This is a genomic window from Rhodococcus sp. P4_C10 (assembly GCF_056402135.1).
Genome location: NZ_JBFUHZ010000001.1, coordinates 113099 through 224584, shown reverse-complemented (window position 1 = coordinate 224584; position 111486 = coordinate 113099). Strand labels below are relative to the sequence as shown.

Below are 111486 nucleotides of genomic sequence, written 5' to 3'. Positions count from 1 at the left end.
CGCCCGCACCTCCCGCTGACACCGCGCCACTGACACCGGGCCGCTGACACGCGCGGCGTTCGCGCCGGGCGTCCGGCGCTCCGGTGTGGGACGCTTTTCGGATGAGCGAAGTGTCTTCGCTACCCCGGGACCCCAAGTCCGACCGCGGATTCTTCGGTCAGCCGTTTGCGCTGGCCAACCTCTTCGGCGTCGAGATGTGGGAACGGTTCTCGTTCTACGGCATGCAGGGCATCCTGCTGTACTACCTCTACTACTCGGCCGCCGAGGGCGGGCTGGGCATCTCCGAGGCGGCGGCGGTCAGCATCGTCGGCGCGTACGGCGGCACCGTCTACCTCTCCACGATCCTCGGCGCCTGGGCGGCGGACCGGCTGCTCGGCTCCGAACGCACCCTGTTCTACAGCGCCGTGCTGGTGATGCTCGGCCACGTGGCCTTGGCGGCGATCCCGGGGCTGGTGGGGGTCGGCGTCGGACTCGTCGCGATCGCGGTGGGCAGCGGCGGCCTCAAGGCGAACGCGACGTCACTGGTCGGGGACCTCTACTCCGAGGGCGACGAGCGCCGCGACGCCGGGTTCTCGCTGTTCTACATGGGCATCAACCTGGGCGCCTTCGTGGGGCCGCTGCTCACCGGGTGGGCGCAGAAGAACTGGGGCTTCCACGCCGGCTTCCTGCTCGCCGCGATCGGCATGGCCGTCGGCCTGATCCAGTACACGATCGGGCGCAAGCGGCTGGCGGGCATCGGCGCGACGCCGTCGAACCCGCTGCCCACGGCCGAGCGGTTGCGGTACCTCGCGATCGCGGCGGCGGCGCTGGCGGTCCTCGCGGCCGCTGCGGGCGTCGGGCTGATCACCACCGAGAACCTCTCCGACGTGGTGGTCGGCGTGACTGTCGTCGCCTCGATCGGGTACTTCGTGGTCATCCTGTCGAGCCGGAAGATCACCAGCACCGAGCGCAGCCGGGTGCTCGCGTTCATCCCGATGTTCCTGGCCAGCGCCGCGTTCTGGTCACTGTTCCAGCAGCAGTTCACGGTGGTCGCGATCTACGCCGACAAGTACCTCGACCGCAACCTGTTCGGCTGGGAGTTCCCCGCGTCGTGGGTGCAGTCGATCAACCCCGTGTTCATCATCATCTTCGCGGGCGTGTTCGCCGCGATGTGGACCAAACTCGGGCCACGCCAGCCCTCGACGCCGCTGAAGTTCGCCGCGGGCACCACCATCATGGGCCTGGCGTTCCTGTCGTTCCTGCCGTTCTCCGGCGGCGGCGAGAACAGCGCGCCGCTGCTCGGACTGGTGTTCACGCTGCTGCTGTTCACGTTCGCGGAACTGTTCCTGTCCCCGGTCGGGCTGTCGCTGTCGACCAAGCTGGCCCCGCGGGCGTTCCACACCCAGATGGTCGCGCTGTTCTTCCTGTCGGTGGCGCTGGGTTCGTCGATGGCCGGCACCCTGGCGAAGTACTACGACGAATCCGACCAGGCGCCGTACTTCGCCTGGATCGGGGCGGCGTCGATCGGCGTCGGCCTCGTGATGGTGCTGCTCTCGCCGTGGATCAGCAAGATGATGCGCGGGGTGCACTGAGCGGCGCCCTTGTGTGGCACCTGGCCACGGGCGGACGATGGAAGGGAGCCACGACAGAACCGGCTCCTTCCGCTCGTTCGTCCTCTCCAAGGTGTGAGCATCATGTCCGCCAAGATCACGAAAACCCTCGCCGCCACCGCCATCGCCCTGACCGTCGGCGTCTTCGCCGCCCCCGTCGCCACCGCCAGCGAACTCCCGGTCGTCTCGCCCGCCGTCGGCTCGGTGTCCCTGTGCTTCAGCGTCCCGCTCGGGTCCGCCGCGCTCGTCTGGTGCATCTGAGCCGAGCCGGGCTCGTCAGCCGGAGCGGCGCGACCACCCTCAGCTACTGAAAACGGGCCTCGGGAACGGACCTGATCCGTACCCGAGGCCCGTCAACGTGTCAGTTCGGCATGACCTGGGCCTGGGCGAGGTCGTAGACGGCCTTCTCCTGGTCCACGAAATGGCTGGCAGACATGTGCGGTCGGGCGGAGTCTCCCCCGGTGAGGACGGTCTCCAAGACCGGGAGGCCGCCGTCGGCGTTGACGAAGTGGGAGGTGACGCCGACCTGGATGCCGGTGCCGGTCGCCGGGTCGTACTGCTCGAACCAGGGTCCGCCGCTGGCGCCGGGGCTGATGGCCGCGGGCAGCACGTCGAGGTACTTGCTGGTGATGCCCGTCGTCTTGCCGGAGCTGATCTTGAGGGTACGGCCGTCGTAGGAGCGCTGGAGTGCGGACGGCACCCCGTGCTCGTTGGCCGCGCCCGTGCGGGTCGGGACACCGTTGACGAACGGGGGCGCGTACCAGCTCTTGATGTTGTCGGCGGGGTAGCCGAAGCCGGTCAGCACCTGGCCCTGGGGCAGGTTGAAGCCGACCTCCTGGCCGCCGGTGACCTGCTGGATCGGCCGGCTGTCGGTGGGGCTGTCGACCAGGAACGCGGCCATGTCGTGCATGGGTCCATCACCGAACTGGCTGGGGTCGACCCGCCATTCGCTGGTGATCCACTGACGGGTCACTCCCCACACGCCGTGGGGCGCGATGTCGGTGCCGGGCAGCGCCCCGCTCCCCTCCGGAGTGCCGAGGACGTAGCGGGCCAGAGCGGCACCGTTGAAGCCCGGGATGAAGACCGCCCTGTCGGTCGCCACGTTCTCCAACCCGGTGCCGAAGTCCCAGTTGGCGGAGTTCGACTCGAAGCAGTGGGCAGCGGTGAGCACGACGCTCTGGTTCGCGCTGTTGACCACGTTCGCCGAGCAGCTGGACCAGAAGTAGTCGGTGGTTCCCACCTTGCTGCGCTTGAGGAACAACTTCCCGGCGGTCTTGGTGATCAGGCCGGTTTCCGTGGAGGTGGCGCTGAGGGCGTCGCCTCCGGCGGTCGGCTCGACGATGGCGTCGCTGCCCTGGCCGTTGATCCCGCCTCCTGCCTCACTGATGTCGTCATCACTGAGACCGGCTATGGCGAGCCGATCGACGGTCCAGTAGTTGACCGCATCCTGCAATTCCGCGGCGTAGCCGCTACCGGCGGCGACCATGGCCGGCCGCTCGTAGGGTGCCGTGGACTTCGTGCTGGCGGACCCGGTGCTTGCGGACCCGGAGGTGCCGAGCACGGGCGCCTCCGTGGACCCTGCGCTTGCGGGCGCGGAAGTGGCGAGCAGGGCCGCCGCGGTGGTCACCGCAACAGCCCAGCTGACGCCCGTCAATGTGCGCATTTTCCCCAAACCCCCAAAAGAACATGAATGATCTGGTGAAGATACGGCACTCGTGGTCATGCGGTCTCGGGTATCGGGAGATAGGTCGGGCCCGGTTCGCCGGTGCTGTCGTCGACGGCGGAGCGGATACCCAGATGGTGCGCATGGACAGCAAGGTCAGGCCGAACCGGAGGACACGGGCGCATACGGCGCAGCCGGGGAGGGCGTGCGGAACTTCCTCTCCGGCCAACTTGCGAAGCCGCAGCTGGGCTGGACCGGCACCAGTTCCGTGCGGCATTCGTCAGCTGAGGTAGCTCGCTTCGACGACAACCACGCTGAGCCGAAACCCGGCCAACACCAACATGATCCGCTGGGGGTCGGCGGAATCATCTTCACCGGCTACCGAAAACGGACCTCGGGTACGGACCTGATCCGTACCCGAGGCCCGTCAACGTGTCAGTTCGGCGCGACCTGAGCCTGGGCGAGGTCGAAGACGGACTTCTCCTGAGCCATGAAGTGGGTGACTGAACCGTGCGGGCGGGCGGGATTCATGTTGGCGAAGAGGGTCTCCAAGACCGCCGTGCCGCCGTCGGCGTTGACGAAGTGGGAGAGGACGCCGACCTGGATGCCGGTGCCCGTGGCCGGGTCGTACTGCTCGAACCAGGGTCCGCCGCTGGCGCCGGGGCTGATGGCCATGGGCAGCACGTCGAGGTACTTGCCGGTGACGGCGGTCGACTGACCCGAGCTGACCTTGAGCGTACGGCCGTCGAAGGAGCGCTGGAGTGCGGCCGGCGTCCCGAACACGTTGGCCGCACCCGTGCGGGTCGGGACGCCGTTGACGTACGGGGTCTTGTACCAGCTGATGGCGTTGTCGGTCGGGTAGCCGAAGCCGGTCAGCGCCTTGCCCTGGGGCAGGTTGAAGCCGACCTGCTGGCCCCCGGTGACCTGCTGGATCGGCCGGCTGTCGGTGGGGCTGTCGACCAGGAACGCGGCCATGTCGTGCGCGGGGCCTTCACCGAAGAAGCTGGCGTCCTGCGCCCACAGGTTGGTGGTCCACTGACGGGTCACCCCCCACACGCCGTAGGGCGCGATGTCGGTTCCGGGCAGCGCCCCGCTCCCCTCCGGCGTGCCGAGGACGTAGCGGGCCAGACCGGCACCGTTGAAGCCCGGGATGAAGACCGCCCTGACAGCCGTGTTGTTCTCGATCCCGATGCCGAAGTCCCAGTTGGAGGAGTTCTGCCGGAAGCAGTGGGCGGCGCTGAGCACGACGCTCTGGTTCGCGCTGCTGACGACATTCGCCGAGCAGGTGGACAACCAAGTCTTTCCCGGCGCGTCGATCTTGAGGAACAGCTTCCCGGCGGTCTTGCGGATCAGGCCGGAACCCGTGGCGGTGGCACTGAGGGCGTCGCCTCCACCGGTCGGCTCGACGATGACGTCACTGCCCTGGCCGTCGATCGGCCAGCCGTTGTCGTCGTTGAGACCGGCAACGGCGAGCCGGTCGACGGTCCAGAAGTTGACCGCCGCCTGCAGATCCGCGGCGTACCCACTACCGGCGGCGACCATGGTCGGCCGCTCGTAGGGCGTCGTGTTCTCCGCGCTGGCCGGCGCGGCGGTGGCGAGTAGCGCCGCCGCGGTGGTCACCGCAACAGCCCAACTGACGCCTGTCAATGTGCGCATTCCCCAAACCCCCAAAGTACGTGAATGATCTGGTGAAGATACGGCACTCGGTGTCATACGGTCTCGGATATCGGGAGATGGTTCAGGCCCAGTTCGCCGGTGACGCAACGGTTGTCGACGACGGAGCGGATGCCCGGATGGTGCGCATGGATAGCCGGGTCAGGGCGAACCGAGGGGCGCGGCCGCGTACGGCTCGATCGGGGACGGTGCGGAACTGCCTCTCCCCGTCCAACTTCCGGATCCGCAGCGCGAACAGGAGACGACCGACGCGACTCCGGCGACAAACCCGACCGGCCCCGAAGGCGAGCGGCACCCGGTGCTGCCCGAGGGTCACCGCGGGAGCTGGGCCTGGATCGGCCGCAGGAACCGACCGGCCGCATCGACCGCGGGGGCCGAACTGTCCGCGCCGGCGACGAACACCGCGAACGCGACGTCCCCGTCGATGCCGACGAACCAGCCGTGCGCCGGCCCGTTGTCGACCTCGGCGGTGCCGGTCTTGCCGCGCAGGTCGGGCAGGTCCACGAGCTGGGTCGCGGTGCCGGCGGTGACGGTCTCGCGCATCATCGTCCGCAGTTCGTCGGTCACCTGGACCGGCGCCGCGGCGGGCGTGAGGTTCGCGGTACCGGGCTGGCCGACGACCAGCATCGGGGCGGGCGCGCTGCCCTTGGCGATGGACGCCGCGACCATCGCCATCCCGAACGGGGAGGCCGTGACCTGCCCCTGCCCGATCGCCGCCTCGACGCGCTGGGCCGGGGTGTCGGCGGCCGGGACACTGCCGGTGACGGTGGTCAGTCCGGGCGTCACGTAGTCCACCCCGAGACCGAACTGCAGGGCCGCGTCGTGCAGCGCGTTCGGCCCCATCGCGACCGCGAGCTGGCCCATGGTGGTGTTGCAGGAGCGGGCGAAGGCGGTGTGCAGCGGCACCGCGCCGAGGTCGAAGTTGTCGTCGTTGGGGATGGTGCGGCCCTCGATGTTCGCACTGCCGGGGCAGGGCAGCACCGTGGCGGGAGTGACCGAACCCTGTTGCAGCGCTGCGGAGGTGGTGACCGTCTTGAAGGTGGAGCCCGGCGGGTAGAGGCCGGTCAGCGCGATCGGCCCCTGCGCGGTGGCCGGCGCGTTCTGCGCGACCGCGAGTACCGCCCCGGTGGACGGCCGGATCGCGACGATCGCGGCCTGCTGCGGCAGGGCGGCGAGCGCGTCCTGCGCGGCGGACTGGACCGCCGGGTCCAGGGTGCTGGCAATGTCGGGCGCACGGGTGCCCTCGACACCGGCGACCATGTCGGCGGAACCGTTGGCGCGCACCAGTTGTACCGCCCAACCGGTGGTGGCGTCCTGGCCCTCCTGCCAGAGCTGGCGCAGCCCGTCGAGGGCCGGTGAGGTGTCCGCCTTGTCGACGGTGAGCAGCCGGGTCTGCTCGACCAGTGTGACCCCGGGGACCGCGGCGAGGGCGCCGGCGATGGGTTCGAGGTCGGCGTCGCGCAGGGTGATTACGGTGGCCGTCTTGCCCTGCGCCGCAGCGAGATCCGCCTGCACGGAGGCGGCGGTGAGGGTCGGGGCCACCGGGGCGAGCAGGGGCGCCAGGGCGGCGGCGGTCACGGCGGGGTCCGGGGTCTGCGCGGTGTCGACGTTGACCAGGGTGACGGTCTGCTCGGCCATCAGCGGCCGGCCGGCGGCGTCGAGCACCGTCGGCGAGCCGCCGGAGAGGGTGGTGTAGCGCAGCGTCGAGTCGGCGGTCAGGCCCGGGGCGAGCAGCTGCGGGTCCCACGGGATGGCGCCGCCGTCAGCGACGCCGGCACCGCCGCCCGTGGTGGTGTACGTCCACTTCTCCGGCGCGGCGGGCGTGGCCGACGCGGCCGGCGTCGCCGACGCGGCGGCGGCGGGGGCGGGCGCGGGTGCGGTCTCCGGCTCGCCGAGGGTCCAGTCGGCGGCGAGGGTGAAGGTGCCCGCGTCGCTGTCGGTGGTGGCCACGGTGAACCGCACGTCCTGCGGGTCCACGCCGTCGAACATCTGGGTGATCGCCGCCGCCGCCGCGGCCGGGTCGGAGGTGAGGTCGGCGGCGGCCTGCGCGTTGCGCTGGGTGAGCGCTTCGGCGAACTGCTGCGCCGCCTGCTCGGTGTCGGTCGGCCCGCTGCTACAGCCCCCCAGCACCAGTGCGAACACACCCACCACGGCAATCCCCATCGATTTGCGCATGGCGTCGAGGGTAGGCGGCTGCGCCACCCGTGCACGGTTGCCGGGTCCCTGGACCCCTGAACCGCGCACGACATCCTGGCGGCACTCGATCACACGGCGTAGCGTTGTAATCAAGTAATCATTGCAACTGACGAGGTGAGAGCAATGAGGAATGCACCAGGACCCGGCGGGCGACGCTTCGGCTGGCAGCAGGGCGAGGCCCCCGACGCGAGCGACGCCGCCGAGTGGTTTGCCGGCCGGCTACCCGACGACTGGTTCACCGGACCGGCCACCGTGCAGGTCGACCGCGAGGAGATCGTGGTGACCGGCGAGCTGCCGGCCCCCGACGACGCCTCCCCCGCCGCAGCCGACGGTCGGATCTCCCGGTTCCGGGAGGCCACCCGCGCGGAGCGGATGCGGATCGCCGACGAGGCCGAGGCCCGGTACGGACGCAAGGTGGCGTGGGGCGCGACGCTCGGCGAGCGGCACGCCCTGTTCACCCACCTCGCGGTGCCGGTGATGACGCGGCTGCGCCAACCCGAACGGATCGTCCTCGACACGCTGGTCGACGCCGGGGTCGCCCGCTCGCGGGCCGACGCACTCAAGTGGACGGTCCGGCTCGCCGGCCAGCACAGCGAGCAGTGGCTCGCCGAACTGCGGGAGGCGATGGGCAAGGTGGAGGATCTGCGCGCCGAGGGCCCGCAGATCTGACGCAGGCCGCTCACTCGCCCCTCGCCAGTTCCCCAATGTCACATCGGGTATCCCTACGGGCCCCAATGTGACATTGGGGAGGGCGCGGGCGTGGCGAGCCGCACAATTCGGTTGCCGACGCACGGAGCCGTCGGTACCGTGGCTGCCAGACCTGTTGTCGACGAATTGGAGAAGGGCCCTTGCTCCTTCAGCGGTAGTGACGCGCCATCGGCGTCGCGTGCTCGTGCACGCCCGACGTCGCCGCACCCACCCTGAGGAGCATTCATGCCACATCTCTCCCTGTCCGATCTCACCTTCACCTGGCCCGACGGCGACCCAGCCTTCGAGGGCCTCGACGCCGTATTCGGCCCCGGCCGAACGGGGCTCGTCGGCCGCAACGGCGCGGGCAAGTCGACGCTGCTGCGGCTGATCGCCGGCGACCTCACCCCCGACCGCGGCTCGGTGACCGTGCACGGCCGGCTCGCCTATCTCCGCCAGGACCTCACCCTCGACCCGAATCGCACGGTCGACGGCGTCCTCGGCATCGACAACCAGCGAAAAGCGTTACACCGCATCGAATCCGGTGAGGGCACCGAGCAGGACTTCGCCGACGCCACGGGCCACTGGGACGTCGAGGAGCGGGCGGTCGCCACCCTGGACCGGCTCGGCCTCGCGCACGTCGCACCGACTCCGGATGCGTTGGGCCGCACCGTCGGCACCCTCTCCGGCGGCGAGACGATGCTGCTGGGCCTGACCGCCGGCCTGCTCGGCGACCCGGAGGTGCTGCTGCTCGACGAGCCCACCAACAACCTGGACCTGTCCGCCAAGGCCCGCCTGTACGCGGCCGTCGACCAGTTCCCCGGCATCGTCGTGGTGGTCAGTCACGACCGCGCCCTGCTCGACCGGATGGACACCATCGCCGAGCTGCGACGCGGCGAGCTGCGCATGTTCGGCGGCAACTTCGCCCACTACCGCGAAACCGTCGAGGCCGAGCAGGAGGCCAGCCGCGCCGCCGTCCGCGACGCCCGCGCCGACGTCCGCAGGCAGGGTCGCGAGCTGGTCGAGGCGCAGACCAAGATCGACCGGCGCCTGCGCTACGGCAAGCGGATGGTGGCAGAGAATCGGTACCCGAAGATCGTCGGGAACGAACGCAAGAACCAGGCCCAGGCCTCCGCCGGCAAGCTACGCGGCAACCACGCCGACAAGCTCGACGAGGCTCGCCGCACCCTCACCGAGGCGGAGGAACTGGTCCGCGACGACCGCGAGATCCGGATCGACCTGCCGGACAGCGTCGTTCACCCGGGCCAACAGGTGGTCGAGGTCGCCGACCTCACCCTCGCCTGCGGCCCCACGGTGTCGCTGGCGGTCACCGGCCCGGAACGGATCGCGCTGGTCGGCCGCAACGGCATCGGTAAGACCACCCTGCTCCGGGCCCTGGCGGACACGCCGCCGCGGGTGCCGTGGCGGGCGCTGCCGCAGCGGCTCGACGTCTTCGACGAGACCCGCACCCTCGCGCAGAACCTGGCCGATGCCGCGCCGCACGCCACCGCCGAGCAGATCCGGGGTCGGCTGGCCCGGTTCCTGTTCCGCGGCAACGACTCCGACGTGCTCACCTCGGCACTGTCCGGCGGGGAACGGCTGCGGGCGGCGCTGGCGATGATCCTGCTCGCGGAGCCGGCGCCGCGGCTGCTGATGCTCGACGAGCCCACCAACAACCTGGACCTGCCGAGCCTGCAGCACCTCACCGAGGCGTTGGCCCAGTTCCGCGGCGCGTTGATCGTCGCCAGCCACGACCTGCCGTTCCTGCGGGAGATCGGCGCGACCCGCTGGCTCGAGCTCACCGACGACGGGGTGCGGGAGGTGGATCCGCGGTGACCGCACGCCGAATCCGCGCCCGCGCCCTCCCCGGGCTGGCCTAGGGTCGGGGCATGACGGACGACACCCGCATCCACGCCTTCCGCGACGACGCCCTCGGCGACCTCGACGCCACCGGCGTCGCCGAGGCCATCGCCGCCGGCAGGGTCTCCCCCCGCGAGGTGGTGCAGGCGGCGATCGAGCGGGCCGAGGCGGTGCAGGGCTCGCTCAACGGCATCGAGTTCCCCGACTTCGAGCGCGCACTGAGCCTGGCGGAGCGACCCCGCGGCGGCGTCTTCTCCGGGGTGCCGACAATCGTCAAGGACAACGTCGACGTGGCGGGACTGCCGACCGGGCACGGCAGCGCGGCGTTCACCCCGAAGCCCGCCGCCCGGGACAGCGACTGCGTCACCCAGTTCCTGTCCACCGGCCTGGTGCCGCTCGGCAAGAGCCGACTGCCGGAGTTCGGGTTCAGCTGCTCCAACGAGTACGCCGACGCCGAGCCCGTGCACAACCCGTGGAACCCGGCGTACTCGTCGGGCGCGTCGTCGGGCGGGTCCGCCGCGCTGGTCGCGGCGGGGGTGCTGCCGATCGCGCACGCGAACGACGGCGGCGGCTCCATCCGCATCCCCGCGGCCGTCTGCGGCCTGGTCGGGCTCAAGCCGACCCGCGGCCGCACCCTGCCCGACGCCCAGGACAGGACGATGCCGATCCGTATCATCGCGCAGGGCGCGCTGACCCGGACGGTCCGCGACACCGCACGGTTCTACGCGGCCGCCGAGTCCTTCTACCGCAACCCCAGGCTGGCGCCGGTCCGCCTGGTCGAGGGCCCGTCCCGGACGCGGCTGCGGGTCGGGGTGATCGTGGACTCGATCACCGGCGTCCCCACCGACGACGAGACCCGCGCCGCCGTGCACGCGACCGCGGAACTCCTCGACGGGCTCGGGCACCGGGTCGAGGAGATGCCGCTGCCGTTCGGGCAGGCCTTCGTCGACGACTTCAGCCTCTACTGGGGCTTCCTGTCCTTCGCGGTCTGCAACGGCGGCAAGAAGATGCTCGGCGCCGACTTCGACAAGGCCCGCACCGACAACCTCACCCGAGGCCTGGCCGCCATGTACCGCAAGAACATCGGGAAGACGCCCAGGATGCTCTACCGCCTGCGGCGCACCCATCAGCAGTACGCGCAGATGTTCCACCACTACGACGTGGTGCTCTCGCCGACGGTCTCGCACACCACGCCGCGACTCGGGTACCTCTCGCCCACACAGGACTTCGACGAACTGTTCACCAAGATCATCAACTTCACGGCGTTCACCCCGTTGAACAACGCGTCGGGAGGTCCGGCGATCTCGCTGCCCCTGCACCAGAGCGCCGCGGGTCTGCCGATCGCGTCGCACTTCTCCGCCGCGCACGGCGACGAGCGGACGCTGCTCGAGCTGGCGTTCGAACTCGAGCAGGCGAAGCCGTGGGCGCGGATCCAGGACCCGCGCTGAGCCACCCCAGGCCCGACCGTTGAACGGGGGTTCGGCGTGGCCGGACCGTGCGGCGGCGACGCGGGTTGGCACCATGGTCGGGTGAACTCGTACTGGACCCAGTGGTCGGCCTACCTCCCGGTGCTCGTGGCGGCGGCGCTCGTGCTGATCGGGCCGCTGTGGCAGCTGACCCGGCACGCGGTGACGCTCGCCCACGAGGCCGGCCACGCGATCGCCGCGGTCGGCACCGGCCGCCGGCTGACCGGAATCCGGCTGCACTCGGACACCTCGGGCCTGACCCTCTCGCGCGGCAAGCCCCGCGGACCGGGGATGGTGCTCACCGCGGCCGCCGGCTACCTCGCGCCCTCACTGCTCGGTCTCGCGGGTGCGGCGCTGATCGCGGGCGGCCAGCTCACCCTGCTCCTGTGGGGCTCGGTGGGACTGATCGTGGCGATGGTGCCGTTCATCCGCAACTTCTTCGGGCTGCTGGTGCTGATCGCCGCGGGCGGCGCGTTCGGCACGGTCGCCTACTACGGATCACCCACGCTCCAGCTGAGTTTCGGCTACGTCGTGATCTGGCTGCTGCTGATCGGCAACCTGCGCACCATCGTCGAGGCGGCGCAGAACCGGTCCGGGCGGTCGGACCTGGACCAGCTGCGCACCCTCACCCACCTGCCCCGCCTGGCGTGGACCGTGCTGCTCGTCGCCGTGTCCGTCGGCACCGGGGTGCTGGCATGGCGGGCGCAGTACGTCGGCTGACGTCGTTGCCCTCCGACGCCTACCTCACCGCGAGGACGTGGAACATGGTGTGCTGCCCACCATCCGGATTGAAGTTGTCGTCAGCGCACAGCACCAAGGTCCGGGTGCCGTCGTCGAGCGTCGGGCCCCAGGTGATGCCCTCGACATTGTCGGGGTTGGCGCCTGTGTCCGCGAAGTCGAACAGCAGCCTCTTCGGCATCGGAGTCTCGGTGCCGTCGAGCTTCTCCCTGCCGGTGACGGGGGTCGCGCCGGCGGTGGTCGTCCAGAAGATCTGCACCTCGTTGCCCTTGCCGGGCACCGCGCCGCGCTCGATCACCAGGTATTCGTCGTCGTCGACCGCCAGGATCTCGGTCGCCCCACGATCTGCCTTCAACGTCCACCCGGTTGAGTCGACGACGTCCGGGTAGTCGCCGCTGATCGCGTCGACCCGGTAGACAAATTCGTCGACGACGTCACCACTCGCGTTGTCGAACATGAGAACCCTTGAATCGGTGCCGGTCGCGGCAGTCGCGATCGAGCCGTCCTGCAGGAGCGAGTTCTCCGTGAGTGCAACGATCCTCGAGCCGTCGGCGGAGAACGTCACACCCTCGAAGGCCAGGTTGTTGCGCACGCCGGACACCGGGGCACCGTCCGGACCCGCCACCGGGGTGTAGTGCGCTGGCACCGGGTAGTCACGGACGAGGGTGCCGTCGACGGTGGCGCGGCGCACGAACGGCGCGAGCAGCTTCGACGCGTCGCCCTCGCTGGTGTACACGATGTCGGTGCTTCCGGGAACACGGCGAATGGACTCCGGATCGACCCCCTTCTTCGGGTAGGGCTGGCCGTCGGCCGCCAGGAGGGTCGTCATCTCGGTGAAGGTCGGTGCATCCGCGGCGAAGGCGCCGTCCGGACCGAGATCGAGAGTCATGGCGTAGAAGCGCGCGGGCCCCTTCTCCGACCGGTCGTCGCTGACGGCAACGTAGCTTCTGGTGTCCTCGTCGTAGTCGATCCCCGAGATCCCGCCGAGCGCCGGCCCGAACGGGCTGAGTCCGTCCGCGACCTGCATCGTGCCGATGTGGGTCACAGCGAGGTCATCCGTGCGGGTGGCCGATTCGGCGGTCGAGCAGGCGCCGGCTGCCAGAACAAACGGGGCAGTCACGAGCAGGCAGAGAGTTCTTCGTCGCATGCCGTGGACCGTATGGGTAAGACATGAACAGCTCTTGACCACTGAGTTACGCACTGACCGGGTCCACCGAACCGTGGATCCCCCGGTGGCGCTGCGCCCGTGCAGGAACCCCGCGAACGGCTCGGTCGCCCACTGACGTCAGTACCCCTTGCCCTGCATCCACGCCAGCACGCCCAGGATCCGCACCGCGGGCACCGAACCGTCCAGCCCGGCGCGGTCCCGCAGGTCGATCAGCCGCCGGTGCAGCGCCCCGTCCCCGGCGCGCAGCGCGAGCCGCACCGGCTCCAGGTGCGCGGCCTTCGTCCCGAGCTGCCGGCCCACGACGTCGTCGTAGATCGGGTAGAGCCGCGGGCGTTTGCGCGCGATGAGCTTCGACGCGACGATGCGACCGATCCCGTGGACCTCGCGCAGCGCCGTCTCCAGTTGCCACACAGGAGATTCCGGCGTCATGGTGTCGGATTCGTCGACGAGGTCACGGTCCGGGCCCACCGCCGCGAGCAGTCGGTTCAGCTCCGCACTCTCCTCCCCGAGCATGATCCACGCACCCTGCGCAGGCACCTGCACCGACAGCAGGGTGATCGCGACCAGGTCGTCCGCGGTGAAGGTGTCGACGTCGGCCTCACGCCTGCCGCTGGGGTCCCACGAGTCCCACCGCGCGCCGGTCCTGATGTGGCCGGTCTTGACGAACGGGCGAGTGAAGTACTCCTGCAGCACGTCGATTGCGCCGGCGTCGTCCCCGTCCCGCAGCACCCGCGGCAGCCGGATCGGCAGGTCGTCACTCATCGGTCGTCTCCTGCGCGAGCACGTGGGCCGCGAACGAGCGGTTGTGGTACTGCGCGTACGGCCCGCGGCCCTTGGTCACGAGATGCTCGGCGAGGGGCCGGGTGGCCTTGTCCAGCGGCAGCTCGAAGAACTGCTCGTCGGCGCCCTCGTCGGAGAGGAACCAGTCGAGCAGGACGCCGTCCCCGGCCGCGGACTCCATCGAGATCGGCTGCATCCGCACCAGCGGGGCCCTTAGCGCGAGTTCGTCCAGGCTGCAGCCTGTTTCGGCGGTCAGCGCGGAGGCCGACACATACAGCGCGGTGCGGTAGTCCACGACCTCGCCGCCCTCGGTGAACCGTTCGACGAAGAGCACCTCCATCGGCCCGACGTTGAGGGTGAACAGCCGCTGCCGCTCCGCGGAGCTGTCGGTCGACGGCAGCGCGCTCAGCGTCCACCGGTCCACCTCCCCGCCGGCCGGGTCGTCGAACGCGTCGGCGAGGTACCCGGAGATGAGGTCGGTGACCACGTCGAAGAACGGGTCCTGTTGCAGCGTCGCGAAGTTCTCGTCGCTCGCCGAGGGTTGAATGGTCGCCATGGTGTTCATTGTCCCCGAGTCCCTTCGGTGACGGCAGTCAGCGTCGCCCGGAACCCGACGGCGTGTTTGCAGGGGTGACCTGATTGTGCGGCTGTGGAAGACTGGTCGGCGGGAACACGAGCTGACCCAAGATCTTCCCCTGGCACGGAGAAGTGCGATGTCCCGTTCGGTCCACACCAGCACTCGGGTACGCGATGCGAGAGCGGCGTACGGGCGCGTGCGCGGCGCACACCTCGATGCGGTGCAGGCAGCGTTCGAGGACCACATCCTGCGCCTGGACTGGTCGCGGGTACAGATCGAGCGCTACCGCGAACAGCGGCTGCGGGCGCTGCTCGGATACGCCCGCGAGCGGTCGCCCTTTCACGCGCGGCGAATGCGTGGCCTCGATCCGTCGTCCGCCACGGTCGCCGACCTGGCGAGGCTGCCGGTGATGACCAAACAGGACGCGCAGGACGAGTGGGACGCCATCGTGACGGTCCCCGACCTCGACCGCCACGAAGCAGAGCGGGTCCTGGCCGAGCAACCGTGGTTTTCGTACACACCCGGAGGCCGGCAGATCTTCAGCTCCGGCGGGTCGAGCGGCGTGCGGGGCGTCTACGCGTGGGATTGGGAACTGTTCGTGTCCTTCGCCTGCCTTGCCTGGCGATTCCAGGCGCGGGAGGAGCGGCGGGGTCCGCCGCTGCCACGTGCAACCCGCCTCGCCGTGCTCACGGCCGGTGAGCCGCCGCATGCCAGCACGCCGTTGTTCGACGTGGCGACCGCAGCGGGGATGGACACGGTCGTGATCCCCGCACGCGCACCCTTCGACGAGGTCCTCGCCGCGGTCGCGGCCGCCCGGCCCACCCATCTCGTCGGGTACGCGACCGTGGTGGGCCGGCTTGCCCGCGCGGCCCTGGCGGGAGACCTGGAGCTCCGGCCTGCCCGGGTCAGCACGAACTCCGAGCCCCTGCTCGACGAGGACCGACAAGCCGTGCGTGATGCCTGGCACGTGCCGATCCACAACCTCTGGGGGTCCACCGAGATCGGCGTGCAGGCGGTCGGGTGCGGGCACGCCGGCGGGCTGCACGTGTGCGAGGACGAGGTGGTCCTCGAACGGGTCGACGAGGCCGGGATGCCGGTCGGTGACGACGAGCCCGCCGCCCGGACGCTCGCCACGGGGCTCGCCAACCGGACGTTCCCGTTCATTCGCTACGACCTCGGCGACCAGGTCACGATTCTGCCCGGAAAGTGTCCCTGCGGAAGCGCATTCGCGAGGGTGGCCGACATCGCCGGCCGCCGTGACGACGACTTCCGCTATGGCGGGTGCACGGTGCCCGCGAGCGCGTTCCGCCACGTCCTCGGCACCGATCGTCGCGTCTCCGAGTACCAGGTTCGGCAGACCGGCGCCGGGGCGGAGATCCTCGCGGTGGGCCGACCCGACACGGCCACACTGACTTCGTCGATGGTGGCCGCGCTGCGCCGGCATGGGCTGCCGGATCCGGAGGTGCGTGTCCGAGTCGTCGGCCGGCTCGAGCGAAACGAATCGACCGGAAAGCTCCGGCGATTCATCGCGCTCGACAGTCACCCCGGAAGCGCCGGGTAACGACCTGCTCTCGCGGACCAGATCCGGCATTTCGTCGAGCGCCTCCGCGGCCACCGGTCCTGACGGTGGCCGAGGGGAGCCGGTTCAATCCCCGGAAGCGTTGGAATGCAGGAGATCTGGCGCTCGCCCACGGGACCGGGTCGCCCCGGAGCCCCGACGGTCCACCCCGCGGAGGACACCGGCCGGGCGACCGGCGACCTCCGCGGGACGCGGACTGCTACGTCAGGACAACGAACCGAACAGATCGCTCAGGCTGCCGCCGGCGCTGCCGTCGCCATCGCCACCGCCGGGCGTCGGTTCGCCGACCGCGATGGTGGCCAACGCTCCGCCACCCGCGTTCAGATCCGCCGTGGCACTGTCCCGCGGCACGCAGTTGGTGGCCGCGAAGACCGTGGTCGTGCCGAGCGCCGCGTTGGCCAGGAACGAGTAGTAGTTGGCCGGGTTGTCGAATGTCCCGGCATCGCCCGAGACCCGCAGCTTCGGGGTGATGTCGGTGCCGGCGGCGCCGGCGGTCACGGTGACGTCGATGGCGGGCAACTGGAAGTAGGTGTCGCCCGCGGCGTTCGGGGAACCGTCGAGATTGGCCTTGGTCTTGGGCGCCACGATCCCGCCCTCCGCGTCGACGGCCGCGCCGGGACCGTTCACCGCGACCTCATTGTTGCCGGAGAGTCGCAGGATGCCACCCGCCGCGTCCGGCGCGCCGGTCTCGTTGACGCGCTGCACGTCTGGCGTCACACCGGCCAGGTTCGTGCCCGTGTTCGCGACAACCTCAGCCTTGACGAACGTGGCGTTCGCGGGAATCTCGTAGTCGACCTTGAGCCGCGACAGGTTGACGGTCGCTGCCCCGGTGTCCACGTCGGGATACGACGCCGGCGTCGGTTGAATTCGGTACGTGAAGTCCTTGCCCGCATCGACCGAGTCCGGCGCGTCGACCACGACGCCGCCCTGGACGGTCTTCGGGATTGCGAATCCGAAAGCATGTGCTGCACAAGAGGTCTGGAAGTCCGTCTGCTGAACTGCTGCCGCCGCGGGGCTCGCCCCGAGGAACAAGCCGGCGATTGCGGCGGCGCTGACGGCCGGAACCGTGTAGCGAGGTAGCGAAGATGAAGACATTCGTGCTCCTGTTCTGCGGAAGTGAATCCTGACGCACTCGACAATGTGCTGCGCATCACACATGGCCGAAGCCGAAAACTAGCACGCGTTCCACCGTCATTAGTGATGTTTAGGAAAAGAGTAGGTAAAACGATCTTGAGATTGATTCACCTCAGCCACCCACCGCATGCAGGTTCCGCCGGACCCCGGGGGCCGGTCAGGCCAGCGAGACCGCGACGATCGGGCCGGTCGTCGGGGACGGAGAACCGGTGCCGGGTTCGACGGTGATCGCGACGGTCTGCGCGTCCCCGAGACCGGCGATGACCTCGCCGGACGGCGGCGGCATGGTGTCGGCGCTCATGGTCCCGACCGACCGGGCCGACTCGGCCGTCCCATCGTCAGGCATCAGCCACATCTGGTAGACCTGCCCGGCGGGCGGCGGCGGCACCGACTCGAGCGAGACGACGGCGGCGTCGAGCTGCCGCGACGCGGTGACGGTGACGGTGCCCCCGGCGACCTCGGCGCTGGCGGTCGAGGTGTCCGGCTCCGCCATCACCTGTGCGACGCTCGGCGGCGCGGGTTGGTTGTCGGAGAGCTGGTTCACGGCCACCGCCCCGCCGACGCCGATCACCACGACGGCCGCCGCTGCCGAGATCACTCGCGTCCAACGCCGCCGGCGCGCCGCCCGGTGAGCGCCCAGGTCGGCGACGGCCTCGCCCTCGTCCACGGCACCCTCGCCCTCGTCCACAGCACCCGCGCCCTCGTCCACTGCCGCCAGGATCCGCGCCCGCAGGTCGGACGGCGGCGGGGTGGCGTCGAGGACCGACGTCCGCGCCGTCGTCTCCCGCACCTCGCGCACGATCCGCCTGAACTGCGCCGAGGTGGCCGGGTCGGCGGCGGCGAGCCGCTCGGCGATCTCGCGTCGCTCGGCGTCGGAGACCGCGCCGAGCGCGTACACGTAGGCCAGCTCGAGTAGTCCGTCGTCGCCGGGCGGAGTCGTGGTCTCAGGCATCGGTGCTCACCCCCAGGCAGTTCTTCAGTCGTATGAGTCCGTCGCGGATGCGTGACTTGACCGTCGGCAGCGCCACGTCGAGCTGGTCGGCGACCTCCCGGTAGGTCTGGCCGCCGTAGTAGGCCAACCCGATCGCCTCGCGCTGCGTCGCGGTCAGAGAGTCCAGGCAGCCGGCCACCGCCTCCTCGTCGAGGCGCTGGCCGACCTCTTCGACCACCACATCGTGGTCGCGGCCCAGTTGCGCGTACCCGTACACGGTGTTGCGGTCCGAGGCGGACTGCTCGGCCCGGACCCGGTCGACGGTCCGGCGGTGGGTCAGCGTCATCAGCCACCCGACCGGGCTGGAGCGGTCCGGGTCGTAACGTCCCGCGCCCGACCAGATCTGCAGGTACACCTCCTGCGTCACCTCCTCGGCGAGCGCGGGGTTGCGCAGGATTCGCGTCGACAGGCCGAAGACCCGGGCGCAGGTCAGGTCGTAGAAGTCGGCGAACGCGCGGCGGTCGCCGTCGGCCACCGCCGCGAGCAGTTCCGTCAAACGGCGGGCCTGCGCCGCGTCACCGGTGACGCCGGCCGGGGTCACCGGGCAGGCGCCGTCACCGTCGGCCTCCGCGTGCGAGTCGTCGGACCCGTCGGGGTGCATCGCACCATTGTCGCTCACATACCCGTCGACGCACCCGGCGCCGCCGTGTCGGCCGTCCGCAATCCTCATCGGCACCTCCCGCTCACGTAGGTGATTCGGAGCGGCTCGCACGACGGATGGGCCGGCCCCTGACCGGCCGGTCCCATCGCGCGTCGCCTACTGGGCGGGCGGCATGAGCACCGAGTCGATCAGGTAGACCGTCGCGTTGGCCGTGTGCACGCCGCCGCAGATCACCGCCGCGTCGTTGACCTTCAGGTTGTCGCCGGACCCGGTGACCGTGACCGAGCCGCCCTCCACCGTCGGCTGCTGGCCGTCGATGTTCGCGGGGCTGATCTGCCCCGGGACCACGTGATAGGTGAGCACCTTCGTCAGCATCGCCGAGTCGGTCTTCAGCGAGTCGATGGTGGCCGTGTCGACCTTCGCAAACGCCGCGTCGACCGGTGCGAACACCGTGAACTCCCCGCCGTTGAGCGTGTCGACCAGGTTCACGTCCGGGTTGAGCTGCCCGGAGACCGCGGAGACCAGCGTCGTCAGCAGCGGGTTGTTCGACGCCGCCACCGCGACCGGGTCCTGTGCCATCCCGGTCACCGAGCCGGCGCCGGTCGGCACCTGCGCGGCGTAGTCCTGGCAGCCCGGTCCCACCAGGTCCGCCGCCGGGTTCGTCTGGGCCCCAGAGGACATCGCCTCCGGGGTCATCGCCGACCCGCTCGTCCCGTTCTGTGCCATCGTGCTCGGGCTCGAGTCGGACGAACCCGAGTCGTTGCTCGAGCAGGCGGACAGGCCGAGAACGCCGACCGCCGCGAGACTTACCGCGAGACATGCCTTGTGCTGGATGTTCTTCATGGACCTTCACTCCTTCGATCGCAACCGGGACAACCGCCCGACATCTGTTCTGTCGAGGGGTATTCGGTGTGGTCGTCGGGGCGGATGGGTCGGATTCGAGAACTGTTCGAAGAGAGCCTGTCCGGGACACGGAACCCAGCCGGGACGCGGTCGGCTCCGAATACCGGGCATGCAAACACTCGCGCTGATCGGATTTCTCGGCGGGCTGATCACCGGCATCTCCCCGTGCATCCTCCCCGTCCTCCCGGTGATCTTCTTCTCCGGCGTGCAGAACGCCCGGCCCTCCCGCGCCGCGCCCGATGCCCCCCGCACCGCGCCCGACGCCCCACCCGGCTCGGTCGCGACCGAGGTCCGGGCCGAGCCCACCCTCGGCGACCGGCTGCGCCCGTACCGCGTGATCGCCGGTCTGGTCCTGAGTTTCAGCGTGTTCACGCTCGCGGGTTCGCTGTTGCTCTCGCTCCTGCACCTGCCGCAGGACGCGGTGCGCTGGGTCGGCCTGGTCGTCCTGACCCTGATCGGCCTGGGCCTGATCTTCCCGTCGGTCGAGCGGCTTCTCGAGCGGCCGTTCTCCCGGATCCCGCAGCGCCAGGTCGGCGCCGGGCGGAGCGGGTTCGGTCTCGGACTGGCCCTCGGCGTGCTGTACGTGCCGTGCGCCGGCCCGGTCCTCGCGGCCATCGTGGTCGCGGGCGCCACCGGCGACATCGGACTGCCCACGATCGTGCTCACCCTGTCCTTCGCGGTCGGCACGGCCCTGCCGCTGCTGGTCTTCTCGCTCGCCGGACGCCGGATTGCCGAGCGGGTCACCGCGTTCCGGCGGCACGAGCGCGGCATCCGCATCACCGGCGGTCTCCTGATGATCGGCCTCGCCGTCGCGCTGGTCTTCAACCTGCCCGCGGTGCTGCAGCGTGCGGTGCCCGACTACACCAGCTCCCTGCAGGACAGTTTCGCCGCCAGCAACCAGGTCCGCGGCAAGCTCGACCTGGGCGGCATCGTCAACGACCAGAACCGCGACCTGGCGAACTGCACGGACGGCGCCACCGAGCTCGAGAGCTGCGGCACGGCGCCGGACATCACCGGGATCGACGGGTGGCTGAACACCCCGGGCGGCGCGCCGGTGGACCTGAAGTCGTTGCGCGGCAAGGTCGTCCTGATCGACTTCTGGGCGTACTCGTGCATCAACTGCCAGCGGTCAGTCCCGCACGCCGCCGACTGGTACGACGCCTACCGCGCCGCCGGGCTCGAGGTGATCGGCGTCCACACGCCCGAGTACGCCTTCGAACGCGTCGAGTCCAACGTCGTCGACGGTGCCGCCGGGCTCGGCATCACCTACCCCGTGGCACTGGACAACAGCTACTCCACCTGGACCAACTACCGCAACCGGTACTGGCCCGCGGAGTACCTGATCGACGCGTCGGGCACCGTGCGGCACATCAAGTTCGGCGAGGGCGACTACGACGTCACCGAGAAGCTGATCCGTCAGCTGCTCGAGGATCCAACCCGGACGCGACGCTGCCCGGCGCCACCGCCGGCGCGGACATGACCCCCCAGTCCAGCACCACGCCCGAAACCTATTTGGGGGTAGGCAAAATGGTGAACTACGGCGGCACGGGAGACTACTCCGAGGGCAGCGCCACGTTCGACTACCCGGCCGTCCTGCCCGACGACAGCTTCGCGTACCGCGGCCGATGGACCCTGGACTTCCAGGGCGCCACCGCCGAGAGCGACGACGCGAGCATCGCGCTCGACTACCACGGCCGCGACGTCTACCTGGTCGTCGGCGGTACCGGCACAGTGACCGTCACCCGGGACGGCAGGCCGAAGGCGATCCCGGTCAGCGGACCACCGACGCTGTACCCGCTCGTCGACGACGACGCCATCAGCCGCGGCCGGCTCGACGTGGCCCTCACCCCGGGACTCCAGGCGTACTCCTTCACCTACGGCTGACCCCCCGGCAGCTCCGCTGCTCGTGCGCGGTTTKCGGGTCCAGGGATCCGCAAACCGCGCACGGGCGCCGCAGGCACCTTTGGCCCAATTTAGTTAGTGCGCGATCTATTCGTGTACGATTCACGACATGACCCTCGCCGAAGCCACGCCCCCGGAGGGCGACATGCTCGCCCTGGACCGTCAGGTCTGCTTCGCGCTCGCCGTCGCGAACCGTGCGGTGCTCTCGGTGTACCGCCCCCTGCTCGAACCGATGGGCCTGACGCACCCCCAGTACCTCGTGATGCTGGCCCTCTGGGGCGAGGCTCCGATGTCGGTGAAGGCCATCGGCACGGCCCTGCAGCTCGACTCCCCGACGCTGTCCCCGCTGCTCAAGCGACTGGAGGCGTCGGGCCTGATCACCCGCACCCGCAGCGCTGACGACGAACGTCAGCTGGTCGTCGACCTCACCGACGCCGGCCGCGCACTGCGCACCCAGGCCGAGCGCATCCCCGGAGCTGTCGTCGCCCGCCTCGGCGTCGGGCTGCCCGAACTCGAGGAACTGCACCGCGTCCTCACCAACATCAACCGCGCAGCACTCCAGGCAGGAGCACTGAACTCATGAGCAAGACCCGCCCCAACCCCGTGCAGTGGATCGCGTACGCGTGCGGCGCGAAGCTGCCCGAGTCGATGAACGACTGGGTGCTCAACGACATCACCGGCGACCACTACGTGGTCCGGCACCTGATCCGGGCGATGGTGCCGTTCCTGCCGCTGTTCGTGATCTTCATGCTGTTCCCGGGGCCGCTGTGGCTGCGCGGCTCGATGGTGCTGCTCGGCGTGCTGCTCGCGTTGTTCTACTCGGTGGTCTACATCCACCAGAACCGGGCGCGACGACTGCAGAAGAACGGCCTGCCCATGGAACTCGACAACCCGAGGCGCAAGGCCGCCCAGGCCGCCAAGGAGAACTCCTACAGCGACACCTGGCGCTGACGCCCGCGGTCCGCCCTGCGAAGGGCCGGTCGCGCGAAAGCGGGGTGTCCGCGCCCAAAACTTCATAGACTGCTGCATCTGGTGATTTCGAAAGTCTCACACTGTCGAAAGGATCCACATGCGTCTACTGAAGGCCGCAGCCGCTGCCGCCGCCCTGGTCGCCGTGCCCGCCATCCTCGCGGCACCCCCCGCTCAGGCGTTGACGCCCCAGACCGTATTCGGGACGCTGACCTGCAAGAAGGGCCCGCAGAACTCGGCCCCGACGGCCGCGTGGGTGCAGAGCGAGAACGGAGAATCCGGTTGGGCGAAGATCAGCGACGCATCCGGGTCCACCTGGCTGAAGACCTACCGGTACACGGCCAATGACGCCGGCCGGTTCAGGCTCGTCGTCGCCTGCGGCGGAAACGACCCGCAGAAGAAGAAAGGCGTCGTGACCGCCTGGATGAACCCGGGCAGGCACAACGTGACCGCGACCTTCTCCTGACACCCACCGGCCGGGCCCGGCAGTCGACGGGCCGACGGGCGTCCGTGGGCGGGGGGCTCAGGCGCCCGTCTCGACCGGTCGACCCGAGGAGATCCAGGCGTCGGTGCCGCCCGCGACGTTGACGGCGTTGATGCCCGCGGCACCGAGGAACGACGCCGCCTGCGCACTGCGGCCGCCCATCGCGCAGATCACGAAAACGGATGGCGCCGAAGGGATCTCGCTGTAACGAGCGGCGAACTCGCTGAGCGGGATCAGGGTCACGCCCGGCACGTGGGCCTGCGCGTACTCGTCCGCCTCGCGGACGTCGATCACCGGGGCACCGTCGGCCAGCGCCTGCTCGAGCGCGGCCAGATCCACCTGCTGCATGGGTTCCTCTTCTCGTCGGTTGCTCCGATCATACCCAAGGGGGTATAGAGAGCGTCCCGCTCGGTGGCACAGAGCCGGTGCCCGGTTCGCTGTTGCCCAGCCACGGTCCTAGCATCAAGACCATGAGCATCGCCTTCGTTCAGTCCACCTGGCACCGGTCCATCGTCGACCGCGCACGGGACGCCTTCGTGGCCCACTGGCGCGAGCTCGGGCACGATCCCGCCGAGATCGAGTTCTTCGAGACCCCCGGCGCCTTCGAGATCCCGCTGCACGCGCTGCGGCTCGCCCGCACCGGCCGCTTCGACGCGATCGTCGCCGCCGGCCTGGTCGTCGACGGCGGAATCTACCGGCACGAGTTCGTCGCGTCCGCCGTCATCGACGGCCTGATGCGGGTGCAGCTCGACACCGACGTGCCGGTGTTCTCGGCCGTCCTCACCCCGCACCACTTCCACGAGCACGCCGACCACGCCGACTTCTTCACCGCACACTTCGACAAGAAGGGTGCCGAGGTGGCCGACGCCTGCTCCGGCACCCTGGCCTCGCTCGCCACGATCAAGTAGCCGCCCCCGAACGTTCCCCAATGTCACATCGGGTACCCCCGGGTTCCCCAATGTGACATTGGGGAACAAGGGCACGGGTGTCGGTGGCCGGTGCAATACTCCGGATCGAGCGGTCGAGGAAGTTCCCGCTCGATCCCGGAATTCCCGGAACTCCCCACCGACGCGATGAAGGAGCACTGTGCCCGAAACCGAGAAGAAGATCCTGTACGTCGACCTGGACAACACGCTGGTCGACTTCCCGTCCGGCATCAACCGCGCCCACCCCGAAATGCGGGCCAGGCACGACGGCGACTTCGACGAGATTCCCGGCATCTTCGCCACCATGGACCCGCTGCCCGGCGCGATCGAGGCGTACACCGAGCTGGCCGGGCACTTCGACACCTACATCCTGTCCACCGCGCCCTGGGCAAATGCCTCCGCCTGGCACGACAAGGTGCTGTGGGTGCAGCGGCACTTCGGTTTCGGCCCAGACTCCGTCGCCTACAAGCGGCTGATCCTCTCGCACCACAAGAACCTCAACCGCGGCGACTTCCTGGTCGACGACCGGACGGCCAACGGGGCCGGCGAGTTCGAGGGCGAACTGGTCGCGTTCGGTTCGCCCGCCTTCCCAGACTGGGCCGCCGTCACGAAGTACCTCCTCGACCGGAAGTGACTGCGCCGCCGACATTCGGTCAGTCCAGCAGCATCGGTCAGGCGGGCAGGCCGCCCAGGAACTCGATCATCGCCGCGTTCACCTGGGCCGGCTTCTCCATCTGCACGAAGTGCCCGGCGCCCGGGATCACGTGGGTGGACACCAGCCCGGGCACCAGCTTCCGCATGGCGGCGAACGGGTCCCGGCCCATCATCTCGAGCACCGGATCCTTCTCCCCCGCGATGAAGGTGACCGGCACCTCCACCGGACGCTCGTGCAGCGCCTCGTTCTGCGCCCACACCGCATCCTCGGCGCGGTACCAGTTGAGTCCACCGGTGAACCCGGTGCGCTCGAATTCCGCCACGTAGTAGCCGAACTCGTCCTCGTCCAGCCAGTTCCACGGCAGCGCGGGCGGCTCCGGCAGCACGTCCAGGTAGCCGTTGCCCTCCGACGGGAACTCCCAGCAGTCGAGGTACCGGTTCGCGCCGCTGAGTGCGTGGAAGAGCTTGGCCAGGAACTCCCGGGTGTTCTCGCCCAGCTCCCGGTCCGCGACGCCACGCTCCTGGAAGTAGTGCACGTGCGCAAAGTGCTGGGACGCCAGGTACCGGAATCCGACGCTCGGCTGCACGGGCAGTCGCGGGGTGCGCGGGACGCTGAGCTGCATCAGCGCTGACACCCGGCCGGGCGCCCACGCGGGCAGGTCCCACACCAGGTGGGCCCCGAAGTCGTGCCCCGCGAACACCGCCTGCTCGAGGCCCAGCACGTCTAGCAGGCCGACCATGTCCGCGACGGTGTTCGCCCGGTCGTAGGCCGCGACGTCCGACGGTGCCGAGGTGCGCCCGTAGCCGCGCATGTCCGGGGCGATCACCCGGTACCCCGCCGCCGCCAACGCGTCGAGCTGGTGACGCCAGCTGAACCACAGCCCCGGGAATCCGTGGCAGAGCACCACCGGCCTGCCCTCGCCGCGCTCGGCGACGTGCATCTCGATCCCGTTCACCGGCAGGATCCGGTGCGTCACTTCGGCCTTCACGTGCCGCTCCGGACCGGGACGGCGTGCTCGACCGAGCGGGCGAGCTCGGCTCGAAGGGACAGGGGCAGCAGCACCCCGGCACCGAGGGTGCCGAAGCGTCGGTGGATCGTGTCGCCGGTCAAGGGAAACCTGTTCGGAAGAGGGCGGTTGGGGTCTCGCGACGGTACCCAATCTCCCTGAGGATGCGCGGCCGAACGACGCACTTCGCCCACCCTGCGGCTAGCTCAGCAACCGGGACCTGATCTCGTTCTTGAGCACCTTGCCGACCTTGGAACGGGGCAGGTCCGACCAGACCTCCACCTGCTTGGGCGTTTTCACGCCGCCGATGCGTACCCTGACGAAGGCGATCAGCTCCGCCGACGACACCGCGCGCCCGGCCTGCGGCTGCACCACCGCCACCACCCGCTCGCCCCACTTGTCGTCGGGAAGTCCCACCACCCCGCAGTCCTGGACGTCGGGGTGCTCCATCAGCGCCTGCTCGACTTCCACCGAGTAGACGTTGAACCCGCCGGTGATGATCATGTCCTTGGCGCGGTCGACGATGTACAGGTAGTTGTCCTCGTCCAGGTATCCGATGTCGCCGGTGTGGTGCCAGCCGTGCATCGAGGCCTCCGCGGTGGCCGCCGGGTTCTTGTAGTAGCCAGCCATCACCAGCGAACTGCGGACCACCACCTCACCCCGCTCGCCGACCGGCAGCAGTCGGCCCGCCGCATCCATGATCGCGACGGTCACCAACGGCGAGGGACGCCCGGCGGACGACAGTCGATTCCGGGCGATCGACCCGTCCGCGAGGAAGTGGTCCTCGGGCGGCATCGTCGAGATCATCATCGGCGCCTCGCTCTGCCCGAAGAGTTGCGCCATCACCGGCCCCAACTTGCCGATGGCCTCCTCGAGCCGAGCGGGTGAGATCGGCGCTGCGCCGTACCAGAAGCATTGCAGCGACGAAAGATCCGTCGACGACAGGCCCGGCTGTTCGAGCAGCATGTAGATCAATGTGGGCGGCAGGAAGGTGTGCGTGACCCGGTGCCGCGCGACGAGGACGAGGAACTCGCCGAGGTCCGGCCTCGGCATGATCACCACCTCGCCACCGAGCGCCAGGATGGGCAGGCTGAGGACCCCGGCCGCGTGGGTCAGCGGCGCCAGGGCCAGGTACACGGGCCGGCCTTCGAACGGATAACCCATCAGCATCAGCGCGGTCATCGTCTCGATGTTCCGGGTGGTGAGCATGACGCCCTTGGGCTTCCCGGTGGTTCCGCCGGTGCCGACGAGCATCACGACGTCGTCCGCGGGAACCGAGACGGGGGTGTCGAGCCCCACCGGTGGCGGGTCCGCGGGCCCCAGCCACCGTCCGAGCGACGGCACGTCCGCTCCGTCCCGGTCCAGGCACACCAGCGTGGTCAGCTTCGGCAGGTCGTCGCGGATCCGCTCGACGAGCGGTTCGAACGCGGACTGGTAGATCAGGCACTCGCAGTCGAAAAGCTCCAGCAGGTCCCGGTTCTCGGGCGCCTCGTTGCGGGGGTTGACCGGACACCACACCCCGCCGGCCCGCGCGATTCCGAACCCGCAGGTGAACGCGATCGGGTCGTTCGCCGACAGGATCGCCACCTTCGCTCCGGGCCCGACGGACCGGGTCAGGGCCGCGGCGATCCGGCCACTGAGCTCCCGCACCTCCCGATACGACATCGACTCCGATCCCATCGTGAGACAGGGGGCAGAGTCGCCGAGGCTCGCCCCCTTGTCGAGGTAGTCGCTCAACCGCATGACCATCGGTTCGTCAACCCTGCACGGTGACAACGGGTTCCATGATGAGGCCGAAACTCCTCAACACCCCGAGGAGCTCTCGGTGACCGAAGGCCTGGCACGCCGACGCCAGCCCGACGCGCCGCGGAGGCTGCTGCAGCAGGCGATACGCGGAGTAGGCCTGCAGCAGGCCCGTCTGCTTGTAGTTGCAGTTCCCGTGGATCACGCAGTGCGCCCGGCCCAACGGTCCGGACGCGTACACCGAGTCCAGCGAGGAGTTCACCCGCGGGTTCTCCCGCGGCGGCATGCCGGCCTGCACGGACCCGGCGATCTTGGCGAGTGCGGCCTCCTGCTGGTCCAGCGGCAGCGTCTTGATCTGTTCCTCGACCACCTTCTGGGTCTGCACGACGCCCTCCATCACGGTCCGGTCGAAGACCCCGCCGACGGCCCGGCAGTTCGCCACCCGCGGGTCGTCCTTGAACCACACCGGGTGCGAGGTTCCGCCCCAAGGCAGGGCGAGACCGGTCTGGTGCTGGCCTGGGACCACCACCTCGAAGGCACTGCCGGTCGCCCACTGCACGTACTGGTTCTGCTCGAGGTAGTACCAGTCGGCCTTGAGGATCGTGAAGATGGTCTGCATCGACGCGTAGGTGGGAAATCCCTTCCACAGCACCAGGATGTCGAGTGTGTCCAGGCCCGGGTTCTCCAGGCAGATGTTCGCCGCGATCTCCCCGGTGGTGTACATCTGCGCGACCCCAGGCGAGAGCAGCAGACCCTTGCCCGCGTAGCCGGCGCCGAACTCCGCCTGGGCGGCCAGCACCCAGTCCTGCTCGCCGGTGGTGTCCGTGTAGTGACATCCCGCGGCCAGGGCGGCCTCCACCACCGTCGACCCGAGTTTAATGAAGGGACCGACCATGTTGCTGACAACCCTTGCGCCGGTGAACAACTCGGTCAATGCCTCCACCGTGTGCTCGACCTCCACCACCTCGTGGTCGACTGTCTCGATGCCCGGCACCGCGTCGACCACGGCCTGCACGCGGTCGCGGTCGCGTCCGGCGGCGACGAACGGGACGTTGAACTCGCGTAGGTACTCGCACACCAGCCTGCCGGTGTAGCCGGAGACACCGTAGACCACAACAGGTTTGGTACTCATGTCGGTGCTGCCTTCCTGCCCTCGGGGCGAGGGCCGACGCGCTACATGCCCATGCCACCGTCCACCGGGAGCCCGACGCCCGTCACGAATCGGGCCGCGTCCGACGCCAGGAACACCACCGCGTCGGCCATGTCCGCCACCTCACCGAGCCGTCCGAGCGGGGTCAGTCCGATCACGTCACCGACCGCGGCTTCCGCGGACGGCCACAGCCCGAGCCTCGCCATGTCCGCGGCGAGCCCCAGCCCCATCTCGGTGGCGACCAGCCCGGGAAAGACGCAGTTCACCCGCACGCCGTAGCCGAGCTTGCCGGACTCCTGCGCCGCGACCCGGGTCAACCGGTCAACCGCCGACTTGGTCGCCGAGTACGCGGCGATACCGGGGAACGGGATGGTCGCCGCCACCGACGACACGTTGACGATGACGCCGCCGGCCCCGGCCGCGCCGCCGGGACGCATGGCGCGCAGGCCGTGCTTCATGCCCAGCGCGACGCCGACGATGTTCACCTCGCACATGCGCCGGATGTCGTCGGGGTCCAGGTCGACCACCAGCGAGGAGATCTCGACGCCGGCGTTGTTGACCAGGACGTCCAGGCCGCCCAGCTCTGCCACGGTCGCGGCCACCGCCGCCTGCCAGGAGTCCTCGCGGGTCACGTCGAGCGCGACGAAACCGGACCGCGCCCCGGAGCGGCCGATGGCGTCCGCGGTCTCCCGGCCGGCCTCGGCGAGGACGTCGCCGATCATCACCGCAGCACCTGCCCGCGCGAGCGCCTCCGCCATACCGGCGCCCAACCCCCTGGCACCGCCGGTGACCAGGGCCGTACGGCCGTTCAGATCAAAGACACTCATGCGACTGCCTCCACCGATGTGGTGTGGATCATACCGCGGGAGGCAGGGCGCTCGCCCGGCTCAGCCGAGCCGCGGCTCCAGCCAGGCGGCCACGTCGTCGAGCACCTTCTGCTGCTCGGGCTCGTTGAACACCTCGTGGAACAGCCCCGCGTACTCGTGGTAGGTCAGGTCCTGCGACCCCGCCGTCGCGGCGATCATCCGGCTCCCGTTCACGTTCACCAGCCCGTCCTCGCCGCCGTGCAGCAGCAGCAACGGAATCCGGAGACCCGGCAGCCGTGCGGGCAGCGACTCGGCGTTGACCACCAGGCCGCGCGCGATGCCGGCCGGAACCTTGCCGTGGTGCACCAGCGGGTCGGCGTTGTAGCGGGCCACCACGTCGGCGTCCCGGGAGACCAGGTTCGGGTCGAGCGCCTGCACCGGCAACGACGGGGCGATCCGCCCGACGATCTTGCCCAGCGCGACCACCACCGCGGGCGTCCCGCTGGTCACGTCCACCGCCGGGCCGGACAGGATGAGGCCGGTCAGCTGGTCCTGGTGCTCGAGCGCGTAGGACAGCGCGATCGCGCCGCCCATGCTGTGGCCGAGCAGGTAGCGGTCCAGGCCCGGACGTTCCTCGGCGACGATTCCGAACAGCCGCTCCAGGTCGTCGGTGAAGTCCGACCAGGCCTTGAGCTCCACCCGCTTGCCGCCGGAGCGCCCGTGCCCGCGATGGTCGAGTGCGTACACGACCAGGCCCAGGTCGTCGACGAGCCGCGCGATGACGTGGTCGTAGCGGCGGGCATGCTCACCGAAGCCGTGTGCAAGCACCAGCGCCGCACGCGGCGGACCCTCCGGGGTCCACACGTCGTAGACGATCCGGGTGCCGTAGTTGCCAGTGAAGGAGGACTCTGTGTGCGCCACGGCCCGAGCATAGGCCGAAGAACCGGCCGCACAGGTCGACAACGCCGGGCCGCGTCGCGTCGCTGTCGTGGCAGACTCGTGAAGACGTCGCGATTCCCGCCTGAGGAGGCGCCATGTCCGAACCGACTGCCCCCGCCTGGCCTGCACTGCGGGTCGCGGACTGGACCGAGACCCGCGAGACGCTGCACATGTGGATGCAGATCGTCGGCAAGATCCGGCTGTCGCTGGCGCCCCTGGTCAATCACTGGTGGCAGGTCACGCTGTACGTGACCCCGCGCGGCCTGACCACCTCGACCATCCCCTACGGGACCCGGGTCTTCGACATCGAGTTCGACTTCCGAGCGCACCGGCTGCGCATCGTCACCAGCGACGGCGGCGCGGAGGAAGTCGCGCTCGAGCCGCAGTCGGTGGCCGAGTTCCACGCCAAGGTCGGGCGGGCCCTCGACCGCCTTGGGATCGAGGTGACCACCCAGGCCACCCCGAACGAGGTCGACCCCGCGATCCCCTTCGCCGAGGACCGCACCCACTGCGCCTACGACGCGACGGCCGCAAATCTGTTCTGGCGGCAACTCGTGCAGGCCGACCGCGTCCTGCACGAGTTCAGGTCCCACTTCGTCGGCAAGGTCTCTCCCGTCCACTTCTTCTGGGGCGCCATGGATCTCGCGTGCACCCGGTTCTCAGGCCGGACCGCGCCCACCCACCCCGGCGGCGCGCCCAACTGCGGCGACTGGGTCATGGTCGAGGGCTACTCACACGAGTTGAGCAGCTGCGGGTTCTGGCCGGGTGGCGGCGAGGAGGGCGCGTTCTACGCGTACGCCTATCCCGAGCCGAAGGGGTTCGACGCCTTCCCGATCGGAGCGCCGGACGCTTTCTACAGCAACGAGTTCCGGCAGTTCCTGCTCCCCTACGAGGCGGTCCGCACCGCGAACGATCCCGACGCCGTGCTGCTCGACTTTCTGCAGGGCACCTACCGTGCGGCCGCCGAGCTCGGCGGCTGGGACCGCTCCGCACTCGAGTGCGACCCCGACCGGTGGGCCGCGCGCCGCCAGGGCGTGTCCTAGTCGTCGATGTCGTAGACCACCGAGACCGACACCGTCAGCTCCTGGCTGCCCGGCTCGACCGGTGTCGACGGCACCCGGTCGGTCAGCGCCCCGGCCTGCGGGTACGGGCCCGGAGTGCCCGCGGGCACCTCGGTGATCGACCGGACGTCGCCGAGGCGCACCCCGGCCGCCTCGGCGATCTGCCCGGCCTGGTCCTCGGCCTGCTGCACAGCCCGGGCGCGGGCCTGCGCCCGCAGCTCGCTGTCGTCGGCGATGGAGAAGGAGGTCTGCTGCACCCGGATCGCGTCGCCCGAGGCGCCTGCCGCCGCGTCGATCAACCCGCCCGCCTTGCTCACGTCACGCACGGTCGCCGTCACCTGGTTGGTCACCTGGTACCCGGTGATCGCCGAGCCGCCGGGCGCGAAGACCGGCTGCACGGACAGGTTGGAGGTCTGGATGTCCGCCGCCTCCACGCCCTTGCCCTTCAGCGTGTCGATCAGGTCGGTCGCGCGCTGGGCGTTCTCGGCGAGGGCGACGTTGGCCTCGGCGCCCTGGGTCTGGACGCCGACGACCACGGTGACGGTGTCGGGGGTGCCGGTCACCTTCCCCGTGCCCTGGGTGCTGATCCCGGGGGGCGCGGAGTCGCCGGACCCGCCGTCGCTGCCGCTGGTACACCCGGTGGCCAGCAGTGCCACGGCGGCGGCGGTCAGGGCAAGGGCAGCGGTCGATCGTCGTGTCGTCGGCACAACCCCACTATGACCCATCGACGTCCGCCCGTGCGCCCGAAATTGCCGGAACGCCCGTTCCCCGCCGCACCGTCCACGCGAGCGCCGCGGCGAGCAGCAGCGTGGTCGCCGCGAACGCGATCGCGAGGTTCTCCGCGGTGAAGACCGCCGCACCGGGCTCGGCGCCGGACTGCACCACCGACACCGGGGAGCTGAGCACGGACGAGATCTGTTGCTGCTGAGCGGCGTTACGCACCGGGATGGCGTCGACACCCTTGGTCAGCTGGTCGCCGAGCTGCGCGGACACGCTCTTGAGCTGGCCGACACCGGCCAGGATCTGGTCCTTGGTGCTGCCCAGCATCTCGGGAGCCTGCGCGGCGATCGGCCCGATGCCGTCCTGCAACTGGAGACCGGCGCTGGTGAGCTGCGCGGACACCGCCTCCAACTGGCCGAAGCCGCTGCGCACCGCGTCGCCGAGGTCGGTGTCCGGCCCGACCCCCTCGCCGAGCAGCGCGGTGACGGAGTTCAACTGGGCGGACAGCGCCCCGAGGTCGGCGGAGGTCTGTTCCAGCGCGCCGACGGCCCTGCCCACCTCGACGCCCGACGCCCGCAGGACGGCCTCGGCACCGGGGGCGCGCAGCACGGCGACCGCCTCGCCGAGGCCTTCCTGCAGCCGTGCCGTCCCGCGGGTGACGTCGCCGATGCTCAGCCCGAGCGCGGTCAGCCGGTCGGACAGCTCCCCGGCGGGGCCGCTCGCCCCGTCGACCATCCCGGCGACCTGGCCCGCCACGTCCACCAACTGGTTCGCCCCGTCGTTCGCGGTCGCCAGGTACGGCAGCACCGAGTCCACCCCGGCCAGCAGCTCCTGCGCCTGCTTGTCCGCCGCACCAGTTGCGGCGGTGAGCAGTTGGGCCGGCAGCAGGGTCTGCTGCAGCTGCCCGCGCGCCGACGCGACACCGGCGAGCAGGTCCTTGATGCCGCGGGCGCCGGTCTGCTCCGAGACGGTGGTCATCAGGGCGGTGATGGCCGCGTCGTCGGCCGCGGTACCAGCCCGGTTGCGGTGCACGGCGAGCTCGGCCTGCCGGGGATCGGTGCCGCCCTGGCTGGTCACGGCCTCGGAGAAGTCCGCCGGGACCGTCACCGACGCCAAGTACCTCCGGTCCGCGGCGGTGTCGGCGTCCACCACCTCCCAGTCGAAGTCGTCGGCCTCCTGCAGCGCCGCGACCACCTGGTCGCCCGCCCGCACCGGCTTGCCCGCGGCGCTGGCCCCGGCGTCCTCGTTCACGATGGCGACCAGCCGCGACGGGGTGTCCGACCGGGTCCAGAAGTAGGCGCCCACACCGCCGCCCAGCAGGGCCGCGGTCAGCAGGAGGGCGGTCCACCGCCGTCTGTTTCGGGGCGGATTCGCATGTGTGGCAACCATAGCTGCGACGCTACGGGCGGATTGTGGCGTGTCCCTTGCGTGTGTCTGAGGATTCTCTGAGGTCCTCGATCCGGCATGCACCCGCCACCCGTCTTCCGCGAGGCCACCGTGCGGTACGGGGCGATCGGTCAGGCGCCGGCCGGGTGCGGAGAGTCGTCCGCCGACGGTGCCCCGACCACGGGCAGTGACGGCAGGCGGGTCGCCCGGGCGCGGAACCGGCGACGCAGCCACCAGCTGGCGGCGACCACGGCCGCGACCGCCAGCAGCACGGTGGTACCGCCGCCGAGCGCGTGTTCGACCCTCTCGTACGAGTTCCCCGCGAAGTAGCCGAGGAGCACGTTCCCGGTGCCGAACACCACGGCCGCGACCGAGTTGAAGGCCAGGAAGCGCCGGTACGGCATCTCGCTGAGCCCGGCGAGCGGGGGCATCACCGTCCGCACGTACGCCACGAAGCGACCCAGGAACACCGCCGGGCCGCCGTGCCGCGTGAGCAACGCCTGCGCACCGTCGAGGCGGGCGCCGAGGAACGGGACCCGCAACACCCGCGGACCCAGCCGCCGGCCGAGTCCGAATCCGACGGTGTCGCCGAGGATCGCGGCGACGATCACGAGGGCGATCATCAGCCACAGGTTCGCGTCGGTCTGGCTGGCGATCACGCCGCCCATGATCGCGGCGGTCTCGCCGGGGACGAGGAACCCCAGCAGCAGCGCATCCTCGGTGAAGACGAACGCGGCTACGACGGCGTACCCGACGATCACGTCGAGGGTCTGTAGTCGCTCCAGCAGTTCGCCCATGGTGCGCTCCGCGTCAGTCCGCGTCCGGGAGGGGTGGGCCCGGCCTGGCGAATCCCGCTCCGGCCAGGTCGAATCCGTCGCGCAGCAACTGCTCGAACCGGGCCACCCCCTCGCCCGGCTGCCACGCCCGATACGCGGTGTGCACGACGGCGAAGGCCGAGTTCAGCACCAACGCGAGATGGAAGGCGTCGAGGTCGGTGCCCGCGGTCCGGCACCCGGCCCACTCCCGGACGAAGGTCCGGAACGGCTCGCTGGCCGACCACACCGACTCGAGTGTGGGCGGGGATGCCCCGATGATGTTCTTGCGCAGCAACAGTTTCGGCTCGTCGCGGCCGACGCAGCCGACGATGATCTCCCGCAACGAGTCCCACAGGGGCTCGTCGGCGGGCCTCGCGGCAGCCCGGCACCGCCAGTGCGCCTGATCCTCGGGGTCGGGGTCGAGCAGCAACGACTCCTTGGAGTCGAAGTAGTTGAACAGGGTGCTCTTCGAGACGTTCGCGGCGGCCGCGATCTCCTCGACACACACCGCGTCGTACCCGCGGGCGCAGACGAGTTCGACCGCCGCGGCGCGCAGTGCGCGCCACGTCTCGAGCTTCTTCGCCGCGCGGAGCCCGGCTGGCTGGGTCACGGTTCCAGCGTAGGCCCAATGTTGGACTCGGTACAAGTTTGGGCCGGGTTCGGTGGGCGCCTGTGGAATAGATCACCCTCGCCAGACCGTTCCCGGGTCATGACCCATACCGTCGTTGCCCCCGAGTTCGGAGGACCCGAGGTCCTCACCGTGATCGACGAGCAGGTACCGCCGCCCGGCCCCGGCCAGGTCCAGGTCGAGGTGCGCGCGGCGGGCGTCAACCCCGCCGACTACAAGATGTACAACGGCGCCTTCGGCACCGATCCCCGCAGCCTTCCGGTGCGTCCGGGCATCGAGGTGTCCGGCGTGGTGGTCGCGGTCGGCGACGACGGCCCGTTCCGTATCGGCGACGAGGTGATTGCCTACACCGGCACCGGCGGCTACACCGAGCGGCTGAATGTCGCCGCCACGGACGTCCTCGCCAAACCCTCCGCACTGTCCTGGGAGCAGGCCGCCGGCCTGCTGACCACCGGCGGCACCGCCGTCGACGCGTTGACCACCACCGCCGTGACAGCCGGTGACACCGTCCTGATCCACGGCGCGTCCGGCGGCGTGGGATCGCTGGCCGTGCAACTCGCCGTCGCGCGGGGTGCCACCGTGATCGGCACCGCCCGGGCGTCGAACCACTCCTACCTGCGCGAGCTCGGCGCCGTCCCGGTCGAGTACGGCGACGGCCTGGCGGACCGGCTGCGAGCGGCCGCACCGGACGGATTCGACGCGGCCGTCGACACCGTCGGCACCGACGAGGCCGTCGACGCCTCATTGGAACTGGTCGCGGACCGTGGCCGGATCGTCACCATCGCCGCGTTCGGCCGGGCGGAGCAGGACGGGTTCCCCGCGATCGGCGGCGGCACCCCGGAAAGCGCCCGGATCCGGCGGGAGGCCCGCGCGGGCCTGGTGGATCTGGCCGGGCAGGGGAAGCTCGTAGTCCAGGTCGCGAAGACCTTCCCGCTCGCCGACGCCGCGCGGGCGCACACCGAGCTGGCGGCGCCGCACCCCCGCGGGAAGTTCGTCCTGCTGCCCTGACCCCTGCCCCTACCCGCCGTCGACGAATCCGCCACCCACTGTTCACCGTCACGTTGTCGACCGGACGTCCGGCCCTGCCAACCTCGTAGACATGTACAGCCAAGTTATCGAGAAGAGGGCGATCGCCGTGTCGGTCGTCGACGGCGACCTGAGGCTGACGGTCGACGGCGCCGTGGTCGAGGTCGCCGCGGTGTGGCTCCGCGACGCCTGCACCGGCGCCGCGAGCCGCGACGCCGTCAGCGGTCAGCGACTGTTCAACATCGTCGACCTGCCCGCAGACCTCCGGGTCCGCGAGGCCCGCGTCCACGGCGACCGCGTCGAGGTCGAGTTCGCACCCGACGGTCACCAGTCCACCTTCGGCCTCGACGCGCTGATCGCAGCGGAATCACCCGAGCCGCTTTCCGACTCGCGCACCGAGCACGGAAAGCGGTTGTGGCGGCAGGCATCCGAGATGTCGCCGCTCCGGTCGTACGACTGGGCAGGGTACGTCACCGACCCGGCCCCGGCACTGCACGACGTGGTCGAGCGCGGATTCGCGTTGCTGCGCGGGGTGCCCACCGAGCCGGGGCAGGTCACGAAGGTGGCCGAGACGTTCGGCTTCGTCCGGGAAACCAACTACGGCAGGCTCTTCGACGTGCGGGTGGAGGAGAACGCGGTGAACCTCGCGTTCACCGGCCTCGCGATCAGTCCGCACACCGACAACCCGTACCGCGACCCGGTGCCGACGCTCCAGCTCCTGCACTGCCTGCACAACGCGTCCGTCGGCGGTGAGTCCGGTCTCGTCGACGGTTTCGCGGCCGCGGCGACGCTGCGCGAGCGCAACTTTCGCGCCTTCGAGATCCTCACCCGCACCGCGGTCACCTACCGCTTCGACTCCCCCGACGCCCACCTGAGCGCGGTGACGCCCCTGATCTCCCTCGACGAGTCCGGCCGCATCCGCGAGATCCGTTTCAACAACCGGTCGATGGTGGTGCCGCGCCTGCATCCCGACCTGGCGCGCGAGTTCTACCGCGCCTACCGCGAGTTCGCCGAACTATTGTACGCGCCCGAGGCCCAGCTCAACTTCCACCTCGGCGACGGCGACTGCCTGCTCTTCGACAACACCCGACTGCTGCACGCGCGCACCGCCTTTGCCGCCGCCGGCGGCCGCCACCTCCAGGGCACCTACGCGGACCTGGACGGACTACTGAGCACCCTGCAGACCTTCCAGGAGACCCGATGACCAACGCCTACGACGCCCTGTCCACGCTGTTCGCCGGGGAGGGCGGGCAGGAGTACCTCGGCGAGCAGGTGTCCATGGCCCAGCACATGCTCCAGACCGGGCGGGCCGCCCGCGCGGCGGGCGCCCCCGCCGAGCTGGTGGTGGCGGCGGTGCTGCACGACGTCGGCCACTTCTCCGGCGCGATCAGCGGCCGGGACCTCATGTCGGGCAACGACAACCACCACGACGCCGTCGCCGCCGAGTGGCTGTCCACGTGGTTCGACGAGGCGGTGACCGAGCCGGTGCGGCTGCACGTGGCGGCCAAGCGCTACCTGTGCGCGACCGACCCCAGCTACTACGACAAGCTGTCCGACGCCTCGAAGTTCACCATGGCGGTGCAGGGCGGAGTCATGGGCGCGGCGGAGGTCGCCGCCTTCGCCGCCGAGCCCTATGCCCAGCAAGCGTGCCGGCTGCGCCGGTTCGACGACCTGGGCAAGGACCCCGACGCGCCCGCGGTCACCCTCGCGGACTTCCGCGGCGACATCGACGGGCTGGACCGGACCCTCAGTCCCCGGTCCGCGCGCTGACCCGGCTGGTCGCCCCGGCGGCCAGTGAGTTGCGGACCACAAACGCCACGGCCTCGCCGGCGTACAGGTCGATCGAGCACTCGAGGACCTCGCCGACCGGGTCGGTGGTCCGCCGGACCGTCCGCAGCAACGGCGCCCCGGGAGCGAGGTCGAGCAACTCGGCCTCCCGGGGCGTCGCCGCGACGGCGTCGATGGCATGTTCGGCGTCGGCGAAGACGATGCCGTGGTCCGCCAGTCGGTCGGTGATCGACTCGACGTCCAGGTCGATCACGGAGATCAACGACGCGAGCGACTCCGGGTAGTAGGTGCTCTCCAGCATCGTCGGCACCGCCCCCAAAAGCCGGACACGTTCGACGTGAAAGACGTTGGTGCCCTTCTCGACCCCCAGCTTCTCCGCCACCATGCCGGACGCGGGCGCCAGCGTGGCGCCCAACGTCCGGCTGCTCGGCGTCTCGCCGAGACCCCGCGCCCACCGGGAGAAGCTGACCAGCTCGGTCATCGACTGCACCTTCGGGCCGCTCCGCACCTGCCGCCGGGCGCCGCGGCGCGAGGACACCACCCCGGTGGAGCGCAGGAAGGCGAAGGCCTGCCGGATGGTCCCGCGGGAGACGCCGTACCTCGCCGTCAGCTCGTTCTCCGACGGCATCGTCGCCCCGTCGGCGAAGTCGCCGCGTTCGATCGCGGTCTGGATGTCCGCGGCAATCGACCGGTAGAGCGGCAGATCGCTTGCTCCCGCACTCATCTCACTACCGTACCGACCGGGCGGCTCATGCCAGCAGCACCGGGCGGTCGAGCAGGGACACGTGGACGCGGACGCCGGGCGTCAGCGCCCCACCCCGGTGGCTGGCGACGTCGGCGAGCAACTCCGCCCCGTCCGGCCGGGCCAGCCGCAGCCGCGTCGACGCGCCGTAGAAGGTCGCGGCCGTGACGACTGTGTCGCCGTCGACGCCCTCGCGCACCAGCACCGCCTCGGGGCGCGCCAGCACGGTCACCGGACCGGTCCCGGGCCACTCGCCGTCGCAGGCCAGGGTCTGCTCGCCCACCCGGACGGTGCCGCGGTCCACGGCGACCGCCGGGATGTGGTTCATCGTGCCGACGAACTCGGCGACGAACGGCGTCGCCGGGCGGCGGTACACCTCGCTAGGGGGCGCGCACTGTTCGAGCCTGCCGGCCCGCATCACCGCAACCCGGTCCGCGATCGCGAGGGCCTCCTCCTGGTCGTGGGTGACCAGCAGGGTGGTCACGCCCAGGTCCAGCTGGATCCGGCGGATCTCCTCCCGCAGCTGGTACCGGACCTTGGCGTCGAGCGCCGAGAGCGGCTCGTCGAGCAGCAGGACGCGGGGGGCGATCGCCAGCGCCCGCGCCAACGCCACCCGCTGCTGCTGTCCGCCGGAGAGCTGGTGCGGGAACTTGGCGACGTGGTCGGCGAGGCCGACCAGGTCCAGCAGCTCCCGCGCCCGGGCGAGCCGACCGCGCCCGCGCTCGCTGCGACCGCGCAGGCGCAGCCCGAACGCGACGTTGTCCTGGGCGCTCATGGTGGGGAACAGGCTGTAGGACTGGAAGACCATCCCCATGTCGCGCCGGTTGGCGGGCAGGCCCGCCGCGTCGGCGCCGCCTACCAGCACCTGCCCGCTGTCCGGCTGGTCGAAACCGGCGAGGATGCGCAGGGCGGTGGTCTTGCCGCACCCGGACGGCCCGAGCAGCGCCACCAGCTCGCCCGGGGCGACGTCGAGGTCCAGCCCGTCCAGTGCGTTGACGGCGCCGAAGGTGCGGCGGACGCCGACGAAGCTGACAGCCGTGCCCTCGTTCTCGATTCGGACGCTCGGATTCGTCATGGCTTTGCCTTTCGTGTTCGGCCGGCGACCGCCACCACGATCAGCAGCAGTGCCCAGGTGAATGCCAGGCTGAGCAGGGCCAGGGCGACCTGCAGCTGGCCGTCGGTGGCGCCGGACTGGGCGAGCCACACCGGGAAGGTCGGGAAGATCAGGATTTTCGCGATCGTGTACTCGCCCATCACCAACGCGAAGGCGAGGAAGCCCGCGTTGAGCAGCGAGGTCCGCAGGGCCGGGAGCACGACGCGCCACAGCACCGTCGGCCAGCAGGCACCCAGGTTCAGCGCCGCCTCGACCAGGACCGTCACCTTCGAGCCGCGCAGTCCGGCGTCGAGGCTGCGGTAGGTGAACGGCAGGGCGATCACCACGTACATCAACGCCAGCACCAGGGGCAGGGACTTGTCCTGCAACGCGGTGAACACGGCGGAGACCTCGACGAACTCGCTGCCGTTGCCCCAGCCGAGCACGCCGCGGACGCCGACGACGAGGGCCACCGGCGGAATCACCAGCGGCAGCAGCGAGAACACCTCGACGTAGGGACGCGCCCGCGGCAGCCGCAGGTGCACCAGCAGCATCGTCGGCACCATCAACGCCAAAGTGATTGCCACCGAGATCAATCCGAGCAGCAACGAACTCGTCATCGAGTCCACGAAGCCGGCCGCAGAGAAGATGCGGGTGTACGCCGCCAGGGTCGGTCCGTCGACCCCGTCCACGGTGAACCAGAAGGCCACCAGGACCGGGCCGAGGAAGTACAGCCCGGCCAGCCCGAGGACCACCCCGCGCCAGTAGCGCACCGGCGGCCCCTCCCGCCGGGTCCGGCCCCGGGGCCGCGGCGGCGCCGTGGTGGGCGCCGGCGGCGCAACGCTCGGCGTCGCCGGCGCGTCGATCACTGCAACCATCGCGAACTCCTCCGCTGCATCAGTTGGTAGAGCAGGGTCAGCGGGACCACCACCACGATCATGGACAGGGCCAGGGCCGCCCCCAGGTTCTCCTGCCCGGCAAGGACATTCCCCGACAGCGCGCCGTCGATCCGCAGCGGTGTGATCGCCAGCGTGCCGTTGGTGAGCGCCTCCGCGGTCGCGTACGACGAGAAGGCGGTGCAGAACAGCAGCGCGATGCTGCCGAGGAAGTGCGGCAGCAGCGCCGGTCCCGCGACGTGGCGCCAGTACTGCCAGCCGCGCGCGCCGAGACCGTCGGCCGCCTCCCGCCACTCGGGGCGCAGGCCCTCCAGCGCCGGGGTGATGACGAGGACCATGAGCGGGATCAGGAAGTACAGGTAGACGAACTGGACCCCACCACGCGAGTACAGGTCCAACCCCAGGTCGTCGCGGAGGGAGAGTCCCAGTCGCTCCTGCACGAAGACGGTGAGCACGCCGGCGTTGCCGATCGCCGCGACGAAGAGGAAGGCCAGCGGCAGCCCACCGAAGTTCGCGAGCACCGCGGCGCTGGTGGAGACCAGCCGCGGCAGCAGACCGCCCCGACTGGTGGCCACCGCGTACGCGAGCACCACCCCGAGCACGGCCGCGATCACCGCACACACCAGCGACATCGTCGCGCTGTTCCACAACGCGTCCAGGTACGCACCGCTGAGCGCGGCGGACATGTTCGCGCCGCCGAACGTGCTGGCGCCGCCCTCACCCCGCACCCGGAACGCCGAGTACGCGATGACCGCGGTGGGCAACAGGAAGAAGACGCTCACGTAGCCGAAGAACGGCACCAGCCCGAACCAGCTCCACGGCAGGCCCGCGCGGCGCGCGGCAGTCCCGGATCGCACTACTTGACCGTGCTCGCCCATGTCTGCGTCAGGGTGTCCTTCGCCGCGGTTGCCTGTGCATCCGTGGGGAATTCGGCCTTGACGTTGACCGCGGGCAGGTGCTCGGCGAGTGCCGGGTCGACGGTGCCCGCGGCCTGCATCGCCGGCAGGCGCGCCGGGCGTGCGTATCCCGCGAGGTAACCGTTCTGGCCCTCGTCGCTGTAGAGGTATTCCTGCCACAGGCGAGCGGCGGCCGGGTGCGGCGCGGTCGCGCTGATCGCCTGCGCGTAGTACGAGCCGATCGTCGCGTCGCCCGAGACGGCGACGGTCCAGCGCATCCCGGCGTTCGCGAGGTCCTTGGTCTTCGCCGCGTTCAGGTAGTCCCAGTCGACGACGATGGGCGTCTCGCCCGACGCGATCGTGGCCGCGGTCGCCTTGACGGGGACGTAGTTTCCGCTGGCCTTGAGCTTGCCGAAGTAGTCGATGCCGGGCGCGATGTCGTCGACCGAACCCCCGTTGGCCAGGGCCGCGGACCAGACGGACATCAGGGCGGAGTTGCTCTTGAGGGGATCACCGGTCAGCGCGACCTTGCCCCGGTACTCGGGCTTGGCCAGGTCCGCGAACGAAGCCGGGCACACTGCCACCTTCGCGGCGTCGCAGCCGATCGAGATGTAGCCGCCGTAGTCCGCGTACCAGGTACCGTCGGGCGACTTCTGCGACTCGGGGATGCCGTCCCAGGTCGCCACCTTGTACGGCGCGTAGAGACCCTCCTGGGCGCCGCTGATGGCGAACGCGGTACCGACGTCGACCGCGTCGGGCGCGCGGTCCTGACCCTTCAGGGACTTGATCGCGTTGACCTCGTCGGCGCTGCTGGCCTCCGGGTTGTCGACGGTCACCGTGATGCCGTACTTGGCGCCGAAGTTGTCGATGAGGTCGCCGTAGCCTGCCCAGTCACGGGGCAGCGCAATGAGATTCAGTGACCCCTCGGCCTTCGCTGCGGCGACCAGCGCGTCCATGCCGCCGGCGTCGGCGACCGACGTGGCGGTGGCCGCGGCGGCGGGCGACGCGGTCGCGTCGGCCTTCTTGGTGCAGGCGCTCGAGCCGAGGACCACGGCCCCCGCGACGAGAATGATGCCCGCGTTGCGAATCGATGTTCTGCGCACTTGTCCGACTCCAGGTGAGAATGCTCATCCGCTGCGGCCGAGCGGCCGAGCAGGTCAGACTCTGCGCGGACAAGTTGTATAGCCAAGAGACCGATCGCGACGGTCAGGTGAACGCAACCTGAATGCCTTGGGTCGGCGCCGTCGTCGACGGTCCGTTCAGTCCGCCAGGTACCGGGCGAGTGACTGCGCGACGCACACCGGCTTGTCCTGTGCGTCGCACTCGACGGTGAGGCCGAGCGCCACCTGGACCCCGCCGGGGACCTCCTCGACGGACAGCACCCGGCCGTGTCCGCGCACCCGCGCACCGGCGGGCACCGGCGCCGGGAACCGTACTTTGTCCAGCCCGTAGTTGACCGCGGCCCGAACACCCCGCACCGCGATGAGGTCCTCGAGGAACACCGACACCAGGGACAGGGTCAGGTAGCCGTGCGCGATCGGCCCTCCGAACGGTCCTGCCGCGGCCCGGACTGGGTCCACGTGGATCCACTGACGGTCCTCCGTGCACTCTCCGAACGCGTCGATCCGATCCTGGCTGATCGTCGTCCACCCGCTCGTTCCGAGGTCGGCCCCCGCCGCGCCGCGCAGCTCGTCGATCGAGCCGAACACTGCCATCACACACCACCCGCCAGCGTGAGCCCACCGTCGACGACCAGGGTCTGTCCGGTGATCCAACCCGCGTCCCGGGAAGCCAGGAAGGCGACCGCAGAGGCGACATCCTCGGGCTCACCCAGGCGGCCGAGGGGATACCGCGCCACAACCTCGTCCTCCCGGCCTTCGAACAGGGCGCCGGCGAACTTGGTGCGGACCACGGCCGGCGCGACGGCGTTGACACGAATGGCCGGGCCGTTCTCCGCAGCCAACTGCGCGGTCAACGCGATGACCGCGGCCTTGCTCACGCCGTACACACCGATGCCGGATGCCGGCCGGACCCCCGCGACGGACGCGACGTTGACCACCACTCCGGGAGCCCCGCTCCAGTGGTCCCGAAGCCGCCGGCTCCAGTTGAGTGCACCGAGGACGTTGACCTCGAAGATCTTTCGCGCCTTTCCGAGATCCGCGTCCAGGGTGGACCCGGCAATCGGGTTGATGCCGGTGTTGTTCACCAGCACATCGATCCGACCGAACCGCTCGACGGTCCGGTCGACCACGTCCTGCTGGTGATCCTCGTCATCCGCATGACCGGCGACGGCAAGCGCCACGGCCGGGCCGCCGAGTCGTTCGACCGCCTCGTCGAGTGCCTCCTGCCGGCGGGCCGTGACGACCACCCGTGCACCCTCGGCGACCAGGCGTTCCGCCACCGCGAGGCCGATGCCACGGCTCGCACCGGTGACGATCGCGACCTGGCCGTCGAACCTACCGAGTCCGCACCGCGTGTCCTGAACCGTCATATCGAGATGCCTCCGTCCACCGGCACCACGGCGCCGGTGATGTACCCGGCCTCGGTCGACGCGAGAAAGGCGACGGCCGAAGCGATCTCGGCCGGATCGGCAAACCGGCCCAGCGGGACCTGCGCGGCCAGTTCGGCGCGCTTGTCGTGCGGGATCGAGGCGATCATGCGGGTTTCCGCGTTGGGCGAGATGGCGTTGACTGTGACGCCGAATCCCGCGAGCTCCTTCGCCGCGGTCTTGGTGAATCCGATGATCCCGGCCTTCGCCATCGCGTAGTTCGACTGACCGACATTGCCTCGCAGCCCGGTGTACGAGGTGACGTTGACGACCCGGCCGTACTGCTGCGCCCGGAAGTGCGGTGTGCATGCCCTGGTGAGGCGGAAGGTGCCACCAGCGTGCACGGCCATCACCTGCTCGTAGTCGTCGTCGGTGAGCCTCCACAGCATCCGGTCCCGCAAGATGCCGGCATTGTTGACCAGCACGTCGATCCGACCCGTCTCGGCGACGACCGTGTCGACAACCGACTGCACCGATCCGGTGTCGCTGACGTCGGCCGCGATGCCGCGGCAGCCCAGTTCGGAGGTCGCCTCGTCGAGTGCCGCAGCGTCGAAGTCGACCAGGAATACGTCGGCACCGACGTTCACGAAGAGCCGCCCCACCTCGAGGCCGATTCCGCGGGCCGCGCCGGTCACGATCACCGTCTGCCCGGTGAAGTCGAAGGTGGTATTGGATTTCACTGCGCCAGCAGCCGTTTCAGTCCGATTCATTGTCAGCTGATCCTTTCGAAGACGATGGCCATGCCCTGGCCGCCGCCGATGCACATGGTCTCGAGGCCGAACTGTTTGTCCCGTTCCTGCAGCGAGTGCAGCAGCGTGGTGGTGATCCGGGCCCCGGTCGCACCGAAGGGGTGGCCGAGTGCGATACCCCCGCCGTTGACGTTCAGTCGGTCGATGTCGATGCCGAGGTCCCGGTAGGACGGAATCACCTGCGCGGCAAAAGCCTCGTTGATCTCCACCAGGTCCATGTCACCGATCGAGAGCCCGGCCTTGGCCAGCGCGCGACGGGACGCCTCGACCGGACCGAGACCCATGATCTCCGGCGACAGACCGCTGACAGCGGTCGCGACCACCCGCGCGAGCGGGACGAGCCCGAGTTCGGCCGCCTTCCGGTCGCTCATCACCACCACCGCCGCAGCGCCGTCGTTGAGCGGGCAGGCATTGCCGGCGGTCACGGAACCGGTGTCACGGAATACGGGCCTCAGCCCCGCGAGCGTCTCCACGGTGGTGCCGGCACGCGGGCCGTCGTCGACGGTCACCACGCTCCCGTCTGCCAGGACGATCGGGGTGATCTCCCGACCGAAGAACCCGTCAGCGATTGCCTTCTCGGCGAGCTGCTGTGAGCGCGCGGCGAATTCGTCCTGCTCGGCCCTGCTGACACCGCGATGGGTGGCGACGTTCTCCGCGGTCTGTCCCATGGTGATGTAGGCATCGGGGAGCCCGCCGGCCAGGCGCGGATCCGTCCACACCGCGCCGGTTGCCGCCAACTGTGCGGTGCGCGCCTGTGCCTGCGCGAAGAGCGGGTTCTGGAACTGCTCGTCGCCGGCACCGACGCCGGTCTGCTGCGGGTAGCGCGAAACGCACTCGACTCCGGCGGAGATGAAGATCTCGCCGTCGCCCGCCTTGATCGCGTTGGCCGCCATCCGGGTGGTCTGGACACTCGAGGCGCATGCCCTGTTCACGGTCGCACCGGGCACGGAGTCGAGCCCCAACTGCAGCGCTACCCGTCGGGCGATGTTCTCCCCCTGTTCGCCGGAGTGCTCCCACGCCCCCAGGTAGAGGTCCTCCACCGTGTGCGGATCCAGGGCGGGGATCTTGTCCAGCGCGGCACGGACGATCTGGGCGGCCATGTCGTCGGGCCGAACACCCGCGAGCGAGCCCTTGCCCGCCCGCCCGATCGGCGAACGGGCGGTGGAGACGATGACTGCTTCAGTCATGGGAGATCGGCCTTTCCTGGTCGGACCGGTGAGGTCGGCGCGCGAGGGGCGTCCGGCTCTTTCCGTGATGTTCTCGATGGACGGGTCCGGGATCTTGCCGACCCGGGCGTCCCGCTCAGACGAGCTGATTAAGCGCTCGCTTAGTTTGCGATGACGAATGCGAGAATGTCAATAGCGACGAGACGGCAATGAGCGACCGCGGCGGCGCCACGACAGGAGACGAGAACCAGGTGACAGAACAAGCACCGCCATCCCCGCCGGCCCCCCGGCCGGGGCCGGGCGGCAGCAGGGCGGCCGCCGATGCGGAACAACGACTGCTCGACTCGGCCAGGGATGCATTCGCCGCCAAGGGCTACCACGGGACGAGCACCCGGGAGATCGCCGCCGGCGCCGGGATGAGCCCGGCCGCCATGTACATCCACTTCAGCTCCAAACAGGACGTGCTGCTTCGACTGATCCTTGCCGGGCACGAGTCCGCACGCGCGGCCCTGACCGCGGGCGCCACCGCCACGGGATCGGCGACAAAGCGCTTCAGATCAGCGGTTTTCCACTTCGCCCGGTGGCATGCGGAGCAGCACACCACCGGCCGTGTCGCACAGTACGAACTGCACGCGCTCACCCAGGAGAATCAGGCACAGGTGGTCCACCTCCGCAGGGACACCGTGCGGGTGATGCGGGAGATCATCGCCGACGGCGTCCTGACGGGCGAGTTCGCGGTCGAGAACGTGGACACGGCGACCCTGGCCGTGATGTCCCTGTGCATCGACACGGTCCGCTGGTTTCCCTCTCGCGAGCTGCAGACCCACGACGAAGTCGGTGCCGCGTTCGCCAGCATCGCCGAACGCATCGTGAAGTCGTCGGACTGACCTGGCCCCGCGGTCGGATGCGGGCGGCCCAACGGTCACGGGAATAAGCGATCGCTCAGGGACACCGCAGCCACGATCCCGACCCTGGCGCAGACGCCCGTGCCCGAGGTATAAGTAATATGAACCTATTGAGGAAACCTGTTGGCACGGAATCCTGATCGCCGGCCCCTACCGGGCGGGACTGCGCGTACGCACAGAAAGTCCACTGCGCCAACAGGACTGCACCGACGCTGAGGAGAAACAGATGAGCCTGCCCCCCGTGCTCCAGGACCGACTCCGCCTGCCCGTGGTGGCGTCGCCGATGTTCATCCTGTCCAATCCGGACCTGGTGATCGCCCAGTGCACCTCGGGGGTCGTCGGTTCGTTCCCCTCCCTCAACGCCCGGCCGCAGCCGATGCTCCGCGAGTGGCTCCTGCGGATCACCGAGGCACTGGCCAAGCACGACGCCAACCATCCCGAGTCGCCCGCCGCGCCCTACGCGGTGAACCTCATCGTGCACAGGAGCAACGACCGCCTCGAGGAGGACCTCGCCACCATCGTCGAGTTCGAGGTGCCGATCGTGATCACCTCGCTCGGCGCCCGCGCCGACGTCAACGACGCGGTCCACTCCTACCGCGGCGTCGTGCTCCACGACGTCACTGACAACCGGTATGCCCGCAAGGCTGTCGAGAAGGGCGCCGACGGACTCATCGCGGTGGCCGCGGGCGCGGGCGGGCACGCCGGCACCCAGTCGCCGTTCGCGCTGGTCCAGGAGATCCGTGAGTGGTTCGACGGCCCGCTGCTGCTCTCCGGTTCGATCGCACACGGCCGCTCGGTCCTCGCCGCCCAGGCCGCGGGCGCCGATCTCGCCTACGTCGGGTCCGCCTTCATCGCCACCGAGGAGGCCGGCGCCGCCGACGCCTACAAGCAGATGGTCGTCGACTCCGCCGCGTCCGACATCGTCTACTCCAACCTCTTCACCGGCGTGCACGGCAACTACCTGCGCGGCAGCATCGAGGCGGCCGGCCTCGACCCCGCCGACCTCGCGGAGTCCGACCCGTCGGCGATGGACTTCGGCACCGGCGAGAAGACCGACACGCAGGACGGCAAGCCCGAGGCGAAGGCCTGGCGCGACATCTGGGGCGCCGGGCACGGCGTCGGTGCGGTCAAGGCCGTGCTCCCCGCGTCCGCGCTCGTCGACCGGCTGGCCGCCGAGTACGCCGCGGCCCGCACGGCGCTGCTCGGATAGCCGCAACCTGTCGAGACGCGTCCCGGGCACTGATTAGGGTTCCGGTCATGGACATCAGCAACTCAGGACACGTCGTTCTCGGGATGCTCTTCGTGGGGTCGCGTTCCGGATACGAGATCCGCAAGTCTGCGGAACTCTCGCTCCGCCACTTCTGGTCGATCTCCCCGCCGCAGATCTACACCGAGCTCGGCAAGCTCGAGGAGGCCGGCCTCGTCGAGGGCAGCGACGACCACCAGGGCAACCGGCGCCGCCGCCTCTTCACCGTCACCCCGGCCGGCCGCGAGGCGCTGCATCGCTGGGTGCTCGACGAGGGCGACAGCGACTTCGAGATGCGAGACCTGTTGCAGGTCAAGCTGTTCTTCGCCGACGTGCTCGAACCGGACGAGGTGCCCGTACTGCTCGAGCAGATACGGGCGCGGTCGCGGCGGATCCTCCGGAAGTTCGAGCGGGAGGTCTCCCCGGCGGCCCGCAAGACCGTCGAACGGCACGGCGTCCAGTTCCCGCCCAGGGTCGCGGACCTGCACGTGGAGCTGCACCAGTACCTGCTGTCCTGGTGCGATCGGGTGGAGCAGGAGTACCGGCGCGGGTCCGACTGACCGTCCGCGGGGAATACCTCCGGGCCGACGGTGTTGAGCTACAGTGAACTAGTTGAATCATCAACTACTAAGCCGGAGGAGTCCGCATGCCCGCCGTGACCGTCGACAACATCCTCGCCCTGCCCCGCATCGGCGAGACCGCACCCGACGCCGTCGCCCGCCCGGTGCTCGGTGTGACCACCGCCCCCGTCGGATACGAGGGCGAGGGCTTCCCGGTGCGCCGGGCGTTCGCCGGCGTCGACCTCGAGCACCTCGACCCGTTCATCCACATGGACCAGATGGGCGAGGTCAACTACGCGCCCGGCGAGCCCAAGGGCACCCCGTGGCATCCGCACCGCGGCTTCGAGACCGTCACCTACATGATCGACGGGATCATGGAGCACCAGGACTCCAACGGCGGCGGCGGCACCATCGGCGGCGGCGACACCCAGTGGATGACCGCGGGCGGCGGGATCCTGCACATCGAGACCCCGCCCGAGCACCTGGTGGTGAGCGGTGGCCTGTTCCACGGCGTGCAGCTGTGGGTGAACCTACCGCGGGACAACAAGATGGCCGCGCCGCGCTACCAGGACATCACCGGCGCCAAGGTCGCGCTGCTGTCCTCCCCCGACGGCGGCGCCCTGGTCCGCGTCATCGCGGGTGAGGTCGACGGCCACCAGGGCCCCGGCTCCACCTACACGCCTATCAGCCTGGTGCACGCGACCGTCGCACCCGGCGCCAGCCTGACGCTGCCGTGGAACCCCGAGTTCAACGCGATCGCCTACGTGCTGGCCGGCGACGGCCTGGTCGGCGCCGAGCGTCGGCCCGTCCGCAGCGGCCAGACCACCGTCTTCGGACGGGGAGACACGCTGACCGTCGCGGCCGCGGACACCCAGGACTCGCGGACCGAGTCGCTCGAGGTGTTCATCCTCGGCGGCAAGCCGATCCGCGAGCCCGTCGCGATGGCCGGACCCTTCGTGATGAACACCAGGGCCGAGGTCATCCAGGCGTTCGAGGACTTCCAGGCCGGACGCCTCGGGTCCATCCCAGCCGCCCACGAGACCCTCGGCTGACGCCGTGGCCGAGGTGGCGGTCCAGCGGGCCGGCGACCGCCGGCACCTGAGGTACGGCTGGCTCGACTCGCGACACAGCATGCCCGTCGCGGGCAACTTCGACCCGGCCGAGCACGCCCACGGACTGCTGGTGGTCAACAACGAGGACATCGTCGACGCCGGCGAGGGCTTCGACAGCCACCAGCACCGGGACGCGGAGATCGTCACCTGGGTGCTCAGCGGATCCCTGGTCCACCAGGACTCCGAGGGGCACTCGGGCGTGGTCTTCCCCGGTCTCGCGCAACGGATGAGCGCGGGCCGGGGGATCTTCCACTCGGAGCGCAACGACCGCGTGCGCGCCGACGGCTCTCGCGTGGCCGAGCCCGTCCACCTGGTGCAGATGTGGGTTCCGCCGGACGAATTCGGCATCGAGCCGAGCTACCAGGAACTGCCGATCGACGACGAACTCGACGCCGGCAAACTCGTGGTGGTGGCTTCCGGCCTGCCGCGGCACCGCCACGACGCGGCCATCGGGCTGCGCAACCGCCACGCGGGCCTGCACGCCGCGCGGCTGCGGCCGGGCGGGTCGGTCACGATCCCCGACGCGCCGTTCGGGCACGTGTTCGTGGCCCGCGGCGCGGTGGACGTCGAGGGTGTCGGCCCTGTCTCCCACGGGGATTCGATCCGGCTGACCGGGACCGGCGGCCAGCGGCTGACCGCCACCGAGGACGCCGAAGTGCTGATCTGGGAGATGCACGCCGAGCTCAGTTCACGACAACGGAGGTAGGCTTCCCCGCCACCCCGGTCCTGCACGTGCAGATCGAACCGGATCAGGGCCGCTCGAACAGGTCCACGGCCGTCGTGACGCGGTCGTTGGGCAGTTCCTCGGCGATGTTCCTGCCGGTGCGCAGCCACCCCCCTCGCAATGCCGAACGAAGCCAGTTATCAAGGGCAGCTTGCGTTTCGAAGCGAAGCACGATCACACACACGTCCGAGACGCTGCTCTCCTTGAGCCACCCCCCGCCGAGGAAGCCTGGGAAGATCCTGGCCAGGCCGAGACCGCTCTGAATCCAGTCGGCGAACTCGTCGTCACGGCCCGACCTGATCCGGCGCACGATCGTGGTCGTCACGTTCGCGCCGGCCCCTTCGGCCGCCCCGCCAGCGGTGTCGGCCGCTCCGACGCCCTCGGTGTTGCTCACTAGTTCCCGCCTCGGCTCCCGCGCGCATCCACGCGATGCGACCTCCTCAAAATACCAGCGCAAAAGCCCCGATCACACCGGTCCGATGTGCTGCGCCAGGGCGTAGCCGCGGTCGAGACCCCCCGGTCCAGCAACTGTCAGACGATACGACCGCAAGGTCGCGGGCCTTCCGGACCACCTCCGTACTGTGGAACCCAGGCACCACGAGGGAGGAACCCAACCATGACGGCACCCACCACACCGCACGTCGACATCCACCGGGCCGGCGACCGGCTGAAAACCCGGATCGCCTGGTTGGACTCGAAGCACTCCTTCTCCTTCGGCCAGCACTACGACCCCGACAACACCCATCACGGCATGCTGATGGTCAACAACGACGACATCGTGTCGCCGGGACAGGGTTTCGAAACCCATCCGCACCGCGACATGGAGATCGTCACCTGGGTGCTGCGCGGTTCGCTGGTGCACCAGGACTCGATCGGGCACTCCGGTGTCATCTACCCCGGTCTCGCGCAGCGGATGACGGCCGGGTCCGGGATCCTCCACTCGGAGAAGAACGACGCCTGGCGGTTGCCCGGCTCACCCCACGCCGAACACGCCGAACCGGTCCGCTTCGTCCAGATGTGGGTGCTGCCCGACGAATCCGGCATCACCCCCGGCTACGAGCAGCTCGAGATCGACGACGAGCTGATGCGCGGCGGGCTGGTCCCGGTCGCGTCGGGCATGCGCAAACACAAGGGGCAGTCGGCCATCGGCATCGCGAACTCGAACGCCGCGCTGTACGTGGCACGGATGCGCGCCGGCGACACCGTCCAGCTTCCCGAGGCCCCCTACCTGCACCTGTTCGTCGCACAGGGCGAGGTCGCACTCGAGGGCGCGGGCATCCTGTCCGAAGGCGACGCGGTCCGGTTCACCGCGACCGGCGGGCAGCGGCTCAGCGCGGCGCAGCCCGCCGAGGTGCTGGTCTGGGAGATGCGCGCACGCCTCGGCGGTTAGGGCCGGGCGGCCCATTCGATTCCGCGCCGTCCCGCCAGGCAGGACCCTGAACTACTCGACACCGTCGCGGGCTGCTATTGAGATTCCATGACCGTATCCGCAACCCGCCCCCGCGGCGTCGACCCCCTGAACACGATGATGGGCGTCCGCGTGCTCGCCATGGCCCCCGCCGGCACCGAACTGGAGGGCACGATCGGTCCGCGCTTCCGCGACCACCGCGGACTGTGCGGGCTGGCCTCGGTCGGCGTGCTCGCCGACACCGCGGTCGCCGGCGCGTTCTACGCCTCGCTCCCCCCGGGCCACCGGACCGTGGTCTCGCAACTCACCGCCGCGGTCGCCGCCCCGCTCCCCTCGGCGGGCGTGGTCACCGCACGGGCCCGCACCGAACACCTCGACCTCGACGCCGGCACCGGGCTGTCCGCGGGACGGGTCGCCACCGCGGCCGGCGCCACCGCGGTGCGCCTGCTCGCCCGCAGCGTCGTCGTGACGCGCGCCGCGCGGAGCGATGTGCACCTCGCCGCCGGTCCCACCCTGGTGATACCGGACCCGGAGCCGGCGGACCCGGAGTCCCTGACCGGACTCGACGGGCGCGCCGTCGTGGCCGGTATCGCCGCCAGCACCCTCCGTCGCGGCCCCCTGGCGGGACTGCTCGGGATGGAAATCGAATCGGTCGGCGACACAAGCATTTCCGCCCGATTCGCTCCGACCCCGTGGATGAGCAATCAGATCGGTTCGGTCCAGGGCGGAATCCTCTTCTCCGCCGCGGCCCTGACCAGCGGGTTGAGTGCGCAGGCCCTGACCGCCGCCGGGCAGTCGTACCGGCTGCTGGACCTGAAGATCGATTTCGTCCGGTCCCCCGCCGTCGACGGACCACCGATCCGCGTCGAGGCCGAGGTGGTGCGTGCCGGACGCCGGATCGTGCTGATCGAGACCCGTCTGCTCGACGCGGACGGCCATCTGCTCGCCCGCACCGGTTCCAGTGCCCAACTCGAGTGAGGAACACCCGGCTGGTAGACAGGGCCGCATGACCGCGACGGAAACCCTGCGCCTGGATCGCCTCAACGAACTGATGGATGTGCGGGCCCTCGACCTCGAGCCCGGCTCGGTCCGCTTCGAGCAGGAGCTGGGCCCCCGCTTCCACGACCACCGCGGGCGCACCGTCCTCGGCTCGATCGGCGTACTCGTCGACGCCGTCCCCGGCGGCGCGGTCGGCACGTCGATGCCGGCCGGCGCCTCGGTGGTGCTCTCCCAGATCACCGCTGCGATGGCCGCACCGCTGCCGGCGTCCGGTGCGATCGTGGCGCGCGGACAGGCCGTGCACCTCGACCTCGAGACCGGAACCGGGCTCGCCACGGGCGAGATGGTCGGGCCGGACGGACAGGTTGCGGTGGTCCTGCAGTCCCGCGGCATGGTTGTCACCCGCCCGGCCACCCACACCGAGGCGATCGCCCGCGGTGAGCGCCTGCCCGTCCCCGCCGCGGAACCCGTCACCGACGCGGCCGCGTTCGCCGGGTACGCCGGCCTCGACGTGGTCACCGGGATCCAGGCCGGCCGGATCGCCCGGGGACCCCTCGCCGGCCTGCTGGAGGTGGACCTCACCGACGTCGAGAAGGGTCGGGTGGCAGGCGAGTTCGCGCCGCGCGAGTGGATGAGCAACCAGCTCGGGTCCATCCAGGGCGGCGTCCTGGTCTCCGCCGCGGACCTGCTGACCGGGCTCGCCGGGCAGAGCCTGACCGCCCCCGGCCAGAACTACCGGACGCTGGATCTGCGGATCGACTTCATCCGCTCCCCCGCCGTCGACGGCCCCCGGATCCGCGCCGAGGCGACGGTGGTGCGGGCCGGACGCCGGCTCGCCCTCGTGGAGACCAGGCTCGTGGACCCGGCCGGCCAGGTGCTGGTGCGCGCGGCCGCCAGCATCCAACTGGTCTGATCGAGGCGCCCGTTTCCCGCCGGGTCACCTCCTTTCCCCGGGGTTCGGGCGCCGGCCGGCCGGGGGCGGAACCGGACGAATCGGCCAGGCGCGGACTATCCTGCAGGGGCGATCAGATTCGGCGCTCACGGTTTCGATCGAGGAGAGACGATGACCCAGCCCCCTCAGCCACCGGACGGCCCGCAGCCGGGCAACGAACCGCCGTCAGAGGATCAACCGGGTGGGCAACCCGGCGGTCAGCCCGGGGCCCAGCCCGGCGGTCAGCCCGGGGCCCAGCCCGGCGGCCAGCCGAACTACCCGCAGTACCAGCCCCCGTACCCGGGTCCGCCGCAGCCTCCGGGGCAGCAGTACCCCGGCCAGCCGCCGCAGTACCCCGGCCAGCCTTACCCGGGACAGCCGCAGCAACCCGGCCAGCCTTACCCGGGACAGCCGCAACAGCCCGGCCAGTACCCGGGACAGCAGTACCCGGGGCAGCAGTACCCCGCCCAGCCCTACGCTGCCCAGCCCAGCGCACCCGCCGCGCAGAACGGCGCGGGCATCGCCGCCCTGATCGTCGGAATCCTGGCCCTGGTGACCTCGTGGACCGTCATCGGCGGCGTGGTGCTGGGCATCCTCGCGGTGATCCTCGGGTTCGTCGGCCGCTCGCAGGTCCGCAAGCAGCGCGCCACCAACGGCGGCATGTCCCTGGCCGGCATCCTGCTCGGCGTCCTCGCGGTGATCGTCTCGATCGTGCTCGTGGTGGTGGGCATCGGCCTGTTCAACCGCGTCGGAGGCCGGGATTTCGTCGACTGCATGCGTGACGCCGGCAGCAGTGAACAGGCCCAACAGCGCTGCATCGACGAGTTCCAGCAGAACATCGAGGACCGGTTCTCGGTGACCCTGGAGGCCCCCACGGTCGTCCCGCCCCGCTGACCTTCCACACAGCAGACTCACAGCGTTTTCACTGCGACCGGACAGGACCGTCGCAGCGTTCTCGCAGCGGCGCCCGCGAGGGTGGACCGCAACAGCGAGACGGGAGAAAGCGTGAACAAGGACATCGAACGCAGCCGGGCCCGGGTCAGCCGGCGACGCGCCCTGGCCCTCGGCGGCACGGTCGGCCTCAGCGGACTCATCGCGGCCTGCACGGGCAATGGCGCGTCGGGCGGCGGCGCCACCACCACCACCTCGGTCGTCACCGACTCGGCGGCCGCCGGCGACGACGTGATGGCGCTGCTGGCCCGGGCACCGCAGTGCGTGACCAGCAAGGAGGAGACGCAGGGACCGTACTGGTTCGACGTCGACTCGATCCGCAGCGACATCCGAGAGGACCGGCCCGGCACCACCTTCGAGCTGGCGATCCGGGTCCAGGACAGCGCCACCTGCACGCCCGAGGGCGGCGGCGGGACGGCCAACGCCGTGGTCGAGATCTGGCACTGCGACGCCGGTGGGGCGTACTCCGGCTTCGAGTCGGGATCACAGGCCTCGAACGGCGGCGGCCCCCCGGCCGGCGGCGGTCCGGGCGGACGGCCCCCGACGGGCGCGCCTCCGGCCGGCGGGCCCGGCGGCGGTGGTCCGGGTGCCGGCGGTCCGGGCGGCGCCGGATCCGGGGAGACCTCCGACGGCTCCTACAGCGTCGGCGACAGCGAGGCCACCACCACGGACGACGGCACCTACCTGCGGGGCGCGCAGGTCACCGATGCCAACGGGGTCGCCGCGTTCACCACCGTCTTCCCCGGCTGGTACATGGGCCGGACCACACACATCGACGTCAAGGTGCACGTGGACAAGAAGACCGTGCTGACCACCCAGCTGTTCTTCGACGAGGCCCTGCTCGACGAGGTCTACGCCGGCGCCCCGTACGACGAGCACACCGGCCGCGGGAACAACACGACCAATGCCCAGGACGGCCCCCCCCCCCCCCCCCCCCCCCCCCCCCCCCCCCCCCGCCGAGCGGCCATGATGGAGGGCATGACGCGCTCCGGAATCGACCTCACCCACCTCGACACGGGCATCCGAGCCCAGGACGACCTGTTCGTCCACGTCAACGGCCAGTGGCTCGACAGCTACGAGATACCCGCCGACCGGGCCGTCGACGGCGCATTCCGCACCCTCTACGACCAGGCCGAGATCGACGTGCAGGCGATCATCACCGAGTCCGCCGCGGCCGCGGGCGCGACGGGCACCGACTCGCAGCGGATCGGCGACCTGTACAGCTCGTTCATGGATGCCGACGCCGTCGAGCGCGCGGGTCTGGAGCCCATCGCAGCGGAGCTGGCCGAGGTCGACGCCGTCGCCGACGGGTCCGCGCTCGCGGGTCTGCTGGGTCGGCTCGAGCGCGTCGGAGTCGGCGGCGTGGTGGCCAGCTATGTCGACACCGACGCCAAGGACTCCACCCGCTACCTGGTGCACCTCACGCAGTCCGGCATCGGCCTGCCCGACGAGTCCTACTACCGCGAGGACTCCTACGCCGACACCCGCGAGGCCTACCGGGCGCACGTGCAGGCCATGCTCGCCCTCGCCGGCAGACCCGACCCGGCCGGCGACGCGCAGCGCATTCTCGACCTCGAGACCGCGATCGCGGCCGGCCACTGGGACGTGGTCAAGCGGCGTGACGCGGAGCTGAGCTACAACCTGGTGACGTTTGCGGACCTCGCCCGCGAGAACCCCGGGTTCGACTGGGCCGCATGGGTCTCCGGCCTCGGCGGCACCACGGAAACGTTCGCGGAGCTGGTGGTCCGCCAGCCCAGCTTCCTCGCCTCGATGACCGCACTGTGGGCCGAGCGCCCGCTCGAGGACTGGAAGGCGTGGACTGCCTGGCGGGTGATCCACTCGCGCGCACCGTATCTCACCGAGGACGTGGTCGCCGAGAACTTCGACTTCTACGGCAGGACCCTGACCGGCGCGGAGGAGAACCGCGAGCGGTGGAAGCGTGGCGTGACGCTGGTGCAGGACCTGATCGGCGAGGCCGTCGGCAAGCTGTACGTGGAGCGGCACTTCCCCGCCCAGGCCAAGGCGCGGATGCAGGAACTGGTCGCCAACCTGCAGGAGGCGTACCGGCGCAACATCTCCGAACTGGAGTGGATGGGCCCCGAGACACGCAAGGCCGCGCTGACCAAGCTGGAGAAGTTCACCCCGAAGATCGGCTACCCCGACAAGTGGCGCGACTACTCCGGGCTGCAGATCACCGCCGACGACCTGGTCGGCAACTACCGCCGCGGTTACGCCGCCGAGCACGACCGCGACCTGGCCAAGCTCGGCGGCCCGGTGGACCGTGACGAGTGGTTCATGACGCCGCAGACCGTCAACGCCTACTACAACCCCGGGATGAACGAGATCGTCTTCCCGGCAGCCATCCTGCAGCCGCCGTTCTTCGACGCGGAAGCCGACGACGCCGCCAACTACGGCGGGATCGGCGCGGTGATCGGCCACGAGATCGGGCACGGCTTCGACGACCAGGGCGCCAAGTACGACGGCGACGGCAACATGGTCGACTGGTGGACCGACGACGACCGCACCGAGTTCGGCAAGCGCACCACCGCGCTGATCGAGCAGTACAACGCGTTCGAGCCCAAGGCGCTGCCCGGACACAAGGTCAACGGAGAGTTCACCATCGGCGAGAACATCGGCGACCTGGGCGGGCTGTCCATTGCACTCGAGGCGTACCGGATCGCGTTGGACGGCAAGCAGGCCCCGGAGATCGACGGGCTGACCGGACTGCAGCGGGTGTTCTTCGGGTGGGCCCAGGTGTGGCGAACCAAGGCCCGCAACGAGGAGGCCCTGCGCCGCCTCGCCGTCGACCCGCACTCGCCGCCAGAGTTCCGCTGCAACGGCGTGGTGCGTAACCTGGACACCTTCCACGACGCGTTCGACGTGACGCCCGGCGACGACCTCTACCTGGAACCCGAACTCCGCGTGCGCATCTGGTAGCGGAGCCGTCGTGTTCGCGCGGAGTTGGCGGGCGGATCGGTCCGCCCGTCAACCTCGCGCAGCGCGCACCCTCCGGTAGTCCCGCCTGTTCTGCTTGCCGTAGCGGACGGCGAACCGCTCGATCGCCGCGTCGAACACCGCCCCGCTGCCGAGGTACCCGTCTATCGCAATCGGATCCCCGGTGCGGGCGTGGGCGCGGGCCAGCGCGCTCGCACACACCCGCGCGTACACCCGCATGCCCTCCGGCCGCAGGACGCTGATGTCGAAGCCACCCTTCTTGTCCCGCAGCTGCCGAACGTAGAAGTCGCGGCCCAGCGGACCGGTCCCGGTGAACCAGCCGAGGAACGGGTCGCTCGCACTCTGGATCAGGCGCTGCCCCTCGACCACCCGCTGCCCCTGGTCCCGGTACTCGACGCCCTCGACGTACGGCGCCAGCACCGATTCCTGTGCCTCCTTGATCTGCAGGAACAGTGGGTCCTGGGTGGTGTCCCCGACGAACAGCACGATGAAGCACATGGTGCCGACGGACCCGACCCCCACTACCTTGCGCGCGATGTCCTGGAAGCGGTACCGCGCCACCAGCTGACGGCGGTCGCTGGCGAGGGTGTCCAGGTAGTTGGCGTAGGCGTCGAAGAGCAGCTTGGTCGCCTCGGCGTGCCGGTCGTGCGGGAGCCGCACCACCAGCGGCGGATCCTCCTTGATCCGCAGGCCCTCGCTGGTGACGGTCGCGAACCGTGCCAGGTTGTCCAGCGGGGTGCGCCGTTCCGCTTTCGCGAACACCGCCTCGGTCGCGGCGACCGGCCGCGAGCCGACCATCTCCCGCACCAGCTCACGCAGGGCGTCCGCCTCGATCCGTGCGTACCAGATGTCGAGGGAGGTCATGCCTGCCGCGCGCGCCATCGTCTCCCGGTACACCTGCCCCACCACCCGGGCGGCCGCGCGCGCCTCCCAAGGTTCGTGACCGTCCTCGACGGACGCGACGAACACCGACGCCGCGAGCCGCTTGACGTCCCACTCGAAGGGGCCTCGATGCACCTCGTCGAAGTCGTTGAGGTCGAACACCAGTCGCCGGTCCGGGCCGGCGAAGAGTCCGAAGTTCGCCAGGTGGGCGTCCCCGCAGGCCATGACCATCAGGTCGGTGCGCGGCCCGTGTGCGAGGTCCCACGCCATGATCGCCGCCGACCCCCGCAGGAAGCTGAACGGCGAGGCCAGCATCCGCTGGTACCGCAGCGGCACCAACTCGGGCACCCTGGTGGCGTTCTGCCGGTCGAGGATGCCGGTCGGGTCGGGGCGGTCGGCGGGCGGTGACCACTCGCCGAGTGCCTCCCGCCGGACGGTGGCTCGCAGCCTTTTACCGCGCCGACGTCGAGCGTCGGCGGGTTCCGGCGGTTCGAAAACGGCACCTGCCATCGCCCGATGGTACCGCCGCCGAGAACGTTTCCGCAGCTAGACGAGACGATTGTGCAGCGCGGCGGTCAGACGGCGATCGGCTCAGCCGTGCTGATCCGAAGCGCCGCGACCAGTTCCCGGTACAGCGCGTCGGAGCGCAACAGCTCGGCATGGGTGCCGCTGGCCCGAATCCGCCCTTCCTCCATCACCAGGATCCTGTCCGCGTCGATCACGGTGGAGAGCCGGTGCGCGATGGTCACCACAGCACTGTCCTTGGACAGCTCGCGGATCACGTCGTGGATGGCGGCCTCGGTGCGGCCGTCCACCTGCGCGGTGGCCTCGTCGAGCAGCAGCACGTCGGGGCGTCGGACAATGGCCCGCGCCACGGCGATTCGCTGCCGCTGGCCCCCGGAAATGCTGGTGCCGGACACATCGCTGTCCAAGCCCTCGTCCAGCGCACGGACCATGTCATCGAGGTGCACCGCACGCAATGCCTCCCAGACCTCGTCCTCGCTGGCCCCCGGGTGGGTGAACAGCAGGTTCGAACGCATCGTCCCCGGCACGATGGGAGTTTCCTGCTCCACGTACGCCAGCCGCGAGCGCACCTGTTCGTACGAGATCTCCGAGAACGGGACGCCGTCGAGCAGGATCTCGCCACTTTCGGGGTGGAGGAAGCGCAGCAACAGCGAGAACACCGTGGTCTTACCGGCTCCGGACGGGCCGACGATCGCGGTGTGGCCACGCGCGGGGATGCTCGCACTGACCCCCCGCAGCGACGGTTCGGAGCCGGGTGCATATCGTGCGGTGACGTCGACAAGCTCGAGCACCGGCACGTCCGGCGCGGCATGCAGCTGTCGGACCTGGACCTCGTCCGGCTCTTCGGCCTCCATCGCCTGGACCTCGCGGATCCGTCCTGCCGCAGCGATCCCCGCCTGGAAGAGCGTGAAGTTCTGCGTCAGCTCCGTCACCGGCATCATCATCATGAACGCGTACATCAGGAAGGCGACCAGACCGGACACCGCCAGGACACCGGTGCTGACCCGCCACGCCCCGAAGGCCAGGATTCCGACGATGGCGAGCTGCAGTCCCGCACCGGCGACGGTCCAGACCACCGCCGAGATCCGTGCGACACGCACGCTGTGCAGCTGGGAGTCCTTGGCGTCGACGATGATCCGCTCGGTCTCCCGATCCTCTGCCCGGCTGGACTTCACCGTGCGGATCGCGCGAAGCGCACCCTCGAGCACGCCGCCGAGTCGGCCCACGGATTCCTGCACCTTCCGCTGCGACTTCCCGATCATCGGCATCAGCACCGCCGCGAGCACACCCACCACCGCCAGGGCACCCACCATGGTGCCCAGCAGGACCAGGTCGAGCACCGCCATCATCACCAGCGTGCCGACGATCGCCACCACTCCGTTGACAATGCCCACCAGCGACGTGGACGTGGCCTCCCGCAGCAACATGGTGTCCGAGGTGACGCGAGTGACCAGCTCACCGGACGGCCGCTTGGTCACGCTTGCCACAGTGGCACGAAAGTAGCTGCGCACCATCGATTCCCGCGCCTCGAACACCACCCGGGCGGCGAGCGAACCCATCAGGTTCAGCTGCACGAACCCGATGCTGCCGGCGGCAAGGAGCAGCAGCACCAGGATGGTGATCGGCCCGCCGAGCCCGCCACCTGTACCCAGCGTGTCGAGAACCACCTTGATCATCATCGGCAACGCGAGCCCGACCGCGGTGAACGCGCACGACAGGACCAGACCGATCGACAGTGCCACCCGGTGCGGACGAATGAAGGACCACAACAGTCGCACGTTCGGCCAGGACTCCTGCGCCGTCGAATCAGTCATGTCCATCAGTGAACCACCAATGTCCCATTTATGTCATGGTTTGTTCCAGATTGGATCTCAATGCTGTTACCGTCATTCCATGTCCATAGATTCCGCCACCGAATCAGGCACACGGGCCCGGACTCGCCGCGCGATCCTCGACGCGGCATTCCAGACCCTCGGCCGAAACTCGGGTGCGTCGCTCGGAGAGATCGCCGCCGAGGCGGAGGTCGGGCGTAGCACGCTGCATCGCTACTACCCAGAGCGCGCCGACCTGCTGGTCGCGCTCGGCCAGGACGCACTCGACAAGCTCGGCGCGGCACTGGATCGGGCCCGCCCTGTCGACGGGCCGGCCGACGCCGCATTACGTCGGATGAGCCACGAGTGCTTCGACCTCGGCCCCGTCCTGACACTCGTGTTCGGCGATCCTCACTCCCTGGCGAACCAGGAGTTCTGGGACCGTCTGGGCACCATCGACGCGCCCCTGATCACCCTGATCGAGCGGGGCCAGCAGGAAGGTTCCATCGGCTGCGCACTCCAGGTCCGCTGGATCCGCAGGATGCTGTGGTGGACACTGCTCACCGGCTGGGAGAGCTTCGAACACGAGGGCTACTCGCGGACCGAGGCACTCGAGGCCATCGACATGACGATCTCGGGCATTACGCGAGACTAGGGCTCCGCCCCACCCTCACCGGTTCCAGTCCCCCAGTCCGTCGCGGCCGTCGAGGACACCGCCCGCGGTGTTCTGCACGATCACCGGGTCGCCCTTCTTGGCATTCTCGAAGAACCACCGGCCGTCCTCGGTGCTGACATTGAGGCAGCCGTGACTGACGTTCGTGTGGCCCTGATCCGCGACCGACCACGGCGCCGCGTGCAGGAAGATGCCGCTGTAGGAGATGCGCGTGGCGTACTCCACGTAGGTCCGGTAGCCCTCCGGCGAATCCACCGGAACACCGTAGGTGGACGAGTCCATGTACATCTCACGCACTCGCTCGCCGACGATGTAGGTGCCGTTGGGCGTCTCGTGACCGGTCTTGCCCATCGAGGTGGGCATCGTCTTGACCACCTCGCCGTTGCGGGTGACCACGATCTGCTTCGTGTTGTCATCCGCCGTCGCGACCAGGGCGTCGCCGATCCGGAACGCCGACCGCGCCCCGCCCGCCTCGACCACCACGTCGGCGTTCGCCGGCCAGAACGCATTCGGCCGCCACCGGACCTGACTGTCGTTGATCCAGTAGAAGTGGCCGTCCACCCGCGGGGTGCTGGTGATCCGGACCGCCCGCTCGGCCTGGGCGCGGTCGCCGATGCTCTCGTCGAACCGGATGACGATCGGCTGCGCGACGCCGACGACCTCGCCCTCGGACGGGTCGAGGCGTGGCGCCGAGAAGTTTGCAGGACCCACCGGCGGCTCCACGGGCGCCGGCGAGACCGGCACGGGCAGCCCGGGGACGGTCGGCAACTCAACGGCCGGCAGTGACAACGCCGGCAACTCAACGGCCGGCAGTGACAACGCCGGCAACTCGAGCTTCGGCAATTCGGGTAGCTGCCACTGGGACAGGGTCGGCACCTCAGGCCCACCCGGGAACAGCGGTGCCGCCTGCGCCGGCGGGATCACCACTACCCCGACGGCCACCGCCCCCAGCAGTGCCGCCCCGATTCGCGCCGCGTGGGGGCGAGCGAAGCGACGGGGAATGTTCCAGCGGGCCCGTCCGGTCGTCTCGGTACCCATTTCGCCCCCGTCGCTCGGCTGCCGCCGATCCGCCGCGACGAACACGGCCTCCTGCCGACAGTGCCTCAAACTCCTTACCCATGGTAATCAGGTGTCCGATTTGCGCAGGTGTCCCACGCCGGTAGCGGGCTGGGAACTCGAACCAGGCCGAGCCGGCGCCTGCTGTTACGGGCGAGCCGCGATCGCCTGTGCCTTCGCACCGAGACGGGCCAGACGCAGGTCGCCCAGTGCGGTGAGCGCGCTGCCCATCCTGTTGGTGACGTAGCCCAACGACAACCCGGTCGCGGGGTCCGCGTACCCGCCGGAGCCGCCGACGCCGTAGTGCCCGAACGCGTACCGCGGCTGGACCCGGGTGGCAACGAAGACCGGGTGGTACCCGAGCCGCCAGTTCACCGGCGCGCCCCCGAGGACGTAATCGCGACGACGGGTCTGGACGGTCCCCATCTGGGCAATCGTCTCCGGCCGCAAGAACTCTCGCCCGTCGATCGTCCCGCCGTTCGCGATGGCGCCGTACATCCTGGCCAGTGCCCGTGCGGTGAACACCCCGTTCCAGCCCGGCATGACCGCATCGTGCACGGCGGGATCCCGGACCAGTTCGTCGAAGCCGTCCGGCATGGCCGCCTCGGCGAGCCCGTTCAGCGGGCGCACCCGGGTGAGCACCGACGACGTCGGACCCCACGGCATGCCGCCGGGGTTGATGTGCGGGAACAGTTTTGCGATCCGGTCCCGATTCTCCACCGGCACCCGATACCAGAAGTCCGCCACCCCGAGCGGTTCGGCGATCTCGGTGCGCACCACGTCCGTGAACTCACGGCCGGACGCGCGGGCCACGATCTCCGCGACGATCCAGCCGAATGTCACCGCGTGGTACCCCGGCCCGGACAGCCGCCGGGGGTCCGGCGGGCTCGCGGCCAGTGCGGCGACCACCGTGTCGTAGTCCAGCAACGCACGTTTGCCCGGGACCAAGCCGCGGACCTTGTGCAGTCCGGCCCGGTGGGTGAGCACGTCGCGGACCGTGATCCGCTCCTTGCCTGCCGCCGCGAACTCCGGCCAGTAGGTCGCCACCGGCTCGTCGTAGGACAGCACGCCGCGCTCCGCGAGCCGGTGCACCACGGTGCTGGCGACGCCCTTGCCGGTGGAGAACGACAGCGCCATCGTGTCGTGGGTCCAGCGCCGGTCACGGTCGGCCCAACCGGCCCAGATGTCCAGCACCAGTTCGCCGTCCAGGTACGCCGACAAGGCCCCGCCGCCGTGCTGCGGGCGGCGGTACATCGCGAAGAACCGGTCGGCCAGCGGCAGGAACCGCGGGTCCACGTGCATCTGTGTCGGCGGCCGGGTGATCTCGTCGAGGTGATGGATCCGGGCGGTGCGCTCACTCATCGTCACACCACGCCGGCGCGTTTTGCCGCGGCACGCACCTGCCAGGCGGCGATCAGCAGCAGCACACCCTCGACGATCGCGAACACGCCGATCAGCTTGATCAGACCGATGATGCCGTCCCCCGGGAAGATCACCAGCACCAGACCGAAGACCACCGCCAGCACGCCGATCAGCAGCAGCCAGCCCCAGTGCGCCCCGCCGGCCGCGCGCACCTGGAACGCACCGAGCACCTCGAGCACGCCGATCAGGATCGCCCAGAAGCCCACCAGGTACACGAAGACCAACGCGGTGATCTCGGGCCACACCAGGACCGCGATGCCCGCGGCCACGGAGACCAGCGCGGCGACCAACCACCACACCCACCCCGGGCTCACCGACCGGGCTGCGATCGCACGGGCCGCGGTGACCAGGCCGTCGATGATCCAGTAGATGCCGACCACGAATACCAGCGCGTGCACGGTCACCGCGGGCCAGGCGATCGCGACGATGCCGAACACCACGGCGATCACGCCGCGCAGCACCACCGACCACCACACGTCCTTGCCGATTCGCAGGATGGCCTCATTGCTGCCGACGAGAGGACTGTCCGTCATCGCAACCTCCGACTGTGTGCGGGACGCCCGGTCGCCGGAGCGCCTGGGCGGGTACCGCGAGCCTACTGTCGACGGGCACGCCGAGGGGCCGGAAAGCGGTTACTCAGGGTGGCAAACGGCTTCGGCCCGAACCGGCCGCGGCGCGTGGTTTACCGTGCAGTGATGAGCGCCCCCCGCGAAGGCCGGATCGACCTCGAGACGGTGTCGCTGTCGACACTCGAATGGGGTCCGCACGGCGGTCCGCTCGCATTGTGCCTGCACGGATATCCCGACACGGCGTGGACGTGGCGGCATCTCGGCCCGGCCCTGGGCGAGCGCGGCTGGCGGGTGATCGCACCGTTCACCCGCGGCTACGCGCCGTCGTCGATCCCCTTCGACGGCAGCTACCACATCGGCGCACTGATGGACGACGCCGTGGGAATCCACACTGCCGTCGGCGCCGACGGGTCGGCCGTCCTCATCGGGCACGACTGGGGATCCGTGACGTCGAACGGGCTGGCAGCACATCGCGATTCGCCTTTCGGCCGCGTGGTGTCGATGGCCGTGCCACCGGCGCCCGCATTCGTCCCGCGCCGGTCCCCGTCGGAGCTCCTCGCCGTGCCCCGGCTCCTGGCCACCCAGCTGCCGAGAAGTTGGTACATGCTGTTCAACCAGCTGCCCCGGGTGTCGGAACGCTCACTCGACGGGCTGATCCCCCACCTTTGGCGCCGCTGGTCGCCGGGCTACGACGCCGGCGAGGACCTCGAACATGTAGCGGCGGCACTGAAGTCGAACGCAAGCCGGACCGCGGCCCTCGGCTACTACCGCGCCGCGCTGCGCCCCTTCCCCCGGCCTCCGGCGCGTTACCGCCACTGGCAGTCGGCCCTTCTGCAGGCACCGACGGTGCCGACGCTCTACCTCCACGGCGACGACGACGGCTGCATGACGCCGCGCTACGCGGATCGCGTGCAGGCAGTGCTGCCACCCGGCAGCCGGGTGGCACGGATTCCGCGAGCGGGCCACTTCCTGCACCTGGAGCAGCCCGAGATCGTGAACCGGTTGGTCCTGGACTTCGTCGGCGAACGCTGACCGCTCCGGCGCGACGGGTCACTGCTGCCGCGGTTGTGCCCGCCGCTCGTACCCCGAGCGGGCCAGATGATGTGCGCTGCCCAGGAGTTCACGGATCGCCGGCTCCGTCCGCGACCCCGGATTCACCACCGCCAGCCAGCCCAGCGTGCCGTAGACGGGGTGCGGCATCACCGTGTCGGCCACGCTCGGGTCGACCTCGCTCGTGGTGGCGTCGCGCGGCCTCAGGCCTGTCCGACCGACGAAAGCGTCCGTGCCGGCGAAGAGATTCAGCCGGAAGGTGTCCGGGCGGTTGAGGCGCGATCGCTCGTCGCCCGGGTAGTCCTTCGTCACGATCGTCGCGAACGGCTGGGTCGTCGTGGGAACCTCGCCGTCGGGCGCGTAGTAGAAGAACGTGTCGCCCCAACTGACCTCCGGCGAACCGTCACCGGGCGTAGGCCGGAGGGCGAGAACCCCGCCGAGGCCGTCGAGGAACTCGATGATTTCGTCGATGCTCATGTGTTCCAGCTTTTCATTCATGTCCTTGTGGAGACTTTGGCCCAGATACACCAAGGTGGACGGGTGGGAAGTCGCAAGTCGGCCGGGGTCCGGACGATCGATGTCGCGCGCCGGGCCGGGTACTCCGTCCAGCAGGTGCGCAATCTCGAGCGGGACGGCGTGCTGCCGCCGGCCGGACGCACCGACGCGGGATACCGGATCTACGACGAGACGCATCTGCGTTCCGCACTGGCCTACCGCGCCCTGGCGGACGGCACCGGGCCGATCGAGGCCAAGGAGATCATGCGCGCGGCGCAGGCACACCGCACTTCGGACCTGCTCGCCCTGCTCGACGCGGCGCACGCCCGGCTCCACACGGAGCGGCGGGAACTCGCGCTGGCCGAGCGGGCGGCCTCGGCAATTTCCGAGGAACCCATCGACGACGTCCGCCCGTCGGACGCGATGAGCATCTCCGAACTCGCAACCGCACTGGGTGTGCGGCCCTCGACGTTGCGGCACTGGGACGCGGAAGGCCTCGTCGTTCCCCGTCGCGACTCCCCGCGGGACCCGCGGCGGTACCTCCCCGGCGACGTACGGGACGCACGGATCGTCCATCAGCTCCGGATGGCCGGCTACCGCATCGCGCCGCTCCGGGCCTTGCTGCCGCAGCTGCGACGCGTCGAACGGTGGGACGAAGTATCGACCTCACTGGCCGCCAGGGGCGCGAGCATCGACGCCCGGTCGAGAGCTCTCCTCGAGGGTGCCGCCGCACTCAGCGCCTTGATCTCCCCGACTGCGGCCCCGGCTCCCGGCGCCCGCCCGTCGGCCCTGGACTGACGACGTGCACGCGGGCGGCAGTCGTCAGTGCTTCGAGGCCTTGTCCTGCCCGGTCAGGTCCCTGTCCCGGCTCGGCTGCACCCGCTTCGGCTCGCCCGGCATCTTCGGGTACTGCGGGGGGTACGGCATGTCCCCGAGACCGTTCGACGCATCCCGCTCGGCCATCTCCAGCAGCCCGTCGAGCGAGTGCACGACGGCGTCGATGCCGGCGGCCGGGTCGCCCCGCCGGGCCACCAGGTCCGGCACCGTCGCGATGGTGAAGTCGTCCGGCTCGACGTCCGCGAGCTCGGCCCAGGTCACCGGCGTCGACACCGTCGCCCGCGGGGTCTTGCGCACCGAGTACGCCGACGCGACCGTCTTGTCCCGCGCGGTCTGGTTGAAGTCCACGAAGATCCGCGCGCCTCGCTCTTCCTTCCACCAGGCGGTCGTCACCCGCGTGGGGTCCCGGCGTTCGACCTCACGGGCCAGCGCGATGACGGCGCGCCGCACCTCGATGAAGTCCCAGCGCGGCTCGATCCGGACGTAGACGTGCACGCCCCGGCCGCCGGACGTCTTGGGGTAGCCGACCAGGCCCAGCTCGTCGAGCAGCGGCGCGAGCACGTCCAACGCCACCGCCCGGGCCTCGGCGAACCCGGTGCCGGGCTGCGGGTCGAGGTCGATGCGCAGCTCGTCGGGCCGGTCCGGGTCGGCCGAGCGCACCGGCCACGGATGGAAGGTCACGTTGCCCATCTGCGCGGCCCACACGATGTCGGCGGGGCTGCGCACCAGCAGCGCGTCGGCGGTCCGACCGTTCGGGTTGGTGACGGTGCAGGTGCCCACGTACTCGGGCCGCTTCGCGGGGATCCGCTTCTGGTAGATCTCCTCGCCCTCGATGCCGTCCGGGAACCGCTGCAGGTGGGTCGGCCGGTCGCGCAGCGCGGTCATGATGCCGCCGCCCTCGTACAGCGCGATGGTCCGGTAGTACTCCACCAGGTGCCGCTTGGTCCCGCCGTCGGCGCCGAGCTGCGGAAAGTAGATCTTGTCGGGGCTCGACAGCCGGACCGCGATGCCGTCCACGTCGAGTTCGACTGCGGCGCCTGCACTCTTGGCGGCCATCACGGCATCCTCAGTCGCGGCAGGGGCACGGTCGTCACGGGGGTACCGCCTTCGAGTTCGTCGGCCAGGTGGACGGCCCAGGCGCGCAGGCCGCTGACGTCGAGCGCGTGCGGGGGCCGGGACTCGTAGGCGCCGACGAGATCGGCGCCGCGACGGAGCTCGCGCGCGGCGCCGGGCCCGTCCCCCACCGCGGCGCTCAGCCCGGCGGCGAGCCGGCCGAGCCCCTCCCACAGTTCCAGCTCGTCGGCGGGGGCGGTGCGCCAGGCATCGGTGAAGAGCCGCTGCGCCTGCGCGGGCTCGCCGTGGTCGAACAACCGCTGGGCCTCGGTCACGACGGCGCCGAGGTCCGTGGTCCCGGTCATGACGCACCGCCCGCCAACACGTCGGTCAGGTCGTATCGCACCGGAACCTCCAGTTGCTCGTAGGTGCATTCGCGCGGTTCCCGGTCCGGACGCCAGCGCAGGAACCGTCCGGCGTGCCGCAGCCGGTCGCCCTCCATCTGGTCGTACGCGACCTCCACCACCAGTTCGGGTCGCAGCGGCACCCACTGCCGGTCCTTGCCCGCGGACCACCGGCTGGCCTCGCCGTCGTTGACGACGTCCTCGCCGAGGCGCAGCGGGTCGAGGATGGCCTGCAGCTCGATCCGCCTGGCCGCGGTGAACGCGGAGGCGCCGCCGATGAAGTGCATCTCGTCGCCGTCGTAGAGGCCGAGCAGCATCGAGCCGATCCCCGGCTGGCTCTTGTGCGGGCGGTACCCGATCACCACGCAGTCCGCGGTGCGCGCATGCTTGACCTTGATCATCTCCCGCTTGTTCGGAAGGTAATGCCCGGCAAGCTTTTTCGCGACCACGCCGTCCAGTCCGGCACCCTCGAACATCGAGAACCACTCCTGCGCGAGGCCCGCGTCGGTGGTCGCGGTGGTGACGTGACAGGACCGGCCGCGCGACCCGACGGCGCCGAGCAGCAGCTCGCGGCGCCGGGCGAAGGGCTCCCCGGTCAGGTCGCGGTCGTCGAGCGCGAGCAGGTCGAAGCCCACCAGCTGCGACGGCGTCTGCTCGGACAGCAGCGTGACCCGGCTGGCCGCCGGGTGGATCCGCTCGGAGAGCGCCTCCCAGTCCAGCCGGGTACGGCCGTCCACCTCGCGCGGCACCACCAGTTCGCCGTCCAGCACGCAGCGCGACGGCAGCTCCTCGCGGACCGCCGCGAGCATCTCGGGGAAGTACCGGCCCAGATCCTTGCCGCTGCGCGAGCTGAGCACCACCTCGTCGCCGTCACGGAACACGATGGCACGGAAGCCGTCCCACTTGGGTTCGTAGGACCACACCGGATCCTCGCCCTCCGGCTGCGCGGGCACGGCGGCGGCAGCCTTCGCGAGCATCGGTTGCAGGGGCGGAGTCAACGGGAGATCCACGCCCCCATACTTGCGCACCGGCCGCGGATCCGCGAGGCAAAACGCCCGCCGCGCCGCCCGACTCGCCTGCGCGGGACTACTCGGAGTCGAGCCGGAACCCCAGCTTGAGCGTCACCTGCACGTGCCCGACCTTGCCGTCCACGATGTGCCCGCGGGTGTGCACCACCTCGAACCACTCCAGGTTGCGGACGGTCTCCCCGGCCCGGGCGATCGCGCCGGCAATGGCGTCGTCGATCCCCTTGGTCGAGGACCCGACCACCTCGGTGACGCTGTAGACGTGGCTGCTCATCGGTCTTCCTCACTCTTCGGTGACGGAGTCCAACCAGCGTAGGACCGGGAGTCTGACCCTGTACAGGTGTCGCCGGCGACCCTCGCCCCGAATAGCGTTGTACGAATTCGAGGAACTGCCGTGCCGGGAGATCTGGAACCGTAGAGTGGCCGACGGCCGCGACACCGTCGCGCCCTATTCACCCGTCCAGAAGGGGACCCCTCGTGGAGAAGATCCGCAACTACGGCCTGCTCGTCAAGTACCTCGTCAGCACCCAGTGGAAGAAGCTGCGCGGCGGCAAGGACACCGCTCAGCAGAACCAGGGCTGAGCCGGCGACACCACCCGTGAGTCCTTCGGCCCACCCAAGGATCGAGGACTCACGGGCGCGAAGCGCCTACAGCCAGCCGCGGCGCTTGAAGATCGTGTACAGCCCGCCGCAGGTCAGCATCATCATCCCCAGCGCCATCGGATAGCCGCCCGCCCAGTGCAGCTCCGGCATCGAGTCGAAGTTCATCCCGTAGACCGTGCCGATCAGCGTGGGGGCGAACAGGATTGCGGCCCATGCCGAGACCTTCTTGATCTCCTCGTTCTGCGCATAGCTCGCCTGGGTCAGCGCGGACATCTCCTCGTTCTGCGTCTGCGAGACGAGCGTCGCGTTGACGGTGAGGATGTTGCCCAGCAGCTGCCGGAACCCGTCGGCGCGTTCGACCACCGTGGTGGCGTGGTCCGTGACGTCGCGAAGGTACTTCTGCAGTTCCTCGTCCGTCTTGTACTTCTCGAACCCGGCCGAGAGCCCACTGAGCATGTCGAGCAGCGGCCGGGTGGCGCGCTGGAACTCGATGACCTCGCGGGTCAGCTCGTAGATGCGCCGCGACACCTTCGGGTCGCCGCTGAACACCTCGGTCTCGATCTCGTCGATGTCGTTCTGCAGGCCGGCGACGACCGGTGCGTAGCCGTCCACGACGGCGTCGAGAATCGCGTAGAGCACGGCCTCGGGACCGAGCCGCAGCAGGTCGGGGTCGCTTTCCATCCGCGCCCGCACCGCGGACAGGTTCGGCGACTCGCTGTGCCGGACGGTGAGCACGAAGGTCGGACCGCAGAAGATGTGCAGCTCACCGAAGTCGACGCGCTCGGTCTCGTCGAGGTACCGGGCGGCGCGCAGCACCACGAACAGGGTGTCGCCGTATCGCTCGAGCTTGGGCCGCTGGTGCGCGACGATCGCGTCCTCGACCGCCAGCTCGTGCAGCCCGAACTGCTTCGCGGCGGCGTAAAGCTGTTCCGCGTCGGGCCGGTACATCCCGATCCAGGCCATCGACGACGCGTCGGGCAGGCTCCGCAACGCCTCGGCCAGGTTCGACGGCGTCTCGATCCGAAATCCGTCGCGGTAGACGCCGCTGTTGACGACGCTCGCCTCCACCGGGGCGACCGCCGGGTCGGGCGGCGCCTGGTGCGGGGCCATCGAGTGCTCGGGGACGAGTTCGTGCGACGGGTTGGCGGCACGGCTGGGCAGCAGTTCGCGGAAGGGGCGCTTTTGACGCATGGGTTCAGCTTTCGCGTAAGTCGGGGGCACGGCGGGCGCCGCTACCACCGCGGCGCCGATGCGATCGCGAAGTCGTCAACCGCGCGAGCAGGACACGCCCCGCGCGACTAGCGACTTCGGTAGGTACTCGGAGGTTGGCTCACGGCAAGCCACACCTCCTCTTCCCTCGACCCTGCGCAGCCGGCTTGTGCCAGACCTCGACACCCTACTCCGGGCGCTCACACCCGGCCAACCGGAAGCCGCGACATCGGGCCTGTTCCACTGTCGACCCGAGGAGCAACTGGTCGGCTATCGGTTCGCGGTGCGGCACATTTGGCACGGAGAACAACGACATTGCCACTGTTTTGGTCAAACGTCCAGATCGGCTGTGGCATGCTTTGCTGAGCCACTAGGACATGTCGCCTACCAGCGACTTTGTGTCACGGGCAGCTTTCCCTGATGGCGCCTTTTTCACCCCCGGACCCCCGGCCGGTGAACCCGATCGAATCGTCGGAACCGACTTCGCTCGGATGTCAGGGGACGACTGCTAGCGTCAGCCCGCGATGCCGCAGCCCGCAACACCGCAGCCCCGAGAAGTAGCCAGACGCAGACCCCGAGAAGTACGAGGCACGCCGTGACCGCCAGTGAGTCCGTCCCACCGGAGACCCTTCCCCGCCGCATCGGGATCGTCGAGGATCACGAGTCCGTGGTGATGGGCCTCGAGGCGATGCTGGCCGACCAGCCGGACCTCGTCATCGCGGCCACCGCCGCCACCGTCCCCGAGCTGCTCGCACGCGAGGTCCGACTGGACCTGGTGATCCTGGACCTGCGCCTCACCGACGGTTCCTCGCCCCGGACCAACGTCGAACAGTTGCGGGCGGCGGGGCTCGAGACCCTGGTCTTCACCGGAGCGGAGAACCCCTACCTGGTGCGCCTGGCCGCCAAGGCCGGGGTGCTCGGGGTGGTCCGCAAGTCCGAGCCCACCGCCACCGTCGTCGCGGCGATCTCCGCCGCGGCCAACGGCGAGCAGGTGGTGACCACCGAGTGGGCGGCCGCCATCGACGGTGACCCCGGCCTGCTCGACGTCGGCCTCAGTCCCCGACAACGAGATGTGCTGGCGCACTATGCCTCCGGCGAGAAGGCTGCCCGCGTCGCCAGCCTCACCGGGCTGGCCGAACATACTGTCAACGACTACCTCGCGCGGATCCGGGCCAAGTATGCCGAGGCCGGCCGGCCGGCCCGGACCAAGACCGACCTGTACAAGCGGGCCGTCGAGGACGGTTGGCTGCCCATGCCCCGCCATCCCGACCAACCGTGACCCGGTCCATCCACGAATCTGTGACCTCCACCGCCCCACCGGCCGGCGCCAGGCACGAGGCGGCCGACCGCATCCTGCGACTGTTCGCGCGCTTCATCGGCGTGGGCTACCTCTTCTACCTGGTGCTGCTGCTGCCGGCGATCGTCTCCCAGACCCGCCTGACGGACCCATGGTGGACGCCCACGGCCGTGGTGGCGGTGTTCGGGTCCGGCGTGGCGATGGGGGTGGCCTCGTTCCTCCCGGGAACCCGGGCACTGCGCATTGCCGCCGGGGTCGCAGCCATCACCTATCTACTGGCCGTCGCCGCCTGGCCCCTGGCCTGGAACGGCGAGCATCTGCTCAACGGCGAAGGGACGTGGCTGTCCGACTTCCCCGGCGTGGCAAGCCTCGCCGCGGTCGCCGCCTGGCGCCCTGTCTACGCGTTTGCCCATCTCGTAATTGCCTGCAGCACAGTACAAATACTGAACAACATGGCGCGGGACGATGCCTTGACCAGCCCGCTGATCCCGGACATTGCGTTCGCGATCATGTTCTGCACGCTGTTCGTAGGCGCCGCGGCGATGGCGCTGCGCACCGGGCGGGTGCTCGACGCCACCACCGACGCCACCCACGCCGCCGCCGCGGGCGCCGCCGCCCAACGTGCTCGCGCCGTCGAGCGCGAACGCTTCGACGCGCTGATCCACGACGGGGTGATGTCCACCCTGCTCTCCGCGTCCAGGCAGGGCGCTACGCCGAGCGTCGCAGCGCAATCCGTCGCCACGATGCGCCAACTCGACGCCCTCCGGTCCGGCCCCGGCCCGAACGAGAACTTCGACGGCGAGGAGGTGCTCTCGTACCTGCGCGCCGCCGCGACGGAGGTGGACGAGGACGTCGTCTTGCAGGCGCTCCGGCACCCCGACTGGACCGCCCTGACCATGCCCGCCGCCGCCGCCCGAGCGATGGGCGCGGCGCTCGCCGAGGCGTTGCGCAACAGCATTGCGCACGCGGGTCCGGAGACGCACCGAGCGGTCGATGTCGCGATCGCACCGGACCGCCTCAGCGTCCGCATCGCTGACAACGGCAGAGGGTTCGACACCAACGCGGTTCCCGCACACCGCCTCGGCCTCGCGGTGAGCATCCGGGGACGGATGGCGCAGGTCCCCGGCGGCTCGGCGCGCATCGACTCGCGGCCCAGCGACGGCACCCGGGTGCACCTGACCTGGACCACGCCGTGACGGCGGTGCCCGGCACCCGCGACGTCCGGGAACTGCTCGGCATGCAGAGCAGAGCCGCGACATTCATCGTCTGGTTCTACACGCTGACCTTCGCGATGCTCGCGGTTGTCTCCCTCGACGGAGTGAGCGCCTTCTGGCCGGAGGCGGTTGCGGTGCTTGTGGTCACCGGCGGCGCGGTGGCCCTGCTCCGGGTCGTGGGCGACCCGCTGCCGCTACCGTCCACTCTGGTCCTGGCCGGCATCGGCCCCGTCAGCTGCGCGCTGGTGCTCTCGGTGCTGCCGGCTCCCGTCACGAGTCCGTTGCAGACCTGGCCGATCGGGGCGTCCACCGCGATATACGCCTTCATGTGCGTGCGTGGGCGAACCTGGTACGCCTGGCTGGGATTCGCCTCCATGGTCGGTGTCGTCGTCGCCTGGTCGATCCAGACCGGGCAGGGCGCCGGCCCCGGAATCTCCATGTCGGCGATCAGCCTGGCACCCGTCCTGATGTCCACATTCTTCGCGTACACGATCCGACCGGATGCCCGGGCAATCTTCGAGTTGCGTGAGCAGACCACACGCCGCGTCGCCGCCGAGGCCGCCGACTGCGCGGTGCTCGAGGAGCGAGACCTCCAACTGCGCCGGCTCGACGAACTGGCCCGACCGCTGCTCGAGCAGATCAGCACTGGCGTCGAACTGACCACTGCCGACCGGCTGGCCTGCCAACTCCTCGAGGCGCACCTGCGCGACACCCTGCGTGCGCCGGCACTCACGCAGGGCACGCTGGTCGCGGCGGCCCGCGCCGCGCGCGCCCGCGGAGTCGAGGTGATCCTGCTCGACGACCGCGGCCTGGACAGGGCGACCGCGAAGGCCCGCGACCGTTTCCTGGCCGGGGTGGCGGACGAACTGGACGCCGCACGCGACGGCGCGGTGACGGTACGGATCCTGCCGCCGGCGCGCGAAGCCGCGGCGACCCTCCTCGCCACCAGCGGGAATTCCGTTCGACGCGTCGAGTTCGGGTCCGACGGCCTTCCCATCCAGCCCGCCCCGAGCAGCAAGTCATCTACATAGCTAACGATGCCCTCGGCGCTGGGGGCCGAGAACTTCCGTCTGGGCAACCCTCACCTCGCCGCCTAGCGTCGGTGCAGAGCGTGGCCCGACTCTCCACGGGCCACGCACTGACGACTTACTCCCCGGGGGGGCGCCCATGTCCGCGACACTCGACCACCTTCTGCACCGCCCGCACGCGCAGCGAGCTCACATCACGCCCGCAACGGCCACGCCGCAGGCGTCCGTCGCCCGGCCCGCACTGATCCGGCCGACGCTGTCCGCGCGCGAGATCGAGGTGCTGCTGCGGTGGCTGCACTGTGACTCGAAGAGCGCGGTTGCCGCGGCCATGTACCTGTCACTGGGCACCGTCAACACCCATCTCGCACGCATCCGCGCCAAGTACGCACAGGTGGGTAGGGCGGCACCGACCAAGGCCGCCCTCGTGGCCCGCGCGGTGCAGGACGGGTTGATCTCCATCGACGAGCTGTGATCCAGCTGTCGCCGGTCCGGCTCGAATGACCGCACGCAACAGCAAGATCGGTGACGCGGAGGCCGGGGTCATCCGCACCTTTGCCCGCGTGCTCGGCGCCGGGGCCTTGTTCTTCGCCGTGGTGCTGATCCCCGTCATCTTCGTCCAGTCGGATGTGCTGGCACCGTGGTACACCCCGGTTGCCGTCGTCATCGTCTTCGCGCCCCTGCTCGCCCTGTGGCCGGCCAGCTACGCCCCCGACCTGGGGTGGGTTCGCAGATTCAGCGCGCTGAGCGCCGCGGCCTACCTCGTCACCATGGCCGGTTGGCTGCCCGCGCTACAGGGGAACCTCCCGCCGACCCGCGACGTGTGGTTGTCCGCGATCTCCGGGCTCGTGGCCATGGCCGCGGCGGTGTGCTGGCCTCCGGCCCTCGGAGTGCTGTACCTCGTGGTCAGCAGCTGCGCGGCGGAGGTGATACGGCACATCACCCGAGCCGGACCAGAGAGCACCCTGCTGCCGGAGATCTTCAACGTCGTGATGACCAACAGCATGTTCGTCCTCGCCGCCATCGCCGCAGTCCAGTCCGGCCGCACCCTCGACCGCACCCGCGCCGCCGCCGCGCGACAGTCCGCGGCGACCGCCGCAGTCGCCGCGCGGGACGTCGAGCGGAAGCGGTTCGACGCACTGATCCACGACAGCGTCATGTCGACGCTGCTCGGCATCGCACGGCACGGCAACAGCAACCAGCTCGGCGCCCAGTCCGGCGTCGCGCTTCGCGAACTCGACCGCCTGCACGCCAGCGACGTGGCCACCGAAGACCTCGACGCGGACGCCGCGGTCGCCTTGATCCGCTCCGCGCTGATGGACGTCGACGAGGACGGCGCCGTCGACCTTCAGGTCCGGCTGGGCTCGCCCGTCACCATTCCGCGCGAGGCCTGTCGCGCGATCGCTTCCGCCGCAACCGAAGCCCTCCGCAACAGCATTCAGCACGCGGACAGCGCGAAGCAGGCTGCGGACCGGCTCGTTGCCATCGACGTCGACATCGACGGCGTGCAGGTGCTGGTGGCCGACAACGGTCGAGGGTTCGACCCCGACCGGGTTCCGCAGTACGGACTGGGCATCAGCGTGTGCATTCACTCGCGCGTGGCGTCGGTACCGGGCTGCACCGCCGAGATCCACTCCGCTGCCCACCGCGGCACTCGGGTCACCCTGCGCTGGACGGCACCGTCGTGACCGGCACCGAGTCCAGTGACTTCCGCGACGTGCGCGTCCTGCTCGGCCTGGACCGACCCGCCGCGAGGGTGCTCGTTGCGCTGTTCTGCCTGAGTTTCACCGTCGTGGCCCTTGCCAATCAGGAAGGGGTGCACTCCATCTGGCCGTCCTTGCTGGCAGCAGCGCTGGTCTCCGCCGGGGCGGCGGTGATCATCGCCGTGCCGGGCGACCCGCTGCCGACGGTCCACACGCTCGCTTTGACCGCGCTGGGGCCGATCGCCTGTGCGCTGGTCCTGTGGCAGCTGCCCGTGCCGGGCTGGACGCTGGACTCGGCCTGGCAGATACGCGCGGTGACGGTGGTGCTGGTCTACATGTCGGTACGGGGCCGCGCGGCGTACGCGTTCGCGGGAGCGGCGCTGGTGATCCTCACCAGCGGCGTCTGGAGCGACGCGACCGGGCAGGGCTGGGGCACCGGGATTCGGTTGGCCTCGATCAACCTCGCCCCCGTCCTGATGTCGGCGTTCTTCGCGTTCAGCATCCGGAGGGTCGGGTTGGCGGTGTTCCGGCTGCGCGAACGCGAATCCGAGCGAGCCGCCGACGAGGCCATGACCGAGGCCGTGCTGCGCGAGCGCGACACCCAGCTCTCCCGGCTGGACCTCCTGGCCCGCCCGATCCTCGAGGCCTCCGCCGCCGGGCACGAGTTCTCCGCGGGGGAACGCGAGGATTGCGCGGTACTGGAATCCCAGCTGCGCGACACCCTTCGGGCGCCGGTGTTCGCCTCGGACGCAGCGGTGTGCGCGGCGGTCGACGCGGCTCGGAGACGGGGCGCACGAGTAGTCCTGCTCGACGACGGCGGCCTGGCCGGCGCATCTGCCGCGTCGGTGGCCCGGATCCGGGCGGGCCTCATCGAGGAGCTCGACTCGTGCGAGGACGGGACCCTCACCGCGCGGGCCCTGCCCGCCGGCCGGGACACCCTGGCGACCATCGTCTCCGAGCACGTCACTCACGTTCGACGCGTCGAGTACGACCGATCGGAGCGGGTCAGCGTGACGGTACGGACCGACGATGTGCCCGAACCCGCCGCCATCCTCGTTCGGGGGTAGGAGCCGGGGAGTTCGCATCCGACTGCGTTCCGCTCGTCGCTCCTACGGCAGCAACCCCAGCCGACGCGCCTCGAACACCGCCTCCTGCCTGCTGGCCACCTCGAGCTTGGCCATCAGGTTCCGCATGTACGTCTTCACGGTCTCCACGCTGAGCGAGAGCCGGTCGGCGATCTCCGCGTTGCGGCAGCCCAGTGCCACGTGCGAGAGCACCTCGAACTCGCGGGGCGACAACGCAATCCGTACCGGGACGTCGGCCGGCGCGGTGAGCGAGCGCAGCGTCTGCTCGACCGACCGCAGCGTCTGCACCATCGCCGGGTCGCCGACCTTGTCGGCCAGGTCCCGCAGCACCAGGTAGCTCTCGGTGATCGCCTCGGACACCGCGGCGCCGCGCGCCGGTCCGCCGTGCTCGACGCGGGCCCGCTCGATCAGCAGTACCCGCCGGTCCACCTCGTCGCGGACCTCGATCTCGCGGGCCAGTCGGTGCGCCGACGCCAGCAACGCGGACGCCATCACGTCGCCGATCGGCCGCCGGCGCCGCAGTCCGCCGTAGATCGCCGCCCGGGTCACCCCTCGCACCACCACCGGCACCGCCAGCAGCGACTCGATCCCCTCGCCCGCCACCTGCGCGTCGTAGTCGTGGGTGATGTGACTGGAGTTGAAGTAGTCCGGCGCCGACTCCGGCCGCTGCTCGGCGATGGCCCGGCCGCCGAGGCCGCAGCGGGTGTCGATGACCAGGCCCCGCAGCGTGCGGCTCCGGGTGCCCGCGAAGCCGCTGAGCAGGAGCCGCTGGCTGACCACCGATCCGGCGAAGAGCACCGGGAACGGGGTGCTCGCCCGCAGCGCGCGCAGTTCCCCGCTGAGCGCGTCGTCGTCGCTCGGTCTCATCGTCTCGTTCATGGCATACCCACTTCGTAGGGTAGCGGGCACCGCGGGGCCGGCCCTACCGTCGGGGGAACCGCTTGTAAGCCCCGTCACAACGCATCCGCGCGACGCCTGGGCCAGCCGACCACTGCCAACTGGAGGTACCGAAGTGCCCGGCACACCGTCCCCCGCCGCCAACCATTCGGAGCTCAGCCCGCTGCGCTTCCTCGAGCGTTCCGCCGCGGTCTTCCCCGACCGCACCGCGATCGTCCACGGCGACCGCCGGTACACCTACCGGGAGTTCGGCGCCGAGGTGGAGCGCCTCGCCCGGGTACTGCGCACCCGGATCGAGCCCGGCGACCGGGTGGCCTACCTGTCGCCCAACACCCCCGAACTGCTGATGGCGCACTTCGCGGTGCCGCTCGCCGGCGGCGTGCTGATCGCGTTGAACTCGCGGCTCGCCGGCCCGGAACTCGAGTACATCCTCGACCACTCCGGCGCGCGCGTCCTGTTCGTGGACTCCGAGTTCCTCGGCTCCGTCGCCACCGCCCGCGCGCAGGTGCCGACGCTGCAGGAGATCGTCGAGATCCCCGACTCGACCAACCCCGTCGACGCCTCGGCCGGCGTCGCGACCGCGGTCTACGCGGAGTTCCTCGACGGCGCCCCCGACGATTCGCCACTGCACTGGGGCGTCGAGGACGAGCGACAGGTCATCGCCATCAACTACACCTCCGGCACCACCGGCAAGCCCAAGGGCGTCATGTACTCGCACCGCGGCGCGTACCTGAACTCGCTCGGCGAGACCTTCCACAACGGCTTCACCGGCGACACCAAGTACCTGTGGACGCTGCCGATGTTCCACTGCAACGGCTGGTGCACCCCGTGGGCGGTCACCGCCGCCGGCGGCACCCACGTGTGCCTGCGTGCGGTGCGCGCCGACGCGGTCTGGGACGCCATCGACCACCTCGGCATCACCCACCTCTGCGGCGCCCCGACCGTCTGCTCCACCATCGCCGACGCCCCGCAGGCCCACCCGCTGGCGGCACCGCTGCGGATCACCACCGCGGGCGCACCGCCGTCGCCGACGGTGATCGGCCAGCTCGAGTCCCTCGGGGTGAGCGTCGTGCACGTCTACGGGCTCACCGAGGTGTACGGGCCGTACACGATCTGCGAGCCGCAGGACTCGTGGGCCGCGCTGGACCCGGCCGAGCGGGCCGTCCTGATGTCGCGGCAGGGCGTCGGGATGCTGCAGGCCGAGAACGCACGCGTCGTGGACCAGCAGATGCGGGACGTGCCCGCCGACGGCCAGACGATGGGCGAGATCGTGCTGCGCGGCAACAACGTGATGCTCGGCTACTACCGCGACGAGGCGGCCACGGCGGAGGCCTTCGCCGGCGGCTGGTTCCACACCGGCGACCTCGGCGTCATGCATCCGGACGGCTATCTCCAGCTCAAGGACCGCGCCAAGGACATCATCATCTCCGGCGGCGAGAACATCTCCACGGTCGAGGTGGAGCAGGCGATCATCTCCCACCCGGCCGTCGCGGACGTCGCCGTCGTCGGTGTCCCGGACCAGAAGTGGGGCGAGCGACCCAAGGCGTTTGTGCTGCTCAGGCCGGGTTCCTCCGCCACCGCCGAGGAGTTGGTCGAGTACACCCGGGGGTTGCTGGCCGGCTACAAGGTGCCGCGCGAGATCGTCTTCGCGGAGGACCTGCCGCGTACCCCCACCGGGAAGATCCGCAAGAACGAGCTGCGGGTCCAGGAAGACGCGGCTACCACGGCGTAGCAGAATGTGTGCGGAAACCATGATGATCGATACGTGACTGGAGAAGTAGCTGTGGAGCTTGTCGGAGTGATCGGTGGCGGCACGATGGGTGCCGGTATCGCAGAGGTTTGTGCCAAGGCCGGTAGTTCGGTCCTCGTCCTCGAGACCAAGCAGGAGTACGCGGACGCCGCCACGGAGCGGATCGCAAAGTCGATCTCCCGCGGCGTCGCCAAGGGCAAGATCACCCAGGAGGAGGCGGACGCCGCGATCGCGCGCGTGCGCGTCACCCTGGACATCGAGGAATTCGCGGACCGCGACCTGGTCATCGAGGCCGCCCCGGAGATCGAAGAGCTGAAGTACGAGATCTTCGGCAAGCTCGACAAGATCGTCAAGCCGGCAGGCATCCTGGCGACCAACACCTCCTCCATCCCCGTCATCAAGATCGCCAAGGCCACCAACCGGCCCGGCCAGGTCGTCGGCGTGCACTTCTTCAACCCGGTGCCGGTGATGCCGCTGGTGGAGATCGTGGTCAGCCTGACGACGTCGGAGGAGACCGTCCTCGCGGTCACCGACTACGCCAAGAACACGCTGCGCAAGAAGACCGTCCGGGCCGGCGACCGCTCGGGCTTCATCGTCAACGCGCTGCTCATCCCGTACCTGTGCCAGGCCGTCCGGATGCTCGAGTCCGGCTACGCCACCGCCGAGGACATCGACGAGGCCATGAAGGGCGGCTGCGGCTACCCGATGGGCCCGCTGACGCTGCTCGACACCGTCGGCCTGGACGTCGCGCTGGCGGCCTCCGAGTCCCTGTACGCGGAGTTCGCCGAGCCGCACTACGCCCCGCCGGCCCTGCTCCGCCGCAAGGTCGACGCCGGCCAGCTCGGCCGCAAGAGCGGTCGCGGCTTCTACGACTACAGCTAGTCCCCCGATCCGCACCCCTGCTGTACCCGTCGCGCCCGCAATTGCGCCCGCGACGCGTGCAACCGGGGTGCGGATTGCGTAGTTGTCCACAGGGCGCGGGCTGGGCCTGGTGCCGAGGGCAGTCCCCTGCGAGCGTCGAATCGTGGACTCCTTCCGAGACGGCGTCATCCGTCGCACCGAGGCCCTGGGCGACGGGCACACCGACCGTGACCTGCGGCGCGGCCGCGACGGCGGTCACCTCGTCACCATCCGGCCCGGCTCCTACCTGCGGGCGTCGGACTTCGGCGCGCTCGACTCCGTCGGCCAGCACCGCGCGCTGACGCTGGCGACCGCAGCTGCCTGCGACCCCGACCTGGTCGTCAGCCACATGTCGGCTGCGGTCCTGCACGGGATCGACCTGTGGTCCGTGCCGCTGGACCGGGTACACCTGACCGCCGACCGCACCCGTGGCGGCAAGCTTGGCCGACGGCGGCACCTGCACGCGACGCCGTACAGAGACCACGAGGTGACGGTCCGCAACGGTGCGCGCTGCACCACCGTCGCGAGGACGGTCGTCGACCTGGCCCGCACAGTCCCCTTCGAGCAGGCCGTGGTGATCGGCGACTGCGCGCTGCACAACAGGCTCGTGACGCCGGGCGAGCTCGCGCAGAGCATCGCGTCGGCGCACCATCGGTCGGGTGTCGGCGCGGCGGCGCGGGCGGTGGCGTTCATGGACGGGCGCAGCGAGAGCGTCGGCGAATCCCGCAGTCGAGTACTCATACATCGGCTCCGAGTACCGAAACCCGACCTGCAACAGTGGATTTCAAACTCGGATGGCACCATCGGCCGGGTCGACTTCCTGTGGGACTGCGGCCTGGTCGGCGAGTTCGACGGGCTCGGCAAGTACCGGGGCGAATACCGGACGGGACCGGCATCCGAGGAGGACGCGGCCGACGCGGTGATCGCCGAGAAGTGCCGCGAGGACCTGCTCCGCGCCGAGGGCTTCATGGTCGTCCGGTGGGTGTGGCGCGAACTCGGCACCCCGAACGTCGTTGCAAACCGTATCCGGCGCGGCCTCGAACTCGCCCGACACTGAATTCGCACCCCGGTTTTACCCGTCGCACCCGCAATTGCGCCCGCGACGCGTGCAACCGGGGCGCGGATTGTCGGCGTAGCCTCACCCGCATGGGCCCGACCCGGCAGACGGTCCGCCTGCGCTCGGCCACCGGGCGCTGGGTGGTCCTCGCAACCGTCCTCGGTTCCTCGCTGGCGATGCTCGACGCCACCGTCGTCAACATCGCGCTCCCCCGCATCGGCGAAGACCTCGACGCCACCGTCGCCGGACTGCAGTGGGTGCTCAGCGGCTACACCCTCACCCTCGCCTCGCTGATCCTGCTCGCCGGCGCGCTCGGCGACCGCCTCGGCCGGCGCAAGGTCTTCGTCTGGGGCACAGTCTGGTTCGCGGCCGCGTCGCTGCTGTGCGGCGTCGCCCCGGACATCGAGATGCTGGTGGCCGCCCGGATCCTGCAGGGGGTGGGCGCGGCGCTGCTGACCCCCGGCAGCCTGGCGCTGCTCTCCGCCGCCATCGACCCCGACGATCGCGGCGCCGCGATCGGCCTGTGGTCCGGCCTCGGCGGGGTCGCCGCGGCGGGCGGCCCGCTGCTCGGCGGGTGGATCGTGCAGGTGTCCAGCTGGCGGGCAGTGTTCCTGCTGAACCTGCCGCTGGCGGTCGCCGTGGTGTGGGTGGCGCTGCGGCACGTGCCGGAGAGCCGCGACCCGCAGCAGGAGGGCCGACTCGATGTCGTCGGCGCCGTCCTGGCCGCCACCGGACTCGCCGGGATCACCTACGGTCTGATCGCCCAGCAGTGGATGCCCGTGCTGCTCGGCCTCGCGGTGTTCGTGGTGTTCGTGGTCGTCGAACGCCGCAGCACGGACCCGCTGATCCCGCCGGCGCTGTTCCGGTCACGGGTCTTCGTCGCCGCGAACCTGGTGACGTTCGCGGTGTACGCCGCGCTCGGCGGGGTGTTCTTCCTGCTGGTGCTCCAGCTGCAGCTCGCCGCCGGGTACTCGCCGCTCGCGTCGGGCGTGGCGACCGTGCCCATCACCGTGCTGATGCTGCTGCTCTCCTCTCGCGCCGGCCGGTGGGCCCAGCACCACGGCCCGCGGCTGCCGATGACGGTCGGACCGCTGCTGGCCGCGGTCGGGCTGGCGCTGATGCTGCGGATCGGACCCGGTGCGTCGTACCTGACCGACGTGCTGCCCGGCGTGCTGGTCTTCGGTCTCGGGCTGTGCGCGCTGGTGGCCCCGCTGACGGGGGCGGTGCTGAACTCCGTGTCCACCGACCGTGCCGGGATCGCGTCCGGCGTGAACAACGCGGTGGCCCGCAGCAGTCAGCTGCTCGCGGTTGCCGCGCTGCCCGGATTGGCGGGCATCACCGGCACCGACTACACCGACCCGCAGGTGTTCTCCGACGGCTTCCACGTCGCGATGCTGATCTGCATGGGGCTGTTGGGGATCGGCGCGGCACTGGCCGCGGCACTGGTTCCGGCGGGCGCGACGCAGCTGCCCGCCGAGTCCGCCGAACCTCTCGCGCACGAGGAGACCGTCGACTGCTGCCCGCACTGCGACATCTCCGCCCCGGCCGTGCAACCGGTGTCCTCTTCCCAAACCGAGCGCGGCCTGGAACCGTAGACGTCGGGCCTCGCCCCACCGGCGAGACCGACTTTCTCCTGCGGAAGGAAATCGTCATGCCCGAACGCACCCGTTATGAAGAGGGCACGCCCTGCTGGGTAGACCTGTCCAGCACCGATCCCGGCGCCGCCAAGGCGTACTACACCGCGCTGTTCGGCTGGGAGTTCGATGACATGCCCACCCCGGACGGCGGCACCTACTCGATGGCCACCCTGCGCGGCGGGTTCGTCGCCGCCATCGGCGGCCAACCGCCCGGCACCCCCGCCGGCGCCCCCTCGATCTGGAACACCTACCTCGCCACCGACGACGCCGACGCGGCGACGGCCAAGGTCGCCCCGGCCGGTGGCGAGCTGATCATGGGTCCGGTCGACATCGGCCAGTCCGGGCGGATGGCGTTCCTCACCGACCCCACCGGCGCGGTCGCCGGCCTGTGGCAGGCCGGGGAACACATCGGCGCCACCCTGGTGAACGAGCCCGGCGCCGTCATCTGGAACGAACTGATCACCCCCGACCCGGACAAGGCGCTGGCGTTCTACCAGGCCGTGGTCGGGCTCTCCTCGAGCACCTCGGACCTGCCCGGCGGCCCCTACACCGTCTTGAAGGTCCGCGAGGCCCAGGTCGGCGGCTGCACGACGCCGCGGATGCCGCAGGTCCCCACCCACTGGCACGTCTACTTCGCCGTCGAGGACACCGATGCGACGGCCGCGAAGTCGACGGCCTCCGGCGGCGGCGTCATGGTCGAGCCCTTCGACGTGCCGGCCGTCGGCCGGATGACGGTGCTGAGGGACCCCACCGGGGCCGCATTCAGCGTCATGACCGGCGAATCCGCGTAGCGGCGGGCGGGCCGGTGGCACTCGGGTGGCTCGAACTCCAGCGTCGGGCCCAGCAGGAATTCGGCAAACGCGTCCGGGGCGTCACCGACTGGTCGGCGCCCACCCCCGACACCGACTGGGACACCTCAGATCTGGTCCGGCACGTGGTCGTGGAGCAGCAGTGGGTGCCGCCGCTGCTGGGCGGCCTGACCCTGGCCGAGGCCGCGGCGCACGTGCGGCCGCTCGGCGACGACCTCGCGAGCGAGTGGGAGCAGTACTCCGGGCGCGCCGTGCTCGCCTGGTCGGTGGCGTCGCCGTCCGCGCCCGTGCACCTGTCCTACGGCACCGTCACCGTCGACGAGTTCCTCCACGAGCAGGTCGCCGACCTCACCATCCACAGCTGGGACCTGGCCCGCGCGGCCGGGTTGGACGAGTCGCTCGATGCGAGGCTGGTCGCCGCGGTCTGGGAGGAACTCGACGAACGCCGCGAGATGCTGAGCGCCAGTGGTCTGTTCGCGTCACCGGTGCCCGTCGCCGACGACGCTCCCCTGCAGACCCGGTTGCTGGCCCTGACCGGGCGCGACGACCGTTCCACACCCCCGTCACGCCCGACCGGAGGAAGATGAGCCGCATGGTCCAGGATCCGAACGCCCCCGCGCCGTCGACCCCCGACGTGAAACCGCGCAGCCGCGACGTCACCGACGGACTGGAGAAGTCCGCCGCCCGCGGCATGCTGCGCGCGGTCGGCATGGGAGACGAGGACTGGGGCAAGTCCCAGATCGGCGTCGGCTCCTCCTGGAACGAGATCACCCCCTGCAACCTCTCCCTCGACCGACTCGCGACCGCGGTCAAGGACGGCGTGCACGCCGCGGGCGGGTACCCGCTGGAGTTCGGCACCATCTCGGTCTCCGACGGCATCTCGATGGGCCACGAGGGCATGCACTTCTCGCTGGTCTCCCGCGAGGTGATCGCGGACAGCGTCGAGACCGTCATGCAGGCCGAACGCCTGGACGGTTCGGTGCTGCTCGCCGGCTGCGACAAGTCCCTGCCCGGGATGCTGATGGCCGCCGCCCGCCTGGACCTGGCGAACGTCTTCCTCTACGCCGGCTCCGCGCTGCCCGGCCTGGCGAAGATGTCCGACGGCACCGAACGCGAGGTCACCATCATCGACGCCTTCGAGGCGGTCGGCGCGTGCTCGCGCGGATTGATGAGCCGCGCGGACGTCGACGCCATCGAGCGGACGTTCTGCCCCGGCGAGGGGGCCTGCGGCGGGATGTACACCGCCAACACCATGGCCTGCGTCGCCGAGGCCCTGGGCATGTCGCTGCCCGGCAGCGCCGCGCCGCCCGCCTCCGACCGTCGACGCGACGGCTACGCGCGGCGCAGCGGCGAGGCCGTCGTCCGGCTGATCGAGCAGGGCATCACCGCCCGGGACATCATGACCAAGAAGGCATTCGAGAACGCCATCGCGGTCGTGATGGCATACGGCGGCTCCACCAACGCGGTGCTGCACCTGCTCGCCATCGCCCACGAGGCGGAGGTGGAGCTGACCCTCGACGACTTCTCCCGGATCGGCGCGAAGGTGCCGCACCTGGCGGACGTCAAGCCCTTCGGCAAGCACGTGATGCTCGACGTCGACCGCAAGGGCGGCGTTCCCGTGGTGATGAAGGCGCTGCTCGACGCGGGCATGCTGCACGGGGACTGCCTCACCGTGACGGGCAAGACCATGGCGGAGAACCTGGCCGAGATCAACCCGCCGGACCCCGACGGCGTGGTGCTCCGGGTGATGTCCTCGCCGATCCACCCCTCCGGCGGCATCACCATCCTGTCGGGCTCGCTGGCGCCCGGTGGTGCGGTGGTCAAGTCGGCGGGCTTCGAGTCCGACGTGTTCAGCGGCACGGCAAGGGTGTTCGACCGCGAACGTGCCGCACTCGACGCGCTGGAGGACGGCACCATCACCGCCGGCGATGCCGTGGTGATCCGCTACGAGGGACCCAAGGGCGGGCCCGGGATGCGGGAGATGCTCGCCATCACCGCGGCCATCAAGGGCGCCGGCCTCGGCAAGGACGTGCTGCTGCTGACCGACGGACGCTTCTCCGGCGGCACCACCGGCCTGTGCGTCGGGCATGTGGCCCCGGAGGCGGTCGACGGTGGACCGATCGCCTTCGTCCGCGACGGCGACGCCGTCCGCCTCCACGTCAGCACCGGAACCCTGGACCTGCTGGTCGACGCCGACGAACTCGACCGGCGACGCCAGGGCTGGGAACCGTTGCCGCCCCGCTACACCCGTGGCGTGCTGGCCAAGTACGCGAAGCTGGTCGGTTCGGCGTCGAACGGGGCGGTGTGTGGCTGAGCATCCCCCCGGACGGCGGCAGGCCCGCGAGTTCGCCATGATCCAGGCCGAGATCGAGCGCAACCTGCTGGGCGGCGAGATCAAGTACACCCGTCAGCAGGTCGCCGAGCTGTCCGGCATCCCACTCGAACGCGCACAACGACTTTGGATCGCAATGGGTTTCGCGGTCGACTCCGACCCGGACGCACCGATGTTCACCGACTCCGACGTCGCCGCGCTGGGCAGCATCACCTCACTTGTCGACCGCGGCATCATCGACCCCGACCTCGAGGTGTCGGTGACCCGGGCGCTGGGTCAGTCCTTCTCCCGGCTGGCGGAGTGGCAACTGGGTCTGCTGAACAGCCACATCCTGGAGCGGGTGGAGCGCGAACGGACCGGCCACGAGGAGGTCAGCGTGCTCGCGGTCGCCGCGCAGGCCGCCCTCGTCGCGGAGCAGATGCTCCCCACCCTGCAGGAGTTGCAGTCGTACGTGTGGCGCCGCCACCTGGCCTCGAACGCCGCCCGGTTCCTCGACAACCGCGGGGAGGAATCCGAGACCCGCACCCTGGTCATCGGTTTCGCCGACATGGTCGGCTACACGAGCCTGACCCGGCGGATCGACGTCACCGAGCTCACCCGACTGCTGGAGTACTTCGAGTCCACCGTCACCAACGTGATCAGCCAGGGTCGCGGCTGGGTGATCAAGAACGTCGGCGACGAGGTGATGTTCGCGGTCGAGAACCCCGCCGACGCCGCCCGGATCGCGCTGGCGCTGCAGGACGCGGCGCACAGCACGGAGGAGCTGCCGGACCTGCGGGTCGGGCTGGCGATGGGCACGGTGCTGGTCCGGTTCGGCGACGCCTACGGCTCGGTGGTCAACGTCGCCGCGCGGCTGACCAGTTCGGCGCGGCCCGGCACCGTGCTGGTCGACACCGACCTCGCGGACGCCCTCGCCGACGACACCGAGGTGCAGTTGCGGTCGCTGCGGACCCTCCGGGTGCGTGGATACAACCGCCTCAAGGCCCACGCCCTGCGCCGGGCCTGAACCCGCCAGGCCCCGCGCCGCGCAATCAGATCCCCTCGGCTCCCAGCGATTCCAGGGTGTCACGGGCCTCCGCCAGCTGCCGGCTGAGCTCCTCGACCCGGCGGGCCGCGGCCTCGCGGGCCGCCGAGAGCACCGACGCGACCGCCTGCTCGGCGGCCGGGTCGCCGAGTTCGCGGACCGCCCGCTCCACCGCGTCCGCGGACACCGGAGCGGCCTTGCCTGGACGCCGTTCGCCGTGGGTGACCGTCACCGTCCACTCGTTGCCCGCCTCGGCGTGCAGCGTGACGCTGACGCTCGCCGGGTCCTTCGCGCGGCGGGCCCGCCGCGGCGCGGGTGCGGTGTTCTCGGACGCCCGGGTGTCGGGATCGGCCTTCGGTGCGGTCACGGTTGCCTTCGGTGGAGTGGCGGAGACCGTCGCCGCAACCGGCGCCGGCTTGGGCGGGGCGGCGGGCGCCACCCGGGTGTCGACAACCTTGGCGGGCACCGACTTCGGGGCCGCGGCCACGGCGGGCTTCGCTACCGCGGACTTGGCGGCCGCGGGCTTGACCGACGCGGGCTTCGCGACCGCAGGCTGCGCGACCGCGGGCTTGGCCGACGCAGGCTTCGCGACCGCGGGCTTGGCCGACGCGGCCTTGGCCGCCCGGGCCGCCGCCTTTGCCGGGAGGCGGGTACGGCGCAGCTCGTCGGCCTCGAACGGCAACTCGTCGTTGACGCCCTTCGGTCGGATCAGCACGGTGGCGCCGTCAATGGACAGCACTCGGGCCGAACACCCCTCTGCCAAACCGAGACTCGGGGTGGCGTCGTTGAGGTACACGATCGCGCGTTTACCGGCGGCGACCGCTGCTGCCAGTTCTGTCAGGTCCTGCTCGGTCAGGCGGTCGACGCTGTTCTTGCGAGGTGGCATCGGCGGCTAGATCGGGCGGAAGCCCGCGCCGGCGCCGCCACGAGCGTTGATGTCGCTCATGATGACGTCGATGTTCGTGCCGAGCTCCGGGCCCAGACACGCGAATCCCACGTACGCATTCACCATGCCCACCAGGGTAGTGCCGAGCACCACCGGGCTTCCCGAGTCACCCTCTATAACGCACATCTGGGTCCAGGTCTCGTTGCTCTGCAGCAGGTCTCCCCACACCACGCCACAGGTGTTACCCGTCGTCAGACCCTCTTTGCACACGATGGCCGGGAAGCTCGCGGGCGCACCGATCCCGGTGATGGTGACGTTGCCGACACGGTTCACCGGAGTCACCCGGGACGCGTCGAACTCGATCACCGAGTAGTCGAGCTCCCGACTCTTGGCGACCATGTGCCCGAGGACGCCGAGATCTTGCCGGTCCGGCGCCTCGACAGCCATCCCCGGTTCACCGCAGTGTCCCGCGGTGATGCCGACCAGGCGGCCGGCGTTGTCGTGGCCGATGGTCGTCAGCGTGCACATCGCCTCTCCGCCGAGGAGGATCCCGGAGCCACCGCCGAGGACGGCCCGCTCCGCGGCGGCCGCGGGCCCGACCGCCAGGAACCCGAACATCGCCATCGCCGTCACGATCAGCAGTGCAATTCTCTTGAGCATCGTGCGTCCCCTTATCGCCAGGTCCGACGCCGCCAGACTCTGCCCGTACCGGGACGGACCGGAATGGCATCTGCCACTTCCATCGAACCCGCGGCGGCCTGACACATGCTGCGCTCGATCCTCAGCCGCACCGGGTCGTCGAGCTGCGCTGATTCATAGTATCCGCGCGACCGACCGCCGTGCGAGGCCGAACAGCGAATTCGCACCCTCAGGGGAACGCGAGGATCAGTTCGCCGCGGACCTGGCCCGCAGGAAGTCGTCGACGATTCGCTCGCAGGCGTCCGGTCCCAGTGGGGGCAGGGTCGCGAGCCGGGTGAACACGATCGGCCCGACCAACTGCGCCAACGCCAACTCCCGATCCATGTCGCCGAGCAACTCGCGAGCCGGAGTGCCGGCGAAGATCCGGTCGAACGGCAGCCGGTACTGCTCGGCGATGTGCCGCCGCAGCGACCGCAGCTCCGGACGGTCGGAGTGGTCGGGGTGGTCACCGAGCCCGGGCCCCATCCCGAGCCAGCACATCGCGGTCAGCTGCATCGGGGCCTCCTCGATCAGCTTGGCCTGCGCGGTCAGCAGGGACACGAGCTGTTCGCGGAGGTCGCCGCCCTCCGGCCCCGCCGCCACGGGTGGCACCAGTCGCCCGAAGGCGGCCGCGAGAAGTTCGGTGCCGCTGTCGAAGTGGCGGTACAGCGTCGCACGGGCCACCTTCGCCGCGCGCGTGACCGCGTCGATGGTGACGGCCTCTGTCCCGCCCTTGACCAACAGGGCGGTGGCCGCGTCGAGCAGCCGGGCCCGTGAGCGCACCTTGCGCGGGTCCTCACGGGACCCGGCATCGGCCGCGGTGGTGGGCTGCTCGCCCATGGCGCCTCCGAGGGGGTTGTGGAACCGCCGGCCACAAACGATACTGGCGGTCTTGTTACTAACAATACCAACGGTCTTGTTTCGCTATCGAGAGGTCGACATGATCCGGCAATCCCCGCTCGACGAGACGAAATGGTCCGCCCGGGAAGTATGGACGCTCACCGTCGTGTGCGCCGCGGTGGCGATGGTCATGGCCGCAGCCGCGGCCCTCTACTCCGCCCTGCCCGGCCTCGCGCTGGACACCGGCGCCACCCAGAGCCAGCTGACCTGGATCGTGGACGGTTACACCCTCACGCTGGCCGCTCTGCTGCTACCCGCGGGTGCGCTCGGTGACCGGTACGGCCGCCGCGGCGTGCTGGTCATCGGGCTGCTGATCGTCGCCGCGGCATCCGTCGTCCCGATCTTCCTCGACTCGCCCCAGTGGCTGATCGGATCGCGCGCGGTGGCCGGCGTCGGTGCCGCCCTGGTGATGCCCGCGACCCTGTCGCTGCTGACCGTGAGCTTCCCGCCGGCGCAGCGGTCGAGGGCCGTCGCCATCTGGGCCGGGGTCGCGGCGTCCGGCGGGATCGCGGGACTACTGGTGTCGGGCCTGCTGCTCGAACTGTGGCAGTGGCAGTCGATCTTCGTCGGCTTCACCGTGGCGGCACTCGTCCTGTTCGCCCTCGCCTGGACCCTGCCGTCGTCCCGGGACCAGGACTCGCCCGCCTTCGACATCCTCGGGGCAGTGCTGTCCACGGCCGCGATCGGGCTGTTCGTGCTGGGCCTGCTCGAGGGGCCGATCCGCGGCTGGACCGATCCCCTGGTGGCCGTCGCGCTGATCGTGGGCATCGCGGCCGGGGTCGCGTTTGCGGCCGTCGAGCTGCGCCGCGAGCATCCGCTGCTGGACGTACGGCTGTTCGGGGTCCGCGGGTTCGGTGCCGGAGCGGCCTCGCTGACCCTGCAGTTCGTCGGGACTTTCGGCCTGTTCTTCCTGCTCATCCAGTACATGCAGTTGGTACTCGACTACAGCGCACTGCAGGCCGCGCTCGCGCTGGCCCCGATGTCCGTGCCGATGATCGCGGTCTCCGCGGTCACGCCCTGGCTGATACCGCGGGTCGGGATGCGGACACTCACCTTCGCCGGGCTCGCGCTGGCCGGGATCAGCCTGGTGCTACTCGGCAGGCTGGAGGCCGACGGCGGATACGGACCCGCCGTGGTCGCGTTGCTGATCTTCAGCTTCGGGCTCGGCCTGTGCACCGCGCCGGCGACCACCGGAATCGTCGAGAACACCCCGGACGGCAAGCAGGGCGTCGCCTCCGCGGTGAACGACGCGACCCGGGAGATCGGCGCGGCGGTCGGGACCGCACTGGCAGGCAGCCTGCTCGCGGCGACCTACAGCCACAACATCGCGCCCGCCGTCGCCGCGGCGCCGGAGATTGCGAAGGAGCCGGTCGGCAGTTCGCTGGCCGCGGCGCTCGAGGTGGCCAAGTTCGCCGGCGGCCCGCAGGGCGAGCAGCTCGCGGAATTCGCCCGGTCGGCGTTCATGGCCGGGATGTCGCACGCGTCGTACGTGCTGGCCGGGGTGATGCTCGTCGCGGCGGTGGCCGTCGGCATCTGGGCACCCGGGCGCAAGGGCGCCCCCGCGTCGACGACGGCCGAGGAACTCGCCACCGCCGACGCCGGCTGACCTCCCGCCGGCCGGTCGCGGTCCACGACCGACCGGCAGTGGCGACGTCGGTGCGCCGAGCGGGCCGGGTCAGCCCCCGACGACCGTCAGCACCAACAGCGCCGCGTTGAGTGCGACGATGACGCCGGTGGCCGTCCACGCCGCGACCGTCGTGCCGCGCCGGTTGCGGTGCTCGCCCATCAAGGCGGTCTCCGACGTCATCCGCACCAGCGGAATCAGTGCGAACGGAATGCAGAAGCTCAGCACCACCTGGCTGATCACCAGCGCCATGGTCGGGTCGATACCCAGGGAGAGCACCACCAGCGCCGGGATCAGTACCACGGTGCGCCGCAACAGCATCGGGATCCGGTAGTGCAGCAGCCCCTGCATGATCTCCGCGCCCGCCGCGCATCCGACCGACGTCGACGCCAGGCCGGACGCCAGCAGTCCTACCGCGAACACCACCGCCACGGCCGGGCCGAGCGCGCTGGAGATGGCGGCGTGCGCGCCCTCGATGGTGTCGGTGCCCTCGAACCCGCGCAGCGCGGACGCGGCCAGCAGCAGCATCGCGATGTTCACCGAGCCCGCCACCAGCAACGCGAAGCCCACGTCCAGCTTGGTGGCCTTGAGCAGCCTCGGCAGCAGAGCGGCCTTGATCCCACGGCCGTGCCGATCGCGGGCCAGCGCGGAATGCACGTAGATGGCGTGCGGCATCACGGTCGCGCCGAGCATGCTGGCGGCCAGCAGCACGGTCTCGGTGCCCGCGAACCGCGGCACCAGCCCGCGCAGTGCCTCCCCGCCGTCGACGTCCGTGAACGCGAGGCCGCTCACGAAACCGAGCGTGATGATCGCGAGCAGGCCGATCACCACGAACTCGAAGGTGCGCTGACCACGGGACTGGGTGGCCAGGATGGCCATCGACACCGCGCCGGTGATCAGCCCGCCGAGCGGCAGCGGTACCCCGAACAGCAGGTTCAACGCGATGGCGCCACCGATCACCTCCGCCACGTCGGTCGCGACGGCGGCCAACTCGGCCTGCACCCAGAACGCCTTGCGCTGCGTCGGGCGCAGTCGCTCGCCGAGCATCTCCGGCAGTGACCGACCGGTCACCAGGCCGAGCTTGGCGGAGAGGTACTGCACGAGCACCGCCATCGCGTTGGCCGCGACCAGCACCCACACCAGCAGGTATCCGTACTTGGCGCCGGCGGTGAGGTTGGCGGCGACGTTCCCGGGGTCCACGTACGCGATCGCCGCGACAAAGGCCGGACCCGCGAGCGCGATGAGCCGCCCGACGCCCGAGCCCCGGCGCGCAGGCGCCCGTTCGACCGTCTCGACGCGGACGCTTTCCACCGATCACCTCGTTCTACTCGATAATATTTGATCGACCATATCAAAAAGTTTGGCGACCCGAACTTACGGCGTCCGACCGATTCCGAGTGACTGTTGTCACGCCACCCCGGCAGCAGCACAGTCCGAGTAACTGTTACTCGTTGTTACATAAACGAAGGGCCGGGAATGACCACCGCCATCCCGATTCATCGCCACCCGGTCTCCGATCGCGAGGAGACCGCCGCGAGACTGCTGGCCTCCTCCGCACGCAAGTCCTACGACCCGATGATCGAGGTCGACTGGGACGCCCCGGTGCCGACCGACAAGTACGGGCTCACCCCGGAGTGGAGCACGCTCTACGGCACCGCCCTGTGGGACGAGATGACCATGGAACAGCGGGTCGAGCTCACCAAGCACGAGGCGGCCAGCGTCTCCGGTGTCGGGCTGTGGTTCGAGATCCTGCTCATGCAGATGCTGCTGCGCGACGTCTACAGCCGCGACAAGCACACCCGCCACGTGCAGTTCGCGCTCACCGAGATCGCCGACGAGTGCCGGCACTCCGTGATGTTCGCCCGCGCCGGCGAGCGGCTCGGCATGCCGAGCTACGGCCCGCACCCCGTCATCCACCGGCTCGGCAAGCTGTGGGGCAACTTCTTCAAGGGCGCCAATGCATACGCCAGCGTGATGGCCGCCGAGGAGATCCTCGACATGATGCAGCGCGACTTCATGAAGGACGAGCGCGTGCAGCCCGTCACCCGCACGGTGAGCAGGATCCACGTGCTGGAGGAGGCGCGGCACATCCGCTTCGCCCGCGAGGAGGTCGGCCGCCGGCTCGAGGGGGCGAGCAGGGCCCGGCTCGCGGCCGAGAGGGTGTTTACCGCAACCGTCGTGTTCTTCGTGATGAAGTCGATGATCAGCAAGGACGTCTACGCCAATGCCGGCCTGGACCCGCGGCGCGCCATCGCGGCCGCCAAGACCAACACCCACTACCAGGACCGGGTCCGCAGGTCCGGGGCGAAGCTGATGCAGTTCCTCGACGGTTCCGGCCTGGTGGGTGGACCGTCGAGGATCTTGTACGAGAAGGTCCACCTGCTCTGACCGCGGCCCGACCGCCCCTCGCCCTCCCCGGCCCCTCGCCCTCCCCGGCCCCTCGCCCTCCCCGGCCCCTCGCCCTCCCCGGCCCATTGCCCACCCCGTCACCCGCTCCCCGAGGAACCGTCTGTCATGGCCTACGTGATCACCCAGGCGTGCTGCAACGACGCGTCCTGCGTCGCGGTGTGTCCGGTCAACTGCATCCATCCGACGCCGGAGGAGGCGCAGTTCGCCACCACCGAGATGCTCTACATCGAGCCGCAGGCCTGCATCGACTGCGGGGCCTGCGTCGACGCCTGCCCGGTCAATGCCATCTTTCCGGAAGATCAACTGGCCGAGAAGGACTCGCGGTACACCGAGATCAACGAGAACTACTACGCCAAGCACCCGATGTCGGCGGGCTGGGCGCCGCTGCGGCCGACCGAGGCCAAGCGGGTGGACCTCGGCACGCTGCGGGTGGCGATCGTGGGCGCCGGCCCGGCCGCCTGCTACGCCGCCGAGGAGTTGCTCGTCCACTCGGACGTCGAGGTCGAGGTCTTCGAGAAGCTGCCCACCCCGTGGGGGCTGATCCGAGCGGGCGTGGCACCGGATCATCCCGGCACCAAAGCCGTCTCGGACTCCTTCGACTGGACTGCGGCCAAGGACGGCTTCCAGTTCCACCTCAACGTCGAGGTGGGCCGGCACCTGAGCCACCAGGACCTGCTCGACCACCACCACGCGGTGATCTACGCGGTCGGCGCGCCGCACGACCGCCGCCTCGGCATCCCCGGCGAGGACCTGCCGGGCAGCCACGCCGCGACGGAGTTCGTCGCCTGGTACAACGGGCACCCCGACCACACCGACGCCCGATTCGACCTGTCCGGCGAGCGGGTGGTGATCGTCGGCAACGGAAATGTCGCGCTCGACGTCGCCCGGATCCTCACCATGAGCGTCGACGAACTGGCCGCCACCGACATCGCCGACCACGCGCTCGAGGCCTTGCGCCACAGCAAGGTTCGCGAGGTGGTGCTGCTGGGTCGACGCGGGCCCGCGCAGGCCGCGTTCAGCGCGCCGGAGTTCCTGGCGCTCGGCGACCTGGCCGGCGTGGACCGGTGATCGACCCCGCCGACCTCGAACTGGACGCGGCCACCGCCCTGCAGTTCGACCGCGGCGAGCTCGAGCCGTCGACCGTGTTCAAGATGCAGCTGGTGCGCGAGTTCGCCGACTGCACACCGGATCCCGGACACAGGCGGATCGTGTTCCGGTACCTGACGTCGCCGACCGGGGTGGTCGGCGACGACCGTGTCGAGGCCGTCGCCGTCGTCCGCAACGAACTGGCGCTCGGCGACGGCGGCGTCCTGTCGGCCCGCCCCACCGCGACCACCGAGCAGGTACCGGCGTCACTGCTGCTCCGGTCGATCGGCTACCGCGGCAGGGCCGTCCCCGGCGTGCCGTTCGACGGACGCCGCGGCATCATCCCCAACGACCACGGCCGCGCCCGGCACGCCGGGAGGACGGTGGACGGCGTCTACGTCACCGGCTGGATCAAACGCGGACCGAGCGGCGTGATCGGGACCAACAAGTCCTGCGCCAAGGACACCGTCGCGCGCCTGCTCGAGGACTTCCAGGCCGGCCGGCTCGACCGCCCGGTCGGCAGCCGCACCGACCTGAACAGGCTCGTCGCCGCTCGTCAGCCGGCCCGCATCGACTACCGCGGCTGGCGGGCGATCGACGCCGCCGAACGTGCCCGCGGCGCCGCGTCCGGACGCCCCCGCGTGAAGCTGACCGACGTCCGGGAGCTGGTCGACGCGGCCCGGGTCAGGCGGCGGTTGCCCCTGCTGCGCCGCTGACCGACCGCTCCCCCACTCGCTCTCACTCCGACTCTCCCCAATGTCACATCGGGTATCCCGGCGTTCCCCAATGTGACGTTGGGGAACACCCAAAAAGCCGGGTACGGTTTCCTTCGGTCGTGTCGGACGGCCGTACGAGCGGGAACGGCGGTAGGGAGTCAGGTGAGCGGGCGGGCGGTAGGGCTCTTCGCGGGCATCGGCGGCCTCGAACTGGGCCTGAGCGAACACGGCTGGGACACCGAGCTCTACTGCGAGATCGACACCGGCGCACAGGCCGTGCTCGCCGCGCGGTTCCCGGGCGCCGACCTGCACACCGACGTCACCGCGCTGCGCTCCCTGCCCTCAGGCATCGACCTCGTCACCGCGGGCTTCCCCTGCCAGGACCTGTCCCAGGCCGGCCGGACGGTCGGCATCACCGGCTCCCGCTCCGGCCTCGTCGACGAGGTGTTCCGACTGGTCAAGCGGAAGAAGGGTCCCCGCTGGCTACTGCTCGAGAACGTGCCCTTCATGCTGCAACTCGGCCGTGGTGCCGCGATGCGGCACGTCACCTCGGCGCTCGACGAGATGGGCTACCGGTGGGCGTACCGGGTGGTGGACGCGCGCGCATTCGGGCTGCCGCAGCGCCGGCAGCGGGTGCTGATGCTGGCCTCGCGCACCGAGGACCCCCGCGAGGTGCTCTTTGCCGACGACGCCGGCCCCGCCGACGAGGGCGACCCCGGCGATCACCCGTGTGGCTTCTACTGGACCGAGGGGACCCGCGGTCTCGGCTGGGCCGTCAACGCCATCCCCACACTCAAGGGCGGCTCGTCGCTCGGCATCGCCAGTCCCCCGGCGGTGCGGATGCTCACCGGCGAACTGGTCACCCCCGGCATCATCGGCGCCGAACGGCTGCAGGGCTTCGACCCCGACTGGACCCGACCGGCACTGGAGGTGCCCGGGTTGCGCGCCGGGCACCGTTGGAAGCTGGTCGGCAACGCCGTCAGCACCCGGATGTCGTCGTGGGTCGGCGACCGGCTGGCGAACCCGTTGCCCTACGACGGCTCCACCGACCGGCTACTGAAGCCGGGCGACGCCTGGCCGATCGCGGCCTGGGGACAGGACGGCTCCGCCTTCCGGGCTGACCTCAGCACCTGGCCGGTGCAGGACCGGTACGAGGATCTCGGCGGGTTCCTCGACGACTCGAAGCTGCTCTCCGCGCGGGCCACCGCCGGCTTCCTGCGACGGGTCGGGATGGGCAGCCTCCGCTTCGTGCCCGGCTTCCTCGACGACGTCACCGAACATCTCGACCGCATGGGTGGGTATCCGGCCCGCGCCGCGTGACAATGGCGTCATGGCTGTGCCCGACCACGAGCCGACTGCGGACCACGAGCCGGCCTCGACCCCGGTACCCGCGTCCGCGTCGGTCCGCGCCCGGATGCGTGAACAGCGCCGCCGCGACACCGCGCCGGAGCTGGCACTGCGCCGCGAACTGCACCGGCGCGGCCGCCGCTACCGGGTGGACCGGGCACCGCTGCCGGGCCTGCGACGACGCGCCGACCTGGTGTTCCCGACCGCCCGGGTCGCGGTGTTCGTCGACGGCTGCTTCTGGCACTGCTGCCCCGTGCACGGCACCCGGCCGAAGAACAACGCCAGCTGGTGGGCGGCCAAGCTGGACACCAACGTCGCCCGCGACCGCGACACCGACACCCGACTCGCCGACGCCGGCTGGCGGGTGGTGCGGGTGTGGGAGCACGAGGACTCGGTGACCGCGGCCGACGCCGTGGACCGGGTGCTCGACGACGCTCCGTGATCAGTTCGAGTTGCCCACCAGGCCGTCGTGAAGAACGCCGGACAGGAAGCTGCGCATCATCTGTTCGTACAGCTGCTTCGGCGTCCGTTGATTCGATGCGAGTGCGGCGTCGAGGACCGGGTGGGCAACTCGGTCTACCTTGGCGAAGACGACGGAACGCGTGGCCTCGGGCCTCATCGCCTCGGTGAGGGTGGCGCCCAGCGTGAGCTTCTCGAGCCCGTCGAGTATCTGAACATGTAGCCGCGCAGGAACTCCCGCACCGGCGAGGTACACCGCCGCGGCCTCGAAGTAGTCGGTGACGAGGTTGCGCGGGAGGAACTGCAGCATCAGCGGCGCAGCATTGCGGTGCCGAATCACCACATCCCGGAAGTTCAAGCCGTACGCGACAACCCAGTCCTGCCAATTGCCGAAGTCCTCTTGGCGCGGGACCGCGGTCTCGAGCACGATCCCACGCGCCACCTCGGTCAGGATCTCCGTCCTGTCGGAGAAGTGGTGGTACAACGACGGCGCCTTGACGCCCAGATGCTTGGCCAGACGCGGGAGGCTGAACGCGTCCAGACCCTCGCCGTCGATGATCGCGATGGCCGCCGCCACTGCGGCGGTGCGACTGATCAACGGTTTCGACGGTCGAGCCATGGTGCGCGGTCCCCTCCGCTCGAAATTGGACGATCGTACAAGTTTCGATCGCCGAACCGTCGGGCCGCCGGACAGGTGCACCGAACCGTCCTCGAGCCTGCGCGGTGACACCGACAGGTCGCGTGACGGCCGATCGCGCCTATCGGCGGTGCGTCACGCGCAGGGGTTCGGTGAGCGCCTCCACCGAGTCCTCGCCTCGACCGCCCAGTCCCACCCGGGCCAGCACCGCGACCGCGACCGGCGCCAGCACCACCGTCACCGCCAATGTGATGGATGCGCCGAACACCAGCCCGGCCACCACGTCGTGCGGGTAGTGCACACCGCTGACCACCCGCAGCGCTGCGGTGACGACGGCCGTCAGCACCGCGACCACCATCAGCCAGGTCCGCCGGCTCCCGGCCGCCAGGCCCGCCAGCACCACCGCCGTCGCCAGCGCCGCCGCCATGCCGGAGTGGTTGCTCGGGAAGGACCAGTCGCCGATAGGCGGGCACTCGGAGAGCGCATGCATGTCGGGCACCGCCTCACACGGCCGCGGTTCCGCGATCATCGCCTTGACCACCAGCGTGGACGCCGCCGACCCGACGAAACCGGCCGCGCCGGCCACCCCGACCGCGACGACACGGATGTCGGCCCTCGCCCACCACACGGTCAACGCCAGCAGCCCGGCGAGCACCACCAGCAGCCCCTCGGTGACCAGCTCGGTGAGCGTTCCGGCCTGCGCCGACCAGCCCGACGTCGCCTCGTCGACCCAGCTGTACATCGACGTCGAGTCACGAATCAGCGGGTTGGTGGCCATCTTCCAGGGCCCGAGCACCGTCACCGCGAGGGCGGCGATCAGCAGGGCCAGGACGACAAGGGCCCAGTCGCGGGGAAGTTCGGTGAGTCGGCGGTGCATCCGCCGAAATTTACTCAGTGAAACTGGCAGGACGCTGAGAGGCACCCATACCGCGCAACCCGGGCAACCGGGAGGTCAAACGCCCACGGGAACGCCCGAGCAGGTGTATCAATACACCCTATAACGAAATTGTCGTCGGCAGGAGTACGCACATGACCAGCAGCGCGCCCGATCTCCCCGCGGGCTTCGACATCACCGACCCCGACATCTACGCCCGGCGGCTGCCGCTGCGCGAGTTCGCCGAGCTGCGACGCGCCGCGCCGATCTGGTGGAACCCGCAGCCCCGCGACGTCGGCGGGTTCGACGACGACGGCTTCTGGGTGGTCACCAAGCACGCCGACGTCAAGGAGATCTCCCGGCGCAGCGACGTCTTCTCGTCCTGGGAGAACACCGCGGTGCCGCGCTACGCCGACGACATCACCCGCGAGAGCGTCGAGATGCAGCGCATCGTGCTGATGAACAAGGACGCCCCCGAGCACACCCAGCTGCGACAGCTCGTCTCGCGGATGTTCACCCCGCGGGCCGTGTCGTCCCTGCGCGAGACCCTCGCGGAGCGGGCCGCGCTCATCGTCACCGCGGCCGCGCAGAACCCCACCGGCGACTTCGTCACCGAGGTGGCCAGCGAGCTGCCGCTGCAGGCCATCGCGGAACTGCTCGGCGTGCCGCAGGAGGACCGCGGCAAGATCTTCGACTGGACCAACCAGATGACGGCCTACGACGACCCGGAGGTCGCCGGCGACCCGTTGCAGGCCTCGATCGACATCCTCGGGTACGCGTACCAGATGGCGGAACAGCGGCGCGCCTGCCCGGCCGACGACATCGTCACCAGCCTGGTCCACGCGGACGTCGACGGGCACGCGCTGGCCCCGGACGAGTTCGGCTACTTCGTGATTCAGCTCGCGGTCGCGGGGAGCGAGACCACCCGCAACGCCATCACCCACGGCATGCTGGCGTTCCTCGACAACCCGGACCAGTGGGAGCTGTACAAGCGGGAGCGGCCCTCGACCGCCGCCGACGAGATCGTGCGCTGGTCCACACCGGTGATCGCGTTCCAGCGCACCGCATTGGCGGACACCGAATTGTCGGGCACGCCCATCAAGAAGGGGCAGCGGGTGGTCATGTACTACAGCTCCGCCAACTTCGACGAGGACGTCTTCGATCAGCCGACCAAGTTCGACATCACCCGGAACCCCAACCCGCACCTGAGTTTCGGCGGCACCGGGGCGCACTACTGCATGGGCGCGAACCTGGCCCGGGTGGAGATCGACCTGATCTTCAACGCCATCGCAGACCACCTGCCGGACATCTCCCGCCTGGGTGACCCGCAGCGGCTGCGTTCCGGCTGGCTCAACGGAGTCAAGGAACTGCAGGTGAACTACGGCGCCTGCCCGGTCGCGCACTGACCGACCGGGGGCTCAGCCCGACCGACCGGTCCTGCGCTTGATCGCAATCAGGCGCAGGACCGCCCGGACCTTGCGGAATCGGCTGGGCCGACGCACCGTCCCCAGGCTTCCCACAGGCGCCGCGTCCAGCCGGTCGAGCAGGCGACGGAACCCTTCGATCTGACGCGCCATCAGGTCGACGTCGACCAGCGACTCGCTGCCCGGTTCCCTCAGTGCCAGGAGGTACTGGGGCGCGGTGACAAGTGCGACCGACGGAATGCCGCGCTCGTACATCGGTTCGGCCTCACCGAAGTGCACCAGTGGACCCGGCGCCGAGATGACGGTGTCGGGCGCGACTGCGGCCCGCCAGGTGCCCGCCACCATGTCCCGCAGCTCGGATGTGGTGGCGTAGAGCAGTTCTGGCTCCGTATCGGCGGTCACGCTGTACGTGCCGGCCGCAATGTCCTCGACATCCGCCCTCGCGCCGAGGTGCTCCAGGCACAGCCCCGCGACGGCCCGCGCCCCGCTCGGGCCGCCTTCCCACAGTTCCGGGTGCGCCCCCATCCAGGCGCTGGTTGCCTGCCCGTGACTGGAGATCGCCGGGATGCGCAGGTGCCCCGTGGTGAGCACGAAAACGAAGGTGCGTCGGTGCTGGTGCCGGGCCGCGTGGCGGGCGAGCTCGAGCAATCCCAGGTGGCCGTTCTCCTCGACGCCGTTGGTCCCGTCGCTGTGGGTCACCACCAGGATCGTCTCGGAGCGTTCCGATCCGGCGGAGACGGCCCACACCATGTCCGTCCTGCAGTGCCGATCGATACTGCCGTTCATCCGGAGCGTCGCGCGGGTACCGGCCCGGGCCGCGGCCAGGAGGCGCTCGCCGGATTCGCCCGCCACCCAGAGCGCCGGGAGATCGTGGTACGGCTGGGTGAACGGCAGGTATTGGCCGCGGGCGTTGTCCTCGGTCATGTCGCGCCACACCGCGACGACCGCGCGCACGCCCGCCTTCCGGGCCTTGTCCAGGTCCGGGCCGAGCAGCGTCGCCGACAGCACCGGGTTACGCAACCGCTGCGTACTCGCGTCCGCGTCCCAGTCTCGAACCAGCAGGTCCCGTGGGAACTCGGGGTGCGCGACCTCCACGACGGCGATCTCGCCACGAGCCTGCGACCAGCGCCGGCCGGCACCGAGGTACCGCAGCGTGGCCGTGACTCCCGCAGTGCCCGTAAGACCCGAGTACGGGAACACCGACGAGATCCGCACCGGCCCGTCGGGCAGCTCCAAGCCCAGGCTGTCGGGACCCTCGGGCAGGTCCCAGCGATCGAACCGGTGCTCGTCTCGATGCACCTCGTATCCGAGTTCGGCCAACTCGTCGGCCACCCCCTCGATCACCCGGTTGTGCGCCGCGGTGCCGGTCAGCCGGGGACCGAGGTCGTCGAGTTCACGCTGCCTGCGGGCGAGGTCGTCCGGATCGAGGTCGGTCATGCACCGAGTATTGCCTACCCCCAGCGGGACTGGCCGCCGTCGAGCGGGATGGTCGCGCCGGTCAGGTACCGGGAGTCCTCGGAGACCAGGAAGACGACGGCCCGGCCGATGTCGGTCTCGGGGTCGCCGACCCGGCCCATCGGGATGCTCGCGACGAACTCCGCGGCCTCCTCCGGGTTGTTCTCCATCCACCACTTCAGGCCCGGCGAGAGCGCGTGCGGCGCAACAGAGTTGACACGGATGTTGTCCGGTCCCCACTCGCATGCCGCGGCGCGGGTGAGCGAGCGCATGCCCTCCTTGACGGAGCCGTAGACACCGTAGTTGCTGGCGTCCCAGCGGACCGCCGCCGAGGTCACCAGGTTGATGATCGAGCCGCCGCCCCGGGCCTTCATGTGCGGATGGCAGGCCCGCATGGTGCGCAGGGTGGCCAACGGCCCGGTCGCGAACGACTTCTCGAACTCGGCGTCGTCCGCGTCGAGCAGCATCCCCGGCTTGCAGTCGTTGGCGTTGTTGACCAGCACGTCGATGCCGCCGAGTTCGGCGGCGGTGCGGGCCACCGCCGCCTCGATGTCCTGCGCGTTGCTCACATCGCAACGCACCGGGATCGCGGTACCGCCGATCGCCTCGATCTTCGCGACCGTCTTGTCCAGCTTGGCCTCGGTCCGACCCGCCACCGCGATCGCGACACCCTCCTTCGCCAGGGCCAGCGCGATGCCGCGCCCGATGCCCTGCCCGGCGCCGGTGATCAGCGCGACCTTACCGTCGAGAATTCCCACAGTTGCTCTCCGTTTCAGCGGTGCGTTCTCCAGGTGCATGCCCGACAGGCACGCGAGTGTGCCTGTGGCTCAGGCGAGCTCGGGATGAGTCGCCAGGTACCGGGCAGGGTACTCGCCGCCGCCGTGCACTGCCAGGTCCGCGCCGTTGACGTACGACGACAGCGGCCCGGCCAGGAAGAGGCAGGCGCCGGCGATGTCGTTCGGCACCGCCATCCGCCCGATCGGCAGGGTCCGCGTCACCGCGGCACCGCCGTCCTCGCCGTACACCGACGCCGCGGACTCGGTCCGGATCAGTCCGGTGGTGATGTGGTTGACCCGCACCTTCGGCGCCCACTCCAGTGCCAGCGAGCGGGTCAGCACCAGCAGGCCCGCCTTGGCAGCGGAGTACGCGGCGGTGCCGGGCTGCGGATCGTGGGCGGAGACCGAACCGATGTTTACGATCGACCCGCCGTCGGACTGCTCCCGCATGATCCGGTTCGCTGCCTGCGCAACGTAGAACGGCGCCAACAGGTTCAGCGCCACGATCTTCTCCACGAACCGCGGCGACACCTCCGCGGCGTCCGCGTCCGGCGATCCGCCGGCGTTGTTGATCAGCACGTCGAGGCGCCCCATCGCCGCGGCGGCCTGCTCGACCATCTCGCGGACCGCCTCGGGGTCCCGCACGTCGACGGCCAGGAACGCCGCGCGGCGGCCGTCGGCCTCCGGCAGCGCCTCGGGCTCGGACCGCGCGCACACCGTCACCTGGGCACCGGCGGCGAGGAAGGTCTCGGCGACGACGCGCCCGATTCCCTTGGTGCCGCCGGTGATCAGGACCGCGCGGCCGGTGAAGTCGGCCGGGTTCTCGAGCAACGTGCTCACCGTGCGAACTTCGCCCGGGCACCGCCGATGGCCACGGTGTCCGCGCCCACCTCGAACTCCACCGTGACATCGGACGACTCGGCGTCGCCGCGCCACCCGCGGACCGGCAGCGTCTGGCCCGGGAACGCCGGGGCCGCAAAGCGTCCGGAGAGCTCCAGCAGGTCCGCCGGGTGCACGCCGAGCTCACGCGCCAGCGGCAACGTGCTCGCCGCGAGGGTGCACAGCCCGTGCATGATCGGGCGCGGCTGGTTGATCCGGGCCGCGGCCTCGGGATCGATGTGGATGTGGTGCATGTCCCCGAGCAGGCGGTACAGCGCGGTCTGGTTCTCCCAGGTCGCCAGCTCCGCGGTCACGTTCGGCTCGCCGACCGGGCCCGCGGGCTTGGACGGCCCCCGCTCCCCGCCGAAGCCGCCGGAGCCCGGCGCGAACAGCGACCACGTCGCGACGAAGTACTCGCACTCGACGAGCACCTCGAACACGGCGGCCGCGCCCTTGTCCCACACCTCGCCGACGGAGGCCGTCAGCGTCACCTCGCCGGACCGCGGCAGCGGCTTGAGGACCCGCAACTCCTGCGAGCCGTGCAGCGCGGTCTTGGTGTCGAACGCCCCGCGACTGCCGAGCTCGTCGGGCGCCCACTGCGCCAGCGTCAGCGCGAAGGTCGGCAGCACCCGCAGCCGGTCCTCGAAGACGAGGTCCAGCTCGGTGGCGTAGGCACCGACGGCGAGCGCGTAGATGATCGCGTCGCGCTCGGTGTAGCTCACGGTGCGGGTACCCAGGTCCGTGCCGCGCCAGCTGCCGGCGTTCTCGACCACGGTTTCGGTGGTGCTCATCTACTAATCCACTCCCAGAATCAGTGCGCTGGTCGGGACCGCGGTGCCCGCGGTGACCAGAACGTTCTCCACGCCATCCGGCTGGTTGGTCGAGGTGCCTCGCAGCAGCCTCACACCTTCCGCAATTCCGTTGACGCCGTGCAAGTATGCCTCGCCCACCTGACCGCCATGCGTGTTCGACGGCAGGCGCCCGCCGATCTCCAGGTTGCCCTCGCGGATGAAGTCCTTGGCCTCGCCGGGCTTGCAGAAACCGAGTTCCTCGAGCTGCGGGAGGACCAGCGGGGTGAAGTGGTCGTAGAGGACCGCCGCGTCGATGTGCTCCGGCGTGAGGCCGGACTGCGCGTACAGCTGCCGACCGACCAGCCCCATCTCCGGGATGCCGCTGATGTCGGGACGGTAGTAGCTGGTCATCATGTGCTGGTCCTTCGCGGACCCCTGCGCTGCGGCCTTGATGACGACGGGCTTGTTGGCCAGCGTCTTGGCCCGCTCGGCCGAGACGACGACCAGGGCCTGGCCGCCGTCGGTCTCCTGGCAGCAGTCGAGCAGGTGCAGCGGCTCGGCGATCCAACGCGAGTTCTGGTGGTCCTCGAGCGTGATCGGACGCTCGTAGAACCACGCCTTCGGGTTGTTGGCGGCATGCTTGCGCGCCACCACCGCGACCCGTCCGAAGTCCTCACTTGTCGCACCGTACTGATGCATGTAGCGCCGGGCGAACATGGCGACCCACTGAGCGGGAGTCGACAGTCCCTGCGGGGTCATCCAGGCATACGCCGCGCGGTCCGCGGTGCTGTCCATCGGCCGGTCGTGCTGGCCGAGGCCGTAACGCACGCCGGAGCGTTCGTTGAAGGCGCGGTAGCAGACCACCACGTCCGCGACGCCGGTCGCGACGGCCATCGCGGCCTGCTGCACGGTCGCGCAGGCCGCGCCGCCGCCGTAGTGGATGCGGGAGAAGAACTTCAGTTCCCCGAGACCGCAGTTGCGGGCGACGATCGCCTCGCCGTTGGTCTCGGAGGTGTACGTCGACAGGCCGTCGACCTCGGACGGGTCGATGCCGGCGTCGGCGAGCGCGGCGACGATCGCCTCGCAGGCCAGCTGCAGCTCGCTGCGGCCGGAGTTCTTGGAGAATTCGGTGGCTCCGATGCCGACGATCGCGGCGGCGCCGGAGAGCGGGCTGACTGCCATCAGGCGGCCCCTCCTGTGCTGGTGCGGTCGGGGAACGCGACGGTGACGGTGCCGGTCGCGTGGTGGCCGAGGCTGTTGACGCCGCGGACGTTGACCACCACCTGCCGGTCCGACTTCGAGGCGACCTCGCCGGTCATCGTCATGACGTCACCGGGGTAGTTGGGCGCGCCGAGCCGGATCGCGACGCGGCGCAGCGTCGCGTGCGGGCCCGCCCAGTCGGTGACGAACCGCCCCACCAGGCCGTTGCTGGTGAGGATGTTCATGAAGACGTCCTTCGAGCCGCGGTCGCGGGCCAGCTCCGGGTCGTGGTGCACGTCCTGGAAGTCGCGGGTGGCGATCGCGGTGGAGACGATGAGGGTGCGGGTCAGCGAGATCGCGAGCTCGGGCAGCACGTCGCCGACCTCGATCGCGTCGTAGCTGCGACCGGTGGCCACGGCGGTCATGCGACCACCTCCACACCGGCGGCGAGCTGCGCGCCGAGACGGGCCAGGTCGGAGCTGGCGCCTCCCAGGGTGGCGGCAATCTGCTTGCCCCACAACAGGTGACGGTGCACCGGGTAATCGGTGTCGACGCCCATGCCGCCGTGCACGTGGGTGGTGCGGTGCACGACGCGCTGGCCGCCGTCGCTGGCCCACCACTTGGCGACCAGCACCGAGGTGCCCGGGTCCAGGCCCTCGGACATCCGCCATGCGGCCTGCCACAGGGTCACCCGCATCGCCTCGAGGTCGATGTAGCAGTCGGCGAGCTGGTGGTTGACGGCCTGGAAGGTGGCGAGCGGGCGCCCGAACTGCTTGCGCTCGTTGAGGTAGGTCACCGCCTGGCTCACCGCGCCCGCGCCGACACCGAGCTGGATCGCGGCCAGCGCGAGCTCCACCCGGTCGATCAGCCAGGAGACGGTGGTGCCGTCGGCCGCGCCGAGCAGCTCGGCCGGCGCCGCGTCGAAGTCGACGTTGGCGCAGATCTCGTGCGTCGTGGACTCGGTCTGCTCGAGCGTGACCCCGGCCGCGGCGAGGTCCACCAGGAACAGCGCGGGCCCGGTCTCGGTGGTCGCGGAGACCACCGCGCGGTGCGCGACGTGGGTGACCGGCACGACCGCCTTGGCCCCGGTCAGGCTCCACCGGCCGGACGCGTCGACCACGGCCGCCGTGGCGGGCGCGGCGTCGACGTAGGGGCCGAACTCCTCGAGCCCCACGGTGAGGAAGTGGCTGCCGTCCGCGGCGCCGGGCACCAGTGCGGCGGCCTGCTCCTCGGTGCCGAACTCGCTGATCGCCAGCGCGGCGAGCACGGTCGGCCAGATCGGCACGGGCGCGACGTGGCGGCCCTGCTGCTCGAGCAGCACGTACAGCTCGGACAGCCCGAGCCCGCCGCCGCCGAGGTTCTCCGGCAGCGCGATGCCGAGCAGACCGGTGCCGGCGAGCTCGCGCCACAGGTCGCGGTCCACCCGCTCGGCGGTGCCCTCGACCGCCTTGACGCGGTCGATGTCGGCCTTGCTGGTGAAGACCTCGTCGGCGAGGCCGCGAATCGCCTCTTGCTCTTCGGTGAAGTTGAAGTCCATCAGGAGTCCTCCCGTGCGGCCGGCCGGAACGCGGGAAGCGTCAGTTCCGGGTCGGCGTCGATCCAGTCCAGTTCCACCGGCATGCCGATCTCGACCTGATCGGGCGCGATGCCCGTCATGTTCGCGATCAGCCGCGTGCCCTCCTCGAGCTCGATGGTCGCCACGATCAGCGGGTAGTCGAAGGCATCGATCTTCGGGTGGTGGTTCACGACGAAGCTGTAGACGATGCCGCGGCCCGAGGCGTCGACGGTGTCCCAGTCCAGCGAGCGGCACTCGCCGCACATCGGGCCGGTGGGGTGGCGCAGCACGTCGCAGTTCGTACACCGCTGGATGACCAGGCGGTGCTCCTTGGCGGCCTCGAACCAGAAGGCGTTGTCCTGGTTCAGCGCCGGGCGCGGGCGCAGGGCCCGCGGCTGCTCCGACGCGGCGGCCGGCTCGTCCGACTTGGGCCGGAAGCGCAGCGTCCGCCACCGCTGGGTGCCGACGACCTCGTCGTCGCCGTTGCGGTACGTCTTGAGGGTGGTGACGAAGTGTCCGGTGCCCAGGCCGGTCTTCTTCTCCTCCGAGACCGACTCCACGACCTCGGTGACGCTGACCCGGTCGCCGGGACGCAGTTCGGCGAAGAACTCCTGGTCGGAGTCGGTGGCCACGACCGAGCTGAAGCCCGCCTCGTCCAGGGTGCGGATCAGGTCCGTCCACACCGTCGACGGGTCGTTGCCGGCCATCTTGTCCGCGAAGGTGCGCATCGTCCACACCTGCAGCATCTGCGCGGGCGCCACGGCGCCGTCGCGACCGGTCGCCCGGGCGGCCTCGTCGTCGAGGTGGATCGGGCTGGTGTCGCCCATCGTCTCGACCCAGTGCCGGATCATCGGGGTGTTGACCTCGTCCGGTCCCCAGGTGGCGGGGACCAGCGTGCGACCCTCGAAAGCCTTGAGCTTGGTGAGGAACTCGCTCACTTGACCCTCTTTTCCCGCACCAGGCCGAGGCCGATGGTGCCGACCATGTCGCGGAGCACCTCGTTGACTCCGCCGCCGAAGGTGTTGACGACGCCCTGCCGGGAGATCTGCTCGATCTGACCGGCGAGCAGCGCGCCCGGGGACTCGGGGCGGATCCGGCCGGCGGCGCCGAGGATGCCGAGCAGGGTCCGGTACACGTCGACGTGCGTCTCGGTGCCGTAGGTCTTGGTGGCACCCGCGTCGGCGCCGGACAGCGTGTCCTGCGCGACCGCGGAGGTCATCTTCCAGTTCAGCAGCCGCATCGCCTCGAGCTTGGCGTGGGTGCGCGCGAAATCCTGCTGCACCCAGGGAATCTCGATGACGCCGTTGTCCTTGGCCCACTGCAGCACCTGGTGCCACAGGCCGTAGGTGCGGCCGCCGATCGCGGCCAGGCCGATCCGCTCGTGGTTGAGCTGCGCGGTGATCAGCTGCCAGCCGCCGTTGATCTCGCCCACCACGTCCTGCGCACCCACCCGGATGCCGCTGTAGTACGTGGAGGTGACCATCAGACCGCCGACGGTGTTGATCGGCGACCACGAGAAGCCCTCGTCGTCGGTCGGCACGATCAGGATGGAGATGCCCTTGTGCTTGGGCGCGTCGGCGTCGGTGCGGCACGCCAGCCAGACGTAGTCCGCGGTGTTGGCGCCACTGGTGAAGATCTTGTTGCCGTCGACCACCCACTCCTCGCCGTCGAGGACGGCGCGGGTCTTGAGCGAGGCCAGGTCGGTGCCGGCCTCCGGCTCGGTGTAACCGATGGCGAAGACGATGTCGCCGGCGAGGATGCCGGGCAGGAAGCGGTCCTTCTGCTCCTGCGTGCCGTACTTCATCAGCGTGGGGCCGACCGTGTTCACCGTGACGAACGGGAAGGGCAGCCCGGCCCGCTGGACCTCGTCGAAGAAGACGAACTGCTCCTCGATCGAGCGACCCTGTCCGCCGTACTCCACGGGCCAGCCGATTCCCAGCCAACCGTCCTGGCCCAGCAGCTTGACGATCTCGCGGAAGTACTCGCCGCCCACGCCCTGCTCGCCGGCAGCCCGGCGCTTCTCCTCGGGCAGCAGGGCCGCGAAATACGCGCGCAGCTCCTGCCGAAGCTCGGCCTGCGCCGCCGACTCCCTCAACTCCATCGATGTCTCCCATGTCTCGCGTCACTAGCCGCAGTTCGGACGCTACGTCGGAGCGCCGATCGCCTCCCGGGAAATCTCACTGAGCGGTAGCTGGGGGGCAGCTGCGCGGGGTGGCGGCCGCATACTCGGTGGATGACCGCCGCCAGTACCCTCACCGCGCTCGCCGACCGTCTCGCATTGGCGGACCTGGTCGGCCGGTACGCCGCAGCCGTGGACGCCCGCGACGCCGCGGCACTGACCGCGTTGTTCACCCCGGACGCGGTGCTGGTGCAGCCGCCGGCCCTGGTGCGACGCGGCCAGAGCGCCGAGGTGTCCGGCGCGGAGGCCGTCGTCGCGACCGTGCTGGGCGCGACGGCGCACCTGCACTCGACGCATCACGCGGTCGGGCAGCAGGTGCTCGACGTCGGAGATGCCACTGCGACGGGCCAGACGTACTGCCTGGCGCACCACGTCTACGCGGGCAAGGACGGGTTCCGGGACAACAGCCTGGCCCTGCGCTACCAGGACGAGTACCGCAGGGTCGACGGCCGCTGGCTGCTCGCGCGGCGCCGACTGGTGGTCGACTTCGCCGAGGACCGAGCCGTCACCGTGCCGGGCGCCTGACCGGTCAGGGCACGCCGAGCAGCCGGAGCCCCGCCGCGACGACGGCGGCCGCGACGACCGCCACCACGAAAGGCGCCTTGCGCCAGGCCAGTACGCCCCCGACCAGTACCCCGACGGGCCGCGCGATGCCCGCCGCGCCCTGGTCCTCGGTCAGCGCGGAGGTTGCCGCCACCGCGACCAGCAGCACCACCGCGGCGGCGCCCATCAGCTTCTCGGTCCGCGCCGAAACGGCCGCACGGGTCCGCAGCACCGGGCCTGCGAACCGGATGGCGAAGGTCCCGGCGGCCAGCAGTGCCACCGTGATCATCACCGCCACAGAAGCATTCACCGGACAGCCACCTTCTTCCCGACCACCGCGACCACCCCGACCAGCGCCAGCAGCACCGGGATCCCGGCCGGCAGGAAGGGCGTGGCGGCCACCGCCACGGCGGCACCGACGAGGGCGGCCTTGGCCGTGCCGGCGTCCCGCAGGGCCGGGAGCACCAGCGCCAGCAGCACGGTCGGGAACATCGCATCGAGCCCGAACACGTCGGTGTCCCCGATGACGGTGCCCGCCGCGGCACCGACGAGGGCGCCGAGCGGCCAGCAGATCAGGATCCCGAGTCCGGCGAGCCAGAAGGCGGCGCGCCTGCGCGCGGGTTCGGGTTGGCCCAGCGCGAAGACGACGCTCTCGTCGTTGAGCAGGTGGCTGCCGAGCACCCGCCGCCAGCCCCGCCCGGTGACCTCGCCGACCGCCAGACCGAACGGCAGGTGCCGCGCGTTGACCAGCAGGCCCGCGACCATCGCCGCGACCGGGCTGCCACCGGCCGCGACGATCCCGAGGTAGAGGAACTCCGAGGCCCCGGCGAGGACCAGCACCGCCATCAGCACCGGCAGCCACGGCTCGAACCCGAGACCGACCGCGATCGCGCCGTACGAGATGCCGACGACACCGTCGGCCAGGCACACCAGCGCGATGTCCGCCCGGAGGCCGCGGTCGAGTGTTCGCCATGTCGAACGCATGGACTTTATGATGAACAACCCTCGGTTCGTTCGTCAAGTCGAACACATCGACCGATAGAGTGAACGCATGACATCGGGAGGTAAGGCGCCGCTGGCGGTCATCGCGGCCTCGCTACGACAGGAACGCGAGCGGGCCGGGCTCTCGCTCACCGAGGTGGCGCGCCGGGCCGGGGTGGCCAAGTCCACCTTGTCCCAGCTCGAGTCCGGCAGCGGGAACCCCAGCGTGGAGACCCTGTGGGCACTCTGCGT

The 111486-nt window shown here is 70.4% G+C and carries 111 protein-coding genes and 2 pseudogenes (2 of these 113 only partly in view); 53 read left to right on the top strand and 60 right to left on the bottom strand.

Features of this window, described 5'->3' with window-relative positions; all coding sequences use genetic code 11:
* The 3 genes from AC1DWC_RS01075 to AC1DWC_RS01065 form a co-directional block, all read left to right on the top strand.
* A protein-coding gene (locus tag AC1DWC_RS01075; protein WP_477905375.1) for a DUF3054 domain-containing protein crosses the window boundary here: on the top strand, positions 1-19 show its end. Its footprint begins 356 nt before the window's first position; only the last 19 of its 375 coding nucleotides appear in the window; its start codon lies off the left edge, out of view; its stop codon occupies positions 17-19.
* 82 nt (positions 20-101) lie between these two features.
* Positions 102-1571, top strand: coding sequence for a peptide MFS transporter (locus AC1DWC_RS01070; protein ID WP_477905373.1), 1470 nt, complete (start codon positions 102-104; stop codon positions 1569-1571).
* 102 nt (positions 1572-1673) lie between these two features.
* Complete coding sequence (locus tag AC1DWC_RS01065) at positions 1674-1850, top strand: hypothetical protein (RefSeq protein WP_169888157.1); 177 nt, start codon at positions 1674-1676, stop codon at positions 1848-1850.
* A gap of 100 nt (positions 1851-1950) precedes the next feature.
* Here AC1DWC_RS01065 and AC1DWC_RS01060 read toward each other — a convergent pair whose 3' ends face one another.
* The 3 genes from AC1DWC_RS01060 to AC1DWC_RS01050 form a co-directional block, all read right to left on the bottom strand.
* Positions 1951-3252, bottom strand: coding sequence for a trypsin-like serine peptidase (locus AC1DWC_RS01060; protein ID WP_477842751.1), 1302 nt, complete (start codon positions 3250-3252; stop codon positions 1951-1953).
* A 435-nt stretch (positions 3253-3687) separates the two neighbouring features.
* Complete coding sequence (locus AC1DWC_RS01055; RefSeq protein ID WP_477905371.1) at positions 3688-4908, bottom strand: trypsin-like serine peptidase; 1221 nt, start codon at positions 4906-4908, stop codon at positions 3688-3690.
* A gap of 330 nt (positions 4909-5238) precedes the next feature.
* Positions 5239-7101 (bottom strand): penicillin-binding transpeptidase domain-containing protein, encoded by a 1863-nt coding sequence (locus AC1DWC_RS01050; protein ID WP_477905369.1) that lies wholly within the window; start codon positions 7099-7101, stop codon positions 5239-5241.
* A gap of 144 nt (positions 7102-7245) precedes the next feature.
* Between AC1DWC_RS01050 and AC1DWC_RS01045 the strand changes: the two genes are divergently transcribed.
* The 4 genes from AC1DWC_RS01045 (at position 7246) to AC1DWC_RS01030 (ending at position 11855) form a co-directional block, all read left to right on the top strand.
* Complete coding sequence (locus AC1DWC_RS01045; protein WP_477905367.1) at positions 7246-7791, top strand: hypothetical protein; 546 nt, start codon at positions 7246-7248, stop codon at positions 7789-7791.
* A 264-nt stretch (positions 7792-8055) separates the two neighbouring features.
* Positions 8056-9645: an ABC-F family ATP-binding cassette domain-containing protein gene (locus AC1DWC_RS01040; RefSeq protein WP_477905364.1), complete on the top strand. Its 1590-nt coding sequence runs from the start codon at positions 8056-8058 to the stop codon at positions 9643-9645.
* A 53-nt stretch (positions 9646-9698) separates the two neighbouring features.
* Positions 9699-11117, top strand: coding sequence for an amidase (locus AC1DWC_RS01035; RefSeq protein WP_477905362.1), 1419 nt, complete (start codon positions 9699-9701; stop codon positions 11115-11117).
* A gap of 81 nt (positions 11118-11198) precedes the next feature.
* The gene (locus AC1DWC_RS01030) at positions 11199-11855 is read left to right on the top strand and encodes a M50 family metallopeptidase (protein ID WP_477905360.1); all 657 of its coding nucleotides are present in this window, start codon (positions 11199-11201) and stop codon (positions 11853-11855) included.
* 19 nt (positions 11856-11874) lie between these two features.
* Here the strand turns inward: AC1DWC_RS01030 and AC1DWC_RS01025 are convergent, their stop codons facing one another.
* From AC1DWC_RS01025 to AC1DWC_RS01015, 3 genes are all read right to left on the bottom strand, one after another.
* Entirely contained in the window at positions 11875-12918 is a 1044-nt protein-coding gene (locus AC1DWC_RS01025) for an esterase-like activity of phytase family protein (RefSeq protein ID WP_477905358.1), read from the bottom strand.
* 240 nt (positions 12919-13158) lie between these two features.
* The gene (locus tag AC1DWC_RS01020) at positions 13159-13803 is read right to left on the bottom strand and encodes a DUF6308 family protein (protein ID WP_477905357.1); all 645 of its coding nucleotides are present in this window, start codon (positions 13801-13803) and stop codon (positions 13159-13161) included.
* Entirely contained in the window at positions 13796-14377 is a 582-nt protein-coding gene (locus tag AC1DWC_RS01015; protein ID WP_477905356.1) for a hypothetical protein, read from the bottom strand. The genes AC1DWC_RS01020 and AC1DWC_RS01015 overlap by 8 nt, the downstream gene beginning before the upstream one ends.
* Positions 14378-14534: 157 nt before the next feature.
* Between AC1DWC_RS01015 and AC1DWC_RS01010 the strand changes: the two genes are divergently transcribed.
* Entirely contained in the window at positions 14535-15959 is a 1425-nt protein-coding gene (locus AC1DWC_RS01010) for a phenylacetate--CoA ligase family protein (protein WP_477905353.1), read from the top strand.
* 222 nt (positions 15960-16181) lie between these two features.
* On the opposite strand, the gene AC1DWC_RS01005 is transcribed toward AC1DWC_RS01010, so the two are convergent.
* From AC1DWC_RS01005 to AC1DWC_RS00990, 4 genes are all read right to left on the bottom strand, one after another.
* Positions 16182-17072: a hypothetical protein gene (locus AC1DWC_RS01005; protein WP_477905352.1), complete on the bottom strand. Its 891-nt coding sequence runs from the start codon at positions 17070-17072 to the stop codon at positions 16182-16184.
* Between the two features lie 196 nt (positions 17073-17268).
* The gene (locus AC1DWC_RS01000) at positions 17269-18063 is read right to left on the bottom strand and encodes an anti-sigma factor (RefSeq protein WP_477905350.1); all 795 of its coding nucleotides are present in this window, start codon (positions 18061-18063) and stop codon (positions 17269-17271) included.
* A complete protein-coding gene (sigK, locus tag AC1DWC_RS00995; RefSeq protein WP_477905348.1) occupies positions 18056-18772 on the bottom strand; it encodes an ECF RNA polymerase sigma factor SigK in 717 nt (238 codons plus the stop codon). Before sigK ends, AC1DWC_RS01000 begins: the two co-directional genes overlap by 8 nt.
* An 87-nt stretch (positions 18773-18859) precedes the next feature.
* Positions 18860-19546, bottom strand: a complete 687-nt coding sequence (locus AC1DWC_RS00990; RefSeq protein WP_477905346.1) for a fasciclin domain-containing protein — start codon at positions 19544-19546, stop codon at positions 18860-18862.
* 169 nt (positions 19547-19715) lie between these two features.
* Between AC1DWC_RS00990 and AC1DWC_RS00985 the strand changes: the two are divergent.
* The 4 genes and pseudogenes from AC1DWC_RS00985 to AC1DWC_RS00970 all read left to right on the top strand — a co-directional run bounded on the left by AC1DWC_RS00985 (position 19716) and on the right by AC1DWC_RS00970 (position 22943).
* Positions 19716-21490, top strand: a pseudogene (locus AC1DWC_RS00985) (cytochrome c biogenesis protein DipZ).
* Between the two features lie 127 nt (positions 21491-21617).
* Positions 21618-22091 (top strand): MarR family winged helix-turn-helix transcriptional regulator, encoded by a 474-nt coding sequence (locus tag AC1DWC_RS00980; RefSeq protein ID WP_477905344.1) that lies wholly within the window; start codon positions 21618-21620, stop codon positions 22089-22091.
* Positions 22088-22459 (top strand): DUF5313 family protein, encoded by a 372-nt coding sequence (locus AC1DWC_RS00975; protein ID WP_477905341.1) that lies wholly within the window; start codon positions 22088-22090, stop codon positions 22457-22459. The genes AC1DWC_RS00980 and AC1DWC_RS00975 overlap by 4 nt, the downstream gene beginning before the upstream one ends.
* A gap of 118 nt (positions 22460-22577) precedes the next feature.
* Entirely contained in the window at positions 22578-22943 is a 366-nt protein-coding gene (locus AC1DWC_RS00970) for a hypothetical protein (RefSeq protein ID WP_477905339.1), read from the top strand.
* Positions 22944-23000: 57 nt separating this feature from the next.
* Here the strand turns inward: AC1DWC_RS00970 and AC1DWC_RS00965 are convergent, their stop codons facing one another.
* A complete protein-coding gene (locus tag AC1DWC_RS00965) occupies positions 23001-23309 on the bottom strand; it encodes a rhodanese-like domain-containing protein (protein WP_477905337.1) in 309 nt (102 codons plus the stop codon).
* Between the two features lie 122 nt (positions 23310-23431).
* Here AC1DWC_RS00965 and AC1DWC_RS00960 point away from each other — a divergent pair, with 122 nt between their 5' ends.
* Together AC1DWC_RS00960 and AC1DWC_RS00955 are read left to right on the top strand one after the other, a co-directional pair.
* The gene (locus tag AC1DWC_RS00960; RefSeq protein ID WP_072843379.1) at positions 23432-23869 is read left to right on the top strand and encodes a 6,7-dimethyl-8-ribityllumazine synthase; all 438 of its coding nucleotides are present in this window, start codon (positions 23432-23434) and stop codon (positions 23867-23869) included.
* A 178-nt stretch (positions 23870-24047) separates the two neighbouring features.
* Positions 24048-24521: a 5' nucleotidase, NT5C type gene (locus tag AC1DWC_RS00955; protein ID WP_477905335.1), complete on the top strand. Its 474-nt coding sequence runs from the start codon at positions 24048-24050 to the stop codon at positions 24519-24521.
* Between the two features lie 37 nt (positions 24522-24558).
* Here the strand turns inward: AC1DWC_RS00955 and AC1DWC_RS00950 are convergent, their stop codons facing one another.
* The 6 genes from AC1DWC_RS00950 to AC1DWC_RS00925 form a co-directional block, all read right to left on the bottom strand.
* Positions 24559-25482, bottom strand: a complete 924-nt coding sequence (locus AC1DWC_RS00950; RefSeq protein WP_477905429.1) for an alpha/beta fold hydrolase — start codon at positions 25480-25482, stop codon at positions 24559-24561.
* 44 nt (positions 25483-25526) lie between these two features.
* Positions 25527-25652, bottom strand: coding sequence for a hypothetical protein (locus AC1DWC_RS00945; RefSeq protein ID WP_477641481.1), 126 nt, complete (start codon positions 25650-25652; stop codon positions 25527-25529).
* A gap of 97 nt (positions 25653-25749) precedes the next feature.
* Positions 25750-27291, bottom strand: a complete 1542-nt coding sequence (locus AC1DWC_RS00940; protein WP_477905333.1) for an acyl-CoA synthetase — start codon at positions 27289-27291, stop codon at positions 25750-25752.
* Between the two features lie 13 nt (positions 27292-27304).
* Positions 27305-28423, bottom strand: a complete 1119-nt coding sequence (locus AC1DWC_RS00935) for a DUF5938 domain-containing protein (RefSeq protein ID WP_477905331.1) — start codon at positions 28421-28423, stop codon at positions 27305-27307.
* Positions 28424-28464: 41 nt separating this feature from the next.
* Positions 28465-29268: an SDR family NAD(P)-dependent oxidoreductase gene (locus tag AC1DWC_RS00930; RefSeq protein WP_072843382.1), complete on the bottom strand. Its 804-nt coding sequence runs from the start codon at positions 29266-29268 to the stop codon at positions 28465-28467.
* A 60-nt stretch (positions 29269-29328) separates the two neighbouring features.
* A complete protein-coding gene (locus AC1DWC_RS00925; RefSeq protein WP_477905328.1) occupies positions 29329-30168 on the bottom strand; it encodes a lysophospholipase in 840 nt (279 codons plus the stop codon).
* Between the two features lie 113 nt (positions 30169-30281).
* On the opposite strand from AC1DWC_RS00925, the gene AC1DWC_RS00920 reads away from it, so the two are divergent.
* The gene (locus AC1DWC_RS00920; protein ID WP_477905326.1) at positions 30282-31229 is read left to right on the top strand and encodes a DUF5996 family protein; all 948 of its coding nucleotides are present in this window, start codon (positions 30282-30284) and stop codon (positions 31227-31229) included.
* On the opposite strand, the gene AC1DWC_RS00915 is transcribed toward AC1DWC_RS00920, so the two are convergent.
* The 4 genes from AC1DWC_RS00915 to AC1DWC_RS00900 all read right to left on the bottom strand — a co-directional run bounded on the left by AC1DWC_RS00915 (position 31226) and on the right by AC1DWC_RS00900 (position 34778).
* Entirely contained in the window at positions 31226-31954 is a 729-nt protein-coding gene (locus AC1DWC_RS00915) for an SIMPL domain-containing protein (protein WP_477905324.1), read from the bottom strand. The genes AC1DWC_RS00920 and AC1DWC_RS00915 overlap by 4 nt on opposite strands.
* Before the next feature lie 7 nt (positions 31955-31961).
* Positions 31962-33356, bottom strand: a complete 1395-nt coding sequence (locus tag AC1DWC_RS00910) for a YhgE/Pip domain-containing protein (protein ID WP_477905322.1) — start codon at positions 33354-33356, stop codon at positions 31962-31964.
* Between the two features lie 128 nt (positions 33357-33484).
* Entirely contained in the window at positions 33485-34150 is a 666-nt protein-coding gene (locus tag AC1DWC_RS00905) for a DedA family protein (RefSeq protein ID WP_477841779.1), read from the bottom strand.
* Between the two features lie 13 nt (positions 34151-34163).
* Complete coding sequence (locus tag AC1DWC_RS00900; protein WP_477905320.1) at positions 34164-34778, bottom strand: TetR/AcrR family transcriptional regulator; 615 nt, start codon at positions 34776-34778, stop codon at positions 34164-34166.
* 99 nt (positions 34779-34877) lie between these two features.
* Here AC1DWC_RS00900 and AC1DWC_RS00895 point away from each other — a divergent pair, with 99 nt between their 5' ends.
* The 3 genes from AC1DWC_RS00895 to AC1DWC_RS00885 all read left to right on the top strand — a co-directional run bounded on the left by AC1DWC_RS00895 (position 34878) and on the right by AC1DWC_RS00885 (position 37592).
* Positions 34878-35804, top strand: a complete 927-nt coding sequence (locus AC1DWC_RS00895) for an NADP-dependent oxidoreductase (RefSeq protein WP_477905318.1) — start codon at positions 34878-34880, stop codon at positions 35802-35804.
* A gap of 91 nt (positions 35805-35895) precedes the next feature.
* Entirely contained in the window at positions 35896-37026 is a 1131-nt protein-coding gene (locus AC1DWC_RS00890; protein ID WP_477905315.1) for a TauD/TfdA family dioxygenase, read from the top strand.
* Positions 37023-37592, top strand: coding sequence for an HD domain-containing protein (locus AC1DWC_RS00885; protein WP_477905313.1), 570 nt, complete (start codon positions 37023-37025; stop codon positions 37590-37592). Before AC1DWC_RS00890 ends, AC1DWC_RS00885 begins: the two co-directional genes overlap by 4 nt.
* Here AC1DWC_RS00885 and AC1DWC_RS00880 read toward each other — a convergent pair.
* The 9 genes from AC1DWC_RS00880 to AC1DWC_RS00840 form a co-directional block, all read right to left on the bottom strand.
* The gene (locus AC1DWC_RS00880) at positions 37570-38334 is read right to left on the bottom strand and encodes a GntR family transcriptional regulator (RefSeq protein WP_477905309.1); all 765 of its coding nucleotides are present in this window, start codon (positions 38332-38334) and stop codon (positions 37570-37572) included. The genes AC1DWC_RS00885 and AC1DWC_RS00880 overlap by 23 nt on opposite strands.
* A gap of 25 nt (positions 38335-38359) precedes the next feature.
* The gene (locus AC1DWC_RS00875) at positions 38360-39427 is read right to left on the bottom strand and encodes an ABC transporter ATP-binding protein (protein ID WP_477905307.1); all 1068 of its coding nucleotides are present in this window, start codon (positions 39425-39427) and stop codon (positions 38360-38362) included.
* Positions 39424-40323 carry an ABC transporter permease gene (locus AC1DWC_RS00870; protein WP_477905305.1) on the bottom strand — a complete coding sequence of 300 codons (900 nt, stop codon included), beginning with the start codon at positions 40321-40323 and terminating at the stop codon, positions 39424-39426. The genes AC1DWC_RS00875 and AC1DWC_RS00870 overlap by 4 nt, the downstream gene beginning before the upstream one ends.
* Positions 40311-41198: an ABC transporter permease gene (locus tag AC1DWC_RS00865; RefSeq protein WP_477905303.1), complete on the bottom strand. Its 888-nt coding sequence runs from the start codon at positions 41196-41198 to the stop codon at positions 40311-40313. Before AC1DWC_RS00865 ends, AC1DWC_RS00870 begins: the two co-directional genes overlap by 13 nt.
* Complete coding sequence (locus AC1DWC_RS00860; protein WP_477905302.1) at positions 41198-42340, bottom strand: ABC transporter substrate-binding protein; 1143 nt, start codon at positions 42338-42340, stop codon at positions 41198-41200. Before AC1DWC_RS00860 ends, AC1DWC_RS00865 begins: the two co-directional genes overlap by 1 nt.
* A gap of 156 nt (positions 42341-42496) precedes the next feature.
* Entirely contained in the window at positions 42497-42952 is a 456-nt protein-coding gene (locus AC1DWC_RS00855) for a MaoC family dehydratase (RefSeq protein WP_477905300.1), read from the bottom strand.
* On the bottom strand, positions 42952-43728 hold the full coding sequence (locus AC1DWC_RS00850) for an SDR family oxidoreductase (protein ID WP_477905298.1): 777 nt from the start codon (positions 43726-43728) through the stop codon (positions 42952-42954). The genes AC1DWC_RS00855 and AC1DWC_RS00850 overlap by 1 nt, the downstream gene beginning before the upstream one ends.
* A complete protein-coding gene (locus AC1DWC_RS00845) occupies positions 43725-44495 on the bottom strand; it encodes an SDR family NAD(P)-dependent oxidoreductase (RefSeq protein ID WP_477905296.1) in 771 nt (256 codons plus the stop codon). The genes AC1DWC_RS00850 and AC1DWC_RS00845 overlap by 4 nt, the downstream gene beginning before the upstream one ends.
* Before the next feature lie 2 nt (positions 44496-44497).
* Positions 44498-45721, bottom strand: coding sequence for an acetyl-CoA C-acetyltransferase (locus AC1DWC_RS00840; protein ID WP_477905294.1), 1224 nt, complete (start codon positions 45719-45721; stop codon positions 44498-44500).
* Positions 45722-45909: 188 nt separating this feature from the next.
* Between AC1DWC_RS00840 and AC1DWC_RS00835 the strand changes: the two genes are divergently transcribed.
* From AC1DWC_RS00835 to AC1DWC_RS00815, 5 genes are all read left to right on the top strand, one after another.
* Positions 45910-46587, top strand: a complete 678-nt coding sequence (locus AC1DWC_RS00835; RefSeq protein ID WP_477905292.1) for a TetR/AcrR family transcriptional regulator — start codon at positions 45910-45912, stop codon at positions 46585-46587.
* Between the two features lie 244 nt (positions 46588-46831).
* Complete coding sequence (locus AC1DWC_RS00830; protein WP_477905290.1) at positions 46832-47815, top strand: NAD(P)H-dependent flavin oxidoreductase; 984 nt, start codon at positions 46832-46834, stop codon at positions 47813-47815.
* Positions 47816-47862: 47 nt separating this feature from the next.
* Positions 47863-48411 carry a PadR family transcriptional regulator gene (locus AC1DWC_RS00825; protein WP_477905288.1) on the top strand — a complete coding sequence of 183 codons (549 nt, stop codon included), beginning with the start codon at positions 47863-47865 and terminating at the stop codon, positions 48409-48411.
* A gap of 86 nt (positions 48412-48497) precedes the next feature.
* Entirely contained in the window at positions 48498-49463 is a 966-nt protein-coding gene (locus tag AC1DWC_RS00820) for a pirin family protein (RefSeq protein ID WP_477905286.1), read from the top strand.
* 4 nt (positions 49464-49467) lie between these two features.
* The gene (locus AC1DWC_RS00815; protein WP_477905284.1) at positions 49468-50229 is read left to right on the top strand and encodes a pirin family protein; all 762 of its coding nucleotides are present in this window, start codon (positions 49468-49470) and stop codon (positions 50227-50229) included.
* Positions 50230-50272: 43 nt separating this feature from the next.
* Here the strand turns inward: AC1DWC_RS00815 and AC1DWC_RS00810 are convergent, their stop codons facing one another.
* On the bottom strand, positions 50273-50641 hold the full coding sequence (locus AC1DWC_RS00810; protein WP_477905282.1) for an antibiotic biosynthesis monooxygenase: 369 nt from the start codon (positions 50639-50641) through the stop codon (positions 50273-50275).
* A 222-nt stretch (positions 50642-50863) separates the two neighbouring features.
* On the opposite strand from AC1DWC_RS00810, the gene AC1DWC_RS00805 reads away from it, so the two are divergent.
* From AC1DWC_RS00805 to AC1DWC_RS00785, 5 genes are all read left to right on the top strand, one after another.
* Positions 50864-51637, top strand: coding sequence for a pirin family protein (locus AC1DWC_RS00805; RefSeq protein WP_477905280.1), 774 nt, complete (start codon positions 50864-50866; stop codon positions 51635-51637).
* Positions 51638-51724: 87 nt separating this feature from the next.
* On the top strand, positions 51725-52633 hold the full coding sequence (locus AC1DWC_RS00800) for a PaaI family thioesterase (protein WP_477905278.1): 909 nt from the start codon (positions 51725-51727) through the stop codon (positions 52631-52633).
* A 28-nt stretch (positions 52634-52661) separates the two neighbouring features.
* On the top strand, positions 52662-53567 hold the full coding sequence (locus tag AC1DWC_RS00795) for a PaaI family thioesterase (protein ID WP_477905276.1): 906 nt from the start codon (positions 52662-52664) through the stop codon (positions 53565-53567).
* A 150-nt stretch (positions 53568-53717) separates the two neighbouring features.
* The gene (locus tag AC1DWC_RS00790) at positions 53718-54479 is read left to right on the top strand and encodes a DUF4190 domain-containing protein (protein ID WP_477905275.1); all 762 of its coding nucleotides are present in this window, start codon (positions 53718-53720) and stop codon (positions 54477-54479) included.
* A 1026-nt stretch (positions 54480-55505) separates the two neighbouring features.
* A complete protein-coding gene (locus AC1DWC_RS00785; protein ID WP_477905427.1) occupies positions 55506-57473 on the top strand; it encodes a M13 family metallopeptidase in 1968 nt (655 codons plus the stop codon).
* A gap of 48 nt (positions 57474-57521) precedes the next feature.
* On the opposite strand, the gene AC1DWC_RS00780 is transcribed toward AC1DWC_RS00785, so the two are convergent.
* The gene (locus tag AC1DWC_RS00780; RefSeq protein WP_477905273.1) at positions 57522-58883 is read right to left on the bottom strand and encodes a DUF2252 domain-containing protein; all 1362 of its coding nucleotides are present in this window, start codon (positions 58881-58883) and stop codon (positions 57522-57524) included.
* A gap of 65 nt (positions 58884-58948) precedes the next feature.
* Positions 58949-60712 carry an ABC transporter ATP-binding protein gene (locus AC1DWC_RS00775; RefSeq protein WP_477905271.1) on the bottom strand — a complete coding sequence of 588 codons (1764 nt, stop codon included), beginning with the start codon at positions 60710-60712 and terminating at the stop codon, positions 58949-58951.
* Between the two features lie 79 nt (positions 60713-60791).
* Here AC1DWC_RS00775 and AC1DWC_RS00770 point away from each other — a divergent pair, with 79 nt between their 5' ends.
* On the top strand, positions 60792-61364 hold the full coding sequence (locus AC1DWC_RS00770) for a TetR/AcrR family transcriptional regulator (protein ID WP_072843408.1): 573 nt from the start codon (positions 60792-60794) through the stop codon (positions 61362-61364).
* A gap of 15 nt (positions 61365-61379) precedes the next feature.
* Here the strand turns inward: AC1DWC_RS00770 and AC1DWC_RS00765 are convergent, their stop codons facing one another.
* The 3 genes from AC1DWC_RS00765 to AC1DWC_RS00755 all read right to left on the bottom strand — a co-directional run bounded on the left by AC1DWC_RS00765 (position 61380) and on the right by AC1DWC_RS00755 (position 64393).
* Positions 61380-62420, bottom strand: coding sequence for a L,D-transpeptidase (locus tag AC1DWC_RS00765; protein ID WP_477905268.1), 1041 nt, complete (start codon positions 62418-62420; stop codon positions 61380-61382).
* Between the two features lie 165 nt (positions 62421-62585).
* Positions 62586-63800: a serine hydrolase domain-containing protein gene (locus AC1DWC_RS00760; protein WP_477905266.1), complete on the bottom strand. Its 1215-nt coding sequence runs from the start codon at positions 63798-63800 to the stop codon at positions 62586-62588.
* A gap of 2 nt (positions 63801-63802) precedes the next feature.
* Positions 63803-64393: an HdeD family acid-resistance protein gene (locus AC1DWC_RS00755; RefSeq protein ID WP_477905265.1), complete on the bottom strand. Its 591-nt coding sequence runs from the start codon at positions 64391-64393 to the stop codon at positions 63803-63805.
* 162 nt (positions 64394-64555) lie between these two features.
* Here AC1DWC_RS00755 and AC1DWC_RS00750 point away from each other — a divergent pair, with 162 nt between their 5' ends.
* Complete coding sequence (locus tag AC1DWC_RS00750; protein WP_477905263.1) at positions 64556-65461, top strand: alpha/beta fold hydrolase; 906 nt, start codon at positions 64556-64558, stop codon at positions 65459-65461.
* Positions 65462-65479: 18 nt separating this feature from the next.
* Here the strand turns inward: AC1DWC_RS00750 and AC1DWC_RS00745 are convergent, their stop codons facing one another.
* Positions 65480-65956 carry a DUF6194 family protein gene (locus tag AC1DWC_RS00745; protein ID WP_477905425.1) on the bottom strand — a complete coding sequence of 159 codons (477 nt, stop codon included), beginning with the start codon at positions 65954-65956 and terminating at the stop codon, positions 65480-65482.
* Between the two features lie 63 nt (positions 65957-66019).
* Between AC1DWC_RS00745 and AC1DWC_RS00740 the strand changes: the two genes are divergently transcribed.
* Positions 66020-66772 (top strand): MerR family transcriptional regulator, encoded by a 753-nt coding sequence (locus AC1DWC_RS00740; RefSeq protein WP_477905261.1) that lies wholly within the window; start codon positions 66020-66022, stop codon positions 66770-66772.
* Positions 66773-66796: 24 nt separating this feature from the next.
* On the opposite strand, the gene AC1DWC_RS00735 is transcribed toward AC1DWC_RS00740, so the two are convergent.
* From AC1DWC_RS00735 to AC1DWC_RS00715, 5 genes are all read right to left on the bottom strand, one after another.
* On the bottom strand, positions 66797-67867 hold the full coding sequence (locus AC1DWC_RS00735; protein WP_477844556.1) for a DNA polymerase domain-containing protein: 1071 nt from the start codon (positions 67865-67867) through the stop codon (positions 66797-66799).
* A complete protein-coding gene (locus tag AC1DWC_RS00730; protein ID WP_477905259.1) occupies positions 67867-68229 on the bottom strand; it encodes a DUF309 domain-containing protein in 363 nt (120 codons plus the stop codon). The genes AC1DWC_RS00735 and AC1DWC_RS00730 overlap by 1 nt, the downstream gene beginning before the upstream one ends.
* On the bottom strand, positions 68226-69278 hold the full coding sequence (locus AC1DWC_RS00725; protein ID WP_477905257.1) for an ATP-dependent DNA ligase: 1053 nt from the start codon (positions 69276-69278) through the stop codon (positions 68226-68228). The genes AC1DWC_RS00730 and AC1DWC_RS00725 overlap by 4 nt, the downstream gene beginning before the upstream one ends.
* Positions 69279-69354: 76 nt before the next feature.
* Positions 69355-69567, bottom strand: coding sequence for a dodecin (locus tag AC1DWC_RS00720; RefSeq protein WP_477839305.1), 213 nt, complete (start codon positions 69565-69567; stop codon positions 69355-69357).
* Between the two features lie 374 nt (positions 69568-69941).
* On the bottom strand, positions 69942-71006 hold the full coding sequence (locus AC1DWC_RS00715; RefSeq protein ID WP_477905423.1) for a magnesium and cobalt transport protein CorA: 1065 nt from the start codon (positions 71004-71006) through the stop codon (positions 69942-69944).
* Positions 71007-71700: 694 nt separating this feature from the next.
* Between AC1DWC_RS00715 and AC1DWC_RS00710 the strand changes: the two genes are divergently transcribed.
* From AC1DWC_RS00710 to AC1DWC_RS00685, 6 genes are all read left to right on the top strand, one after another.
* Positions 71701-72384 carry a response regulator gene (locus tag AC1DWC_RS00710; RefSeq protein ID WP_477905255.1) on the top strand — a complete coding sequence of 228 codons (684 nt, stop codon included), beginning with the start codon at positions 71701-71703 and terminating at the stop codon, positions 72382-72384.
* Between the two features lie 20 nt (positions 72385-72404).
* Positions 72405-73598, top strand: a complete 1194-nt coding sequence (locus AC1DWC_RS00705; protein ID WP_477905253.1) for a sensor histidine kinase — start codon at positions 72405-72407, stop codon at positions 73596-73598.
* A complete protein-coding gene (locus tag AC1DWC_RS00700) occupies positions 73595-74647 on the top strand; it encodes a hypothetical protein (protein ID WP_477905251.1) in 1053 nt (350 codons plus the stop codon). Before AC1DWC_RS00705 ends, AC1DWC_RS00700 begins: the two co-directional genes overlap by 4 nt.
* A gap of 136 nt (positions 74648-74783) precedes the next feature.
* The gene (locus tag AC1DWC_RS00695; RefSeq protein WP_477905249.1) at positions 74784-75116 is read left to right on the top strand and encodes a LuxR C-terminal-related transcriptional regulator; all 333 of its coding nucleotides are present in this window, start codon (positions 74784-74786) and stop codon (positions 75114-75116) included.
* 25 nt (positions 75117-75141) lie between these two features.
* Positions 75142-76329 (top strand): sensor histidine kinase, encoded by a 1188-nt coding sequence (locus AC1DWC_RS00690; protein ID WP_477905247.1) that lies wholly within the window; start codon positions 75142-75144, stop codon positions 76327-76329.
* On the top strand, positions 76326-77411 hold the full coding sequence (locus AC1DWC_RS00685; protein WP_477905245.1) for a hypothetical protein: 1086 nt from the start codon (positions 76326-76328) through the stop codon (positions 77409-77411). The genes AC1DWC_RS00690 and AC1DWC_RS00685 overlap by 4 nt, the downstream gene beginning before the upstream one ends.
* 42 nt (positions 77412-77453) lie before the next feature.
* On the opposite strand, the gene AC1DWC_RS00680 is transcribed toward AC1DWC_RS00685, so the two are convergent.
* On the bottom strand, positions 77454-78308 hold the full coding sequence (locus AC1DWC_RS00680; RefSeq protein ID WP_477905243.1) for a helix-turn-helix transcriptional regulator: 855 nt from the start codon (positions 78306-78308) through the stop codon (positions 77454-77456).
* 133 nt (positions 78309-78441) lie between these two features.
* Between AC1DWC_RS00680 and AC1DWC_RS00675 the strand changes: the two genes are divergently transcribed.
* The 8 genes from AC1DWC_RS00675 (at position 78442) to AC1DWC_RS00640 (ending at position 87817) form a co-directional block, all read left to right on the top strand.
* On the top strand, positions 78442-80058 hold the full coding sequence (locus AC1DWC_RS00675) for a long-chain-fatty-acid--CoA ligase (protein WP_477905241.1): 1617 nt from the start codon (positions 78442-78444) through the stop codon (positions 80056-80058).
* A gap of 51 nt (positions 80059-80109) precedes the next feature.
* Positions 80110-80958 (top strand): 3-hydroxybutyryl-CoA dehydrogenase, encoded by an 849-nt coding sequence (locus AC1DWC_RS00670; RefSeq protein WP_072843427.1) that lies wholly within the window; start codon positions 80110-80112, stop codon positions 80956-80958.
* A gap of 142 nt (positions 80959-81100) precedes the next feature.
* On the top strand, positions 81101-82033 hold the full coding sequence (locus AC1DWC_RS00665) for a hypothetical protein (RefSeq protein WP_477905239.1): 933 nt from the start codon (positions 81101-81103) through the stop codon (positions 82031-82033).
* A gap of 89 nt (positions 82034-82122) precedes the next feature.
* Positions 82123-83628 (top strand): MFS transporter, encoded by a 1506-nt coding sequence (locus tag AC1DWC_RS00660; protein ID WP_477905237.1) that lies wholly within the window; start codon positions 82123-82125, stop codon positions 83626-83628.
* 56 nt (positions 83629-83684) lie between these two features.
* Entirely contained in the window at positions 83685-84461 is a 777-nt protein-coding gene (locus AC1DWC_RS00655; RefSeq protein WP_477905235.1) for a VOC family protein, read from the top strand.
* Between the two features lie 14 nt (positions 84462-84475).
* Positions 84476-85066, top strand: coding sequence for a TIGR03086 family metal-binding protein (locus tag AC1DWC_RS00650; protein WP_477905233.1), 591 nt, complete (start codon positions 84476-84478; stop codon positions 85064-85066).
* Positions 85067-85071: 5 nt separating this feature from the next.
* The gene (ilvD, locus tag AC1DWC_RS00645) at positions 85072-86793 is read left to right on the top strand and encodes a dihydroxy-acid dehydratase (RefSeq protein ID WP_477905421.1); all 1722 of its coding nucleotides are present in this window, start codon (positions 85072-85074) and stop codon (positions 86791-86793) included.
* A 37-nt stretch (positions 86794-86830) separates the two neighbouring features.
* Complete coding sequence (locus AC1DWC_RS00640; protein WP_477905419.1) at positions 86831-87817, top strand: adenylate/guanylate cyclase domain-containing protein; 987 nt, start codon at positions 86831-86833, stop codon at positions 87815-87817.
* Positions 87818-87842: 25 nt separating this feature from the next.
* Here the strand turns inward: AC1DWC_RS00640 and AC1DWC_RS00635 are convergent, their stop codons facing one another.
* The 3 genes from AC1DWC_RS00635 to AC1DWC_RS00625 form a co-directional block, all read right to left on the bottom strand.
* Positions 87843-88721, bottom strand: coding sequence for a translation initiation factor (locus tag AC1DWC_RS00635; RefSeq protein WP_477905231.1), 879 nt, complete (start codon positions 88719-88721; stop codon positions 87843-87845).
* A gap of 6 nt (positions 88722-88727) precedes the next feature.
* Positions 88728-89381: a S1 family peptidase gene (locus AC1DWC_RS00630; RefSeq protein WP_477839272.1), complete on the bottom strand. Its 654-nt coding sequence runs from the start codon at positions 89379-89381 to the stop codon at positions 88728-88730.
* Positions 89382-89606: 225 nt separating this feature from the next.
* The gene (locus AC1DWC_RS00625; RefSeq protein ID WP_477905229.1) at positions 89607-90239 is read right to left on the bottom strand and encodes a TetR/AcrR family transcriptional regulator; all 633 of its coding nucleotides are present in this window, start codon (positions 90237-90239) and stop codon (positions 89607-89609) included.
* Positions 90240-90339: 100 nt separating this feature from the next.
* On the opposite strand from AC1DWC_RS00625, the gene AC1DWC_RS00620 reads away from it, so the two are divergent.
* Positions 90340-91905: an MFS transporter gene (locus AC1DWC_RS00620; RefSeq protein WP_477905227.1), complete on the top strand. Its 1566-nt coding sequence runs from the start codon at positions 90340-90342 to the stop codon at positions 91903-91905.
* A 69-nt stretch (positions 91906-91974) separates the two neighbouring features.
* On the opposite strand, the gene AC1DWC_RS00615 is transcribed toward AC1DWC_RS00620, so the two are convergent.
* The gene (locus AC1DWC_RS00615; protein ID WP_477905225.1) at positions 91975-93234 is read right to left on the bottom strand and encodes an Nramp family divalent metal transporter; all 1260 of its coding nucleotides are present in this window, start codon (positions 93232-93234) and stop codon (positions 91975-91977) included.
* A 165-nt stretch (positions 93235-93399) separates the two neighbouring features.
* Here AC1DWC_RS00615 and AC1DWC_RS00610 point away from each other — a divergent pair, with 165 nt between their 5' ends.
* The 4 genes and pseudogenes from AC1DWC_RS00610 (at position 93400) to vsr (ending at position 97923) form a co-directional block, all read left to right on the top strand.
* Positions 93400-94311: an AurF N-oxygenase family protein gene (locus AC1DWC_RS00610; protein ID WP_477905223.1), complete on the top strand. Its 912-nt coding sequence runs from the start codon at positions 93400-93402 to the stop codon at positions 94309-94311.
* 126 nt (positions 94312-94437) lie between these two features.
* Positions 94438-96134: pseudogene (locus tag AC1DWC_RS00605) on the top strand (FAD-dependent oxidoreductase).
* 162 nt (positions 96135-96296) lie between these two features.
* Complete coding sequence (locus AC1DWC_RS00600) at positions 96297-97454, top strand: DNA cytosine methyltransferase (protein WP_477905221.1); 1158 nt, start codon at positions 96297-96299, stop codon at positions 97452-97454.
* Positions 97455-97464: 10 nt separating this feature from the next.
* Positions 97465-97923, top strand: coding sequence for a DNA mismatch endonuclease Vsr (vsr, locus tag AC1DWC_RS00595; RefSeq protein ID WP_477905219.1), 459 nt, complete (start codon positions 97465-97467; stop codon positions 97921-97923).
* Here vsr and AC1DWC_RS00590 read toward each other — a convergent pair whose 3' ends face one another.
* On the bottom strand, positions 97924-98559 hold the full coding sequence (locus tag AC1DWC_RS00590) for a TetR/AcrR family transcriptional regulator (RefSeq protein ID WP_477905217.1): 636 nt from the start codon (positions 98557-98559) through the stop codon (positions 97924-97926).
* 139 nt (positions 98560-98698) lie between these two features.
* On the bottom strand, positions 98699-99454 hold the full coding sequence (locus tag AC1DWC_RS00585) for a phosphatase PAP2 family protein (protein ID WP_477905215.1): 756 nt from the start codon (positions 99452-99454) through the stop codon (positions 98699-98701).
* A 152-nt stretch (positions 99455-99606) separates the two neighbouring features.
* On the opposite strand from AC1DWC_RS00585, the gene AC1DWC_RS00580 reads away from it, so the two are divergent.
* Positions 99607-100857: a cytochrome P450 gene (locus AC1DWC_RS00580; protein ID WP_477905213.1), complete on the top strand. Its 1251-nt coding sequence runs from the start codon at positions 99607-99609 to the stop codon at positions 100855-100857.
* A 12-nt stretch (positions 100858-100869) separates the two neighbouring features.
* Here the strand turns inward: AC1DWC_RS00580 and AC1DWC_RS00575 are convergent, their stop codons facing one another.
* From AC1DWC_RS00575 to AC1DWC_RS00535, 9 genes are all read right to left on the bottom strand, one after another.
* Complete coding sequence (locus AC1DWC_RS00575; RefSeq protein ID WP_477905211.1) at positions 100870-102312, bottom strand: hypothetical protein; 1443 nt, start codon at positions 102310-102312, stop codon at positions 100870-100872.
* Positions 102313-102326: 14 nt separating this feature from the next.
* Positions 102327-103088, bottom strand: a complete 762-nt coding sequence (locus tag AC1DWC_RS00570) for an SDR family NAD(P)-dependent oxidoreductase (RefSeq protein ID WP_477905209.1) — start codon at positions 103086-103088, stop codon at positions 102327-102329.
* Positions 103089-103157: 69 nt separating this feature from the next.
* Positions 103158-103937, bottom strand: a complete 780-nt coding sequence (locus AC1DWC_RS00565) for an SDR family oxidoreductase (RefSeq protein ID WP_477905418.1) — start codon at positions 103935-103937, stop codon at positions 103158-103160.
* A 5-nt stretch (positions 103938-103942) separates the two neighbouring features.
* Entirely contained in the window at positions 103943-104776 is an 834-nt protein-coding gene (locus tag AC1DWC_RS00560) for a MaoC/PaaZ C-terminal domain-containing protein (protein ID WP_477905207.1), read from the bottom strand.
* Positions 104777-104779: 3 nt separating this feature from the next.
* Complete coding sequence (locus AC1DWC_RS00555; protein ID WP_477905205.1) at positions 104780-105958, bottom strand: lipid-transfer protein; 1179 nt, start codon at positions 105956-105958, stop codon at positions 104780-104782.
* Complete coding sequence (locus AC1DWC_RS00550; protein WP_477905204.1) at positions 105958-106401, bottom strand: MaoC family dehydratase; 444 nt, start codon at positions 106399-106401, stop codon at positions 105958-105960. The genes AC1DWC_RS00555 and AC1DWC_RS00550 overlap by 1 nt, the downstream gene beginning before the upstream one ends.
* On the bottom strand, positions 106398-107513 hold the full coding sequence (locus AC1DWC_RS00545) for an acyl-CoA dehydrogenase family protein (RefSeq protein ID WP_477905203.1): 1116 nt from the start codon (positions 107511-107513) through the stop codon (positions 106398-106400). The genes AC1DWC_RS00550 and AC1DWC_RS00545 overlap by 4 nt, the downstream gene beginning before the upstream one ends.
* Complete coding sequence (locus tag AC1DWC_RS00540; RefSeq protein WP_477905201.1) at positions 107513-108469, bottom strand: bifunctional MaoC family dehydratase N-terminal/OB-fold nucleic acid binding domain-containing protein; 957 nt, start codon at positions 108467-108469, stop codon at positions 107513-107515. The genes AC1DWC_RS00545 and AC1DWC_RS00540 overlap by 1 nt, the downstream gene beginning before the upstream one ends.
* Positions 108466-109632: an acyl-CoA dehydrogenase family protein gene (locus AC1DWC_RS00535; RefSeq protein WP_477905199.1), complete on the bottom strand. Its 1167-nt coding sequence runs from the start codon at positions 109630-109632 to the stop codon at positions 108466-108468. Before AC1DWC_RS00535 ends, AC1DWC_RS00540 begins: the two co-directional genes overlap by 4 nt.
* A gap of 132 nt (positions 109633-109764) precedes the next feature.
* Here AC1DWC_RS00535 and AC1DWC_RS00530 point away from each other — a divergent pair, with 132 nt between their 5' ends.
* A complete protein-coding gene (locus AC1DWC_RS00530) occupies positions 109765-110235 on the top strand; it encodes a nuclear transport factor 2 family protein (protein WP_072843449.1) in 471 nt (156 codons plus the stop codon).
* 4 nt (positions 110236-110239) lie between these two features.
* On the opposite strand, the gene AC1DWC_RS00525 is transcribed toward AC1DWC_RS00530, so the two are convergent.
* Together AC1DWC_RS00525 and AC1DWC_RS00520 are read right to left on the bottom strand one after the other, a co-directional pair.
* Positions 110240-110563, bottom strand: coding sequence for an AzlD domain-containing protein (locus AC1DWC_RS00525; RefSeq protein WP_477905195.1), 324 nt, complete (start codon positions 110561-110563; stop codon positions 110240-110242).
* Positions 110560-111237, bottom strand: a complete 678-nt coding sequence (locus AC1DWC_RS00520) for an AzlC family ABC transporter permease (protein WP_477905193.1) — start codon at positions 111235-111237, stop codon at positions 110560-110562. Before AC1DWC_RS00520 ends, AC1DWC_RS00525 begins: the two co-directional genes overlap by 4 nt.
* 67 nt (positions 111238-111304) lie before the next feature.
* On the opposite strand from AC1DWC_RS00520, the gene AC1DWC_RS00515 reads away from it, so the two are divergent.
* A protein-coding gene (locus tag AC1DWC_RS00515) for a helix-turn-helix domain-containing protein (RefSeq protein WP_477905191.1) crosses the window boundary here: on the top strand, positions 111305-111486 show its start. Its footprint extends 379 nt past the window's final position; the window shows 182 of its 561 coding nt (coding positions 1-182); the start codon lies at positions 111305-111307; its stop codon lies off the right edge, out of view.

What these genes read in the sequence shown, in the direction of transcription:
- AC1DWC_RS00940 (WP_477905333.1), bottom strand. Translation starts at nt 27,291, where the DNA reads ATGCGGTTGAGCGACTACCTCGACAAGGGGGCGAGCCTCGGCGACTCT.
- AC1DWC_RS00950 (WP_477905429.1), bottom strand. Translation starts at nt 25,482, where the DNA reads ATGCACGTCGCCGAGCGCGGCGAGGGCAGGCCGGTGGTGCTCTGCCAC.
- AC1DWC_RS00770 (WP_072843408.1), top strand. Translation starts at nt 60,792, where the DNA reads ATGTCCATAGATTCCGCCACCGAATCAGGCACACGGGCCCGGACTCGC.
- AC1DWC_RS00610 (WP_477905223.1), top strand. Translation starts at nt 93,400, where the DNA reads ATGACCACCGCCATCCCGATTCATCGCCACCCGGTCTCCGATCGCGAG.
- AC1DWC_RS00920 (WP_477905326.1), top strand. Translation starts at nt 30,282, where the DNA reads ATGTCCGAACCGACTGCCCCCGCCTGGCCTGCACTGCGGGTCGCGGAC.
- AC1DWC_RS00520 (WP_477905193.1), bottom strand. Translation starts at nt 111,237, where the DNA reads ATGCGTTCGACATGGCGAACACTCGACCGCGGCCTCCGGGCGGACATC.
- AC1DWC_RS00990 (WP_477905346.1), bottom strand. Translation starts at nt 19,546, where the DNA reads ATGAAGAACATCCAGCACAAGGCATGTCTCGCGGTAAGTCTCGCGGCG.
- AC1DWC_RS00835 (WP_477905292.1), top strand. Translation starts at nt 45,910, where the DNA reads ATGAGCGACCGCGGCGGCGCCACGACAGGAGACGAGAACCAGGTGACA.
- AC1DWC_RS00935 (WP_477905331.1), bottom strand. Translation starts at nt 28,423, where the DNA reads ATGAGTACCAAACCTGTTGTGGTCTACGGTGTCTCCGGCTACACCGGC.
- AC1DWC_RS01020 (WP_477905357.1), bottom strand. Translation starts at nt 13,803, where the DNA reads ATGAGTGACGACCTGCCGATCCGGCTGCCGCGGGTGCTGCGGGACGGG.
- AC1DWC_RS00830 (WP_477905290.1), top strand. Translation starts at nt 46,832, where the DNA reads ATGAGCCTGCCCCCCGTGCTCCAGGACCGACTCCGCCTGCCCGTGGTG.
- sigK (WP_477905348.1), bottom strand. Translation starts at nt 18,772, where the DNA reads ATGAGGATTGCGGACGGCCGACACGGCGGCGCCGGGTGCGTCGACGGG.
- AC1DWC_RS00780 (WP_477905273.1), bottom strand. Translation starts at nt 58,883, where the DNA reads ATGGCAGGTGCCGTTTTCGAACCGCCGGAACCCGCCGACGCTCGACGT.
- vsr (WP_477905219.1), top strand. Translation starts at nt 97,465, where the DNA reads ATGGCTGTGCCCGACCACGAGCCGACTGCGGACCACGAGCCGGCCTCG.
- AC1DWC_RS01010 (WP_477905353.1), top strand. Translation starts at nt 14,535, where the DNA reads ATGTCCCGTTCGGTCCACACCAGCACTCGGGTACGCGATGCGAGAGCG.
- AC1DWC_RS00795 (WP_477905276.1), top strand. Translation starts at nt 52,662, where the DNA reads ATGACCGCGACGGAAACCCTGCGCCTGGATCGCCTCAACGAACTGATG.
- AC1DWC_RS00760 (WP_477905266.1), bottom strand. Translation starts at nt 63,800, where the DNA reads ATGAGTGAGCGCACCGCCCGGATCCATCACCTCGACGAGATCACCCGG.
- AC1DWC_RS00590 (WP_477905217.1), bottom strand. Translation starts at nt 98,559, where the DNA reads ATGGCTCGACCGTCGAAACCGTTGATCAGTCGCACCGCCGCAGTGGCG.
- AC1DWC_RS01000 (WP_477905350.1), bottom strand. Translation starts at nt 18,063, where the DNA reads ATGCCTGAGACCACGACTCCGCCCGGCGACGACGGACTACTCGAGCTG.
- AC1DWC_RS00625 (WP_477905229.1), bottom strand. Translation starts at nt 90,239, where the DNA reads ATGGGCGAGCAGCCCACCACCGCGGCCGATGCCGGGTCCCGTGAGGAC.
- AC1DWC_RS00720 (WP_477839305.1), bottom strand. Translation starts at nt 69,567, where the DNA reads ATGAGCAGCCACGTCTACAGCGTCACCGAGGTGGTCGGGTCCTCGACC.
- AC1DWC_RS00960 (WP_072843379.1), top strand. Translation starts at nt 23,432, where the DNA reads ATGAGCATCGCCTTCGTTCAGTCCACCTGGCACCGGTCCATCGTCGAC.
- AC1DWC_RS00715 (WP_477905423.1), bottom strand. Translation starts at nt 71,006, where the DNA reads ATGGCCCCGCACCAGGCGCCGCCCGACCCGGCGGTCGCCCCGGTGGAG.
- AC1DWC_RS00655 (WP_477905235.1), top strand. Translation starts at nt 83,685, where the DNA reads ATGCCCGAACGCACCCGTTATGAAGAGGGCACGCCCTGCTGGGTAGAC.
- AC1DWC_RS00790 (WP_477905275.1), top strand. Translation starts at nt 53,718, where the DNA reads ATGACCCAGCCCCCTCAGCCACCGGACGGCCCGCAGCCGGGCAACGAA.
- AC1DWC_RS00630 (WP_477839272.1), bottom strand. Translation starts at nt 89,381, where the DNA reads ATGCTCAAGAGAATTGCACTGCTGATCGTGACGGCGATGGCGATGTTC.
- AC1DWC_RS00750 (WP_477905263.1), top strand. Translation starts at nt 64,556, where the DNA reads ATGAGCGCCCCCCGCGAAGGCCGGATCGACCTCGAGACGGTGTCGCTG.
- AC1DWC_RS00845 (WP_477905296.1), bottom strand. Translation starts at nt 44,495, where the DNA reads ATGAATCGGACTGAAACGGCTGCTGGCGCAGTGAAATCCAATACCACC.
- AC1DWC_RS00755 (WP_477905265.1), bottom strand. Translation starts at nt 64,393, where the DNA reads ATGACGGACAGTCCTCTCGTCGGCAGCAATGAGGCCATCCTGCGAATC.
- AC1DWC_RS00620 (WP_477905227.1), top strand. Translation starts at nt 90,340, where the DNA reads ATGATCCGGCAATCCCCGCTCGACGAGACGAAATGGTCCGCCCGGGAA.
- AC1DWC_RS00825 (WP_477905288.1), top strand. Translation starts at nt 47,863, where the DNA reads ATGGACATCAGCAACTCAGGACACGTCGTTCTCGGGATGCTCTTCGTG.
- AC1DWC_RS00535 (WP_477905199.1), bottom strand. Translation starts at nt 109,632, where the DNA reads ATGGAGTTGAGGGAGTCGGCGGCGCAGGCCGAGCTTCGGCAGGAGCTG.
- AC1DWC_RS00870 (WP_477905305.1), bottom strand. Translation starts at nt 40,323, where the DNA reads ATGGTTGCAGTGATCGACGCGCCGGCGACGCCGAGCGTTGCGCCGCCG.
- AC1DWC_RS00680 (WP_477905243.1), bottom strand. Translation starts at nt 78,308, where the DNA reads ATGAACGAGACGATGAGACCGAGCGACGACGACGCGCTCAGCGGGGAA.
- AC1DWC_RS00885 (WP_477905313.1), top strand. Translation starts at nt 37,023, where the DNA reads ATGACCAACGCCTACGACGCCCTGTCCACGCTGTTCGCCGGGGAGGGC.
- AC1DWC_RS00895 (WP_477905318.1), top strand. Translation starts at nt 34,878, where the DNA reads ATGACCCATACCGTCGTTGCCCCCGAGTTCGGAGGACCCGAGGTCCTC.
- AC1DWC_RS00930 (WP_072843382.1), bottom strand. Translation starts at nt 29,268, where the DNA reads ATGAGTGTCTTTGATCTGAACGGCCGTACGGCCCTGGTCACCGGCGGT.
- AC1DWC_RS01015 (WP_477905356.1), bottom strand. Translation starts at nt 14,377, where the DNA reads ATGGCGACCATTCAACCCTCGGCGAGCGACGAGAACTTCGCGACGCTG.
- AC1DWC_RS00875 (WP_477905307.1), bottom strand. Translation starts at nt 39,427, where the DNA reads ATGACGAATCCGAGCGTCCGAATCGAGAACGAGGGCACGGCTGTCAGC.
- AC1DWC_RS00980 (WP_477905344.1), top strand. Translation starts at nt 21,618, where the DNA reads ATGACCCTCGCCGAAGCCACGCCCCCGGAGGGCGACATGCTCGCCCTG.
- AC1DWC_RS00880 (WP_477905309.1), bottom strand. Translation starts at nt 38,334, where the DNA reads ATGAGTGCGGGAGCAAGCGATCTGCCGCTCTACCGGTCGATTGCCGCG.
- AC1DWC_RS00765 (WP_477905268.1), bottom strand. Translation starts at nt 62,420, where the DNA reads ATGGGTACCGAGACGACCGGACGGGCCCGCTGGAACATTCCCCGTCGC.
- AC1DWC_RS00585 (WP_477905215.1), bottom strand. Translation starts at nt 99,454, where the DNA reads ATGCACCGCCGACTCACCGAACTTCCCCGCGACTGGGCCCTTGTCGTC.
- AC1DWC_RS01060 (WP_477842751.1), bottom strand. Translation starts at nt 3,252, where the DNA reads ATGCGCACATTGACGGGCGTCAGCTGGGCTGTTGCGGTGACCACCGCG.
- AC1DWC_RS01070 (WP_477905373.1), top strand. Translation starts at nt 102, where the DNA reads ATGAGCGAAGTGTCTTCGCTACCCCGGGACCCCAAGTCCGACCGCGGA.
- AC1DWC_RS00850 (WP_477905298.1), bottom strand. Translation starts at nt 43,728, where the DNA reads ATGACGGTTCAGGACACGCGGTGCGGACTCGGTAGGTTCGACGGCCAG.
- AC1DWC_RS00805 (WP_477905280.1), top strand. Translation starts at nt 50,864, where the DNA reads ATGACGGCACCCACCACACCGCACGTCGACATCCACCGGGCCGGCGAC.
- AC1DWC_RS00970 (WP_477905339.1), top strand. Translation starts at nt 22,578, where the DNA reads ATGCGTCTACTGAAGGCCGCAGCCGCTGCCGCCGCCCTGGTCGCCGTG.
- AC1DWC_RS00800 (WP_477905278.1), top strand. Translation starts at nt 51,725, where the DNA reads ATGACCGTATCCGCAACCCGCCCCCGCGGCGTCGACCCCCTGAACACG.
- AC1DWC_RS00530 (WP_072843449.1), top strand. Translation starts at nt 109,765, where the DNA reads ATGACCGCCGCCAGTACCCTCACCGCGCTCGCCGACCGTCTCGCATTG.
- AC1DWC_RS00635 (WP_477905231.1), bottom strand. Translation starts at nt 88,721, where the DNA reads ATGCCACCTCGCAAGAACAGCGTCGACCGCCTGACCGAGCAGGACCTG.
- AC1DWC_RS01045 (WP_477905367.1), top strand. Translation starts at nt 7,246, where the DNA reads ATGAGGAATGCACCAGGACCCGGCGGGCGACGCTTCGGCTGGCAGCAG.
- ilvD (WP_477905421.1), top strand. Translation starts at nt 85,072, where the DNA reads ATGGTCCAGGATCCGAACGCCCCCGCGCCGTCGACCCCCGACGTGAAA.
- AC1DWC_RS00660 (WP_477905237.1), top strand. Translation starts at nt 82,123, where the DNA reads ATGGGCCCGACCCGGCAGACGGTCCGCCTGCGCTCGGCCACCGGGCGC.
- AC1DWC_RS00580 (WP_477905213.1), top strand. Translation starts at nt 99,607, where the DNA reads ATGACCAGCAGCGCGCCCGATCTCCCCGCGGGCTTCGACATCACCGAC.
- AC1DWC_RS00820 (WP_477905286.1), top strand. Translation starts at nt 48,498, where the DNA reads ATGCCCGCCGTGACCGTCGACAACATCCTCGCCCTGCCCCGCATCGGC.
- AC1DWC_RS00555 (WP_477905205.1), bottom strand. Translation starts at nt 105,958, where the DNA reads ATGGCAGTCAGCCCGCTCTCCGGCGCCGCCGCGATCGTCGGCATCGGA.
- AC1DWC_RS00640 (WP_477905419.1), top strand. Translation starts at nt 86,831, where the DNA reads ATGATCCAGGCCGAGATCGAGCGCAACCTGCTGGGCGGCGAGATCAAG.
- AC1DWC_RS01050 (WP_477905369.1), bottom strand. Translation starts at nt 7,101, where the DNA reads ATGCGCAAATCGATGGGGATTGCCGTGGTGGGTGTGTTCGCACTGGTG.
- AC1DWC_RS00730 (WP_477905259.1), bottom strand. Translation starts at nt 68,229, where the DNA reads ATGACCGGGACCACGGACCTCGGCGCCGTCGTGACCGAGGCCCAGCGG.
- AC1DWC_RS00745 (WP_477905425.1), bottom strand. Translation starts at nt 65,956, where the DNA reads ATGAGCATCGACGAAATCATCGAGTTCCTCGACGGCCTCGGCGGGGTT.
- AC1DWC_RS00965 (WP_477905337.1), bottom strand. Translation starts at nt 23,309, where the DNA reads ATGCAGCAGGTGGATCTGGCCGCGCTCGAGCAGGCGCTGGCCGACGGT.
- AC1DWC_RS00690 (WP_477905247.1), top strand. Translation starts at nt 75,142, where the DNA reads ATGACCGCACGCAACAGCAAGATCGGTGACGCGGAGGCCGGGGTCATC.
- AC1DWC_RS00905 (WP_477841779.1), bottom strand. Translation starts at nt 34,150, where the DNA reads ATGGGCGAACTGCTGGAGCGACTACAGACCCTCGACGTGATCGTCGGG.
- AC1DWC_RS01055 (WP_477905371.1), bottom strand. Translation starts at nt 4,908, where the DNA reads ATGCGCACATTGACAGGCGTCAGTTGGGCTGTTGCGGTGACCACCGCG.
- AC1DWC_RS00695 (WP_477905249.1), top strand. Translation starts at nt 74,784, where the DNA reads ATGTCCGCGACACTCGACCACCTTCTGCACCGCCCGCACGCGCAGCGA.
- AC1DWC_RS00575 (WP_477905211.1), bottom strand. Translation starts at nt 102,312, where the DNA reads ATGACCGACCTCGATCCGGACGACCTCGCCCGCAGGCAGCGTGAACTC.
- AC1DWC_RS00840 (WP_477905294.1), bottom strand. Translation starts at nt 45,721, where the DNA reads ATGACTGAAGCAGTCATCGTCTCCACCGCCCGTTCGCCGATCGGGCGG.
- AC1DWC_RS00975 (WP_477905341.1), top strand. Translation starts at nt 22,088, where the DNA reads ATGAGCAAGACCCGCCCCAACCCCGTGCAGTGGATCGCGTACGCGTGC.
- AC1DWC_RS00550 (WP_477905204.1), bottom strand. Translation starts at nt 106,401, where the DNA reads ATGACCGCCGTGGCCACCGGTCGCAGCTACGACGCGATCGAGGTCGGC.
- AC1DWC_RS01035 (WP_477905362.1), top strand. Translation starts at nt 9,699, where the DNA reads ATGACGGACGACACCCGCATCCACGCCTTCCGCGACGACGCCCTCGGC.
- AC1DWC_RS00735 (WP_477844556.1), bottom strand. Translation starts at nt 67,867, where the DNA reads ATGGCCGCCAAGAGTGCAGGCGCCGCAGTCGAACTCGACGTGGACGGC.
- AC1DWC_RS00910 (WP_477905322.1), bottom strand. Translation starts at nt 33,356, where the DNA reads ATGGTTGCCACACATGCGAATCCGCCCCGAAACAGACGGCGGTGGACC.
- AC1DWC_RS01065 (WP_169888157.1), top strand. Translation starts at nt 1,674, where the DNA reads ATGTCCGCCAAGATCACGAAAACCCTCGCCGCCACCGCCATCGCCCTG.
- AC1DWC_RS00775 (WP_477905271.1), bottom strand. Translation starts at nt 60,712, where the DNA reads ATGACTGATTCGACGGCGCAGGAGTCCTGGCCGAACGTGCGACTGTTG.
- AC1DWC_RS00855 (WP_477905300.1), bottom strand. Translation starts at nt 42,952, where the DNA reads ATGGCAGTGTTCGGCTCGATCGACGAGCTGCGCGGCGCGGCGGGGGCC.
- AC1DWC_RS00545 (WP_477905203.1), bottom strand. Translation starts at nt 107,513, where the DNA reads ATGGACTTCAACTTCACCGAAGAGCAAGAGGCGATTCGCGGCCTCGCC.
- AC1DWC_RS01005 (WP_477905352.1), bottom strand. Translation starts at nt 17,072, where the DNA reads ATGTCTTCATCTTCGCTACCTCGCTACACGGTTCCGGCCGTCAGCGCC.
- AC1DWC_RS01040 (WP_477905364.1), top strand. Translation starts at nt 8,056, where the DNA reads ATGCCACATCTCTCCCTGTCCGATCTCACCTTCACCTGGCCCGACGGC.
- AC1DWC_RS00785 (WP_477905427.1), top strand. Translation starts at nt 55,506, where the DNA reads ATGGAGGGCATGACGCGCTCCGGAATCGACCTCACCCACCTCGACACG.
- AC1DWC_RS00890 (WP_477905315.1), top strand. Translation starts at nt 35,896, where the DNA reads ATGTACAGCCAAGTTATCGAGAAGAGGGCGATCGCCGTGTCGGTCGTC.
- AC1DWC_RS00560 (WP_477905207.1), bottom strand. Translation starts at nt 104,776, where the DNA reads ATGAGCACCACCGAAACCGTGGTCGAGAACGCCGGCAGCTGGCGCGGC.